The sequence below is a fragment of the Allobosea sp. 05T433 genome (assembly GCF_056396065.1).
Genome location: NZ_JBFTKS010000009.1, coordinates 1 through 110191 on the forward strand (window position 1 = coordinate 1; position 110191 = coordinate 110191).

Consider the following 110191-nt stretch of genomic DNA (forward strand, 5'->3'; position numbering starts at 1 on the left):
CCCTCATCACAATCGCAAAACGCAAAACGCGGCGCTCGATGCTAAAACATCGGCGCCGCGTTCCCATTACCGCGGGGTGGAGCAGCCCGGTAGCTCGTCAGGCTCATAACCTGAAGGTCGTCAGTTCAAATCTGGCCCCCGCAACCAAAAATCCCAAAAAACACTCAAGCCCGCCGCGATAAACGCTGCGGGCTTTCTGCGTTCTAACCGGCAAAACACGCCACGCGAGATCCGCCTCAGATGAGCGGTATCGTCCCTCGCTCCTCACCTCTTCGACCTGCCCGCAAGTACCCAGCAGACGATCGATGAAGCGATGATGCGAAGCCATTTCCTACCGCCGGAAATAGACGACCATCTTGAGGTGCCGGTACTCGTCTACAGTCAGCATCTCGTGCAGGAAGCCGAGCTCGGTGCCGTCTGAATCCAGGATGGCCCCGATGCCCCGAGCGTAGCTCTCCAAGCTCGGTTGCTCGAGCCATCGGCGGAAATCCGGGGACAGCGTCTTCAGTTCATCAACCAGCGCCAACATCGCCGGATCGTCTGGAACCGCGGCCAGATCACCGCGAAATTGCGCGAGAAGCTTCGGCGCTTCCTCGCGCCACTGGGGAAGGCGTTGGCGGAACGCCGGATCGGCAAAGACCAGGCGCATGACATTGCGGTCCCGTTGCTCGCGATCTGCGAAGCCGAATACATCGTTCGCGGTCGCATTCCAGGCAACGACATCCCAACGCAAGTTGGCGACATAGGCGGGTCGCGTCACGAGATCATCCAGCAAATTCTGGATGAGCGGGCTGACGGATGGCCATTGATAGGCTTCAGGTGGCGGAGGTCGTCTGTGCGCCAGCAGGAACAGATGGCTGCACTCGGCATCGTCCAGTTTCAGGGCTTTCGCCACCTTGAGCAGAAAGCCTTCCGAGACCTGGATGTCTCGACCCTGCTCAAACCATGTGTACCAGGTCAGGCCGACGCCCGCGAGTGCCGCCAGCTCCTCTCGCCGGAGCCCCGGCGTGCGACGCTGGCCGGTTGAGGGCAGGCCCGCATCGACTGGCGTGAGCTTCTTTCTGCGACGCATCAGGAAACCCGAGAGGTCGGTTCGCGTGCGCGCAAATGTACGACCGGACAAGACCATTACCTCCAGCAACAGGATAATTTCTTATATTGTAACAGGATGACCGTGCCTCGAAAGTCCCGCCGCGACAAGGAGGCAGCATGACTTCTCAGGACGAACCCGATCTTCCCCTTTCCAGAACGACGACAGAAGGCACCGCCTCACCGCCTGGAACAGCTGGGGCACGCGAATGGCTCGGGCTGGCGCTGTTGGCCTTGCCGACAATCCTGCTCGGTCTGGACCTGACGCTGCTTCACCTGGCGCTTCCGGCGCTTGCCGCCGATCTGCAACCGAGCAGCGTGCAAGCGCTCTGGATCATGGATGCCTACGGCTTCATGATAGCGGGTTTCCTGATCACCATGGGGACGCTCGGCGATCGTATCGGCCGCCGCAAGCTTCTGATGATGGGGGCGGCTGCCTTCGCCGTCGCCTCGGCGCTCGCCGCCTTCTCCACGAGTGCCGTGATGCTGATCGCGGCCCGGGCAGTGCTCGGAGTAGCCGCCGCAACGCTGATGCCGTCGACGCTGGCGCTCATCACGAACATGTTCGCCGATCCAAGGCAGCGCGCTCTTGGCTTTGGAATTTGGGCGACCATGTTCGCGCTCGGCATGGCGCTTGGACCGGTCGTGGGCGGCGTACTGCTGGAGCATTTCTGGTGGGGTGCAGCCTTTCTCATAGCCGTGCCCGTTGTCGGCCTGCTGCTTTTGCTGGCGCCTGTCCTTCTGCCCGAGTATCGCGCATCACATGTCGGCAGGCTGGACCTTGCGAGCGTCGGCCTTTCGCTCGCCGCCATGCTGCCTTCGGTCTATGGCATCAAGCAGGTCGCCAAGGATGGCTTCGGACTTCATCCGGTCGGCGCCATTGCGATGGGACTTGCCTTCGCCACGCTGTTCGTGCGCCGGCAGCAGCGCCTCGCCGACCCGCTGCTCGACATGTCGCTGTTTGCCAACAGAGCTTTCAGCGTGGCGTTGATCGTGCTCCTCTTTGGCCTCGTCGCGGTCGGCGGCTCGATGCTGCTGGTCACGCAATATCTGCAGCTCGTGGCCGGATTTTCTCCACTGGTCGCGGGTCTCTGGATGGGGCCGCCCGCGCTTGCCATGGTCGCGGCCGGCGTCACGGCACCGCTGATTGCCCGGCGCGTTCGCCCCGGCTTCGTGGTGGCCGGAGCGCTGGGGTTGTCGGTTGCGGGCTATCTGATGCTGACCCAACTGGATAACAGCGCGTCCGGCGTGGCCATTGTCGTCGCCGGCTTCTCGTTGGCCTATCTCGGGCTTGGCACGATCGCTGCGCTGGGTACGGACCTCGTGGTTGGATCGGCCCCCGCCGACAAGGCAGGCTCGGCATCGGCGATGTCCGAGACGGTGCAGGACCTCGGCGTATCGCTCGGCATTGCAGTGCTTGGCAGCCTCGCCACCGCCATCTATCGCCGAGCCATGCTCGACCGCATGCCTGATCATCTCGGTCATCAAGCGCAAGAGGCCGTTGGAGACAGCTTGTGGGCGGCATCCTCGGTTGCGTCGCAGCTGCCTGTCGGCCTGATGGAAGAGGCGCAGGCTGCGTTCACAGCAGGGTTCAGCACCGCGGCCATGTTCAGTGCCGTGAGCGTTTCACTCCTCGCCATCCTCGCTGCCGTCTCGCTGCGGCATATTGGCGTCATTCACGGTAGCGAGCCGCCCCGGTGAAGCGGGTGGAGCCCTTTCGGGACGGTCCGGCGCTGAAGGGCCACATCACCGGCCCCGAGGCGATCCGGGATCAGGCGAGAGCCGGCGCCGACCGCGTGCGGACCCCGCTGGAACGTTCAGGGCAGAAGGTCGTCATGCCTCGCTGGTTCGCATATTCGCGAAAAGCGGCCAGAGCGCGAATGCAGCCCGCAGCGACGATTATCCCGCGGTCACCTCGGGGCGCCGCCCCAACGCGTCGAGGTTACGGGAAGCCAGATGCGCATCATGGCATCGAAAGGGGATCTGCTCAGGCCCCTTGCCGCAGGACCCGGCGCAAAAATCGACCACGCTCGACGTGGCCGGTTCTGTTTTGAAATGGCGGACAGGGCGGGATTCGAACCCGCGATACGGTTTCCCGTATACACACTTTCCAGGCGTGCGCCTTCAACCACTCGGCCACCTGTCCGGCGGGCTGCTTATGACCGCCGAGCCGGCTTCTTTCAAGGCCTGAAACGCGCTTTTCGTATTCTTGCGTGGAGAGCGCCGGACAAGGTTGCAAAGCCGTGCCCGAATGGGCACATCGGATGCGAAGGGCGCGTGCGGGGAATGGGGCGGGATGCTGCGTTTTTTCATCCGTTTGCTGGGTTATCTTGCTGTCGCCAGCGGATTCGTGGCGCTGGTCATCGACGGCGCGCGTTCGATCGCCAATTCCTCGCTTCAGTTCACGCCGCTCGGCGAAATCCTCCTCATTCTGCTGCCGACGCGCTATCCGCTGCTGCAGCCAGCCATCGAGCGCAATCTCCATCCGCTGCTCTGGGACCCGATGCTGCTCTCGCTGATGCGGTCGCCCGTCGCGCTGGTCGCGCTGGTGCTCGGTTTCCTCCTGCTCTGGCTCGGCGCGAGGCCCGAGCCGCAGGTCGGTATCGTCACGCGACGGTGAAGGGCCATGCAGGGCGAGCGCCTGTCGGAACGGCGGCGCCATGCTTATCTCGGGAGCAACTGTTGGAGGATGGAGCCGATCATGTTCTCCCTGCGCAAGAAGACGACCCTGCCCAGCCCGGCCGAGGCCCTGCCCGGCCGGTCCGAGCCGATCCCGACAGCCGAGCGCCATTTCCTGAACGATCGCCCGTTGCAGGGCCCGTATCCCGCCGGGACGCAGAAGGCCCTGTTCGGCCTCAGTTGTTTCTGGGGGGCTGAACGCAAGTTCTGGCAGATCGAGCACGGCATCTGGGTCACCGCAGTCGGCTATGCCGGAGGCATCACACCCAACCCGAGCTATGAGGAGGTGTGCAGCGGGCTGACCGGGCATAACGAAGTCGTGCTCGTGGTCTTCGATCCGGCCAGGCTCTCCTACGAGGCCCTGCTCAAGACCTTCTGGGAGAATCACGACCCGACGCAGGGCATGCGGCAGGGCAATGATGTCGGCACCCAGTACCGCTCCGGCATCTATGTCTTCGACGAGGCACAGAAGCTGGCTGCCGAACGCAGCAAGGCAGATTACCAGAGCGCCCTCGCCTCGCGCGGCTACGGACCGATCAGCACGGAAATCCTCGACGCGCCCGCCTTCTATTTCGCCGAGGACTACCACCAGCAATATCTCGCCAAGAATCCGGCAGGCTATTGCGGCCTCGGCGGCACCGGCGTCGCCTGCCAGATCGGCGTCGGCGTCGACGCCTGATCACGCCCAGCCCCAAACCGATAAGGAGGCCCCGCAGGCTCGCTTGCGGGGCTTCTTCGCATCATGGCAAGAAGCGTCGAGACGATCACGCAGGGGCAGGACGATGGGCGAGCGCGAGATGGAAGCCGGGAACGGGCCCGTTCACCGGCCCTCCGCAGCGACCCGAATTCTGGAATCCATCCTCTTCGCCAGCCGCTGGCTGCTTGCCCCGTTCTACATCCTGCTCGTGCTGGCCCTCGCCGGGCTGCTGATCAAGGCGTTGCAGGAGGCGTTCCACGTCCTGAGCCATGTCTTCACCGCCAGCGAAGCGGACGTGATCCTCGGCGTGCTGGCGCTGGTCGACCTGACCTTCACCGGCTCCCTGATCGTGATCGTGATCTTTTCGGGTTACGAGAATTTCGTCTCGAAGATCGATACCAATGCGCATCGCGACTGGCCGGACTGGATGTCGAAGATCGATTTCTCCGGGCTGAAGCTGAAGCTGATCTCCTCGATCGTCGCCATCTCCGCCATCCAGGTGCTGAAGGCCTTCATGAACGTGAAGGGCACCAGCGACCGCGACCTGATGTGGTATGTCGCGATCCATCTCGTCTTCGTCAGCTCGGGCCTGTTGATGGCTCTCAGCGACCGGATTTCCGGCGATGCGCAGGGCAAGGCCGGCGGCGCAAACGGACACTAAGACGGGCCGCGCTGCACCGGGGGCCGCCCCCCTGTGCCCCGAATTAGCCACACTATTGCGCGCCCTGCGTGCAAAACGCGCCGGCATTGCCAGTCGCGCACTTGATCAGCCGGCAAAAGCTGCGAACACTCCCGGGTTCATAGGGAGCTTCCGTGACATGACCATGACTTTCAGATCGAAACTTGCGGCCGCAGGTCTCGTGCTCGGCGGCGTTGCGTTTGCAGCGGGCCTCGCCTTTGCCCAGGCGCCAGCCTTCTTCCGCATCGGAACGGGCGGCACGGCCGGCACCTACTACCCGATCGGTGGCCTGATCGCGAATGCGATCTCGGCGCCCCCGCAACTGGTCGCAACGGCCGTCGCCAGCAACGGCTCGGTCGCCAATGTCAACGCGATCGTCGGCGGCGCGGCCGAATCCGGCTTCGTCCAGGCTGATGTCGCCTATTGGGCTTATTCCGGCACCGGCGTCTACGAGGGCAAGCCGAAGGTCGCCGATCTGCGCTCGATCGCCAACCTCTATCCCGAGTCGGTCCATCTCGTCGTCCGCAAGGCCTCGAATGTGAAGAGCGTCGCCGATCTCAAGGGCAAGAAGGTCTCGCTCGACGAGCCGGGCTCCGGCACGCTGCTCAACGCCAAGGCGATCCTCAACGCCTATGGCATTACCGAGAAGGACATCTCGGCCGAATTCCTCAAGCCGAACCAGGCAGCCGAGAAGATGAAGGACGGCTCGGTCGACGCCTTCTTCTTCACCGGCGGCTTCCCCGCTGCCGCGATTTCGGAGCTGGCCTCGACCGGCTCGGGCATCGACATCCTGCCGATCTCCGGACCGCAGGCCGAGAAGCTCTCCAAGGAGTTCCCCTTCTTCGCCGCCGACGAAATCCCGGCCGGCACGTACAAGGATGTCGGCGCGATCAAGACCGTCGCCGTCGGCGCGCATTGGGTGACTTCCGCCAAGGTTTCTGCCGACACCGTCTATGCCGTGACCAAGGCCCTGTGGAGCGACAAGGCCCGCGCCGCGCTCGATGCCGGCCATGCCAAGGGCAAGGCGATCCGCAAGGAGACCGCGCTGTCGGGCCTGCAGGGCGTGCCGCTGCATCCCGGCGCCGAGAAGTTCTACAAGGAAGCCGGGCTACTGAAGTAAGCCGCCGCGACCTCCCCTTTCCCGCATGGGAAAGGGGCCAAGGGAGACGGCGCGAGGCCTCACGCGAGAGGCCTCCGGCAAATCCTCCCCGTTCAGACCTCGCTTTCCCTCACCCCTGCCCCTCTCCCCATCCGGGAGAGGGGTTTGCCGTTGAGTTTTGACATGACAACCCAGCCCTCCGCCGCCGAACTCGCCAAGCTCGAGGAAGAACTCGATCCGGAAATGCAGTTCCGCAAGGTGCCGCATGGCACCTCGCTGATCATCGGCGGATTGCTGCTCGCACTCTCGGCTTTCCACTACTACACGGCCGGCTTCGGACTACTGCGCGAGACGACGCATCGCGGCATCCATCTCGCCTTCGTGCTCAGCCTGATCTTCCTGGTGTTCTCGGCCCGCAAGAGCGATGCCCAGACGGTGCACGCCTCGACGCTGCTGCGGCCGGGGGGCGTGCCGCTCTACGATTGGATCTGCGCCGTCGCGGTGGCGATCTCGAGCCTTTACGTGCCCTGGATCTTCGAGGACATGGTCTTCCGCGTCGGCAATCCCTCTACGCTCGACGTCGTCATGGGCACGATCACCATCGTGCTGATGATCGAGGCGACGCGGCGCGCGATCGGCTGGGGGCTGCCGATGATCGCGCTCTTCGCCATTGTCTACGCGATCTTCGGCAACTGGTTTCCCGGCATCTTCCTGCACCCGGGCGCGACCTGGTCGACCCTCGTCAACCATCTCTATCTGACCAGCCAGGGCGTCTATGGCGTCGCGCTTGGCGTGGTCGCAACCTATGTCTTCCATTTCGTGCTGTTTGGCGTGCTCGCCACGCGGATCGGGCTCGGCCGGCTCTTCCTCGGCGTAGCGGCTGCGCTCGCCGGGCGCTTCGCCGGCGGACCGGCAAAGATCTCGATCTTCGGCTCCGCCCTGTTCGGCATGATCTCGGGCTCCTCCGTCGCCAATACCGTGACGGTCGGCTCACTGACGATCCCGATGATGATCCGGCTCGGCTACCAGCGCCATTTTGCGGCAGCCGTCGAATCGACGGCCGCGACCGGGGGGCAGATCACCCCGCCGATCATGGGCGCCGCCGCTTTCCTGATGGTCGAATTCCTGAACCTGCCCTACGCGACGATCGTCATCGCCGCGATCATCCCCGCCTTCATGCATTTCTTCGGCGTGCTGATGCAGGTGCATTTCGAGGCGAAGCGCTCCGGCATGCGCGGCCTGACCGATGCCGAGATTCCGAATCTCCGTGAAGTCTTTGCCCGCGACTGGCCGACGATCGCGCCCCTCTTTGCGCTGATCCTGGTGCTGTTCACCGGCTATACGCCCTATCTCGCTGCGTTCTGGGGCATCACCGGCTGCATGCTGGTTGGCCTCGCGCAGTATCGCGCCGCCTCGGCCCTCGCCTTCGCGCTCGCCATCGGCCTTGCCGCGCCAACCGAGTTCCTGCGCGTGCCCGGCGTCAACGCGACCTTCACGCTGGCCTGTTTCGCGGTGATGGCGCATGGCGTGCTGATGCGCTCGGACGAGGGGCGCCGGCGCATGAACGACATGGTCGATGCCTTCATCCTCGGCGCCAAATACGCCATTGGCGTCGGCGCGGCGGCGGCGACCGTCGGCATCATCGTCGGCGTGGTGACGCTGACCGGCGTCGGCTTCAAGATCTCCTGGATCGTGACCTCGCTCGCCGATCAATGGGCCAAGGGCGTGCTCGATCTCGTGCCGTTCCTGCCCTTCGACATCAAGTCGGCGACGCTGTTCTTCACGCTGCTGCTCACCGGCATCGTCTGCATCCTGCTCGGCTGCGGCGTGCCCACCACGGCGAACTACATCATCATGGTGACGGTGGCCGCGCCGGCGCTCGGCCTGCTCGGCGTCAACCCGCTGGTGGCGCATTTCTTCGTGTTCTATTACGGGGTCCTCGCCGATGTGACCCCACCAGTCGCGATCGCAGCCTATGCCGGAGCGAGCATGGCCGGCGCCGATCCGTTCAAGACCGGCAACACCGCCTTCCGGCTGGCGCTCGGCAAGGTGCTGGTACCCTTCGTCTTCGTGTTTTCTCCCTCGATGCTGATCATGGCGCCGGGCTTCACCTGGACCGAGCTGATCGGCTCGACCGCGGCCTGCATCGCCAGCATCACCTTCCTCTCTGCCGCTTTCGCCGGCTGGTTCCTGGCCCCGCTGGCAATGTGGGAACGCGTTGTCGTCGGCATCGCCGCCCTGCCGATGATCCTGGCGACCCCGGCCAGTGTCCTGGCGGGGCTCGTCATCGCAGCCCCCGTCCTGCTGCGTCAGGTGGGGGCGCGGCGGGCCAGCGTGGCGCCGGCCTGAGTTCCCGATATGTTCTTGCCAGTGAGCTGAGCATTCGCTAGCCTCCCCCAAGGGAACAGGGAGGCGCGGATGGTCACGCGGGTCGCGACGGTTGCGTTCGAGGGCATCGAGGCGCGCGCCGTCGACGTGCAGGTCCAGGTCACAGCGGGCGGCGTCGCCTTCCTTCTGGTCGGCTTGCCGGACAAGGCGGTGGCGGAAAGCCGCGAGCGAGTGCGTGCCGCGCTGATCGCATCGGGACTGGCGCTGCCGGCCAAGCGCATCACGGTCAATCTGGCGCCGGCCGATCTGCCAAAGGAGGGCAGCCATTACGATCTCCCGATCGCACTAGCGGTCATGGCCGCCATCGGCGCGATCCCTGCCGATGCGCTCGCCGGCTATACAGTCCTCGGCGAACTTGCGCTCGACGGCTCCATCACCTCCGTCGCAGGCGTCCTGCCAGCAGCGATGGCCGCCTATGCCCGCGGACAAGGGCTTATCTGCCCCGCCGCCTGCGGCCCGGAGGCCGCCTGGGCTGCCGCCGATGTCGATATCCTTAATCCGCGCTCGCTGATCCAGCTCGCGAACCATTTCAAGGGTACGCAGGTGATGGCCCGGCCAGTGCCGTCCGTGGCCCGGCAATCCGGGCCCCTGCCCGATCTCGCCGATATTCGCGGCCAGGAAAGCGCGCGCCGCGTGCTGGAGATCGCCGCCGCCGGCGGCCATAATCTCCTGATGAACGGGCCTCCCGGTGCCGGCAAGTCGATGCTGGCGAGCCGCCTGCCCTCGATCCTGCCGCCGCTTTCGCCGCGCGAACTGCTCGAGGTCTCGATGGTGCATTCCGTCGCCGGGCATCTCGCCGAGGGAGCGCTGACCGATCGCCGCCCCTTTCGCGCGCCGCATCACTCGGCCTCGATGGCGGCACTCGTCGGTGGCGGCCTGCAGGCCAAGCCCGGCGAGGTTTCGCTCGCCCATCACGGCGTGCTTTTCCTCGATGAATTGCCGGAGTTCCAGGCTCAGGCCCTCGACGCGCTGCGCCAGCCGATGGAGACCGGCGAGGTGCTGATCTCGCGCGCCAACCACCGCGCCATCTACCCCGCGCGATTCCAGCTTGTCGCCGCAATGAACCCGTGCCGATGCGGCAAGGCAACCGAACCGGGCTATGCCTGCCGGCGGCAGCCGAACGAGCGTTGCATGGCCCAGTATCAGACCCGGATCTCAGGTCCGATGCTCGACCGCATCGACATCGTCATCGATGTGCCGGCCGTAACCGCAACGGACCTGTTTCTGCCGGCCGACAGCGAAGGCTCGGCGGAGGTCGCGGCCCGGGTCGCCGTGGCGCGCCAGGTGCAGACGGCGCGCTTCGAGGCGCTCGGCCTCTCCGAGATCGCGACCAACGCCGCGTGCCCGGCGCCCGTGCTCGACCAGATCGCCCGGCCGGACAATGCCGGCATTTCGCTCCTGCGCGACGCCGCCGAGGCCCTGAGGCTGACAGCGCGCGGCTACCATCGTGTTCTGAAAGTCGCGCGCACACTTGCCGATCTCGACGGCGAGATGAAGATCGGCCGGGTCCATCTCGCGGAGGCGCTATCCTACCGTTCACGCATCGATCAGGTGGCGCAGGCCGCCTGATGTCGGAGCGTGCGGCATCCGTGCCGCCAGGTTAACAAATTCATTCAAACGATCGCGAAAGCAGCGTTCGCGCGCGAACGCTTTCTCAAGGGGACGAATACTAGGCTGGCATCATGGAGCTTCCATCTTTCCCAGTGGTCTGGGCTGTTCTCGCCAGCCTGCTGACCGTTCTGGCCGGCGTCGCCGCCGTGATGCAGCTACGCGCACGCAACCGCGTCGTGGAGCAAGCGCTGGACATGACCCAGGATCTGGAGAAGCTCACCGATCGTCTCTGGGCGTTAGCAGATAGCGAAGAGCGCTATCGCAGCCTGATCGAGGCCCAGGGCGATCTGATCGTCCGCCGGAACGAAAGCAGCATCGTCTACGCCAATGCCGCCTATGCGGCGCTTCTCGGAGCGACCGAGGCCGAGATCATCGGCAGCCGCACGGCACCGCGCGTCATCGAGAGCCGACCTGCGCAGGCACTGACCGACGGCACGCGGATCTTCGACGAATGCATCGCTTCGCCCGAGGGAGGCGAGCGCTGGATCTCCTGGGTCGAGACCATCGTGCCGGTCGCCCTCGGCAAGACCGTGCTGCAGCGTGTCGGCCGCGATATCTCCGCCCGGATCGCCGGCGAGCAGGCGCTGGAAGAGGCGCGCAGCCGCGCCGAGAGCGCCAACGAGGCAAAGTCGCGGTTCCTTGCAACCGTCAGCCACGAGTTCCGGACGCCGCTCAACGGGATTCTCGGCATGGCCGACCTCCTGAACGACACCAGGCTCGACCCTGAGCAGACCACCTATGTCCGGGCACTCAGGACGTCGGGCGAAGCCCTGCTCGGCCTCGTCGACGACATTCTCGACTTCGCCAAGGTCGAAGCGGGCAGACTCGAACTCGCCGAAGAGCGCTTCGATCTCGGCCAGTTGGTCGAGACGGTCAGCGAATTGATGGCGCCACGAGCCCAGGCCAAGGGGCTCGAGATTGCGACCTTCCTCGCACCGGATCTCGCCTCGCACTGGATCGGAGACCGCGACCGGCTGCGCCAGATCCTGCTCAACCTCGTCGGCAATGCGATCAAGTTCACCGAGAGCGGCGGTGTCGGCATTCGCGTCGCCCGCGCGGGCGACGCCATCGCCATCAGCGTTTCCGATACCGGTCCAGGCGTTCCGCCAGGGCGATTGCAGGCGATCTTCGAGGAATTCGAACAGGCCGACAGCTCTGCGGCCCGTCGTCATGACGGCACCGGTCTCGGGCTCGCGATCGTGCGCCGGCTCGTGACCTTGATGGGTGGCTCGGTCACGGCAGAAAATGCGCCGGGATCGGGCGCGATCTTCCGCGTTACATTGCCGCTTCCGGAGGGCGGCGCGGGGGTGCGGGTTACGGTACTGCCGGAGTGGCGCGGCAAGCTGATCTTGATCGCATCTGCCGCGCCGTTCGGACCGGACTATCTCGCTGAGACCATGGAGATCGCCGGCGCATCGATCATGCGCGCCCGGAATGTGACAGAAGCGCTCGCGCTGCTCGCGGGCGCGCGGCGCTTCGATGCCGCCCTGATCGACCAGGCCATCGGGGTCGATGAAGCGCGCGCCGTCGCTGCTGCCGCCCGGCAGGCCGGTGTCGGCGAGTGCCTGATCCTGATGTCTCCCTTTGAGCGCCGCCAATTCGGTTCACCGCTCGCTGGCGGGTTCACCGGCTTTCTCGTCAAGCCGGTCCGCGCCCGCTCGCTCTATGAGCGGCTTGCACCGCCTGCCCGGCCGCGGCAGGAGACTCTGCCGCCCCGGGGGGTGACCCCGATCCAGGCCAAGGACCCCGGTCCGCCTCAACTGACGGTGTTGATCGCGGAGGATAACGATATCAACGGTCTGCTCGTGACACGGACCCTTGAACGCCTCGGCTGCACGGCCGTCTGGGCTCGGGACGGGCGTGAAGCGGTCGCTCTCATCGAGGCCGGGCTCACGGGCAAGCGCGCGCCCTTCGATCTCATTCTGCTCGACATCCGGATGCCTGAGCTTGACGGATTGGAAGCCGCTCGTCGGATTCGCGCCCTGGAGGCCTCGCTCGGGCGGCCAAATTTGCTACCCATTGTCGCGGTCACCGCCAATGTCGCCGAGGAGGATCGGCAAGCCGCGCTGGCCGCCGGAATGAATGATTGCCTGGCTAAACCACTGGCCCGAGAGGCGCTTCGCGCCTGGATCGCGCGTGTCACCGGAACGCCGCGCGTCACACTCCGCGCTTGACGGACAGTCACAACTCTGACGCAGTTCTGTCGCGATCCCGTAGGAACATCGGTACTAGCCTGGCGAACTGCAGATTCGACGGCACAGGGACGAGACGGACAATGGCCTTCGACATGTTGCGCGGCCTACGACAGCCGGCAAATCAGCTGCCAGCGGGCCACCCTCTCTTGTCGCGCTTCTCCCCACTCATGCTGATCACCGGCGACACCATGCGCCGCCTCAGTCGGAAGCAGGATCACCTGGGCGAAACGCTCGGCCGCTCCGGCTCTCTGGAAGTGCGGCTGGCGCGCGGCCCGCGCGAGATCTGGCGCGCGCAGCGACTGCGCTATCGGGTGTTCTACCAGGAGATGTCCGCAAAGCCGGATGTCGTCGCCCGCATGTTCCGCCGCGATGCGGATCGCTATGACGCGGCGTGCGACCATCTCCTCGTCATCGACCATGCGGCGCGCGGCCGGTTCGGCGGTCTGAAACCGAAGGTCGTCGGCACCTATCGCTTGATGCGCGAAGGGTCGGCTCTGCGGCTTGGCGGCTTCTACTCCCAATCGGAATTCGATCTTTCTGGAATGATCGAACGCCACCGCGGCCTGCGCTTCCTCGAACTCGGCCGCTCCTGCGTGCTCAAGCCCTATCGCACCAAGAAGACGGTGGAACTGCTCTGGCACGGCATCTGGGCCTATGTCCGGCACCATCGCATCGATGCGATGTTCGGCTGCGCGAGTTTTGACGGCACCGACCCGGATGCGCTGGCGCTGCCATTGAGCTTCCTGCATCACCATGCCCGCGCCGAGGGCGAGTGGTCCGCCACGGCGCGCCCGGAGCGTCATATTGCGATGGACCGGCTGCCGATCGAAGAGGTCGATGCCAAGGCGGCGCTGAAGCTGCTGCCGCCGCTGATCAAGGGCTACCTCCGGCTCGGCGCCCGCTTCGGCTCCGGTGCGGTCGTCGACAAGCAGTTCGGCACCACCGATGTGCTGGTCATCGTGCCGGTCTCGGCGATCGACAGGCGCTATCTCGACTATCTCGGCGACGAAGGGCAGCGCTACGCGGCTTGAGCAACGCTCACTCGCCTGCTGACGCCAGCGCCCGCAGCGCCTCCCTGTAAGTGGGGTAGCGCAGCTCATAGCGCAGTTCGCGCGTCACCAGGGCGTTCGAGACCCGCTTGTTCTCCCCGTAGAAGCTCGCAGCCATGGGCGAGAGCTTTGCCGGATCGAACGGCACTTCGGGGGGCGGAGTCAGACCCGTCAGTTCGGCGGCAAGCGTGATCACGTCCTGTGGCGGGGCCGGCTCGTTGTCGGTGACGTTGTAGACCGCGCCCGCTCGCGGCCTGGCCAGCGAAGCCAGCAGGATGCCGGCGATATCGTCGACATGGATGCGATTGAAGACCTGGCCAGGCTTGATCAGGCGGTTGGCGGTGCCGGCGCGGAGCTTGGTGATGGCATTGCGCCCGGGACCGTAAATGCCGGAGAGCCGGAATATCTGCACCGGCTTGCCACTGCGCTCGCCCAGGGCAAGCCAGGCTTCGTCGATTTCGAGGCGCTGCTTCGAGCGTCGGCTCGTCGGCCGGCATTCGGCCCCTTCATCGATCCAGGCACCGCCGTGGTCGCCGTAAACTCCAATGGTCGAGAGATAGCCGATCCAGCGCAGGTTCGGCGCAGCAGCCAGCGCCTCGCCGAGTCCGTTCAGAACCGGATCGCCCTCGTCATCGGGCTGGACCGAGACGAGGACCGCGTCAGCCTCGGCAACGGCCTGGGCCAAGGGGCGCGATACCGCAAAACCGTCATAGACCAGCGTATGCAAGCCCTCGCGACTAAGACGCCCCGCCTTCTCGGCCGATCGGACCGTACCGGTGACCTCCCAGCCCTCCGCTTGCGCTGCACGCGCGAAAAACCCGGCGGAGTAGCCGAGACCAAGAATGACAAGCTTCATGCGACGGGTTCCGGGGCGGAGAGAAAGGCAAGCCATTCCTGGCGGACGTCAGGATCTGCTTCGCCAGACAGCGCGGCTTCGGCAAGGCCGCGCGCGCGCTCGGGCGCGAGCCTGATCAAGGCCCAGGCGGCCATGGCGCGCACCAGCGGCGAAGCGTCCGCAATCAGCCGCTCGGCGCTCGCGGCAAGATCCGGCCGGCCGCTATTGCCGATGGCGATCAGCACATTGCGGATGAAGCGATCGCGGCCGGTGCGCTTGACCGGCGTGCCGGCAAAGAGCTGGCGGAAGGATGGGTCGTCGAGCGCCGCGAGATCGGCCAGGGGCAATGCCTCAAGCTCGTCCTTCAGCGCAAGCCGGGTCTCGTGCGCCGCCTCGGCGAACTTGTTCCAGGGACATACGGCCAGGCAATCATCGCAACCGAAGACGCGGTTGCCGATGCCGGGCCGCAAGGCGGCGTCGATATGGCCCTGATGCTCGATGGTGAGATAGGCGATGCAGCGGCGCGCATCGAGCTGATAGGGCGCGGGGAAGGCGTCGGTCGGACAGATATCGAGACAACGCCGGCAGGAACCGCAATGGTCGCGCTCCGGCCCATCGACCGGCAGTTCGGCCGTTGTGTAGATCGCGCCGAGAAAGAGCCAGGAGCCGTGTTCGCGCGAGACCAGTACGGTATGCTTGCCCTGCCAACCAAGCCCCGCGGCCTGCGCCAGCGGCTTCTCCATCACCGGCGCGGTATCGACGAAGACCTTCACATCTGCGCCGCCGCGAGCCGCCAGCAACCCGGCGACGCTCTTCAGCCGGCCCTTGATGACATCGTGATAGTCGCGCCTGCGGGCATAGAGCGAAATCGCAGCCTTGTCGGGTTGACCGAGGATGGCGAGCGGATCGCCCTCGCCCGCATAGCTCACACCGAGCATCACGACGCTGCGCACCTCGCTCCAGAGCCGGCGCGGATCAGCGCGTTCGTCCCTGCGCTCGGTCAGCCAATCCATATCGCCATGGTGTCCGGCCGCCAGCCAGGCGCTCAGCCGTTCGGGCGCCTCGGGGATCGCACTGGCGGAGGCGATGCGAGCGACCACGAAGCCTTCGGCGCTCGCGCGCTCCAGCACCGCGCGCTTGAGCTTCTCGCCGTTCAGAAGTCCAGATTGTCGTAATGGGCGCTCGGCGCCATGCCCGGCACCCGGTCGCTCAACAGCGGCCGGAAGCTCGGCCGGGATTTGATCCTCGCGTACCATGCGCGCGCGGCCTCGTCCTCTTCCCAGGGCACATCGCCGAGATAGTCGACGCAAGAGAGATGCGCGGCCGCGGCGAGATCGGCATAGCTCAGCGCACTGCCTGCGAGCCAGTTCCGTTTGGCCGTCAGCCAGGCGATATAGCGCAAATGATAGCGCACATTGGCGCGGGCGGCGCGGATGGCGCTCATTTCCGGCGGGCCACCGCCCTCATCCCGGCTCATGAAGCGCTTCATGACCTTCTCGAGCACCAGCGGGTTGGTGATCTCGCTATCGAATTTGAGGTTGAACCAGTCGAGCAGGCGACGAACCTCGACGCGCTCTGCCATCCCCTCCGGCAACAGGCGCCGGGGGCCCAGCGCCAGCCCGCGGGTCTCGTCGAGATACTCCGAGATCGGTCCGGCGCCCGGGACGGCAAAGCCGTTCTCCTCGCGAAAAACCGGTGTCGTGCCAGCTGTGTTGAGTTCCAGAAACTCGCGCCGGCGCTCCCAGACACGCTCCTCGATCAGCTCCGCCTCCTGCCCGAACTCGCCAAGGACGAGCCGGATGAAGCGCGAATGCGGGCATAACGGATAATGATGAAGGGACGCCATTGCACTCTTGAAACAGATGGATGCGGCCGAAGCAGGGCTGTCGAAGGGGGGAGGCATCGGGCTAGGCGCCGCACATTTGCTATAGTCTCGGCTACGCCCCCTCACAACCCGCTGCCCATGGGAAGCCACGAATCCACGGCATTGGCTTGGCGAAGTGGTAACCAATTGGCAAAGAGCTTGGTTCCATAGAGGGGTACGGTTTACCTCTGCCGCGGCGGCGATCTGAGGCTTCCTGGGAAACAGCCATGCAAAACCTGTTCGAAGCGATCGTGCTCGGCATCGTCGAGGGTCTGACCGAGTTCCTGCCGGTCTCCTCCACTGGCCATCTCCTGCTGCTCGGTCACTTTCTCGGCTTTGAATCGAACGGCAAGACCTTCGAGGTCCTGATCCAGCTCGGCGCGATCCTTGCCATCCTGCTGGTCTATTTCCGGCGGCTACTCGACATCGCGCTGCGGCTGCGGACCGATCCGGCCGCACGGCGCTTCGTGATCGGCGTGCTCGTCGCCTTCCTGCCGGCAGCGGTGATCGGCGCCTTGCTGCATGGCTTCATCAAGGGCGTGCTGTTCAACCCGTTCCTGGTCTGCTGCGCCCTGATCGCGGGCGGGCTCGTGCTGCTCGTCGTCGACGAGCTCGAGCTCGAGGTGAAGCACACCGACGCCACCACCTTCCCGCTGCCGATGTATCTCAAGATCGGCTTCATCCAGTGCCTGGCGATGATTCCGGGCGTCTCCCGTTCGGGTTCGACGATTGTCGGCGCCATGCTGCTCGGCGCGAGCAAACGCGCGGCGGCGGAGTTCTCGTTCTTCCTCGCCATGCCGACCATGGCGGGCGCCTTCGCCTATGACCTCCTTAAGAATTACAAGACCCTGACCTTCGACGACACGATGCTGATCGTGGTCGGCTTCGTCGCGGCCTTCTTCGCGGCGCTCCTCGTGGTCAAGACCTTCCTCGACTACGTCTCGCGCCGTGGCTTCGCGCTCTTCGCCTGGTGGCGCATCATCGTCGGCGCAGCGGGTTTGGCGGGTCTGTGGGTGTTCGGCTGATCGGAAGGCCCGTCGAGAACTGGGATCCCAGCAGTTCCGACTGAAGGCGCTGTCCATCGCGGCCTGCCATGTGGCGCCGCGGCTTTTCCGGCGCTGCCGTGCTAGCCTGCAAGCGCCGCTATGGGGTGACCGGGTGTTTTCGACCGGCCCCGAGATGCCAGGAGCGTGCCTGCCGTGAGTGTCATTGCCGCCTGTCACTATGTCGATGGGAAGCGTGTCGGGACCGTTGCGCTCGACCAGCCTTCGACCTGTGCCCAGGACCAATCCGATTTCGTCTGGATCGGCCTGCTGGAACCCTCCGAAGAGGAGTTGCGCACGCTCCAGAGCAGCTACGGCCTGCATCCACTTGCGGTCGAGGATGCGCTCAAGGCGCATCAGATGCCCAAGGTCGACATCTATGGCGACCAACTCTTCATCGTGGCGCGCACGGCGCATCTCGAGGATGACCAGATCGCGTATGGCGAGACGGCGATCTTCGTCGGCAAGCACCACATCATCACGGTTCGCCACGGCTCCGCACGGGCCCATACGGAGCTGCGCAGCCAACTCGAGGCCGCGACCGCCCAGATGCGCTACGGCGTCGATTATGTCCTGCACGGCGTGCTGGACTTCATCGTCGACGGCTATTTCCCGATTGTGGAGACGATCGAGGAGGACGTCCTGGAGATGGAGCGGGAGATGCTCGCCAGCGAGTTCGGCCGCGTCGACGTGCCACGCATCTTCGGACTGCGCCGCCAGCTCATCCGCTTCCAGCGGGTGCTCGGACCGATGTCCGAGCTCTGCCGCAAGCTGGTGCATCTCGATCTGCCCTGCATCGATGCCGAGGCGAAGCCCTATTTCAATGACGTCTGGGACCATGCGCGGCGTGCCGAAGCCATGGTCGGGAGCCTCCGCGACATCCTGACCTCCGTCTTCGAGGCGAGTCATCTGCTGGAACAGCAGCGCCAGGGCGTCATCACCAGGCAGCTCGCGGCCTGGGCAGCCATCCTCGCGGTCCCGACCGCGGTTGCCGGGATCTATGGCATGAACTTCGAGCACATGCCGGAACTCAAGACCCAGTACGGCTATTTCGTCGTGCTCGGGCTCATCGCGGCGTTCTGCACCGCGCTCTACATGCGCTTCAAGCGTTTCGGCTGGCTGTAAGGACAGGCGAACCCCGTGCCCTAGCCGATCCTGGGATCGGTCGCAGGCGTCGCCGCATCCGGCACGGGCTGTGGCTGGGCGAAGGGCAGCGAGCCGGTCTGTCGTTCGATGACGCGGTGCACCACGGGCGGGTTGGGCCCCTGATGCAGGGCCCTTACCCTGTCACCGATCATGGCATCTGCCTGGGTGACGCGCTGGTTCTGGCGGATATATTCGACCCAGGTCGGGCTGTCATAGCGCTCGATCCAGAGCTGCGGATCGGTCAGGTCGCGCAGCAAGGCCCAGTGCCTGGCACCGTCGCGGCGGCGGATGCGGCGGCGCTCGGCCATCACATTCAGGAAGGGGACGATGTCCTCCTCGCGAATGATATACTCGATGGTGACGATGATCGGGCCGCTGCGTGGCTCGATGTCGACGGCCACTTTCGGAACCTGCCAGCGGCTGAGCGGGTCGAGATTGAGCTGCTCGAGTGGCGGCAGCGCATAGCGCAGGCCCAGTGCGGCTCCGACAAGCAGAACGGCGCCTGCACAGTACAGGGCACGGTCGGTGCCGAAATGCAGGGCGATATAGCCCCAGACCCAGCTGCCGAGCGCCATCCCACCGAAGGTCGCCATCTGATAGAGCGCCAGTGCCCGGCCGACGACCCAGCGCGGCGCCGAAAGCTGCACGGTCGCGTTGAAGGTCGAGAGTGCAAGGACCCAGCTCGCTCCGGCGATGAGCAGGGCCGCCATGGTCGTCACGGTATAGACACTCAGCCCCGCCAGGATGACCGCAGCCGAGAAGGCGGCAAATGAGGCGCGCACCAGCGTCTCTGTCGTGAGCGCGCGACGTACCCGCGCGCTCAGAAGGGCCCCCCCGACCGCTCCCGCACCGAAAGCACCGAGCAGCAAGCCGAAGGTCAAAGGCCCGCCCTTGACGAGATCGCGCGCCACCAGCGGCAGCAGCGCCTGAACCGCAATGGCGCCGAATCCGAAGGCCGCACCGCGCAGCAGCACCGAGCGGATGTTTGGCGACATCGCGACATAGCGGATGCCGGCGCTCATCGCGATGCCGAGCGTCTCGCGTGGCAGCACGCGCTCGATCTTTGGAGGGTTCCAGCGTGCCAGTACGGTGACGAGCCCGATATAGCTCAGTGCATTCACCGTGAAGGAGGCGACGACGCCCGCTGCCGCAACGATGAAGCCGCCCAGCGCCGGCCCGACGCTGCGGGCAATGTTGAAACCGACGCTGTTCAGTGTGATCGCGGCCGGCAGATCGCGACGCGGCACCATCTCGCCGACCGAGGATTGCCAGGCGGGCCCGTTCAAGGCCGTGCCGCAGCCGATCAGGAAAGTTAGGCCGAGCAGCAGCCACGGGGTGATCACGCCGAACCAGGCCGAGACGGCGAGAGCCACGGAGACCGTGAACATGAAGCCCTGCGCCGTCAGCATGATCTTGCGCCGGTCGAAATTGTCGGAGATCGCACCCGCCGCCAGCGAGAACATCATGATCGGCAAGGTCGTCGAGGCCTGCACCAGCGCAACCATGTCGGCAGAACTGGCGATCGAAGTCATCAGCCAGGCTGCGCCGACCGACTGGATCATCCCGCCGAAATTGGAGGCAAGGCTCGCGAACCACACAGCCCGGAAGATCGGCTGGCGCAGAGGCACGAATGGCGAAGACAGCCCCTCATCGACCGCCCMATCCCCCGTCGCGGCAACATCGGCTGCGGCTACGTCGGCGGTGGGTTGGGCGTTCGGATCGTCAGGCATGCCATAGGGTTAGAGCCTCGCCCGCGGGCTGCCAACCATCAGTTTGGAATGATTTGCTCTTAGGCCCCCGTTTGCGCGGAAAGCCCTTCCCTGCGACGCGCACGCCGCTCGACCTGCCGCGCCGCAGGCGCACGCCAGTAATGGGCGAAGGCGACGAGAAGCCCCGCCAGCGCGACCCAATGCCCGGGCCTGAGGGCCTCGAGATCACCATAGACGACGACATCGGCATTGGCCTGGAACACCAACCAGGCCGAGGCACCGGTCGCCAACGCATACCAGGCCGTCTCGCAGAGCGCAGTCAGAAGACCGGCCGCAAGCGCCGTCAGGACCAGCCGGGGCGTATCGAGCATCACGCCGAATCGCGGCAGCAGCCGGTAAAGCATCAGAAGGCCGAAGAGCCCGGTCATCAGCGCCGGCTGGGTGACGTCGATCTTCGACTGCAGGGCAAAGTGCAGCAGCCCCAGCGCAGCGATGGCATAGACGACGTTATGCAGCTGTTGCCAGCGGGCGGAACCCAGCCTGCGGATCATGCCGTCGGTCGAGGTTGCACCGAGTGCGACCAGCCCGGTCAGCCCCGTGATGCCGACGACGAGATAGAACCGTTTGACGATTTCGGAAACGATCAGCCCGGCGTCGAAACCGAGATCGATGCAGTAAAGCGCGAGATGGGCGAGCGCATAAGCCAGCACGGAGAGGCCCAGCATGCGGCGGATGCCGATGAGCTTGCTCCAGTCGAGAAACCGGCGCAGCGGCGAGACGGCAAGGGTAACCAGCAGCAGCCTGAGCGCCCAGGTGCCGGTATCATGCACCGCCCGCGTCCAGGGCTTCGAACCGAGCTGGCCGGTCCAGGCGTCGAAGGCGAGCCAGAGCGCCGGCACCAGTACGAGCGCGAATGTCGCAGCGCGCAGCCCCGAGAAACGCCCCTGCCGGTCCAGCCATGGCAACCATGCCTTCATGCCGATCTCCACCATCGCATGTCCCGAATACGCGAGAGGCCTTGCCTCTGTCTCGCACGTCTGCACACAAGGACGTGAGCCTTCTGCGACCTGCCCCGTATTCAGAATGGACCGGCCATGCCTTCGACTAGCCCCACCGTTGTTTTCGATGTCGGCAACGTCCTGATCCGTTGGGATCCGCGCCATCTCTACCGCCAGTTGATCCCCGACGAAGCGCGCATGGACTGGTTCATGCAGAACGTCTGCACCCCAGCCTGGAACATCGAGCAGGATCGCGGCCGATCCTGGGCGGAAGCCGTCGCCGAACTGGTCTCCGTTCATCCCGAATGGGAGCGCGAGATCAAGGCCTTCGACGAACGCTGGCACGAGACGGTATCCGGCGAGATCGCCGAAAGCGTCGCGGTCCTCTCGGACCTGAAGGCCAAGGGTGAGAAAGTCTATGCGATTACCAATTTCTCGCGCGAGAAATGGGACGAGAGCGTCGCCCGCTTTCCCTTCCTCGGGTCTTTCGACGGCGTCGTGGTCTCGGCACATGAACGGCTGATCAAGCCGGATCCTGCGATCTATCACGTGCTGCTGGAGCGCTACGGCCTCGCCGCAGGTTCCTGCGTCTTCATCGACGACAGCGCCAAGAATATCGAGAGCGCGCGTCATGTCGGCATGCAAGCCGTGCATTTCGTCGAGCCGATCGACCTGCGGGCGACACTGCGTGGTCTCGGCGTCCAGATCTAGCGCCGAGCCCGTCCCGCACGTACCACGCTACGAAGACCAGAACGGCCCGAAGGCGCCTCGAAGAAAGTTCGCCACGCCATGAGCATTCCTGTCGAGAGCGTTCTGTCCACCGCCGGCACCGGCCCGTTCCAACGTCGGCTGCTCGGAATCTTTGGCCTCGTCTGGGCGGCTGATGCCATGCAGGTGCTGGCGGTCGGTTTCACCGCCGCCTCCATCGCTGCGACCTTCGGGCTCAGCGTGCCACAGGCCCTGCAGACCGGAACGCTGTTCTTCCTCGGCATGTTGATCGGCGCCGCGTTGTTTGGGCGCCTCGCCGATCGCTACGGCCGCCGTCGCGTGCTCCTGATCACGGTTGCCTGCGATGCGGTATTCGGGCTGCTCTCGGTCTTCGCCCCGTCCTTCGCAGCCCTTCTCGCGCTACGCTTCCTGACCGGCATCGCAGTCGGCGGCACGTTGCCCGTCGATTACGCGATGATGGCGGAATTCCTGCCGCCGAAGAACCGCGGGCGTTGGCTGGTCATGCTGGAGGGTTTCTGGGCGGTCGGCACGATCGCAGTCGCCCTGGCCGCCTGGGCTGCAAGCATCGCCGGGATCGCTGACGCGTGGCGCTGGATTTTTGCTGCGACGGCGCTGCCCGCGCTGATCGGCATCTGGCTGCGCTTCTGGGTGCCGGAATCACCCCTGTACCTGCTGAAGGAAGGGCGAGCGGACGATGCCAAGCGCGTGCTCAACCAGATGCTGCGCACCAACGGGAAAGCGGAACTCTCGTCCGCTTCGGCGATCACCCTGCCGCCGGCCGCGACGTCTTCCGGATTGCTCGCGCCCGATCTGCGCCGGCGCACCCTGCTGATCCTCGGAATCTGGTTCCTTGTCTCGGTGTCCTATTACGGCGTCTTCACCTGGATGCCGGCCAAGCTCGCCGGCGAGGGGTTCGGCTTCGTCCGTGGCTATGGCTTCCTCGTCATCGTCGCGCTGGCCCAGCTGCCTGGCTATGCGCTGGCCGCCTATGGCGTCGAGACATGGGGCCGGCGACCGACCCTGATCGGCTTCCTGCTGCTCAGCGCGGCAGGCTGCGCCCTGTTTGTCGGCGCTGGCAGCGCAACAGTGATCGGCGCGTCGATCCTGCTGATGAGCTTTGCGCTGCTCGGCACCTGGGGTGCACTCTACGCCTTTACGCCCGAGCTCTATCCGACGGAACTCCGCGGCACGGGCATGGGGGTTGCCGGCGCCATGGCGCGGCTCGGCGGCCTGCTCGCGCCATCGGCGGTGGCGCTCGTGATTGCGCAGAGTTTTACCACTGCGATCGCCCTGTTCGCAGCCCTGCTGCTGGTTGCAGCGGTTGCAGCCTTCCTGATCGACGCCGAGACGCGTCAGGCCGTTCTGGCGTAGTCGGACCGGCTGGGCTCGCGTCATCCCGGGCGCACGAAGCCAGCCCCGGGATGACCTTAGCGAGGGAGAGCGGAACCTGAGCTCCGCTCAGGAATCCATCTTCAGCGCAGCGATGAAGGCTTCCTGCGGGATCTCGACCTTGCCGAACTGCCGCATCTTCTTCTTGCCTTCCTTCTGCTTCTCCAGAAGCTTGCGCTTGCGGGTGGCGTCGCCGCCATAGCACTTGGCGGTCACGTCCTTGCGCAGCGCCCGGATGGTCTCGCGAGCAATGATCTTGCCGCCGATCGCGGCCTGGACCGGAATCTGGAACATGTGCGGCGGGATCAGCTCCTTGAGCTTCTCGCACATGGCGCGACCGCGAGCCTCGGCGCGGGTCCGGTGGACCAGCATCGAGAGCGCGTCGACCGGCTCGGCATTGACCAGGATCGACATGCGCACGAGGTCGCCCTCGCGATAGTCGGTGATGGCGTAGTCGAAGGAGGCGTAGCCCTTCGAGATCGACTTCAAGCGGTCGTAGAAATCGAACACCACCTCGTTCAGCGGCAGGTCATAGACGACCTTGGCCCGCGAGCCGACATAGCTCAGGTCGATCTGCAGGCCGCGCCGATCCTGGCAGAGCTTCAGCACCGAGCCGAGATATTCGTCCGGCGTGAAGATGGTAGCGCGGATCCAGGGTTCCTCGATCGCCTCGATCTTCATCACATCCGGCATGTCCGCCGGATTGTGGAGCTCGAGCGTCGTCCCGTCCCGCAGCCTGAGATGATAGACCACGGACGGCGCGGTCGAGATCAGGTTGAGGTTGAACTCGCGCTCGAGCCGCTCCTGGATGATCTCGAGATGCAGCAGTCCGAGGAAGCCGCAGCGGAAGCCGAAGCCGAGCGCTGCCGAGGTCTCCATCTCGTAGGAGAACGAGGCGTCGTTCAGGCGCAGCTTCGACATCGCCGAGCGGAGCACCTCGAAATCGGCCGCATCGACCGGGAAAATGCCGCAGAACACCACCGGCTGCACCGGCTTGAAGCCCGGCAGCGGCTCGGCGACCGGCTTGCGGTCGTCGGTGATGGTGTCGCCGACGGCGGTATCGGCGACTTCCTTGATCGAGGCGGTGAAGAATCCGACCTCGCCGGGGCCGAGTTCCTTCACTTCCAGCATCTTCGGCTTGAACACGCCGACACGGTCGACGCCATAGGCGGCATTGGCCCGCATCATGCGGATGGTCATGCCCTTCTTGAGCACGCCGTCGATGATGCGCACGAGCACGACGACGCCGAGATAGGCATCGTACCAGGAATCGACCAGAAGTGCCTTCAGCGGCGCTTCGAGATCGCCCTTCGGCGCCGGCAGTTTCTGGACGATCGCTTCGAGCACGCCTTCGATGTTGAGACCGGTCTTGGCCGAGATCGGCACGGCTTCCGAGGCATCAAGGCCGATCACATCCTCGATCTGCTGCTTGATGCGCTCGGGCTCGGCTGCCGGCAGGTCGATCTTGTTGAGGACCGTGACGATCTCGTGGCCCGCATCAAGCGCCTGATAGACGTTGGCGAGTGTCTGCGCCTCGACGCCCTGAGAGGCGTCGACAACCAGCAGCGAGCCTTCGCAGGCGGCCAGCGAGCGCGAGACCTCATAGGCGAAGTCGACGTGGCCGGGCGTGTCCATCAGGTTGAGGATGTAATCCTTGCCGTCCTGGGCGCGATAATCGAGCCGGACGGTCTGCGCCTTGATGGTGATGCCGCGCTCCTTCTCGATATCCATCGAGTCGAGGATCTGCTCGCTCATGTCGCGGGCCGCGACCGTGCCGGTCTGCTGGATCAGCCGGTCGGCAAGGGTCGACTTGCCGTGGTCGATATGGGCCACAATCGAGAAATTGCGGATGTTGTCGAAACTGCGCGTGCTCATGGGCGCGCAATAGCAGTGAAGCTGCACGGGGCCAAGGGTTTGTGGCAGGCGCCTTGCTTCTCTGCAGCATGGCAGGCGCTTGACATTCCAGTATATTAGATTTTCTCTACTAAAATGGAGAATCCTCCCGAGAGAGACATCGACAGGCGCCTCGCGACGCGCCTGAAGTCAGCGCGCCAACGGCGCGATCTGACGCTCGACGTGCTTGCCGAGCGCACCGGCGTCAGCCGCGCGATGATCTCGCGAATCGAGCGGGGCGAATCGAGCCCGACCGCGGCGTTGCTCGATCGACTGACCGCTGGACTCGGCGTGACCTTGTCGTCGCTGTTCCACGAGGAGCGCCATGCCGGCCCGGTCGCGCGCCTGGCCGACCAGCCGGTCTGGCTCGACCCTGGCAGCGGCTATGTGCGGCGCAACGTCTCGCCGCCAGGCATCGGCTCACCGGTCGAGATCGTCGACGTGACGCTGCCCCCCGGAGCGCGCGTCCTGCTCGACGGACCGCGCATGCTGCACCGCCTCGACCAGCAGGTCTGGCTGCTCGCCGGAGAAATCGAGCTCAGCTTTGGCGGCGCCAGCCATCGACTGCGGAGCGGCGACTGCATCCACATGCTGCTCGATGGGCCGATCACCTATCACAATCCCGGCCCGGAGCCGGCCCGTTATGCCGTCGTGCTGATGACGGCAGACGGCCTATCCCAGGAAAGACCACGATGACGACGCAGCTCGTTGATACGGCCTCGATCACGCGTCTCGATGCCGCTGGTGCGCGCAACGCCATCCCTGCGCTTACCGGTATCCTTCGGGATTCCGTTGCGAACGGCGCCTCTGTCGGCTTCATGGCGGAGAATACCGAGGCCGATTTCAAGGCCTATTGGACAGGTGTCGTAGCCGGCGTCGAAGCAGGACAGATCCTGCTTCTGGTCGCGCGGCAGGGCGACGAGATCGTCGGCACCGCGCAGCTCCACCCCGCCGGCAAGCCGAACCAGCCGCACCGCGCCGATATTGCCAAGGTGCTGGTGCATTCCTCCGCGCGCCGGCAGGGTATCGGCGAAGCGCTGATGCTGGCAGCGGAGGCCGAGGCGTTGGCGGCCGGACGGACGCTGCTCTGCCTCGACACGGACGAGGCCGGCCCGGCGCGGCGGCTCTATAAGCGGCTGGGCTGGACCGAGATCGGCACCATCCCGCGCTATGCGCTGATGCCCGATGGCAGCGATTGCGGCTCGACCTTCTTCTTCAAGTCACTCGCCTAATCCAGCGGATTGGGGCTGACCGGCAGATCGGGCTTGGCCGGCTTGTCGGAGAGTGAGGAAATGATGCGGCGCATGCCGGCGAGCAGCTGCTCCGCCTCCTCCTCCGGGAAGCCGGCCAGCGCCCGCCGGTTGACCTGCCGCGCCTCCGCAAGCGCAGTATGCTCCAGTTCCCGGGCCCGCCCTGTCAGATGAATGATACGGGCGCGGGCATCGGCAGCGTCGGGCCTGCGCTCGATCAGACCGTCGCGCTCCATGCGCGCAAGCGTGCTGGCCATCGTCGCCTGTTCGACATCGAGCCGTTCGACCAGGTGTTTCTGCGTGACACCGTCTTCACGCCAGAGTTCGAGCAGGACCATGAACTGCGCTGGCGCAAGCCCCAGCGGTCGGATGGATTCAGCCAGGGCCTTGGCGAAAAGCCGCGCCATGTGGTTGGCGAGATAGCCGGCCGAATGAGTCTTGAAGGTCGTCACGATCGCATCCCCCCGCCGGGTCGGGATACCAGTTGAACAGCATGCTATGCAATGATATATAGCATACTATTCAAAATCGGGAGGTGACGATGCCCCAAGGGACCGACCTCATTCTGCAATCCACGCTCGCCCGGAGCATGGGACCGATCACATTGGCACTGGCGGCGCTGTTCAGTGGCGCAGCGATCTACATCCTCGCGGCCGAGCAGCCGGCGCGGCTGTCGCTCGACGACGGGGCGCTTCTGCGGCAATGGCAAGCCGCCATCGGCCCGGCGACGCGGATGCAGGCGACGCTGGTCGTCATCACGACGCTCTGCGCCGGTCTCTCCTGGCGCTCCACCCGTAACCCCGCCTGGCTGGTCGGCATGTTTGCGATCCTGGCCAATCTGCCGTTCACGCTACTGGTCATCGCACCGATCAACACGGAACTGCAGGCCATGGCCGCGGCGCAAGCCAGCGCCGCGAGCCGCCATCTGATTCAGCGCTGGGGTGAGCTTCACGCTGTCCGCGCCGGGCTCGGGCTATTCGCCGTCCTCAGCTTCAGCTGGGCGCTGTCGCGGCGTCCGTGACGCCCTGAACCTTACTCCGCCTTGCGATAGTAAGGCTCGACCGGCCCCTTGAGCGTGATCGTCATCGGCCGGCCAAAGCGGTCCTTGGCGGCGCCGGCCGCCACCTTGATCCATCCCTCGCTGACGCAATACTCCTCGACATTGGTCTTCTCGGTGCCCTTGAAGCGGATGCCGATATCCTTCGCCAGGACCTCGGCGTCGTAAAAGGGGCTGTCCGGGTTGACGGAGAGACGGTCGGGGAGCGTGTCGGTCATGTCTTTGGCCTTGTGGTCTGGAGCGCACCTGGGTCGCTTTGGCGGCAGAGGTAACGCCAGAATGCGTCGATGCCAAATCGGGATGCTTGAGCGGCCTCCCGGCCACTGCGAAATTCGGGGCCGGCGACGTCATGGAGCGCGGGCTGGCGGTCCACCTGATCGAGCGACAGAGCAGTCTCGGTCCGGGGCAACGCGAAGCGAGCGACTTTCACGCCAGCGAGCAGGTCATGACTCGCTGGCTGGAATCGGTCAGCGGCCGCCGGCCTTCTCGATCAACGCCGCGACGGCCCGCTGCCCGCGCTGGCGGGCATGGGCCAGCGGCGAGACACCATCCTTGTCGGCCAGACTCGGATCGGCGCCGGCCTCGAGCACAAGCTTTGCAACCTCCTGATGCCGTGGCCCGCCATCGCTCAGGATGACGATCTCGAGCAGGCAGGTCCAACCGAGATCATTGACGTGGTCCAGGTCGATGCCGCTACCCAGGAGCAGCTTGACCGTCTCGACATGGGCGCGCTCGCAGGCCGGGATCAGGGCATTGCCGCCATAGCGGTTGCGGATCGTCAGGTCGGGCTTCAGCGGGATCATCGCAGCGACGATCTCGGCACGCCCGGCGGCACCGGCGAGCAACCAGGGCGTGTCGCGATTGGCGGCCTGCGCATTGATGTTGGCGCCCGCCGCGAGCAGCGCCTTGGCGATCGCGACATGATTGCCGGCCACGGCGAGCAACAACGGCGAGCGCCCCTGCGCATCGCGAGCCTCGAGATCGGCTCCGGCCGCGATCAGCCGGGAGACCTCGGCAGTCCTGCCGGTGGCGGCCGCATCGAGGAGGCTCGCCTGTTCGTTCTGCCCCATCGCCGCCATCGCAAAAACTCCCAGCACCAGAATCAGTCCGGCTCGCAAGATGCGCTTCACCGCGCACCATCCAGGAGCCGCCCGACGACCTTGGCGGTATAGTCCACCATCGGCACGATGCGGGCATAGTTCAGCCGCGTCGGGCCGATGATGCCGACGACGCCGACGATACGCTGTTCGGCATCATGGAAGGGGGCCGCGATCATCGAGGAACCGGACATCGAGAACAGCTTGTTCTCGGAGCCGATGAAGATGCGCACGCCGTCGCCGGCCTCGGCACGGGACAGGAGGTCGATCACGTCGGTCTGCGTCTCCAGATCCCCGAAGAGCAGGCGGATACGCTCGAGATCCTCCTGTGCCTTGAGATCCTCCAGCAGATTGGCCTGGCCGCGCACGATCAGATGGCGATCGCTGCTTGGACCTGACGAGGTGGCGATGCCGCTTTCGACAAGCTTCGCCGTCAGCGCATCGAGTTCGCGCTCCATGGTGGCGCGATCGTCGGCGATCTCGCGCTGCAGTTCGCTCAGGGTCTTGCCGAGGACACGGGCATTGAGAAAATTCGCAGCCTCCGTCAGGGCCGAGGCGGGCAGACCCGGCGGAAGGGCGAGCAACCGATTCTCGACCGTACCGTCCTCCGCCACGAGCACCACAAGCGCGCGCACCGGCTCCAGCCGGACAAATTCGATATGCTTCAGCCGGGAATTGGCCTTGGTGGTGACCACAACGCCGGCACCACGCGACAGCCCAGACAGCAGTGCAGACGCCTCAKTCAGCGCGCCGTCCAGCGTCCGGGTCGAGGCCGCTGCCCGCATCTGCGCCTCGATGCGGGCGCGCTCGTCGGAGGTCAGGTTGCCGACTTCCATCATGGCGTCGACGAAGAAACGCAATCCGCGCTCCGTCGGCAACCGACCGGCCGAGGTATGCGGGGCGTAGATCAGCCCGGCCATTTCGAGGTCGGTCATGACATTGCGCACAGTTGCCGGCGACAGGGCCACCGGCAGCAGCCGCGCGATATTGCGCGAGCCGACGGGCTCGCCCGTCGTGAGATAGCCATCGACGATCTGCCGGAAAATCTCACGGGAGCGTTGGTCGGTCTCGACCAGCCCGCCAGGGCTGTCCTGCCGCGTGGGCGCGCTCATGGCGAGGCGAGTATCTGGTTGCACATAGGCTATTGTCCCTTCGGCGCGGCGGCGGATCAAGAGGCAAGCGCTGGCTGCTTGCCTTGCCGCGCCCGGCCCAAACGCCTACAAGCCGCCGAACTCACGAAATCGGGATGTGAACATGCGACCCTCCAAACGCGCGGCCGACGAGATGCGCAAGGTCACGCTGGAACGCGGCGTGGTGCGCTATGCGGAAGGTTCCTGCATGGTCAGCTTCGGCGAGACCAAGGTGCTCTGCGCCGCGACGGTCGAGGAAAAGGGTCCACCATGGCTGCGTGGCACCGGCAAGGGCTGGGTCACGGCCGAGTACTCGATGCTGCCGCGTGCCACGCATGAACGTACACGCCGCGAGGTCACCTCCGGCAAGCCATCCGGCCGCACGCAGGAAATCCAGCGCCTGGTCGGGCGCTCGCTTCGCGCGGTCGTCGACCTGACCGCCATTGGCGAGCGCCAGATCGTGGTCGATTGCGACGTCCTCCAGGCCGATGGCGGCACGCGCACGGCCTCGATCACCGGCGCCTGGGTCGCGCTGCACGACGCGCTGAAATGGATGGAGGGGCGCGGCATGCTCAAGGCATCGAACCCGCTCAAGGATCATGTCGCCGCGATTTCCTGCGGCATCGTCGCCGGCAACCCGGTCATCGATCTCGACTATGTCGAGGATTCCGGCGCGCAGACCGACGCGAACTTCGTCATCACCGGAACAGGCGGCCTGGTCGAAGTGCAAGGCACTGCCGAAGGCGCTCCCTTCTCGGAGGATGAGCTGATGGCCCTGCTCCGCCTCGCCAAGGGCGGTGTCAGCAAGCTGGTCGCGCTGCAAAAGGCGGCGGTGGCCTGACCATGAGCGGACATCGGCTTCTCCAAGGCAAAGTCGTGATTGCGACCCATAATCAGGGCAAGCTGCGCGAAATGCGCGAGCTGATGGCGCCCTATGGCGTCGATCTGGTCTCGGCCGGCGAGCTCGGCCTGCCCGAGCCGGAGGAGAATGGCCACATGTTCTCGGAGAATGCCGCGATCAAGGCGGTGGCCTCCGCGCAAGCGAGCGGCCTGCCGGCGATTGCCGATGATTCCGGCCTGTGCATCGATGCGCTCGACGGCGCCCCTGGCCTGTTCTCCGCCAACTGGGCCGGGCCGGGCAAGAACTTTGTCCCGGCGCTCGCCCGCGTGCAGGCCGAGCTCGCCAAGCGCGGCGCAACGACCTCCGACAAGCGTCGGGGCCATTTCGTCTCCGCGCTGGTCATCGCTTGGCCGGACGGACACCAGGAGCTCTTCGAAGGCCGCGTCTACGGCGAGATCATCCATGAGCCGCGCGGCCCTTCAGGCTTCGGCTATGATCCGATTTTCAAGCCGGACGGCCGCGCCAAGACCTTTGGCGAAATGTCTTCCGATGAAAAGCACGGCGTGCCGGATGATGGTTCGGAGGCGCTGTCGCATCGCGCCCGCGCCTTCCAGCTTCTCGCCGCAGCCTGCTTGAGGCTGCCCCAGTGAACGCGCCGGCCGCCATCGCCGAGCGCCAGGCGGTCCCGCCGCATCCGACCGCGGATGCCGGTTTCGCGGTCTATGTGCATTGGCCATTCTGCCTGGCCAAATGCCCCTATTGCGACTTCAACTCGCATGTGCGGCACACGCCGCCCGACCAGCAGCGCTTCATCGAAGCCTTCAGGCGCGAAATCGCGCACCGCGCCCAGCTGGCGCCCGGACGCACCGTCTCCTCGATCTTCTTCGGCGGTGGCACGCCCTCGCTGATGGAGGGCCGCACGGTCGGCGCAATCCTCGACGCGATCGGCGGCGCCTGGGCGGTCGACCCGAATTGCGAGGTCTCGCTGGAAGCAAACCCGACCAGCGTCGAGGCAGGACGCTTCCAGGATTTCCGCGCCGCCGGCGTCAACCGCGTCTCGCTCGGTGTGCAGGCGTTGAACGACGCCGACCTCAAGGCGCTGGGCCGGATGCACTCGACACAGGAAGCGCTCGATGCGGTGGCGATCGCGCGGCGCTATTTCGAGCGCTATTCCTTCGACCTGATCTACGCCCGCTCCGTCGAGCAGACCCCCGCGCTCTGGCGCGAGGAACTCGAACTCGCGATCGGCCATGCTGCCGAGCATCTCTCGCTCTACCAGCTCACCATCGAGCCCGACACCGCCTTCGCGGCCCTGTACAAGGCTGGCAAGTTGAAGGTGCCGGATTATGAGGTCGGCGCCGCACTCTACGAAACGACGCAGGAGATCACGGCAAAGCACGGCCTGCCGGTCTACGAGATCTCGAACCATGCCAGGCCGGGCGCCGAATGCCGGCACAATCTCGTTTACTGGTGCTATGGCGAATATGCCGGCATTGGCCCCGGTGCGCATGGAAGGCTGGTCACGGCGGACGGCCGGATGGCGCAATCGACCGAGAAGCGGCCGGAAGTCTGGCTTGAGCGCGTCGAGGCCGAAGGGCATGCGCTGGTCGAGAACGAGTGCCTGAACGCCGAGGCGCAAGGCGACGAATATCTGCTGATGGGCCTGCGACTGGTCGAGGGCATCGATCCGGTCACGTTCAGGGCGCTTTCAGGGCGCGAGCTGAAGTCTTCCCGCGTCGACAGCTTGATGAAGGAGGGGCTGTTGACGCGCAAACCCGGCGGCAAGCTCGCCGCGACACCGGACGGGGCCCTGGTCCTGGACGCGTTGGTGGCGGATCTGGCGGCCTAGACCTGCCGCCCCCATGCCCGGCCTCGCGCCGGGCATCATTCTGTTCTGGAACCGAGGATCTGCGCGTCGCAGCGCCCGGAAACCGCGCGCGGGGGCCCTGTTACGTCCTCGGCCCAAGGTCTCGCGGCGCGGCATTGACCGTCACGATCTGGCCGTTGCGCAGTTCGAGAACCGCAAGCCCGCGCTCAATCTGCCCATCCGGGCGGAAACGGAAGACGCCGTCCGCACCGGCAAAGCCCTGCGGGTTGGTCAGAACCGACTCGGAGAAACGCTGGCTTCCCTGCGTCCGCGCCAACGCCGCTGCCAGCGAGACCGCATCATAGGCCAGAGTCGCGGTGCGGGTCGGCGCGCCGTTGAAGCGCTGCTGATAACGGCCCGCAAAGGCATTGAAACCGGCTGTGTCGGGCGATGCGAACCAGCCTCCCTGGATCGCCGGAACGCGCGCGACGCTGGCATCGTTCCAGACACCGGTGCCGAGAGGCTTCACCTTGGCCGGATCGAACCCGGCTTGCTGAAGTGCCAGTCCCAGCGCCGGCATGGTGTCGGCTGCGGCCGGGACGAAGAGCGCGTCCGCCTGCTGCAAGGCCGGCACGAGGCGCTGGACAGCGGTGCGCATGCTGTTCTGGTCGGAGCCGAAACGCTCGATGATGACCGCCCGCGCCCCGCGATTGGCGACGGCCTGCTGGAACGCGGCCTCGACGACCCGGCCATAGGCGGTATCCGGAACCAGCGCGGCAAAGGACTTGCGCCCCTGCGAAGAGGCGTAGGCGATCACGCGATTGACGTCGTTCTCGGGCGGGAAGGAGAGCAGATAGACGCCGCGCGAAGCGACATTGCTATCGCTGGAGAAAGCCATGATCGGGCGGTTGGCGCCGCGCGCCACTTGAGCGGCAGCCTGCACCGAGGGTGCAAAGAGCGGCCCGATGATCAGTTCAGCACCTTCACGCAGCGCTTCCTGGGCCGCGGCCTGAGCGCCTTCCGGCGACCCGCGATCATCCTTGACCAGCAGCGTGAGGTCGGCGCCCGGGAATTCGGCGAGCGCCATCTCGGCAGCGTTCTTCAGGGAGTTGCCGACGACCGCGCCCTGCCCTTCCGCAGTCAGGGGAAGCACGAGGCCGACCTTGACCTTGCCGGTACCGATGGTCTGGCCGGTGGGCGCCTGAGCCTCGCCGCCCGGGGCCGCGGAACCGCCGTCAAAACCTGGCAGACCGGACGTGCCGCCGCTGCAGGCCGCGAGCCCAAGCGAAACACCGAGGGCCAGAGCCGCCAGACGCAACCTCGAGACCGGAAGGGGGAGCCGTTGGAGCAGCACGGGATCATCTCCAGTCGAGAACGGGGAACGCGGTCATTGCGACCGTATCCAGCTTGCAGTCCCCCGACCGTGGAGAACTCCTGCCAGTGCGACATGGTATTTTCAAGTTGTTAACTCTGTCTTGCCGCATTTGAAACGAGGCGCAGCTGCATGCGGCCGTGGCATAAGGACCGCGGCTGTGGCAGCTTGCGGACATGTCCGCTCCGTCCTCCGCCCCGCCTGCCTCTGCCCCGCGTGCATCGCAGCGCGCCCCCAGCTACACGGCCTTCGGGCTCCGCGCCGAAGCGGAGACGCTGGCGCCCGGCCTGCACATCGTCGCAACCCCGATCGGCAATCTGCGCGACATCTCGTTTCGCGCCCTGGCGACGCTTGCCGCCGCCGATGCCGTGCTCGCCGAGGACACGCGCACCAGCAAGACGCTGCTGGCACATTACGGAATCTCGACACCGCTCCTGCCCTATCACGAGCACAATGCCGCGCAGATGCGGCCGAAGATCCTGGCCAAGCTGCGGGAGGGCGGGCGGCTTGCCCTGATCTCCGACGCGGGCACGCCGCTGGTGTCGGACCCCGGCTACAAGCTGGTCGCCGATGTCGTCGCCGAAGGCCTGCCGGTCACCGGCATTCCGGGCCCCTCGGCCGTTCTGGCGGCGCTGGTGCTTGCCGGCCTGCCGACAGACCGGTTCTTCTTCGAAGGTTTCCTGCCGCCGAAATCGGCCGCGCGGCGCGGGCGGCTGACCGAGCTGGCGGTCATTCCAGGCACCCTCGTCTTCTTCGAATCACCGCGCCGCCTCGCCGAGATGCTCGCCGATGCCGGCGCAGTGCTGGGCGCAAGGCCGGCAGCGGTCGCCCGCGAACTGACCAAGTACCACGAAACCGTACAACGCGGGACGCTTGCTGAACTCGCCGCCCATTATGGCGAGGAGGAAGAAGCACGCGGCGAGATCGTCGTGATCATCGGTCCACCCGGAGCCGAGGCTCTGCTTCCAGCGGGAGATGTCATCGATGAGCGCCTGCGCGAGGCCATGGCGCGGCTCTCGCTCAAGGAGGCGGTCGCTCAGGTCGCCGCCGAGACGGGGCAGCCGCGCCGCAAGATTTATGCGCGCGCCCTCGAACTGACCCGCGAGCCTTGAGAGCCAGGGCTCGCAGCCAGAAGGCCAGACGAGCCGGAACGACCGGCCAGCGCGGCGAGTTGCTGGCGATCCTCTGGCTTGCCGCGAAGGGTTACCGGCCCCTCGCCCGGCGCTTCGGCGGCAAGGGCGGCGAGATCGACCTCATCGTGAAGCGCGGACGCACCATCGCCTTCGTCGAGGTCAAGGCCCGGGGCCTGCTCGACGATGCGCTGACCGCGATCACTCCGGAGAAACGCCGGCTGATCGAGGCCCGCATCCGGCAATGGCTCTCGCGCAATGCCTGGGCGATGGACCATCACTTGCGAGCCGATGCCGTCTTCGTCGCGCCCTGGCGTCGGCCGCGCCATGTGCCCGGCGCCTTCGAGCTGATCCTGTGACGCGCAGCCTGCCCCTTGCACAGGCATGGGGCCTGGGCCGATATGAGGCCGCGCAACAGGAACCTTGCCCATGACCCTTGCCGTCGCCATCCAGATGGACCCCATCGAACGCGTCAGGATCGCCGGCGATACCGGCTTCGCCCTGATGCTGGAGGCGCAGCGGCGCGGACACAGCCTCTACACCTACACGCCCGACAAGCTCTCTCTGCGGGACGGCAAGGTCACCGCGCCGATCCGGCCGGTCGAGGTCCGCGATATCGATGGCGATCATTTCACCCTCGGCGCCGAGGAGCGCACCGATCTCTCGACGCTCGATGTCGTGCTGCTCCGGCAGGATCCGCCCTTCGACATGGCCTATATCACCTCCACGCACATGCTGGAGCGCATCCATCCGAAGACACTGGTCGTCAACGATCCCGCGCAAGTGCGCAACGCGCCCGAGAAAATCCTGGTCACACATTTCCCCGAACTGATGCCGCCGACCCTGATCACCCGCGACAGGGCCGAGATCGAGGCCTTTCGCGAGGAGTTCGGCGAGATCGTGATGAAGCCGCTTTACGGCCATGGCGGCGCGACGGTGTTCAAGACCGGGAAGGGCGACCCCAATTTCGGCTCGCTGTTCGATCTCTTCTCCGGGATCTTCAAGGAGGCCTGGGTGGTCCAGCGCTTCATGAAGGAGGTCAGCGCCGGCGACAAACGCATCCTGCTGGTGGACGGCAAGGCGGCAGGCGCGGTCAACCGGGTGCCGGCCGACGGTGACCTGCGCGCCAACATGGTGCGCGGCGGCGCCGCCGCACCGACCGACCTCTCCAAGCGCGAGCTCGAGATCTGCGAGGCGATTGGCCCGACGCTGCGCGAGCGAGGCCTGATCCTGGTGGGCATCGACGTGATCGGCGGCAATCTCACCGAGATCAACGTCACGGCGCCGACGGGCGTGCGCGCCGTCAAGAAGCTGGGCGGGCCGGATATCGCCGCCCAGGTCTGGGACGCGATCGAGGCGAAGGTGAGCAGCCGAGGCTAGGGCCCCCACCGCACCGTCAGGCTCCGGCCTGTCGTGGCCGACAGCGCAGCATCGGGGCTGAAGGCTCAGGCGCTCCTGGCGACCGCCGTCCCGTTCAACGGATTGGCGGCATCCCAGTCGTAGCGCATCGTATCGAAGCGCATCGTCATCGCGTCGACGAGCAGGAGCTTGCCGACCAGCGGCTCCCCGAAGCCGGTGATTGCGCGAATCACCTCCAGCGCCATCAGCGAGCCCATCACGCCGGCGAGCGCGCCAAGCACACCGGCTTCGGCACAGGGTGCGACCGTGCCAGGCGGCGGCGGATTGGGAAAGAGGCAGCGATAGGTCGGGTTCGGCCGCCCGTCCGGCCGCTTCTCATGCGGGCGCAGCGTGGTCAGCGACCCATCGAAGCGGCCAAGGGCCGCGGTGACCAGCGGCTTCTTCTCGTAGAAGCAGGCATCGGCGACGGCGTAACGCGTCTCGAAATTGTCGGTGCCGTCGGCGATCACGTCGTAGAAGGCAACCATGGCGCGGGCGTTGTGCGGGTCGATGCGGGTGACATGCTCCTCGACCGCGACATGCGGGTTGAGCCGCTTGATGAAGCCGGCAGCCGCAACCGCCTTGTTCGCGCCGAGGTCGGCAGTGCTGAAGATGGTCTGGCGCTGCAGGTTGGAAAGCGAGACATGATCGGCGTCGACGATACCGATCATGCCGACACCCGCGGCGGCAAGATACTGGATCAGCGGCGCGCCAAGCCCGCCCGCGCCGATCACGAGTACGCTGGTGGATTTGAGTTTGGCCTGCCCCGGACCGCCGATCTCCGGCAGCACCAGATGGCGCGCATAGCGTTCGATCTCGTCACCGTGCAGGCTCATGCATCAGAGTTAAGCCGAACCGCTGGATTGGGCAATCGTGGCGTTGGCGGGGCCAAGGGAAATGGCCTGCAGCCCGGCTTGGCCGGGCGAGGAAGCCGTGCCATCGTGCGCACAGGCAGGGGCGGAGAAACCGCGCCGCGCGTTCACAGGGGAAGCACATATGCGGGTCAGATCTCTTGCGCTGGCGCTAGCGGGCGTCGCCTTTTCGGCTCTCGCCGCCATGGCGCAAACCGCAATCAAGCCGGCGGTCGTTTATGACAAGGGCGGCAAATTCGACAAATCCTTCAACGAAGCCGCCTTCATCGGCGCCGAGAAATTCAAGAAGGAAACCGGTGTCGAGTTCCGCGATTTCGAGCCGACCAACGAGGCGCAGATCGAGCAGGCCCTGCGGCGCTTCGCACGCGACGGCCATTCCCCGATCATCGCGGTCGGCTTCAGCCAGGCGACCGCCCTGCAAAAGGTGGCAGCCGAATTCCCCGACCTGAAATTCACGATCATCGACATGGTTGTCGACCTGCCGAACGTACAGTCGGTCGTGTTCAAGGAGCATGAGGGCTCCTATCTCGTCGGCCTGCTCGCCGGGATGGCATCCAAGAGCGGCAAGGTCGGGTTCGTCGGCGGCATGGATATCCCGCTGATCCGGAAATTCGCCTGCGGCTATGTCCAGGGCGTCAAGGCGGCGAAGAAGGATGGCGAGGTCTTCCAGAACATGACGGGCTCGACGCCCTCCGCCTGGAACGACCCGGTGAAGGGCGGCGAGCTTGCCAAGTCGCAGATCGACCGCGGCGCCGACGTGATCTACCACGCAGCCGGCGGCACCGGCATCGGCGTGCTGCGCGCGGCGGCGGATGCCGGCAAGCTCGGCATCGGCGTCGATTCCAACCAGAACGCCCTGCAGCCGGGCAAGGTGCTGACCTCGATGCTGAAGCGCGTCGATGTCGCGACCTACGCCTCCTTCAAGGCGGCCCGCGAAGGCAGCTGGAAGCCGGGCATCTCCGTGCTCGGGCTGAAGGAGGACGGCGTCGCCTGGGCGCTCGACGATGCCAACCGGGCCTTGATCACGCCCGAGATGAAAGCCGCCGCCGACAAGGCGCGCGATGACATCATCGCCGGCACGGTGAAGGTGCACGACTATATGTCGGACTCTAAGTGCACGATGTGAGGAACGGGCGCATGCCGCCCTCTCCTTCTCGGGGAGGGCGGCGCTTCGGGGCCGCATCCGGATGAAGATCACCATTCTTGGCTCCGGCGACGCCTTCGGATCGGGCGGGCGTTTCAACACCTGCCTGCTCGTCGAGGCCGTCGGCGAGCGCATGTTGCTCGACTGCGGCTCGTCGAGCATGGTCGCGCTGAACAAGGCGGACGTCGCCCGCAATCCGATCTCGAGCCTGCTGTTCACGCATTTCCACGGCGACCATTTCGGCGCGCTGCCGGCCTTTCTGCTCGATGCGCAATTCGTCTCGCGCCGGAACGAGCCCCTGACCATCGCAGGGCCGGCCGGAATCGAACACCGAGCGTGGCATGCGCTGGAGGCCGATTTCCCCGGCGCCTCGGCCAATCCCTGGCGCTTCCCGATCCGTTTCGTCGAGGTGACGCCGGAAGCACCGGCGATGTTGGCCGGGCTCGCGATCACCGCCTTCCCGATGGTGCATGACGAGCGCGCCGGCCCTTGCCAGGGCTATCGACTGGCACGCGACGGCAAGGTCTTTGCCTTTTCCGGCGATACGGCCTGGAGCGATGAGCTGATCTCCTTGGCCGCCGGAGCCGATGTGCTGCTTGTCGAGTGCTACAATTACGACCGGCCGCTGGCCAACCATCTCGACTACAAGACACTCGCGGCACGGCGCGGCGATCTCGCGACCCCGCGCATCGTGCTGACCCATATGGGGCCGGGCATGCTCGCCCATGACGGCCCGTTGCCGGAAGAGCGGGCCCATGACGGCATGGTGATCGTGCCATGAGCGTTCCCGCCATCGAACTGATCGCGATCAGCAAGCGCTTCGGCCCGGTCCTGGCCAACAAGGACGTCTCGCTTTCCATCGCCGCCGGCTCAATCCACGGCATCGTCGGCGAAAACGGAGCCGGCAAATCGACGCTGATGTCGATCCTCTACGGTTTCTATGAGGCCGATTCCGGCGAGATCAGGGTCGCAGGCCAGCCCTTGCGTATTCGCAGACCGGCGGACGCGATCACGGCCGGCATCGGCATGGTCCATCAGCATTTCATGCTGGTCGAACCACTCAGCGTCGTCGAGAACGTCGTGCTCGGCGCGGAGGGCGGCAAGCTGCTCAAGGGCGGCATCGCCAGGGCACGGGCCGAGCTTGCGCGCCTCTCCCGGGATTATGGCCTCGCCATCGACCCGGACGCCATCGTCGGCGATCTCTCCGTCGGCTTTCAGCAGCGCGTCGAAATCCTGAAGGCGCTCTATCGCGGCGCCGAGATCCTGATCCTCGACGAACCCACCGCCGTGCTGACCCCATCGGAAGCCGACCAGCTCTTTGCGCTGCTGCGATCACTGAAGGCGCAGGGCAAGACGGTGATCCTGATCACCCACAAACTGCGCGAGGTCATGGATGTGACCGACACCGTCTCGGTGATGCGTCGGGGTGAGATGATCGCGCATGTCGAAACCGCCCGGACCTCGCCTCCCGAGCTTGCCGAAGCGATGGTCGGACGGCGCGTGCTGCTGCGGGTGGAGAAGACGGAGCATCCGCGCGGGGCCCCCGTTCTGGAGGCTGCCGGCCTCGGTTTCTATGACGAGCGTGGTTGCGAGAAGCTCAGCGATGTCAGCCTGACGCTGCATGCCGGCGAGATCGTCGGCATCGCCGGCGTCGCCGGCAATGGCCAGAGCGAATTGCTCGAGGTGCTTGCCGGCCTGCTCCAGCCCTCGCGCGGCGTCATCCGGCTCGACGGCGAGATCCTCAACGCCGGCGACCGCACGCCCGCCAATCTGCGCGAACTCGGGGTGATGCATATTCCCGAGGACCGCCACAGGATGGGACTGGTCACCGCCTTTCCCGCGGCCGAGAACAGCATCCTCGGCTACCAGGACGACCCGGCCTTCGGACCAGGCCCCTTCCTCTCGCCGACCAGGATTGCAGCGCACGCGTTTGCCGGCATGACGGCCTATGATGTGCGCCCGGCAGACCCGTCCCTGAAGGCCGCGAAATTCTCGGGCGGCAATCAGCAGAAGATCGTGCTGGCCCGCGAGATCGAGCGCGCACCAAAGGTCCTGCTCGTCGGCCAGCCGACACGCGGCGTCGATATCGGTGCGATCGAGTTCATCCATCGCCGCCTGATTGCGCTGCGCGATGCCGGAGTGGCGATCCTGCTTGTTTCGGTCGAGCTCGAGGAGGTGATGGCGTTGTCCGACAGGATCCTGGCCATGTGCGGCGGCCGGGTCACCGGCGAGCGAGCGGCCGAGGCCACCAATGAGCGCGATCTCGGCCTGCTGATGGCCGGTGTGAACCAGGAAGCCGCATGAGCGCCACGCCGATCGACCTGCCCCGCTGGGCCGATGCCGGGCTGGTTCCGCTGGTCAGCGTCACTGCGGCGCTCCTTGTCGCCGGACTGGTGGTGCTCGGCATCGGCGAGAGCCCCTTGGAAGCCACGGCCCTGCTTCTCAAGGGTGCCCTCGGCAGCATCGAGGGCTTGGGTTTCACGCTCTACTACACCACGAATTTCATCTTCACGGGCCTCGCCGTCGCCGTCGCCTTCCATGCCGGGCTGTTCAACATCGGCGGCGAGGGCCAGGCGACCGTCGCCGGCATCTTCCTCGCGCTGGCTTGCCTCTGGCTCGCGCCGCTGCCCGGCATCCTGCTCGTGCCGCTCGCCATCCTGGCGGGAGCGGCAGGAGGCGCGCTCTATGGTTTCATCCCCGGCTGGCTGCAGGCGACGCGCGGCAGCCACGTCGTCATCACCACGATCATGTTCAATTTCCTGGCGGCGACGCTGAGCGTCTATCTGCTCGTCAACGTGATGGGGAAACCTGGTTCGATGCAGGCCGAAACCCCGGAATTCGCCGGGCACGCCGTGTTGACGCCGATGCACCAGTTGCTCGCGCCGCTCGGGATCAAGCTGCCGGCGACCCCGCTCAACACCGCTTTCCTGCTCGCGCTCGCCGCGCTCGTCGCAATCTGGGCACTGATCTATCGCTCGCGCCTCGGTTACGCGATCCGCACCGTGGGCGCCAATCCACGCGCTGCCGCCTATGCCGGCATTTCGCCCGCCCGGATGACCATGGTCGCGATGGCGCTCTCCGGCGCCCTGGCTGGCGGGCTCGCGGTCAACGAGGCGATGGGCGTGCAGCACCGCCTCCTGATCGATTTCACGGCCGGCTACGGTTTCGTCGGCATCGCCGTCGGGTTGATGGGGCGCGGCCACCCGATCGGCGTCGCGCTCTCAGCCTTCCTGTTCGGCGTGCTCTATCAGGGCGGAGCGGAACTCTCCTTCGACAAGCCGACCATTACGCGGGACATGGTCGTCGTGATCGGCGGCGTGGTCATTCTCTTTGCCGGGGCGCTCGACGGGCTCTTTCGCAAGCTCGTCGCCAACGCCCTCCGACTCGGCCGGGTGGCCTAGCCATGGACTGGCTCACGACCATCGCCGTCATCCTCGATTCCACGATCCGACTGTCGATTCCGCTGCTCTGCGCGGCACTCGCCGGGCTATGGTCCGAACGCTCCGGCGTCGTCGATATCGGGCTGGAAGGGAAGATGCTGGTCGCGGCCTTCGCTTCGGCCGTCGCAGCCTTCGTGACCGGCTCCGCCTGGGCGGGGCTCGGCGCCGGCATCCTGGCCTCGGTCCTGCTCTCGCTCGTCCACGGCTTCGCAGCGATCACCTGGCGCGGCAACCAGATCGTCTCCGGCGTCGCCATCAACATGCTGGCGGCGGGCGTCACCGTGGTGCTCGGCAATGCCTGGTATGGACAGGGAGGACGGACCCCGCCGCTCGAAGGGGCAGCGCGCTTCGGCGATCTCACCCTTCCCTTCGCCAGGGCCATGCGCGAACACGTCCCCGTCCTCGGCCTTCTCTACGACGAGGTTATTTCCGGCCATGGGGCACCGGTCTATCTCGCCATCCTCGCGGTTCCGATCACCGCCTTCGTGCTGAAGCGCACACGCTTCGGCCTGCGGCTGCGCGCCGTCGGCGAGAACCCGGCAGCCGTCGATACCGCCGGCATCTCGGTCGCCGGGCTGCGCTATGGCGCGGTGGTGATCTGCGGCGTGCTTTGTGGGCTGGGCGGCACCTATCTCGCCGTTTCGCAATCGGCCGGTTTCCTGCCGCAAATGACGGCGGGAAAGGGCTTCATCGCGCTCGCCGCCGTGATCTTTGCGAATTGGCGTCCCTGGCCGGCGCTGGGGGCCTGCCTGCTCTTCGGGCTGCTCGATGCCATCGCGATCCGGCTGCAGGGCGTGCTGCTTCCTGGTATCGGACAGGTTCCCGTCCAGGCGATCCAGGCCCTGCCCTATCTTCTCACCGTCATCCTGCTTGCTGGTTTCATCGGCAAGGCCGTGCCACCGAAGGCCTCCGGCCTGCCCTATGTGAAGGAGCGTTGATGAGCGAGTCTGCGCCCAATTTCGACGCCCTCTTCGCCACGGCCAGGCGCGCGCAGATCCGGGCCTATGCGCCCTATTCCGCATTCCGGGTCGGCGCCGCCATCCTCGATGACAACGGCGCGATCCATTCCGGCTGCAATGTCGAGAACGCCTCCTATCCCGTCGGGCTCTGCGCCGAGGCCGGCGCCATCTCCGCGATGATCGCGGCGGGCGGACGGGCGATCCATGCCGTTCTGGTCCTTGGCGACGGCGAGGAGCTGGTCACCCCGTGCGGTGCCTGCCGTCAGCGCATTCGCGAGTTCGCTGCCCCGGAAACACCCATCGCGATTGCGGGCCCCGATGGCGTGCGTGCCCGGTTTTCGCTCGCGGAGCTGTTGCCAGCCTCGTTCGGACCGGCCAATTTGCGCACCTGATTTGCGCAGGCCCGCGCGCATCCGTGCGCAGGCCGACCCCGATACCGAGGCATTGGAATGGCGGCTGACCCGAGTTTCGACAAGGCAGCGGGAACGCTGATCGACCGCGGCGTCGACGGTGGGATCGACTGCGCCTTCGTACTCGGCACCGGGCTCGGCCGCATCGTCGACGATGTGGTCGACCCGGTCGTCATTCCGTTCGCGGAGATCCCGGGATTCCCGCAGGGCCATGTCTCGGGCCATGCCCGCGCCGTCTGCTATGGCACGCTGCACGGCAAGCGCGTCCTGATCTTCCAGGGGCGGGCGCATTTCTACGAAACCGGAGATCCTGCGGTGATGCGCGTGCCGATCGGCATGCTGACAGCCTTCGGCTCGCCGCCACTGGTCCTGACCAATGCATCGGGCTCGCTGAAGCCGGACCTGCGGCCCGGCGGCCTCGCCCTGATTACCGACCACATCAATCTCAACGCGCCGAACCCGCTGATCGGCGATACCGGCGATGGGCGTTTCGTGCCGATGGTCGATGCCTATGATCCGCATCTGCGGGCACGCCTGAAGAAGGCGGCGGCCGCTTCAGGGGTCAATATGGGCGAAGGCGTCTATATGTGGTTCTCGGGGCCGAGCTTCGAGACGCCAGCCGAGATCAGGATGGCGAAGATGCTCGGCGCCGATCTCGTCGGCATGTCGACCGTGCCGGAGGTCATCATCGCGCGCCGGCATGGCGTTCGCGTCGCCGGTATCTCGGTGATCACCAATATGGGCGCGGGTATTCTTGGCGGCGCGCCGAGCCACGGGGAGACCCGTGACGTTGCGGCGGCCGCGTCGACGGGCCTGCGCCGCCTGTTCCGCTCTTTCCTGGCGGAGCTCTAGAGATGGCCGATCTTGAAGCCGCGGCCCGTGCACTGAGTCTCCTCGACCTGACCGATCTCTCGGACCAGGCGAGCGAGGCCGGCACCCTGCAACTTTGCGCGCGCGCCGTCGCTGCGCCTGGCCCCGTTGCCGCCGTCTGCATCTGGCCGCGCTTCGTCGAGATTGCGCGCAAGGCGCTGCGCCATTCGACCGTGAAGATCGCGACCGTGGTCAATTTCCCGGCCGGGGGCAGCAACTGCACGCTGGTTGCCGGAGATGTCGCGGAAGCACTGGGGGACGGCGCCGATGAGATCGACCTCGTCCTGCCCTGGCGCGCCTTCCTCGATGGCGACAGCGACATTGCCCGCGAGATGGTTGCGAGCGCCAAGGACCAGTGTGGCGACAGGCTGCTGAAGGTCATCCTTGAAACCGGCGAATACCCTGATCTCGACGCGGTGAAGCGAGCCTCAATGCTCGCGATTTCGGCCGGGGCCGACTTCATCAAGACCTCGACCGGCAAGACCGCCCATTCCGCCAGCCTGCCGGCGGTCGAGACCATGCTGGCCGTCATCAAGGCAGCCGGACGACCGGTCGGCATCAAGCCCTCAGGCGGCATCAAGACGCTTCCCGACGCAAACGCCTATCTTGCGCTGGCCGACAAGGCGATGGGACCAGATTGGGCGAAGCCCTCCACCTTCCGCATCGGCGCCAGCGGCCTGCACCAGGTCCTCGTCGACATCATCGAGGGCAAGACCGCCGGCGAACGGATCGACGGGGCCTATTGATGCGACTGCCTCAGGAGATCATTGCCGCCAAGCGCGATGGCGGCACGCTTCCCGGCGAGGATATCCGCCAGATCGTCGCCGGGCTGACCGACGGTTCCGTCAGCGAGGGCCAGGCCGCCGCATTTGCCATGGCCGTATTCTTCCGCGACATGAACGCCGAGGAACGCGTTGCCCTGACGCTCGCCATGCGCGATTCCGGCACGGTCCTGAACTGGGACGACCTGCCCGGCCCCGCACTCGACAAACACTCGACCGGCGGCGTCGGCGACACGGTCAGCCTGCCTCTGGCCGCGGTCGTCGCGGCCTGCGGTGGCTATGTGCCGATGATTTCGGGACGTGGCCTCGGCCATACCGGCGGCACGCTCGACAAGCTCGATGCCGTGCCGGGATATGTGACGCAACCGGATATCGCGCTGTTCCGCAAGGTGGTGCGCGAAACCGGCTGCGCCATCATCGGCCAGACCGCCGATCTCGCCCCCGCCGACAAGCGCCTCTATGCCATCCGCGACGTGACCGCGACGGTCGAGACGATCCCGCTGCTGGTGTCCTCGATCCTGTCGAAGAAGCTCGCCGCAGGCCTGCACGGCCTGGCCATGGACGTGAAATTCGGCTCCGGCGCCTTCCTGCCCGACTTCAACAAGGCGCATGACCTCGCAGAGGCGCTCGTCGGCGTCGCCAATGGCGCCGGCCTGCCGACAACCGCGCTGATGACCGACATGGCCGAGCCGCTCGCGTCGGCGGCCGGCAACACGCTCGAAGTCGCCTATGCTCTCGACCACCTGACGGGACGCCGGCGCGAACCGCGCTTCCACGAAGTGACCGTGGCACTGGCCGCCGAGATGCTGCTGCTCGGCAAGCTTGCGCATAACCTCGACGAAGCCCGGGCGAAGATCGAGGCAGCTTTCAGCAGCGGCGCCGCCGCGGAGCGTTTCGCCGAAATGGTGGTCGCGCTGGGCGGTCCGGCCGACCTGCTGGAGAAGCCGACAAAGCATCTCGCGCCCGCTCCGGTCGTCCGGGCGGCCTATCCGGCTTCGAGCGGAGCCGTGCGCACCGTCGACACGCGCGGCGTCGGGCTTGCCGTGGTGGCGCTCGGCGGTGGGAGGACGCGCCCGCAGGATGCGATCGACCATGCTGTCGGTCTCGTCGAACTGGCAGGGCTTGGCCAGGATGTCGGGCCGGAACGGCCACTCGCGATCATCCATGCCCGCGACGAGGCCGGCTTCACTGCGGCCGAGGCCCGGCTGCGCCGGGCCTACACACTCGGCGAGGACGCGGCCGGACACGGTCCGCTGATCGCACAACGCATCACGGAGACTTCAGGATCATGAGTCTGCTTCTGGCAATGACCGGCTGGCATATCGAGGATTGGCGGGGGCGTTTTGCCGCCCTGCTGCCGGAACTCCCGGTCGTCACGCTCGGCGAGCCCTTCGACCGCCGCGCCGTGCATTACGTCGCGAGCTGGAAGCATCCCGAGGGAAGCCTCGCAGGCCTGCCCAATCTCGCAGCGATCTTCTCGCTCGGCGCCGGCGTTGACCACATCTTCGCCGATAGCCGCCTGCCGCCGGTGCCGATCGCCCGCGTGGTCGATCCTGATCTGACGACGCGCATGAGCGAATACATCGTACTGCACTGCCTGATGCATCTGCGCCAGCAGCGCCGCTACGACCGTCAGCAACTCGCCAAATCCTGGGAAGACGATCGCAACCAGCCGGCGGCCCGCTCAGTGCGTGTCGGCGTCATGGGGCTCGGTGAGCTTGGGCTCGACGCGGTGCGAAAACTGCAGGTCCTCGGCTTCGACGTCGCCGGCTGGAGCCGCTCGCCGAAGAGTGTCGACGGGCTTGTCACCTTCGCCGGGGAAGACGGCATGGCAGGTTTCCTGGCCCGCACCGACATCCTGGTCAGTCTGCTGCCGCTGACACCGGATACGCGCGGGGTCATCAATGCAAAGCTGCTCGGCGGTCTCGCGCAGGGCGGGCGGCTCGGCGGGCCGTTCCTGATCAATGCCGGTCGCGGCGGCCTGCATGTCGAGACCGATATCCTGTCCGCGCTCGAAACCGGCACGCTGAGGGGGGCGACACTGGACGTGTTCCAGACCGAGCCATTGCCGGCCGATTCCCCGCTCTGGAGCCATCCGGCCGTGACCGTGACACCGCATAATGCCGCGATGTCAGACCCGGAGGCGATCGCGACCCTGATCGCGGCGCAGATCCGGCGGCTGCAGGCCGGCGAAGCGCTGGAGCACGTCGTCGATCCCGCCCGAGGTTACTGAGCGGCCTGCCGCTCCGTCACGCAAGCGTCACGGCACCGTCGTTGTGCTGAGATGCTGCACGGCCAAGCCGGCGCGGTCTTCTTCCCMGCGCCGGAGTGACCCATGCGCCTTGCCCTCGCCGCAGCCCTGCTGCTGTCCTCGACCATGCTCGCCGGTGCGGAGGACGCGCCGAAGGAATTCCCCGCCAAGCTCGTCGGCCATGCCCTCCTGCCGGCCAACACCATCATCCCGGCCCCGGCCGATGCGCCGGCTGACCTCAAGGTCTCCGGCAAGTTCGTCCAGCCCGGCAAACGCGTCGAGGCCGTCGGCACCGTGATGGGTACGTCGGGCGGCCGCCCGACCGGGCTGTCCACGCCATTTGCCGGTCAGCCGGTGCAGGGCTTCTCCGGCATCCGCTCGCTCGGCAATGGCGAGTTCCTGGTGCTGACCGATAACGGCTTCGGCTCCAAGGTGAACTCGCCCGACGCGATGTTGTTCTTCCATCGCCTCAAGGCCGATTTCAACGGCGGCAAGATCGAACGTCTCGCGACCACCTTCCTGCATGATCCCGGCAAGAAGGTGCCGTTCCGCATCGTCCACGAGGGCACCGAGAAGCGCTATCTGACCGGCGCCGATTTCGATCCCGAATCCATCCAGCCAATCGGCGGCAAGTTCTGGATCGGTGAGGAATTCGGACCCTACCTGATCCGCGTCGACGCCGACGGCAAGGTCGAGGCGGTGTTCGAGACCACGGTCGACGGCAAGCCGGCGCGCTCGCCCGACCATTACGCCGTGACGACGCCCGGCGCCCCGAACCTGCCCGTCGAGTTCAATGTGCGCCGCTCCAAGGGCTATGAGGGCATGGCGGCCTCGCCGGACGGGCGCTTTCTTTACCCGCTGCTCGAAGGCCCGCTCTGGAACGCCGAGACCAAGGGCAATGAGGAAGTCGACGGCAAGGAAGTGCTGCGCATCCTCGAATTCGACGTGCAGAACGAGAAGTGGACCGGCCGCTCCTGGTTCTTCCCGCTCGAGCAGAAGGGGCTCGCCATCGGCGATTTCAACATGATCGACGCCACCACCGCCTTGATCATCGAGCGTGACAATGGCGAGGGCACTGCCGACAAGGGCTGCGCGGCCGGCCAGAAGGGCCCGGACTGCTTCCATGACCTCGCCAAGTTCAAGCGGATCGTGAAGATCGAGATGACCGACGCCAATGTCGGCAAGTCGGTGCGCAAGATCGGCTTCATCGACCTGCTGAAGATCGCCGACCCGGACAAGAAGGCGAAGCAGGGTGCCATCGACGGCGTGCTGCCTTTCCCCTTCTTCACCATCGAGAACGTCGATGTCGTCGACCGCGCCAATGGCATCATCGTCGTCGGCAACGACAACAACCTGCCCTTCTCCTCGTCGCGCGACCCGAAAAAGGCCGATGACAACGAACTCGTGCTGCTCTCGGTCAAGGACCTGCTCGCCGCCAAGTGAGCGAGACGGCCCAGCTTGCAACGACTAAGTCGTAGCCAAGTAAGCCTGTCCCGGCGCGCAGCACTCGCAACATCATGGCCGGCCTCGCGCCGGCCATTCTCGTTTCGATCCGGCGAGCTTGAACAGCTGTTCTGGCAACACCACATTTTCCTTAGCAAGCGCCTTCGGGCGCTAGGCATGGTGGTTTGGATGATCGTCACTGTTGGAGGTGATCATGTTGACCGCGAATACGGAAGGCAAACGGCCGCAGGACTTGTGCAATCTTCTCCTCGCCGCGTGCCTGTTCATCTCTCCCTGGATCATGCGTTTTACGGGCGACATGATGGCCGCCCGCAACGCCTGGATCATCGGCATCGTGCTCGCCCTTGTGGCGGTCGCGGCGCTCTCGATGTTCAAGGAATGGGAGGAATGGGTGAACCTGGTGCTCGGCGTCTGGCTGATGGCAGCTCCCTGGGTGCTCGGCTTTACCGGCAACTTCAACGCGTTCTGGACCCACACGATCCTCGGCGTGCTGACGGCTGCCGTCTCGGCCTGGGCTGTCTGGGACTACCGGCACGAGCCGCACGCGACGGCCTGAACGGGTCGCGACACCGCGCGATCTCCTGACCCGCCGCTGCGAGGCGGCGGGTTCTCGTGGCCTTCGCTACGCCTGGCCGCGCAGCGCGCCCGGCCCCGGAGTGGCGCCCGCGGGACATTTCCCTGAGATGATCATCGCCAGCACCTCGTCCTGCGTCACATCGCTGGTGCGGGCAGTACCGACAACCCGGCCGTTCTTCATCACGCTGAGCCGGTCGGCGAGATCGAAGACGTCATGCAGGTCATGACTGATCAGGAAGATGCCGATTCCCTGACGCTTCAGTTCAAGGATGAGATCGGCAACCTGTTTCGTCTCCGCAGGCCCGAGCGCTGCCGTCGGCTCGTCCATGATCAGAACCCGGGCGTTGAAGTAAATCGCGCGCGCGATCGCAACCGACTGACGCTGGCCGCCCGAGAGCGCTTTGACCGGCTCCTTGAAGCGCCGGAAATGCGGATTGAGCCGTCCCATCACCTTGCGCGTTTCGGATTCCATCGCGGAATCATCCAGCGTGTGCCAGGGCGTCAGCAGCTCCCGTCCGAGGAAGATATTGGCTGCGGCGTCGACATTGTCGGCCAAAGCCAGGGTCTGGTAGATCGTCTCGATGCCGTAGCGCTTGGCGTCACGCGGATTGGCAATCGCAGCCGGCTCACCGCTGATGCGGATCTCGCCGGCATCGGCCTGGTAGGCTCCCGACAGGATCTTGATCAACGTCGATTTGCCGGCACCGTTGTGACCGAGCAGGCCGACAACCTCGCCGGCCTTGAGGTCGACACTGACAGTGTCGACCGCCTTGATGCCACCGAAGGCGATCGAGATGTCGCGCATCTCGACGAGCGGTGGGGTCTCGATGTCCCGGGCCGTGGCGAGGCTCATGACGTCCCTCCTCCCTCAGCTCAGCTTGCGACGGTAGAGCCCGTCGAGCCAGACGGCCACGACCAGCACCACGCCGACGACGATGTTCTGCAGCGGCGTATCGACGCCGATCAGCACCATGCCCGATTGCAACGACTGCATCACCAGCGCCCCCAGCATCGCACCCGCGATGGTGCCGACGCCACCGGCAAGCGATGTGCCGCCGATCACCGCCGCCGCAATGACATAGAGCTCGTCGAGGGCTCCGGCCGAATTCGTCGCGGCATTGAGGCGGGCCGTGGAGATGCAGGCGGATATGCCGACAAGCACCCCCATCAACCCGAAGACCAGGGTCAGCACCTTGCGGGTGTTGACGCCGGAAAGCTGCGCTGCCTCGGGATTACCGCCGATCGCGAAGACATAGCGGCCGAACCGCAGCCGCTTGGTCAAGAAGCTCATCACGATGCCGACCGCCAGCGCCAACAGCACGGGAACCGCAAGGCCATGGCCGATGGTCAGCCCGCCCTCCGGCCAGACGAGGCCTCTGGCCTCGACCAGGCGGCGCGCAACGCCGGCCGGCAGAGGATAGGCATTGGCGACCATCACGGTGCCGAGCACGGCGCCGCAGCCAAGCGCGGCAATGGCGCCTTCAGCCCAGATCGGCCGCAGGCCGAAACCGAAGCGCCGCCGCCGGCGGCGGGCAAGCACGATCCCGGCAAGGATCAAGGCGCAGATCACCAGACCGATCGCCCAGGATGCACCCGTGCCGATCGCGCCTTCGATGCCGCCACCAAGGGGGCGGAAACGCGTGTCCATCGGCGCGATGGTCTGGCCCTGCGTCACCCACCAGGCTGCGCCACGCCAGACAAGAAGGCCACCGAGCGTGACGATGAAGGAGGGGATGGCGAGATAGGCTATCAACGCACCCTGGAACAGGCCGAGGACGCCGCCGAGCGCAACGGAAACCAGGATGCTGATGAACCATGTGGCGGGATGCTCGAAGCCAAGCAGCTCCGGCAGCAGTCGCGCCTGGACCAGCCCGACCACCATGCCGACGAAGCCGAGCATCGAACCGACCGAGAGGTCGATATTGCGCGTCACGATGACAAGCACCATGCCGCAGGCCATGACGGCGATCGATGCCGTCTGGACCAGCAGATTCCAAAGATTTCGCGGAGTCAGGAAGGCTCCGTCGGAAAGCCAGTTGAAGCCGAGCCAGATCACCCCAAGCGCGGCGACCATGCCGATCATGCGCGGATCGAACTCGATCTCGCGCATGTGGTCGGCCACGCTCCTTGCGCCTGGCCCCGGCACCTTCTCAGAAACCGGGGCTGGAGCGACCTCAGTCACAAGCCTTGACCTTGCCGGCTGCGACGCCCTGGCAGACAGCGGCCTTTGGAGCCCAGCCCGCCTCGATCACCACACCGAGATTGTCCTTCGTCACCGGTACGGGCTTGAGGAAAAGCGCCGTCATCGCCTGCTTGCTCGGGCCCTGGTTCCAGCTTGCCGCACCCGCGATCTCGGTCAGCTTGGCGCCGCCGGCAAGCTTGATCGCGATCTCGGCCGCATTACGCCCGAGCTCGCGTGCATCCTTCCAGATCGTCACCGTCTGCGTCCCGAGCGCGACGCGGTTCAATGCCGCGCGATCGGCGTCCTGGCCGGAAACCGGTACCGAGCCGGCGAGCCCCTGCGCGGCCATTGCCGCAATGGCGCCGCCCGCCGTGCCGTCATTGGCCGCGATCACCGCGTCGACCTTGTTGGCATTGCGGGTCAGGAACTGCTCCATGTTGCGTTGGGCGTTCGCAGGGAGCCAGCCGTCGGTAAAAGCCTCGCCGACATTCTTGATCTTGCCGGAATCGATTGCCGGCTTCAGAATCTCGACGGAGCCCTGATAGAGGAAGCCCGCATTCGGATCGGAGCTCGATCCCTTGATGAAGACGAAGTTTCCTTCCGGCTTCGCCTTCTGGACCTCGCGCGCCATCATGCGACCGACCTCGACATTGTCGAAGGTCAGGTAGAAGGCCTGCGGAATCTCGATCAGCCGGTCATAGCCGACGACTGCAATGCCTTCATTGACCGCCTTCTCGACGGCGGGCCGGATGGCCTGCGCATCCTGGGCCAGGACGATCAGGGCCTTGGCACCACGGGCGATCAGGCTTTCGACATCGGTGAGTTGCTTGGCGGGAGAGGATTGCGCATCGGCCGAGAGATAGGTGCCGCCGACCTTCTCGATCGCCGCCTTGATCGCGGCCTCGTCGGTCTTCCAGCGTTCTTCCTGAAAATTCGACCAGCTGACCCCGACGACCGGGCCCTTCGTCTGGGCAAAGGCAGGCGAGAATCCGCCCGCTGCCGCCAGGGTAACACCGGCGGCAAGCATCATATTTCTGAGCATGGCAATCTCCCGCGATTCCTCTGGCCGTGCGCTCTCTTGGGGGATCGCCTGGTCAGCGTCCGGAGCGCCTCACATTCAGAGGACAGCCTATCGCGAGAAAGGCGTCAAGCCACCCGCTTGTCGGGGGAGTCGCAGAGATCGTTGAGCAGGCAGCGGCCGCATTCGGGGCGCAGTGCCTTGCAGATGTAGCGACCATGCAGGATCAGCCAATGATGGGCATGGCGGCCGAATTCCGGCGGCACCGCCTTCTCCAATCCCATCTCGACTGCAAGCACGGTCTTGCCCGGCGCGATGCGCAGGCGATTGGCGATGCGGAAGACATGGGTGTCGACGGCGTGGGTGATCTCGCCGAAGGCGATGTTGAGCACGACATTGGCGGTCTTGCGCCCGACGCCAGGCAGGCTTTCGAGCGCGGCACGGTCGGCAGGGACCTCGCCACCGAACTCCGCAATCAGCTTCTCGCTGAGCAGGATGACATTCTTCGCCTTGGTGCGGAAGAGGCCGATCGTCCTGACCAGCTCGCGCACCTTGTCCTCGCCGAGCGCCACCATCTTCTGCGGCGTGTCGGCAAGCTCGAAGAGCTTGCGCGTCGCCTTGTTGACGCCCACATCGGTCGCCTGCGCCGACAGCACGACGGCGACCAGCAAAGTGAAGGCGTTGGTCGCCTCGAGTTCGCCCTTGGGCTCGGGATTGGCGGCCTGGAAGCGCAGAAAGATCTCACGGATGCCCGCCGCGCTGCGCGGTCTCGGTGTCGTGATCTTTGCCAGGCCCTGGGCGCGGCCCGCGGGCCTGTTCCGTTCGCTCATGTGGGCGTTATAATTACGCGATGAGCATCGGCAAGCACGATCGCGATGGATATGCCGGAGAGCGGACGCAGGCCTCGGAGCGGCCGGTCTTCGACGCGACCATTACTCCGCATCGCTCGCTCGGCCGGAACGGCTTTCGCATCGTGATGACGCTCGTCTGCCTCGCCAGCATCGTCTCCTCGATTCCCTTCGTCGTGCTGGGCGCCTGGCCCGTCGCCGGCTTCTTCGGCCTCGACATCCTCGCACTCTTCATCGCCTTCAAGGTCAATTTCAACGCGGCGCGCGCCTTCGAGCGCATCGTGGTGACGCCGCTCGAGGTGCTGCTGCGCAAGGTTTCGCATCACGGCAAGGAGGCTGTCTGGCGCTCCAATCCAGCCTGGACCAAGCTCGAGAGGGAGCGAGACGAGGATTACGGGCTGATGGGGCTCTCGCTGGTCTCGCGTGGCCGCAGCGTATCGGTGGCTGCCGCGCTCTCTCCGCAGGAGCGGGAGGGGTTCGCGGATGCACTCGGCGCCGCGCTCGCCAGGGCAAGGCGGGGTACGGATTTCAGCGCGGCGTGAAGGCCGGCAACCTGCCGCACCCAGCAATCATGGCTCTGCGCCGGTCATCGACCCTTGAAGGAGGCGGCATGAGTGATGACGAGAGGGAGATTCGAGCGCTCATCGAGAAATGGCTCACCGCAAGCAAGGCTGGCGATGTGGCATCGGTGCTCGAGCTGATGACGGAGGATGCCATTTTCATGGTTCCGGGGCAGGCCCCGTTCGGCAAGGCGACGTTCGCCGCGATGTCCGACACCATGAGCGACCTCAAGATCGAAGGGAGCAGCACGATCGACGAGCTGAAGGTCCTCGGCGACTGGGCTTTCGTGCGCAGTCATCTCGACATGACCGCAACATCTCTCGCCACAGGCTCATCGCGGCACAGGACCGGCTACACGCTGACCMTGTTCAAGAAGGAGCCGGACGGGCGCTGGAAGCTCGCACGGGATGCCAATCTGCTGACCGAGATGGGCTGATCCGAATGTGGCGGAAGCGGCAGGCGATCCACTCCAGACTTGAAGGACTGTGGCCGGAATGCGAGCCGAACAGGCCGTCTGAGTCGCGACCTAGGGGCCGTCCGAGAACGTCCGGTGGATCGTCTCGAAGCTGGCGGCGATCTCCACGAAGACATCGGTCAGCGCAGGATCGAAATGGCGCCCTCGGTCGCCAACGATGATCTCGACCGCCTGGGCGTGCGGGAGCGCCGACTTGTAGGCCCGCTCGGTGACGAGGGCGTCATAGACATCGGCGATCGCCATCAACCGCCCCGAGAGAGGGATCTCCTCTCCCTTCAATCCTCGTGGATAGCCGCTGCCATCCCATTTCTCGTGATGGCTATGGGCGATCTCCATGGCCAGGCTAAGGAACGAGCTCACTCCGCCGAGATGCCGCTCGGCCTCGGCGATGGCCTGCCGGCCCAACTCGGCATGCGTCTTCATCACGGCGAACTCGTCCGCGTCGAGCTTACCTGGCTTGAGCAGGATGCTGTCGGGGATGCCGACCTTGCCGATATCGTGCAGTGGCGCGGATTTGTAGATAAGATCGACCATATCCGTGTCGAGCACCTGCATGTACAGGCCCCGGTCGCGCGAAGCCCTGGCGAGGGCACGAACATAATGCTGGGTGCGGCGGATGTGGTTTCCCGTCTCGCTGTCCCGGGTCTCCGCCAGCGATGCCATTGCCAGGATGACTGCCTCTTTCGCCCGCACAGCCTCTTCCTTGGCTGCCCGGAGCGAGTTGAGGAGGGCGACATTGGTCATCGCGACAGCAGCGCTGTTGGCGATGCGCTTGAGCACGATGACGCTGGCTTCGGACGGCGGCTGCTTGCTTGCCCAATAGGCTCCGATTGCAGCGACGGGGTCCTCCGGTCGAACCGGAACCATGACGAGGCTGCGTACGAATGTCGGACGATAGGCCGCGCGCGGGATACGGCTGTCGGCATAGATATCGTCGATGACGACGACTTCGCGATGCCCCATCGCCCAGCCGGAAATGCAGGATTCGAAGGGAAAGCGCTGGCCCTTCCAGAGCGGCGCGATCGCATCCTCGTCGGCATAGTAGCATTGGTCGCCTTCGCGCAGGACGAAGGTGATTCCGTCTGCCCCGACAAGCCTTCGCGCGCTGCCCCGCACGATCGCCATGATCTCGTCGAGGCCCCGCGCCATCGACAGGCTCAGGGATAGCTCCTCGAGGTCAGTCAGCGGGACGTCGTAAGGGACGTCCTTGGGCGGAGCCCGCATGTCGCTGCCGAGGTTAAGCAGATGAGGCGGCTCGCTCATGGAACAGCTCGATGATTCGCGACATGACGCTAGGGAACCAAGGCCTACCACAAGATGGAGTACACGCCTTCACGTCGTCTTCGACATATGCAGGAATGTCATTAACAAGCAGTACAATACTGCCCCGACAGGAGTGCAGGTTTCAATTGCGGACCGGTGGCTATCTCAATCTTGCGAGCCAGATCGTGTGCCCGCCGCAGTCCGGGTCCTCGGCGACATGGGACAGGACGTCGAAGCCGTTCTCGTCGAGCAGGGCCCCGTACTCCGCCGGGGCCAGGCTGCCGTGATAGAGCCGCTCACCCTCGAAGGAGCCGATTGCCTCGCCCTGCCGGGGCCCGCTGGTGAACATCAGCGCCGCGCCCGGCGCAGCATGCTCTCTGAAGATCGGGAACATCGGTCGCTGGTCTTCGGGGGTGAGATGAAAGAAACTGTCCCAGGCGATCAGCCCGTCGAAGCGGCGCTTCAGTGAAAGCTTGCGCATGTCGCCGATCTGCCAGTCATTGGCCGGGAAGCGTTGCCTGCAGAGATCGATCAGAGGGGCCGAGGCATCGATGCCGGTCACGCGATAGTCACTCTCGATGAAATAGCGCGCAATCGGCTCCGCGGCGCCGCAGCCGATATCGAGAATCGATGCCCCGGCCGGAAGGAGCTGCAGGAAGCGATCAAGCCAGGCCTTTTCGACAAGCGTCCTCGATCGTAGCTCGTCGAAGGCCCGGGCATGGCGCTGGTAGAGGCCGATGATGTCCTGGTCGGGACGGGACATGGTGGCAGACGGCTCGAATCGCGTGGCAAGGCCGCAGAGCTTGCCAGCTTTCGGGTGGAGGCGGCATCCTCCCGGCCCTAGATTCCCGGTCATGATCCATGACACGAGGCTCACGACCATGAACGCTCAGGTCCCGATGAAAACGGCAATGACACCCACCCGCTTCTCCAATGCCGTGCTCGCCCGCGCCGCGCAGGCCATGCCGGCGGAGGCGGATTTTCCCGCCGCTGCGCCCGGGTCCGACTACGATACCGTCCGGCGTATCCTGGCCTACATCACGGAGAACTGGCGCGAGCAGCCGACGATCGAGGCGATCGCGGACGCTGCCGGCGCGACACCGACCGACGTGCACCATCTCTTCCGGCGCTGGTGCGGGCTGACCCCCAAGGCCTTTCTGCAGGCGATCACGCTCGACCATGCCAAGGGCCTGCTCGGATCATCGGCCAGCGTGCTCGACACGGCGCTGGAGGTTGGGCTCTCCGGCCCCGGCCGACTGCATGACCTCTTCGTCACGCATGAGGCGATGTCGCCCGGCGAGTGGAAGAGCGGGGGCGAGGGCCTGCGCCTCTCCTACGGCTTCCATGAATCCCCCTTCGGCGAAGCACTGATCGTCGTGACGGAACGCGGGCTCGCGGGGCTCGGCTGGGTCTCGACCAGCGTCGATGGCGGCAAGGTCGTTGGCGGCCGGGCGGAGGCCCTGGCCGACATGATGCGGCGCTGGCCGCATGCCGATTATCGCTTCGACCCCGCCTCGACCCGGCCCTATGCCGGCCGGATCTTCGACCCGAAGGCCTGGGCCGCCGAGACGCCATTGCGGGTCGTGCTGATCGGCACCGATTTCGAGGTGCGCGTCTGGGAGACCCTGTTGAAGATCCCGGTCGGCAGGGCGACGACCTATGGCGATGTCGCCTGCCATCTCGGCCGGCCAACGGCGGCTCGGGCGGTCGGCATGGCAGTCGGCAAGAACCCGATCTCCTTCGTCGTGCCCTGCCATCGCGTCATCGGAAAGTCCGGGGCCCTGACCGGCTATCACTGGGGCCTGACGCGCAAGCGCGCCATCCTCGGTTGGGAGGCAGGGCAGACCGGCGGGGTGACGGCCTGAGAGGCAGTTCCCTTACGCCTTCAGATACATGTCCCAGCAGGGGGCCAGCGCGACCAGCCGGCGCCCTTTCAGGGCCTCCGAGAAATGCGCGGCGATGGTCTCGCGCGCCGTCGTCAGAGGGCATTTCGGAACCAGGACGGCATCGACCTGTTTCAGGCTTTCCAGCGTTGGCGGATCGATCTCCGGCGTGGTCCGGCCGGGATCGACACCGATCGGCACGCCTCGCGGCGGCCTGCGGTCGAGCAGCTGGTTGAACGGATCGGTGAAATCGAGCGTGAAGAGGCTGTCGAGCCGGCGCCCATTGGCCGCTTCCCAGGCGCGGATCGCCGTGATGCCCTGCTGCACTTCGAGCAGCCAGGTCGCCTGATAGTCGATCTCCGAATAGAGAATGTAGGAGGGCAGTTCGCCGCGCTCGGCAAGATCGCGATAGCCCGCCTGCTGCGCCGCGTAATGTGCGAGCATGATCACCGCACGTTCGGCGATGTCGGGCTTGACGCTGACCCGACCGAGGGGGCCGAGATCGGGCACGGCAAGCGCCTTGTAGTTCACCGCACCAAGGACCGCGCGCGTGCTGCGCTCGGCGAAGATCAAGGCCGACGGTAGGGCAACCACCAGGGCCAGCACCGTCACGATCCTGCCGAGCCGGTCGGTGCGACCGCTCCATTCCGCCAGGATCACCAGAAGGACGGGCCAGAGCCCGATGAATTCGAGCGAACCCGTGTTTTGGGTCTCGAACAGGGTCAGCGCCAGCAGAACCGCGGCGAACCATCCAAGCGGCGCGGCCAGGAGCCCGTGCAATCGGGCCCGGGAAAGCCTGCCGCCCTCCAGCCAGGCAGCGTAGGCCAGCGCGACAAGCAGCAGCAGGCTCGGCCCGACGACATTGAACTTCACCGAAGCGACGGTGAGAAAGCGCGGCAGCAAGGCGCCGGTGTTCAGGCCGAGCAGGGTCAGGATGTCATCGACATAGGCGCGCACGATGCCGGTCACGAAATCGAGCGGCGCGAGCACGGCAATGACCAGCGCTGCGGCGACGGACGCGTCGCGCAGGCGCATCCGTCCGGACAGAACCGCATAGCCGACGAGGAACGTCCCCGACACCGCTCCCGTGACCTTGACCAGGAAGAGGGTGAGCATCAGCAGGACGACAAGCCCCACTTGCAGGCGGCGCGCCTCGACGAAGAGGAGTGTCGACACGAGCAGGTAAAGCAGGAGGCTGATATGGCGGTTATAGTGCCCGAAGCCATCGAAGCCTGGCATCGGATACAGGCTGTGCAGGTTGATCGGCAGCGACGCGAACAACAGGAAAGGGAGCAGCAGGGCCAGAGCTTGGCCACGCGAGCGCTGCCCGACATGGGCAGCAATCAGCGCCATCATTGGCAAGGCGACCGGCAAGATGCCCCAGTTCGCCAGCAGCATCGGCTGCGCCTGCGGAAACAGGGCGTGGAGCCAGGTCACAAGATAGTAGCCGAGAGGGCCGACAGGAGCGAAAAAGTCGATATTGGGCAATTGCCCAACCTCGATGCGTTGCGCAGCATCGAGATAGATGTTCGTGTCCCAGTAGTTGGGCCCCAGCGGCAGGCGCAGGGGCAGCATCAGGCCAATGACAACCGCTGCTGCGAACGCGACCAGCCAGATCATCGGTGCTCCAGCGAGCCGACTTAACATCTGCACGACGCCAAGCGCGGAGCCGGGCCTTCTGCCCTCTCTCATGTCCCCAACCGTCATGCCTAGATCCTTGGCCTCACAGCCAACATGACAGAGAAACCTTACTCGTATCCTGCACAAGCCAAGGCCAATGCACTCTGCGGTCGAGTGAAGGGGCCCGCGCCCGGCGATCTCGCGGCGGCCATGTGCAGCGCCGAGCGGGGCTCAGCCAACGAAGACGGTCCGAAGCATGGCGCCGCCGACGACAGCGGCCGGCCGCAGATCGTTATCATCCGTCGCGGAGAGGACTGATCTCCGCGAAGCGGGCAGGCAAAGCGAAACCCAGTCCGAGCGGATCGTCGGCCTCGATAATGAAGGCGCCCTCGCCTGCGAGGTAGCTGAGGCCGCCGACCTCGACGGTGACCGCTCCCTCGGCGGGATAGGCAGCAGGCCCGAGGACACGCCCCGAGAAACGCCCGCCTGTGATACTGCGGAAACTCCGTGTCCGCCCCAACCCGACCAGCCCCTTGGCGTGGTCGAGCGCCATGCGGGCGGTCACGCCCGAGCCGGTCGGTGAGCGGTCGATCTGCTGCTCGGCGAAGATGCAGAGGTTGAAACTGGTCTCGCCCGGTCCGGCCTCGTCGGTCACGATCGTCCCGTAGAGAAAGCCGAGATCGGGCTCGGTGGGATGCGTGATCGGCGCGCCGGCCCGCACAATGTCGGTGAGGGCAGCAGCAGCCTCGGTCAACTGCTCGACCGGGGTTTCGAAGAGATCGAGCCCGAAGCGTGAAGCCGGAAGGATGCAGTAGAAGGCTCCGCCATAGGCGATGTCGGTCGTGACGCTTCCGAAGCCGGGCACCTCGACCACACGGTCGCGGGCATGGACGAAGGCCGGCACACTCTCGAAGCGCACCTCCCCGACCTTCCCGTCGGCGACGTCGCAGGCGAGCCGCAGCAGGCCGCAGGGCGCCTCGATGGCAAAGTGCGTGACGGGCTCGACCGCTGGCACCAGGCCGCGCTCGATCGCATAGCGGCCGAGCGCGATGGTGGCGTGGCCACACATCGTCGAGTAGCCCTCGTTATGAGTGAAGAGCACGCCGAAGGCAGCCTCGGGATGGCTCGCCTCGACCGGAATGACACCGTACATTCCGGCATGGCCGCGCGGTTCCAGCATCATCGCACGGCGCAGCTGATCGTGGCTGTCGCGCGCCTGTCGACGCTTGTCGAGAATCGTCGCGCCGGTCAGCTCGGGATAGCCGCCCGTAACGATGCGCACCGGCTCGCCGCAGGTGTGGTAGTCGAGATAGCTCAGGCGCATTGGCGCGTTCCCCTCACTCATAGGGTGGTTTGGGTGTGAGACGCGGCGGATCGCAGCCGCGCCGGCCGCAGGTCTCGGCTGCGACCTCTGCCGCGAAACCCATTGCGGATGCGGCAACGCTGTCTGACAATCCGCGCAGTCCTGCTCCGAGCTCGCCCGCCTGCGCGAGCGAAGCGAGAAATGCGCCGATGAAGCTGTCGCCGGCGCCGATCGTGTCGACCAGCTCTGTAACCGGAACGAAGCCGCGGACAGTCTTTTTCCCTGGCCGTTCGAGCGCCGCTCCGCGATCGCCCTCGGTCAGCAGGATCGCTGAAACGCCCCGGTCGAACCAACGGCGCAGCGGCGCAACGTAGCCGCCGGGATAGAGCCAGTCGGCATCGTCCGTACTGAGCCGGATGAGGTCTGACAGAGCCATGCGCTGCTCGATGGCGGCAAGCGCCGCCTCCCGATCCGGCAGCGCCGGCGGCCTGATATTGACGTCATAGCTGGTGCTCAGGCCGGCGGAGCGCGCCTGGCGCAGCAGCGTCAACGCCGCGTCCCCGGATGGGCCGATCGTCGCTCCGAACGAGGTGACATGCAGATGGCCAAAACCCGTGAGGTCGGGCAATGGCGGAGGCTCGGCCAGTGCCGTACCGGCGAGGTGGAAGTGATATCGCGCCCCGCCATCGACCCCAAGCGGGGCAACGACCGCCAACGGTGTGGGAGCATCGCTCTCAGCAACGAAGCGCCGATCGATCGCCTCTGCCACAAGCCGGGCCTGGAAGCGCCGCCCCGTGACGTCGCGCGAGAGCGTCGCGCAATAAGCCACGGAGGTGCCGCAGCGGGCGAGCGCCAGCGCCGTGTTGAAACCGGATCCGCCCAGCACGCACTGATAGCGCTCGCCGCACCCATCCTCCGKCACCAGATCGGCGAGCGCTTCGCCGAAGACGAGGACCGCCCCCTGGTTCACAGAAGCCCGCGCTTCGCCAGATTGCGCATCAGATGCGAGGCGCCGAAGGTCCAGGGTTCGCATTCATCGGTGCGGCGCATGCAATTGACGAGCGCTCCCAGTTCCGGCGCGGCAATCGTGACGATGTCCCCATATTTGTGGGTGAAGCCGCCGCCCGGCGTGTCGCGATCCTTGATCGGAGCAAACATGGTGCCGAGATAGAGCGCCGCGCCATCGGGATACTGATGGTTGCGATTGAGCATCTGCGCAGCAAGATCAGCCGGGTCGCGGCTGATCTTTGCGATCGAGGACGAGCCTTCGAGCCTGAAGCCGTCCTCGCCCTCGACCGTCAGCGTCACGGTTGTCCTGCGGACATGGTCGAGCGAGAAGCCGGCGTCGAAGAAGCGGATGAAGGGACCGACCGCTGCCGCTGCATTGTTGTCCTTGGCCTTGCCGAGCAGCAGCGCCGAACGGCCCTCGACGTCGCGCAGATTGACGTCATTGCCGAGCGTTGCTCCGACGATGGCGCCGGTCGAGGCGACGATCAGCACGATCTCCGGCTCGGGATTGTTCCAGGTCGAGGCCGGGTGCAGGCCGGCATCGACACCGGTGCCGACGGCCGACATCGGCGGCGCCTTGGTGAAGATCTCGGCATCCGGCCCGATACCGACCTCGAGATACTGGCTCCAGGCTCCCTGCTTGATCAGCACGTCCTTGAGATGCATCGCCTCGGGCGAGCCGGGCTTCAGCTTCGAGAGATCGTCACCGATGAGCTTGCCGATCTCCTCGCGGATCGTGGCGGCGGCGGCCGGGTTGCCCCGCGCCTTCTCCTCGATCACGCGCTCCAGCATCGAAACCGCGAAGGTCACTCCGGCGGCCTTGACCGCCTGCAGGTCGAGTGGTGCGAGCAGCCAGGGCTTCGTCGCATCGCGACGCGAAGGCGGCGTGTTTGCAAGGATGTCGGCGAGCGTCCCGAGGGGCTGCCCCTTGGCGGCGCGCAGGGCTGCGGCGGGATCGGCCGTCTCGCAGAGATCGCGCATCGTGGCGAAGGCAGCGGTGATATCCACAAGTTCATCACCGCGCAGAACAACGACCGCGGGACCGGCGACGTCCGGGCGCCAGACCCGGCCAGCGAGCGCGGCGGCTGCGGCGTCCGCCGGCAAAGTGTTCCGTGGCGTCAGGGCAAGCTCGGGCATGATCGATCGTCCGTTGGTGGAATTGTCACGTTGAAAGTCGCAGGCGAGAACAGCCGCTTCGCAGCCAATGTGCAAGAGTGCAGGGACGCGGATCAGACATGGCGCACATGTCGTGCGATTGTCATTGAAACGTCACCTGTTCTTCATGCTAGCTTGCGCACCAACGACAAGAGCCGCCCGCACGAGCGGGGCATAAGGGAGAGATAGATGACATCCAGATCGCGCTTGATGATTTCGGCCGCGGTGTTGACGCTGGCCGGTGCGGCTCCGGCCGTCGCGCAGACAGAGATCCAGTGGTGGCATGCGCTGACCGGCGCCAATAACGACGTTGTCGTAAAGCTGGCCGAGGAATTCAACGCCTCCCAGAAGGAATACAAGGTCGTTCCGGCCTATAAGGGCTCCTATCCCGACACGCTGAATGCCGGCGTCGCCGCCTTCCGCGCCGGAACCGCGCCGCACATCCTGCAGGTCTTCGAAGTCGGCACCGGCACGATGATGTCGGCCAAGGGCGCGGTGAAGCCCGTGCACGAACTGATGAAGGAAGCCGGCGAGCCTTTCGATCCCAAGGCTTATTTGCCGGCGATCACCGGCTACTACTCGACCGCCAAGGGCGACATGCTCTCCATGCCGTTCAACTCGTCGAGCATGGTGATGTGGTACAACAAGGACGCCTTCAAGAAGGCGGGCCTGAACCCCGACGCCCCGCCGAAGACCTGGCCAGAAGTCTTCGAGGCCGGGAAGAAGCTGAAGGCCGCCGGATATGACAAGTGCGGCTTCACCAATGCCTGGGCGACCTGGGCCAATATCGAGCAGTTCGGTGCCTGGCACAACATCCCGATCGCGACCAAGGCGAATGGTCTCGATGGTTTCGACACCGTCCTCAACTTCAACAGCCCGCTCTTCCTGAAGCACTGGACCAACCTGGTCGAGCTGCAGAAGGACAAGACCTACGATTACTCCGGCCGCACCAATAACGGTGAAGGCCGCTTCACCTCGGGCGAATGCCCGATCATGCTGACCTCGTCGGGCTTCTTCGGCAACGTCAAGGCCAATGCCAAGTTCGACTGGGCCAACGCCGCGATGCCGTACTATCCGGAAGCGGCCGGGGCACCGCAGAACTCGATCATCGGCGGCGCTTCGCTGTGGGTGATGGGCGGCAAGAAGGCTGACGAATACAAGGGCGTCGCCAAGTTCTTCACCTTCCTGTCCGATGTCGACCGCCAGGTGAAGCTGCACACCGAGTCCGGTTATCTGCCGATCACCAAGGCCGCCTATGCCAAGGTCAAGGACTCGGGCTTCTACAAGGACAAGCCCTATCTCGAGACGCCGCTGCTGGAACTCAACAACAAGGAGCCGACCGAGAATTCGCGCGGCCTGCGCTTCGGCGGCCTGGTCCAGATCCGCGACATCTGGTCGGAAGAGCTCGAAGCGGCGCTGAACGGCCAGAAGACACCGAAGGCTGCGCTTGACGCCGCCGTCGAGCGTGGCAATCAGGCACTGCGTCAGTTCGAACGGACCGCCTCGCGCTGAACCGGCTACGATCCAGAGCCGGGGCATTCCGCCCCGGCTTTTCTCTTGCTTCACGGGCTGCATGCAGAAGAACGCCTATTTCCGGAGCCTGACGATCCCGCTCCTGCTGCTCCTGCCGCAGCTCGCGATCACGGTCGTGTTCTTCTATTGGCCCGCAAGCCAGGCGGTCTGGCAGTCCTTCCTGCTGGAAGACGCCTTCGGGACGTCGACCCAGTTCGTCTGGTTCGAAAACTACCAGAGCCTCTTTTCCGATCCGGGTTACTTCAAGGCGCTGCGCAACACCGCGATCTTCTCGACCTTTGTCTGCGTGTTCTCGCTCTCGATCGCGCTGCTCTTTGCCGTCATGGCCGACCGCCAGATCCGCGGCGCGGAGATCTACAAGACCCTGCTGATCTGGCCCTATGCCGTGGCTCCCGCCATTGCCGGCGTGCTCTGGATCTTCATGTTCGATCCCTCGCTCGGCATGCTCGCGCGTGGACTGCAGAACCTCGGCATCGCCTGGAATCCCCGGCTCAACGGCAATGACGCCATGACGCTGGTCATCCTCGCCGCGACCTGGAAGCAGATCAGCTATAATTTCCTGTTCTTCCTCGCCGGGCTGCAATCGATCCCCAAGAGCGTGATCGAGGCGGCGGTGATCGACGGCGCGCGGCCGATGCGCCGCTTCTGGACCATCATCTTCCCGCTGCTCTCGCCGACGACGTTCTTCCTGCTCGTCGTCAACATCGTCTATGTCTTCTTCGACACCTTCGGCATCATCGACACGGTCACTGGCGGCGGGCCTGCGGGCGCGACCGAGACGCTGGTCTACAAGGTCTATTCCGACGGCAAGGGCGGCTCCAATCTTGGTGGCTCGGCGGCACAATCGGTCATCCTGCTCGTGATGGTCATCGCCATGACGGCGGTGCAGTTCCGCTTCATCGAGCGCAAGGTGAATTACTGATGGCCTCGGTGCTCTGGAAGGAACTGACGGCCGAGGATCTGCGTCACAAGGCGGCGAAGGATGCGATCGTCGTCCTGCCCGTGGCCTCGATGGAACAGCACGGGCCGCACCTGCCGGTCGGCGTCGACACCATCCTGTGCGAGGGCGTCTGCAAGGCCGCGGCCGAGCGCCTGGACGAGGCCGATGTCGTGGTCGCCCCGACGCTCTGGTGCGGCATGGCCGAGCATCACATGGCCTTCGGCGGCACCTTCACCTTCGACATCCCGACCTATCGGTCCGTGCTGCTTTCGCTGCTCAGGAGCATCGAGCGGCATGGCTTCCGCCGGGTCGTGATCGTCAATGGCCATGGCGGCAATATCGCCGCGCTCGGTGCATTCCTGCCGGATTTCGCCCGCGAGACCGGCCTGCGCATCATCGCGACCACCTATTTCGAGCTGGCGCAGACTGCGATGCTGCCCTTCATGCAGGATCAGACCAGCGTGATGCATGCCTGCGAGATCGAGACCTCGATGATGATGGTGCTGGCGCCGGAAACGGTGAAGCAGGAGCGGCTGGGGCAGGCCTTCGGCATGCTCGGCGCGGATCCGCGTGGCCTGATGCGCCCGACCGTCGCGCGCTACCGCCCCTTCCGTGAGATGACGGAGACCGGCGTGATCGGCGATGCGCGGCGCGCGACGCCGAAGAAGGGCGAGGAATTCCTCAACGCCTGCGCCGAGGCGCTCGCGGCCTTGCTGCGCGACGGGGAGGCCTGGCACTGATGGTCGAGAACCGCCGCTTCGGCGACATCGTCGCCTATATCATCCTGACGATCGGCGTGCTGATCGTCGCCTTTCCGGTTTGGCTGACCTTCGTCGCCTCGACCTGGGATGCTGCGACCATCATCAACGGCCAGCTCCCGCTCTATCCTGGCCCGCATTTCTTCGAGAACTACTACCGCATCCTCTTCGTCGGGACCTCGGGCTCGACCCGCGAGCCGGTGGCCGTGATGATGTTCAACTCCTTCGTGATGGCGCTGGCCATCGCGTTCGGCAAGATCTTCATCTCCGTGCTCTCTGCCTACGCAGTCGTCTATTATCGCTTCCCGTTTCGGATGGCGGCATTCTGGATCATCTTCGTCACCCTGATGCTGCCGGTCGAAGTCCGCATCTTCCCGACCTTCAAGGTCGTCTCCGATCTCGGCATGCTCGATACCTACCAGGGCCTCGCCGTGCCGCTGATCGCCTCGGCGACCGGCACATTGCTGTTCCGGCAGTTCTTCATGACGATCCCCGACGAACTGCTCGAGGCCTCGAAGATCGATGGCGCCGGTCCGTTCAAGTTCTTCAAGGATACGGTGGTCCCGCTCTCGCTCACCACGATCGCGGCGCTCTTCGTCATCCAGTTCATCTATGGCTGGAACCAGTATCTCTGGCCGCTGCTGGTCACCACCAAGGATTCGATGCAGACCATCGTCATCGGCATCCGCAAGATGATCACCACGGCCGATGCGCTCACCGAATGGCAGCTCGCCATGGCAACCGCGATGCTGGCGATGCTGCCGCCCGTCTTCGTCGTCATCGCCATGCAGCGGCTCTTCGTGAAGGGCCTGGTGGAAACCGAGAAGTGACATTGCGTACCGGCAGCCCGGCCCGCTGAGCCGATCGCCGATTATCCGTTACCGACCGACCAAGGAACCCAATGGCCCAGGTTACTCTTTCCAGCGTCAAGAAGGTCTATGCCGGCGGCGTCGAGGCCGTGAAGGGCGTCTCTTTCGACATTCCCGATGGCGGCTTCTGCGTGCTGGTCGGCCCCTCCGGCTGCGGCAAGTCCACTTTGCTGCGGATGGTGGCAGGCCTGGAGACGATCTCGTCCGGCGAAGTCTCGATCAGCGGCAGGGTTGTCAACCAGATCGAACCGGCGGACCGGGACATCGCCATGGTGTTCCAGAATTATGCGCTCTATCCGCATATGAGCGTCTACGACAACATGGCCTATGGCCTGCGCAACCGCGGGACGCCGAAGGACGAGATCGAGAAGCGGGTCAAGGAAGCAGCCCGCATCCTCGCGATCGAAGGCCTGCTGGAGCGCCGGCCGCGCCAGCTCTCGGGCGGCCAGCGCCAGCGCGTCGCCATGGGCCGCGCCATCGTGCGCAAGCCCCAGGTCTTCCTGTTCGACGAGCCGCTCTCCAATCTCGACGCGAAACTGCGCGTGCAAATGCGCGTCGAGATCAAGAAGCTGCAGCGGGCGCTCGGCGTCACCGCGATCTATGTCACGCACGATCAGGTCGAGGCGATGACGCTCTCCGACAAGCTCGTTGTGATGAATGGCGGCCAAGTCGAGCAGATCGGCGTCCCGGCCGAGGTCTATCGCAAACCGGCAAGCCGCTTCGTCGCGACCTTCATCGGCTCGCCGCCGATGAACCTGCTGCCGGCAGCCATCGACGGACCCGGCATCGTTGCGCTCGGCGACGCGCTCCTCGAAGCGCGTGACCTCAAGCAGAACCTTGCATCGGGAACGAAGGTCGAGGTGGGCCTGAGGCCGGAGGATATCGAGATCGCGTCCGAGGGCCAGGCCGGGGCCCTGCCCTTCGATGTCGAGTTCATCGAGGAGCTGGGCGCGACCCAGCTCTTCCACGGCAAGCTTGCCGGACAGCCCTTCGTGATGCAGGCCGCAACCGGCGATGTCGCCGCCGAGGCCAAGCGCCTGTGGATTTCGGTCGACCCCGACCGAGTCCACGTCTTCGATGCGCAATCGGGCGTCCGACTCGGGCGCGAATAAGAGGGATAGACCGCGGACGATCTCCAGCGGCCGGAAACAGCCGCTGGATGCGCTGCTCAGCCCGCCGACCGTTCTTTTGCATCGCGCTCGTAGACGGCGAGGAATGCCTTGCCCATCAACGAGCTTTCGCCATCGATGGCTTTCCGGAGCACCGCGCCCCGGATTGCCTGGATCCCTCGATCCTCGGGCGCTGCTGAACTCGCGAACTCGGCAAGATGAACGGCGAGGCGCGTCTGGCCGTCCTCGGCCAGCGCCGCGGCTCGCTCAGCCAGTTTCTCGGCACCACCCGCAAGCCGAGCCAGTTCGGACGCAAGATCAGCGTTCTTCGCCGGCTTCAGGTTTGCGGGGTTTCCGTCAGACCAACCCGCATAGAAATGGTAGATCCCCCGGACCAGAAATTCGGGGTCATCATATTTCGGCACGAGATAGGGCTTCGCCAGATAGGCGGCCGGTACCTTGACCGCGCGCAGCACCTCGTCGAGCGTCGCACTCTTGTTCATCAGCGCCAGGGTATCGCGAACCAGATGCTCAAGCGCTTCGGCCCCGTCGCGCAACACCTGCGCTGCCCGGCCCTCCCCAACAATGACCGGGCCATGTCCGGGGATCAGGATGTCCGGCTTCAGGCGCTCCATCCGGCGCAGGGCGACAGCCCACTCGGCTGCATAGCGCTGGACCTTGCGCGGATTGCCTGCATTCGGGAAAACCCAGATTACGAAGTCCCCGCTCGCCAGCACGCGCCGCCGCGGCAGCCAGACGAATGTGGCATCGTCGGTCTCGCCGCGCCCGTGGATGAGTTCGAGCTGTTCGCCACCGATCGCAAGCGATAGCGTGTCGTCATAGACGTCATCGGGACGCCGCTGGCCTATCGGATAGACATAGTCCGGCTTGTTGAACTGCTGCCCCTGCACGATGCTGTTGAAGCCATGGGAGGCTTCGTATCGCTCCATCCGGCGCGCGACGTTGCGATGAGCCACGATTCTCGGCCGCGGCCTCGCTCTCGCATCGGCCTCCTCGTCGATGACCTTGATGCCGCTGGTGTGGTCGATATGGCCGTGGGTATAGATCACGGTGTGGATGGGGCTGTCGTCCCAGCTGCGGATCGTCGCGAGCGTCTGGGCGGCGGTGTCTGGCTTGGCCGTATCGATCAGGACAAGGCCTTCACTCGTCCGAATGGCCGTGACGCTGCCGCAGAAATAGGTGGTGTGGACGGTGATGATGTTCTCTGCCACCGCAGTGATGGCGCCGGCAGAGACCGCCTCGGTCCATTCTTCCATCTGCGCTGCGCCACTCCAAAGGCGCTCGAACAATGCGTCCTGCCGCATCTGAATTCCTCCGTCGACCAGAGCATGTCGATAGCACCGCTGGGGAGGAATGACAGGCCACGCACGCGCAGTCCTGACGCGCGATGTCAGCTATGGGTGAGGCGCGCGGTTCGCTGTCGCGGCAACGCGCTCCGGGCACGTGCAACCTAAGCCTCGGGCCCGCCCTCGATCTCGCTGGCCCAGGCCAGCGCCGCCTCGTACTCGATCGGTTTGAAGCAGCGGATCTCGACGAAGGGGATGACCGGATTGGCGATCGCCACCAGCGTCTCGATCCAGCCCTTGTCGCTGATCAGGGCCTCACGCGGAAAGCGCCTGAGTTCCGACAGCTTGCTGAACCCATAGCGCAGATCCCTGGCACCCGCCCGGAGCGTGATATCGTGAAAGCCGGTCAGATCGACCAGAACGCCGATCTTCTCGTGCCGGGTCAGCCGTGCGTCGATATCGGCGATCACACTGTCATAATCCTCCACGGTCAGCGTGCCGGAGAGGCGGTAGGCCGCGACATGATCGGGCCCAGCGAGGATTTCGAACATAGACGTCATCCTTTCGCTTCAGACAACGCAGCAGGCCCGCCGCGGTTTCGATTGCTGCCATTGCGCGGTCATGCGTCGTGGTTAGTCTCGCCCTCCACAGGAGGAACGCAGCATGAGCGATGAACTCGTCTTCTACACCCACCCGATGTCACGCGGCCGGATCGTGCGCTGGATGCTGGAGGAAGTCGGCCAGCCCTATCGCACCGAGCTGGTCGGCTTCGGCCCGCCGATGAAGGCGGCCGCGTACAAGGCGCTCAATCCGATGGGCAAGGTGCCGGCCCTGAAGCATGGCGACATGATCGTCACCGAATGCGCCGCGATCTGCGCCTATCTCGCGGACGCCTTTCCCCAGGCCGGGCTGGCGCCGGCACCGGGCAGCAAGGAGCGCGGCCCCTATTATCGCTGGCTCTTCTTTGGCGCCGGCCCGACCGAAGCTGCGGTGACCAACAAGATGCTTGGCGTCGAGGTGCCACCGGAGAAGACCGGCTCGGTCGGCTATGGCTGCTTCGCCGATGTCATGGACACATTGGAAAAAGCGGTATCGCAGGGCGAGTATCTGGTCGGCGACAGGTTCAGCGCGGCCGATGTCTATCTCGGCGCGCAGATCGGCTGGGGCCTGCAATTCGGCACGATGGAGCGGCGGCCGGCCTTCGAGGCCTATGCCAAACGACTGCAGGCCCGCCCGGCAGCGATCCGCGCCAATGAGATCGACAATGCGCTGATGCCGCAGCAGCAGCCGGCGGCGGAATAGGCGTCGTTCCACGCTGAGTGCATGCCAAACCCGGCCTCTGGCCGGGTTGTTGCGCAGCGGCGCATCGCCTAATCCTGCGAGAATCGGCCGGCTATCTTGCTGGCCTCTCCCATCTGCGAGACGGGACGTTCCGGGCTGTGCCCGGCAGCAGGCAGAAATGACCGACACATTCGACATTGCCCGGCCGCGCCACGGCATGGGTTTCTATCCCTTCGTGGCGATGATGGCCGCACTGATGGCGACAAACGCGCTTGCGATCGACGCCATGCTGCCGGCCCTGCCCCAAATGGGCGAGACACTCGGCATTGCCGAGCCGAACGACCGGCAGTGGATCGTCACCAGCTATCTGCTCGGCTTTGGTGTGGCCCAGATCATCTACGGCACGCTTTCCGACCGCTTCGGCCGACGGCCCGTGCTGCTGACCGGGCTCAGCATCTATGTCGTCGCCAGTGTGTTCGCTGCCTTCTCCGGCTCCTTCGAGATCATGATGGCGGCGCGCGTGCTGCAGGGCGTCGGAGCAGCCGCGACGCGGGTGCTCGCGGTCTCGATCGTACGGGACTGCTATTCCGGCCGCGACATGGCCCGCGTCATGTCGCTGGCCCTGATCGTCTTCCTGGCCGTACCGATTCTGGCGCCCTCGATCGGCCAGGCGATCCTCTGGGTCGCACCCTGGCGCTGGATCTTCGGCGTTCTGACCGCCTTCGGCGCCATCGTGATGCTCTGGACCGCAATGCGCCTGCCCGAGACGCTGCATGAGGAGGACCGTACGCCGATCAAGTTCGCCAGCATCGTCTCCGCCTTCCGCACGGTGCTGACCTCGCGCATCGGCGTCGGCTACATGCTGGCGATGACCTTCGTTCTCGGCGGCTTGTTCGGCTTCATCAACTCGGCACAGCAGGTCTTTGTCGATGTCTTCCGGGCGCCGGAATGGTTCACCACCATCTTTGCCCTGATCGCCGCATGCATGGCGGTCGCGTCACTGCTGAATTCGCGCATCGTCGGCCGACTCGGCATGCGCCGGGTCTCGCATGGCGCATTGCTCGGCTATATCACGCTGACCAGCCTGCATGCGGTGCTGGCCCTTGCCGGCAAGGAAACGCTCTGGCTCTTCGCCATCATGCAGGGTGGGACGATGTTCTGCTTTGGCCTGCTGGCGCCGAATTTTGGGGCGATGGCGATGGATCCGCTTGGCCATGTCGCGGGTACGGCCTCGTCCGTCCAGGGTTTCATCACCACGGTCGGCGGAGCACTGCTCGGCTTCTATGTCGGCCAGCATTTCAACGGCACGGTCGTGCCGCTGACACTCGGCTTCTCACTCTGCGGGCTCATGGCGCTCGCGGTGGTTCTGGTGGTCGAGAAGGGGCGGCTCTTTCACCCGGCGCCGGGGCGCAGCTAGCGGCCTGCCCTCTGGGCGCGGAACGTCGTTCCAGGCCGGGCACGCGCGGGTCGCAAGCCGCCGGTCCGTCAGGCCCGCTTCGTGCGCTTGGACGCTACGGTCTTGGGCCGTGCAGCCTCGGCGATCGCGGCGGCCTCTGCGTCTGCGGCTTCCTTCGCCAGCCGCAGCGCGCGCAAGCGCGCGGTCTTCTCCGTGACGGCAACCTGGGCGGCGCGCTGCGCATCCAGCCCACGCTGGGCTTCCTGCCGCTTTTGCTCGGCCTTCTCCAAATTCGCCTGGGCCCGGCGCTTGGCTTCGTCGGCCGAGAGTCCTTTGGTCGACATGGCAGTCCACTCCTTCACGATTGCCGCCCGGTTGGCGGCACTCACAGCGACGCGCCCTATCGGTAGCGCGCATCCAGGCGCACTGGACTGCGTCGAGCAGACCCTTGCGCCGGCATCGTCAGGCTGGCCTGAGCTCAGGCTGCCGCCGGTGCAAGACGCGGCGGACGAACAGGCTTGGCCTTGGGCTTCGGCGCTGCGATCAGTCCTTCGCGCTGAGCCTGCTTGCGCGCCAGCTTGCGTGCACGCCGAATGGCGTCAGCCTTCTCGCGAACCCGCTTCTCGGACGGCTTCTCATACGCCGCACGCCGCTTCATCTCGCGGAAGACGCCTTCGCGCTGCATCTTCTTCTTCAGGACGCGCAGCGCCTGGTCGACATTGTTGTCGCGAACGAGAACCTGCATCTCGGGCTCCTTTCAGAAAAGAAAAAAGGGCCGGGTAATCCCGACCCTTCGTCCAACCGTGCTGCGTATCGTCCTGAAAGGGGGGCGCCAGTACATCCGTGGTCGCCACTCGATTCGGAATGCTACGTTTGCACGGTCATGCAGATCACTCGGCGCGAAGATTGTCCGCGGACATCTTGCCAGAGCGCTTGTCCTGGACGAGCTCGAAGGTGATCTTCTGACCTTCGCGGAGCTCGCGCAGACCAGCACGCTCGACAGCGCTGATGTGGACGAAAGCATCCTGACCGCCATCATCGGGCTGAATGAAGCCGAAACCCTTAGTCGAATTGAACCATTTAACAGTGCCGGTGGCCATGACGAATTCCTTCTCGCAAGGCATTAATTCGCGTGAGACGACGCCTCACACGGTGTTCGATTTTGAGCGGGAAGTTCGTCAGCTAGCGCGCCATTAGCGCGGGGGCCAATTCATTCGGCCTAAGATCGATGCCCCTATATGGGTGATTGTGACCAATTTGTCAATGCAACCCGCCGTCGAAGCAGGACCGCAGCCTTGCGTGCCCCTGTGCGGCCATCGACCCCACCCAGACACAGCGCGAGCTCACGACGCCTCTTCGAGCCCTTCGGGCTGCCGCTGAAGCAGCCGCAGCGGACGCCCTTCACCCGATCAGCCCGACCATGCCAACCACGACCGGCCCCATCAGCGGCAGCAGGACGTTCGAGATCGCATAGGTCACGGTGTAGCCGATCACCGGCGTCGAATTGCCAGCGAGGGAGACCAATGCGCTGATCGACGGGGTGCTGCAGTGCTGGCCAGCGATGGCTCCGAGCAGGATCGGAGCCTCGATCTTCAGCAGGTAATGCCCGATATAGAGAGAAGCCAGGGCCGGCAGTGCGGAGACGAGAATCGCCAGGACCGGCAGCACCAGCCCGTACTGCTTGAGCAGCGCGAAGGCATCGGGCCCGACCGACAGACCGATTGCGGCGATGAAGGTCGCCAGGCCGAAGTCCTTCATGAACTCCGCAGCATGCAGCGGTATCGCGCCATAATGCGGGCGATGCATGTGGAGCCAGCCGAAGACCAGGCCGGAGACGAGCGCACCACCGCCGGTCCCCAGCGTCAGGTTCAGGGCGCCGACCCTGAAGCTCAGTTCTCCCAGCAGGAGACCCGCGACCACTCCCAGCCCGAGCATCACGAAGTCGGTACTCGAAGTCGCCGGGAGCAAGTGGCCGAGCTCCGGGGCCGCCCGCGTGATCGCGTCCTCGGAGCCGTAGAGCGTCAGGACGTCGCCCTGCTCGATAACGGTGCCCGGCAAAGCCGGAACGATATGCCCGAGCCTCCTGATGCGCGAAATGAAGACACCGCGCCGCTGTTCCGCGCTCGCCAGCCGACGAAGATCCCGAATCCGGCGCCCCATCACCTCGCTACGGACGAGCACGACCTCGCGCTCGACGAGTGGCACGTTGTCGCCTGCCGGCATCGGCACCTCGGCGCCCAATCTCTCGCTGATCGCGATGACGGCGCGGCGGCGGCCGAGCACGAGGACAACATCGTCGGCCTCCAGCACCATGTCCGTGGTTGCCTTGGTAAAACCTTCGCCGCGGCCGACCTGTTCGATGGTCACAACGCCATTGACGCTGTTTTCGAAGGCGCCGACGCTGCTTCCCGCAATCGGCCCGGCATGGAAGCAGCGGGAGACGATCTCGGGCACGCCGTTCTCCTTGCCCGCGTCGTCCTCGGCTCCCAGTTGTTTTGCAAGCGCGGCGGATTCCTCGCGCACGTCGATCCGCAGCAGCAGGGGACCGATCTGCGTCGTGAAGACGACGATCGCCACGAGGCCGAAGAGGTAGGTGACGCTATAGGCCGTCGCCATGTTGGATTGCAGCCGCGCCACTTCGGCTGCCGGCAGGGCCAACCGGGCGATCGCATCCGAAGCCGTCCCGAGCACAGCCGATTCCGTGGCCGAGCCGGCGAAGAGCCCCGACGTGGTGCCGGGATCCAGGCGGAACAAGATGATGGCCGCTGTGAGCAGCAGCAGGACCGTCCCGACCTCGACGAAGGACAGGATTCCGTAGCGCCAGCCACCACGGATATTGTTGAAGAACTGCGGTCCGGCCGTAAACCCGAGAGCGAAGATGAACAGCGCAAACGCCGTGTTCTTCAGGTCCGCGCTGATGGTGACACCAAGCTGCCCAAGGGCCAATGCGACGAAGAGCGTGCCGCAGACACCGCCGATCTGAACGGGGCCAATTCTGATCTTTCCGATCAAATGGCCAAGAGCCAGCGAAATGAACAGTGCAACAACCGGCTGTTCAACAAATGCCACGATGGACCCCAGTTCCAGAGCAGTGGTCGACGGCGACTATTCGCTGCCCGCTCCTACTCTGCAAGAGCCGCGATCGCCGGTGCGGCACTCGTCTGCGGCACATCGAGGTCGTCCACTCATTGGCCAGTGCCAAGTGAAGTCGCGGCACGTCGACGATTTGGATTGACTCCAAAGCAAGTTCATCCCTAAATCGTGCACGATCCAAGATGCAGGATAATAGGCATTGAACGGGGCGCGAAAGATCGAACGGGTCGTCCTTGGCGACCAGGTCTATGAGGCGATCAAGGAACGCATCCTCGATCAGGCCTATGCGCCGGGCGAAAAGATCAATGTCGATGGGCTGGTGCGCGAACTGGCCGTCAGCTCGACGCCGATCCGCGAGGCGCTGACGCGGCTCGTCGCGGAAGGGCTCGTGTCGGCCGTCCCCTTCGTCGGCTTCGCGACCGCGGCGCTGCCCGATCGCAACTATTACGAGGACGTCTACAGCTTTCGCAGCGTGCTCGAGCCTTGGGCCGCGGCAGAGGCCGCCAGGCGGCGCCCGGGCGCCGATGTCATCACGGCGCTGCGCGACGCCGTCGCGGTCATGACGGCCGATCCGCCGTCCCGCGAGTATCGCAGCCACCGCGCGTTCACCGAAGCCGATGACCGCTTCCACCGCCTCATCCTGACAGCGGCGGGCAATCAGGTCGCGCTGAAGAGCTATGACGACCTGCGCTTCCATCTGCACATTTCACGGCTCTACCTCAGCCGCGAGCAGGATGTCGGGATCACCCATGCCGAGCATTTCCGCATCATCGATGCGCTCGAGACCGGCGATCCCGAAGCTGCCGCCGAGGCGATGCGACGGCATCTCGAGGGCTCCCATGAGAGGCTGATCAAATAGGCCGCCCGTCAGAGGCAGCTGTGCAAGAACCACCATAACCTCCGGGAGGATATGATGTTTCTACGACGCCTTGCCGCTGCGAGCCTGATCGCAGGCAGCTTCCTCGCGACAGCCGCCCAGGCACAGACCCTGCGCTTTGGCCATGCGAACACCACCACCGAGATCGCCGGCGAACTGTTCCAGGAATTCGCCGATCGCGTGAACAAATCGACCGGCGGCGCCGTCACCATCAAGGTCTTCCCGGCCGAGCAGCTCGGCAAGGAAATCGACCTGTTCAAGCAGGTCAAGGAAGGCGCCCTCGACATCTCAGCGCCCTCGATGGCGGCCGCCTCCGCGCTCGTACCCGCCCTCGAGATTCCGAGTGCGCCCTTCCTCTGGAAGGACTGGAGCGAGGCCGAGGCGATCATTCGCTCTGCTGCCTTCGACCCGATCTTCGACGAGCTCCGCGACAAGCATAGCATCGTCCCGGTCAGCCGCATCTGGTACTGGGGCTGGCGCAACATGACGACGCTCGACCGCGCGGTGAAGAAGCCGGAGGACCTGCAGGGCCTCAAGATCCGCGTGCCGGAAAGCCCGGTCTGGGTCGAGATGATCAAGGCCTATGGCGCCTCTCCGACGCCGGTCCCCTTTGGCGAGGTCTACACCGCGCTCCAGCAGAAGACGGTCGACGGCCAGGAAAACCCGATCCCGACGATCTTCTCGCGCAAGTTCTATGAGGTGCAGGGCTATGTCGCGATGACGAAGCACATGCTCCAGAACAACATGATCGTCATCAACAAGGACAGCCTCGCCCGGTTGAAGCCCGAGCATCGCGAGGTCCTGTTCGCCGAAGCCGCCCGCGCCTCGGCCCTGAACACCTATCTCCAGCAGAAGCGCGAGGCCTCGATGCTCGAGGACATCCGCAAGTCCGGCCGCTCCAAGATCGTCGAGGATGTCGATCGCGACGCCTTCGCCGCCAGGTCCAAGGTCGTGGCAACCGCGATGGAAGGCCGCTGGGGCAAGGCCCATCTCGACAGCGTGCTCGCCGCCATCGACGCTCAGCGCAAGCGCTGACCGGCATGACCGGGCTCGACCTGATCCGGCGGCTCGACGACTGGTCGAGCCGCCTGGAGAACGCCTTCCTTGCCGCGCTGCACGGCGCGATCGCGACGCAGGTCTGCGCCGCCGTCGTCTTCCGCTACGCGCTGAACGATCCGCTGACCTGGTCCGAGGAACTGATCCTGCTGCTGTTCGGCTGGATGATCTTCCTCGGCATCGCCAACGCCTTCCATGCCCGGACCCACATCATCATCGATGTCGTGGTGCTGTTCGCCCCGCGCTGGCTCTGCACCCTCTTCGGCGTCGTGGCGCTGCTCGCGACAGCGGCGGTTCTCGGCACGCTGACCTGGTTTTCCTGGCGCTATCTCCAGCGCGAACTGCCGAACCTGACGCCGATGCTCGGCATTTCGGCCGGCTGGACGGTGGCGCCGCTCTTCGTCGGGAGCCTGCTGTCGCTGCTGCATCTCCTGCGCAACCTGATCGACGAAGGCGTCACCGGCGCACTCTGGTCCGACATCACGACGCGGGACTAGCGGCATGGTCTCCATCCTTCTCCTGACCTTCGCGGTCCTGCTCGTAGTCGGCACGCCGATCTGGGTCGCGATGGCGGGCTCGGCCCTGCTGACGATCTTCATCGAAGGCGTGCCGCTCACCGTCGCCGCCCAGCGCATCGTGGCCGGCGTGCAGTCCTTCCCCCTGCTGGCGATCCCGCTCTTCACGCTCGCCGGCTCCCTGATGAACGCGTCGGGCATCTCCGAGCGGCTCTTCAGCTTCACCAAGGCACTGGTCGGCCATATCCGCGGCGGGCCGGCCCATACGCTGGTCGTCGGCGAGGTCTTTCTCTCCGGCATCTCCGGATCATCCGTCGCCGATACGGCCGCAGCCGCACGGGTCTTCGTGCCGCAGCTCGAACGCATGGGTTATCCACGTGCGTTTGGAGCGGCGCTGTCAGCGGTTGCCGGCACGCTTGGCCCGATCATCCCGCCGTCGATCCTGATGGTGGTCTATGCCTGGCAGGCCAATGTCTCGCTCGGCAGCCTCTTCGTCGCCGGCATCATTCCTGGCCTGGTCATGGCCGGCTGCATCATGGCGACCATCGCCATCCTGGCGCTGCGGCGCGACTTCAAGCCGGCCGGCTCCTTCTCGTTCCCGAATCTCTGGAAGGAGTTCAAATACGCTTCGCTGGCGCTGCTGATGCCGGTGCTGATCATCGTCGGCTTCCGGGCGGGGTTATTCACCGCAACCGAGATCGCCGGCGTCGCCGCCGCCTATTCCCTGGTTGTCGGCATGTTCATCTACCGTTCGATCAAGCTTGCCGACCTCCCGGCGATCCTGATCGGCACGGCGCGCGAGACGGCGGTGGTCATCGCCATCGTCGCCGCGGCCTCGCCCTTCAGCTGGATTCTGGCCATCGAGCAGGCGCCGCAGCTGGTCACCAGCTTCATGACCTCGATCTCGACGGATCCGCTGGTCGTTCTGCTGATCCTGAACATCGCCCTGCTGATTGCCGGCATGTTCATGGAGACGATCGCCATCATGATCATCCTGGTGCCGATCCTGCTGCCGCTGCTGGCCGCGTTGCAGATCGACCTCGTGCATTTCGGGATCGTGCTGCTGGTCAACCTCGTCATCGGCCAGGTGACACCGCCCGTGGGCGTGCTCTGTTTCGTCGCCATGGCGATCACGCGCGTCAAGCTCGGGGCCCTGCTGCGGGAGCTCTGGCCCTTCCTGATCGCGCTCGTCGTGGCGCTCGCCATCATCACCTATGTGCCGGCCCTAAGCCTCTGGCTCCCCCGGATCGCCGGTTTCTGAGAGGATCATCATGACCAGGATTGCAGAGGTTGAGGTCGTCGAATTCTCGTTCAAGAGCAGAAATCTCGGCCGCTCGGCCGAGAATGCCCGGGCGGTCTACAATGTCGGATACAAGCCGAATTCAGAGCTCGAGCTGACCAAGTTTGCGATCGTGATCCGCAGCGATGACGGCGCCGAGGGCGAATATGTCATGCACTGGGGCGGAACCCGGGCCACGATGGCGCAGACACTCTCGCTTGCGCCCAACCTGCTCGGCCGCAATCCGGACCACCGCGAGGAAATCTGGAACGACATGAAGCGGGAGCTCCGCCAGCATGACGGGATGGGGATCGGACCGATCGACATCGCGCTCTGGGACCTGGCGGGAAAGCGCTTCGGCGCCTCTGTGTCGCAATTGCTCGGCGGCTTCCGCACGCGGCTCAAGACCTATGCCTCGACCTATCACGGCGACCGCAATGGCGGGCTCGACAGCAAGGAGGGCCTTCTCCGACTTCGCCGAGGCCTGTTACGCACTGGGCTACCGCGCCTTCAAGCTCCATGGCTGGCATGAGGGCGACGCGCGCGAGGAGGCGGCAAACGTCCTGCATGTCGCCAGGACGGTCGGTGATCGCATGACTTTGATGCTCGACCCGGCCAATGAGCTCAGAACCTTCTCCGACGCACTCTATGTCGGGCGGGCCTGCGACGAGGGGGGCTATTTCTGGTACGAGGACCCGATGCGTGACTGTGGCGTCTCCGCGTTCGCCCACAAGAAGCTGCGCGAGATGCTGAAAACGCCGATCCTGCAGACCGAGTATCTGCGCGGCTTCGAGCCCAAGGCCGATTTCCTGATCAATGGCGGCACCGACATGCTGCGCTCCGATCCGGAATACGATCTCGGCATCACCGGCGAGATGAAGATCGCCCATCTCGCCGAGGCCTTTGGCGTCGATGTCGAGATCCATGCCTGCGGGCCTGCGCATCGCCACTGCATGGCCGCGACTCGTAACACCAATTTCTATGAGCTTGCGCTGGTCGGCCCGGATTGCCCCAACGCCGTGCCACCGGTCTACACCTGCGGGTACAGCGACCAGCTCGACGGTGTCGACAAGGATGGCTGTTTTCCCGTGCCCACGGGGCCAGGCCTCGGCGTGAGCTATGACTGGGATTACATCCGTGCCCATCAGACGGGGCGGGAGCTGTTCAAGCTCTAGATGCGTATTGGGAGGGCCGGCCTTTTTCGGGCTGGCCCTGGTCCTTTCTACCGCCGCCTTGGGGCGACGGGCATGCCGGGAATCGTCTTCAGTCCGGATAGAGAGATAGAGATTCGCATTGGCTCGGGAGGTGACGCCGCCGATCGCCCTCCCGCAGAAGGCGGAGATCAAGCCGTCTTGAGGTTCACCGCCGAGGACTTGCCGGTCTTGCGATCGGCCTCGAGATCGTAGCTGATCTTCTGGCCTTCGTTCAGGCCGCGCAGGCCCGAGCGCTCGACAGCGCTGATATGGACGAAAATATCGCTTCCGCCCGCGTCAGGGGTGATGAAACCATAGCCCTTGGTCTCGTTGAACCATTTCACGGTACCCGTGCTCACGTGCTATCCCTTCAGTCACTATTCAGGTTGGCTCATGCCAGCCCGGGGACCACTGTAGGGTCGAAAATACGCATGTGGCAATGATGCCGTTAAAAACCGCGTCGGCGCCCGCAAAACGCCCCAATGCTCAGGAGCGTCCGCCGTCGACGGAAAGCACCTGGCCGCTGATCCAGCCGGCCTGTTCGCTCAAGAAAAACAGCGTGGCATTGGCGATGTCCTCGGGCGTACCGAGGCGTCGGGTGTGGATGCTCTCGACCAGTTTCTTCTGGCCGGCCTCGCCATAGCTTTGCCATTGCCGTTCCGTTGCCGGATTGGAGCGCACGAAGCCGGGCGCGACGGAGTTCACCGTAATGCCATGCGGGCCGAGCTCCCAGGCGAGCTGCTTCGTCAGCCCGACCAGCGCGTGCTTGGCACTGGCATAGGCCTGGATGCCGGTGAGGCTCGGGCGCAATCCCGCACCGGACGAGATGGTGACGATGCGTCCATAGCCGGCCTGCTTCATCACCGGTGCTGCGGCTTGCGCCAGGAAGAAGGCGGCATCGACATTGGCGGCGAAAATGCTGCGCCAGTCCGCCTCGGGAATCTCCTCGATCGGCCGCCCGACCTGGCCGCGCACCCCGCCCGCCGCATGGACGAGCAGGTCGAGCGAGTCGTTTTCGGCCGAGATCGTGCCAAGCAGATCGCGCGCTGCGTCCGGCGTCGCGAGATCGACGGCATGAAACCTGGCCCCGATCTCCGCAGCGGTCTTCGCGACCCCCTCGGCATCGATATCGGCGAGATGCACCCTAGCCCCGGACCGAGCCAGGGCGGTTGCGATGGCTCGGCCGATGCCCTGGGCAGCGCCTGTGACGAGGGCTACGCGATTGTCGAAGCGGAGTTGCATTGGTCGATCAGCACCTTCAGCATATCGAACGAGAGTGGGCGCTCGCCGTCCTCGACCTCGTGGATCAGTCTCACCAGCGTCTCGATCGTCGGGGTCGGAATGCCGGCCTCGCGCCCGAGGCGCGCGATGATGCCGATCTGGGGATCGACCTCGGTCTTGCGCTTGCGCACGGCAAGGTCGCGCCAGATCCCGGAATGCGTCTTGGCCGTCTTCGAGGTGTAGTCGGCGAGCCAGGCGATCGCGGCGATCTGCGGATATTCCGGCCGGCCCGGCGCGAAGACCATCGGATCGAACTCGCCGAAGCCGAGCGAGGAGACGCCACGCGCCGCCGCGACCGCACCGACCTCCCGCCCGAGTTCGAGCCAGACGGCGAGCCGCTTCGGATCGGCGAAATTCGCCGACATCGAATCATCCGTCAGCGCCGTGGCAAACAGCATCGCCCCGTAGGCGAGCTTGCCCCACAGATAACCCCAGATATTGCTGGTCAAAATCGAGTCGGGCTCGAAGAGCAGCATCAGCTTGTGCATTTCGAGGGCGCGCGGCGTCATCGCGCCATCGATCTCGCCCACGACGACAGCACCGCGGTTGCCGTAGAGAATCTCGCCCGGCCCGTGCCAGTCCGCGCCGAAATTGACGAAGCAGCCCATGGTCCGGGCCTCGCCGACGTGCCTGGCAATGGCCAGTTCGTTGAGGCCGTTCTGGGCAGAGAGCACGAAACCGTCCTCGGCCAGATGCGGGGCGAGCGCGTCGAGTGCCGTTTGCGTGGCGCCCGCCTTCACCGCGAGCACGATGCGCTTGTAGGTTCCTGTCAGCTCCGCCGGCGTCACCGCGGGCACGACCTGGCGAAATTCCTCGATCGGCCCGCTGATCGCGAGGCCCGTCGTCCGGCAGGCTTCGACATGTTCGGGGACGACATCGACGAGCAGGACAGGAATGCCCGCGCGCGCCCAATAGGCTCCAAGCGTGCCGCCGATCGCGCCCGCGCCCCAGATGACGATCGGCTCAGGCGTGCTCACGCAGCTGCCTCGAGCTGACCGGCGACTTCGACATCGCCATGGGTCGCGACATGGATGAAGCCATCAGGCGTCACCCAGCCACGATACATGCCCGCGGAATTATAGGGCGCGACGATGCTGCCATCGGCACCAATCGCGACCAGGCCAGCCCCGATCCTGTGCTCGGTGAGCTCGGCTATCGCCCGGGCGGTCGCCTCCTCGAGGCTCAGGCCGGCATAGGCCATCAGCGAGGCGATCTCGTGCCCGACGCAGTAGCGGATGAAATATTCGCCCTTGCCCGTACCCGAGACCGCGCAACGCCCGTCGCGCGCATAGGTACCGGCACCGATGATCGGCGAGTCGCCGACACGGCCGGCCGGCTTGTTGGTGTAGCCGCCCGTGGAGGTCGCAGCAGCGAGATGGCCCTGGGCATCCAGCGCGACCGCACCGACCGTGCCGTGCTTCTCGGCCTCGCTTGCTTCGGACATGGTGCCGACAAGCTCGCGGATCTTCATCGAGGACAGATTCTTGCGGCGCCGCTCGGTCGAGAAATACTCGTTTTCGACCATGTCGAGCCCCTCCGACTCGGCGAAGCTGTCCGCGGCCGTGCCGGCCAGGAAAAGCGGATCGCCGCGGCGCATCAGCACCTTGGCGGCGCCGATCGGGTTCCGGATGCGCTTGACGCCGCAAAGGGCGCCGGCGGCCAGCGTCTCGCCATCCATGATGGAGGCGTCGAGCTCATGCTCGCCATCCGCGTTGAACGCGGCCCCGTGGCCGGCATTGAAATGCGGCGAATTCTCCATCACCAGCACCGCGGCCTCGACCGCATCGACGGCCGAGCCGCCCTTGCTGAGAACGGCCCAGCCGGCGCGGAGCGAGGCGGCGAGATCCGCCTTGGCCTCGGTCCACTCCGTTTCGGTCATCTCGGCCTTGGGCAAGGTGCCACAACCGCCATGAATGGCCAGGGCAATAGGTGAGGTTGTCATGGGTAATCCTGGTGCGTTTCCCTCTCTCCCGCAGTGGGAGAGGTCGAACCGTGTAGTCGGGAAAGGGGAGAGCAGGCGGCGGGGCACATACCCCACCTACTGGCCTTGCGGCTAGTCTCTCCACGCATGCCCGATACTCGTTCGGCGCGTTTTTAAACCGGTTCCTGCATATTTGCAGGAACCGGGCGACCGAGGCCGAAGCCTCATTTCTTGGCGGGCTTGATGTCCATGGCGAGCGTGTCTTCATCCACGCGCGGCTTGATCACGACCTTGTCCTTCTGCATGGCCCAGGCCGAGCCGACGGCGACGATCGGCAGACGTGGCCGGTCCTGTGCGACGACGGCGTTGGCATCGGAGAGGAACTTGTTGCGCTTGGCCTCATCCATCTCGACCGCCGCATCCTCGATCAGCTTGTCGAGCGCGGCGTTCTTGTAGCCCAGCACGTTGAAGGCGCCGAGCTTCTTGGCCGGATCGTTCGAGTGCACCACCGAGGAAAGCGTGTAGTTGGACTCACCGGTCAGCGTGCCCCAGCCGGACATCGACATCGAGAAATCACCGCGCAGGCGGGCCGGGAAGAAGACCGCGCCCGGCTGGGCATTGGCATTCACGTCGATGCCGATCCGCGCCAGCATCTGGGCGATGGACGTGCCGACCTGACGGTCGCCGGGAAGGCGGTCATTGGTGAACGAGAAGGCGACCTTGAAGCCGTTGGCGTAACCGGCCTCCTCCATCAGCTTCTTGGCCTTGGCGAGGTCAGGCTTCAGCGCCGGCAGCGACTTATTGTAGCCCGCGATATCCGGCGTCACGAGCTGGTTCACCGGCGAGCCGAGACCTTCCATCGCAATCTCCGCCAGGGCCGGGCGATCGATGGCGAGATCGATCGCCTCGCGCACCTTGACGTCCTGGAGCGGGTTCTTCGGCAGCGGTGAGCCATCCTTGGCGCTGACCTGCGGGGACTTGTCCCGCATGTCGAGCTCCATGTTGAAGACATAGACCGTGTCGACCGTCGTGACCGCGAGCTTGGAGTCGCGTTTCAGGGTCGGCACGTCGGACGCCGGCGCCCGCACGATGATATCGACCTGCCCGGCCTTGAGCTGGGCGACGCGGGCGGCGTCGTTCGGCAGCTCCTTGCGCAGCACGCGGGCCCAAGGCTCCTTCTCGCCCCAATAGCCGTCGAAGCGCTCCAGCACGAGCTGGTCCTTCGGCGTCCAGGACACGAACTTGTAGGGGCCGGTACCGACCGCTGCCTTGCCGGTATTGAAGGCCTCGTTGGCGTTGTCCTTGGTCAGTCCGGCCGCCGCCTTGTGGGAGACGATGAAGAGGCGGATGAAGTCGTTCGGCAGGTTCGGGGCCGGCCCGTCGGTGACGATATGGACCGTCAGCGGATCGATGATCTTCACCTCCTTGACGCGGCGCACATAGATCGTGGTCGGGTTCGGCCCGGCGACCACGGGGATGCGCTCGATCGAGAATTTCACATCCTCGGCGGTGAAGTCGGAACCGTCATGGAACTTGACGCCCGGGCGCAGCTTGAACTCCCAGACCGAAGGCTCGATCGCCTTCCAGCTCGTCGCAAGCCGCGGCTCGATCTGCAGCTTGTCGCCCGACCAGGTCAGCGTGTCGAAGACATGCTTCAGCGCTTCGGCATGGGTGCCGGTCGCGGTGAAGTGCGGATCGATCGATTCCGGGCCGGCGCGAACGCCGATTGTAAGCGTCTGCGCTAGGGCGACCCCGGAGACGGAGGCGCTGAGTGCGGCCGCGAGTCCGAAGATGCGGACGGTGGTGGCAAGCTTCATGACGAATTCCCCTGTTTTGTTTCGGTAAAGGCCGACATGTCGGCCCTCCCGCTGGTTTATTATGTGGCCTCGGCGGTGGCAGTCGGCCCACGCAACGAGGCGCCCTGGTGTCACTTGATTAGGCGATCCTGACTCGACTGTTGTTCTCAATTGGCGCGGTACGGCAGTGAAGACCCACCACCATCCCGCAATTCTTTGGAAGAACGCTTCGCCCGACCCGGTCTATGACTGGGGCTCGAGATCCGCCGGCCACACCGGAGAGGCAATGACGAGCTTGTCCATCAATTCGCAAAGCTGGCGCTGCTCGGCCTCGGTCAAGGCCGAGAGCATGGCGCTCTGCTGCTTCACCATCAGCGGCATGGTCTCCTCGAAAATGGCGCGTCCTGCAGGCGTCAGGCGCAGCACGAAGCTGCGCAGGTCGTCCCGGTCCGTCTCGCGCTTGAGCAGGCGCCGGGTCAGCAGCTTCTGGATGGCGCGGCTGAGCGTGTTCTTCGGCAAACCGGACGAGGCCACGATGTTCTTTGCAGCCACACCCTCCTTCAGGCCGACCGCGTAGAGGGCGACGAATTCCGGGCGGACCAGGCCGTAGCGGGTCTCTATCCAGCGATAGACCGGATCGTTGAAGCGGAAGGCGACGAAGTTCAACCGGAACGACAGCCAGCAGGGATTGTCCCAGAGCTTGGTGACGGTGAGCGGGTCGAGATCGCGCAACGCCGCTTCGCGCTCATGGTCGAGACGCGAGAGTGATGTGGGGGCGCGGCGCATGATGAGCTCCCGTTTAGTTCCAAATGGAACTTGACGACGTTCTGACTGGGAGTCAAGGATGGCGCACTGCCAGAGAAAAGCAAGGAACGGGCCGTGCGTGTCGCCGAGATGAATTGGATGCAGATCGAAGCGCAGGCCCAGCGGGATGACCGCTGTGTGCTGCCGCTCGGCTGTGTCGAGCAGCACGCCTATCTGAGCCTCGCCACCGACGCGATCCTGGCAGAGAAAGTGGCAGGCGATGCGGCCGAGCCGCTGAACGTACCCGTCTTCCCGGTGCTGGCCTATGGCATGACGCCAGGCTTCGTCGCCTTCCCCGGCACCGTCTCGCTGCGGATGAGCACCTATGTCGCGCTGATCGAGGATATGCTGGAGGGCTTCTACCGCTCCGGCTTCCGCCGCATCGTGCTGGTCAACGGCCATGGCGGCAATGCACCCGTGATGACCTTCTGCACGGAATGGATGGGCCGCCGCCCCGATGCCAGCGTCAAGCTGCATGATTGGTGGGCAGGGCCGCGCTTCCAGGCGGCGGTGAAGGCGGTCGATCCCGCTGCCTCGCATGCCTCCTGGATGGAGAACTTCCCCTGGACCCGGCTCGACGGCGTCGCCATGCCGGATGCAGTGAAGCCGCCCTTCGATCGCGCGCTCTACCAGGCCTCGAACCCGGCGAAGAAGCGCGAGATCCTGGGCGACGGAAATTTCCACGGGCGCTACCAGCGCTCCGACAACGAGATGCTCAGCCTCTGGCAGGTCGGCGTCGAGGAGACGCGGGCGGTGATCGCGGAGAACTGGCCGTGACCGCAGGCGCCAGGCGCTTCGTCAGATGCTAGGGCACATCCTCGGGCGCATCGTCCAGGCTCTGCTGGTGATGCTCGTCATGTCGGCGCTGGTTTTCGTCGGCGTCTACGCCATCGGCAACCCGATCGACGTGTTGATCGGGCCAGATGTCAGCCAGGAGATGAGACTCGAGACGATTGCCCGCTACGGGCTCGATCGACCGCTCTGGGAACAGTATTTCACCTTCCTTGGTCGTGTGCTCCACGGCGATTTCGGCCGTTCCTTCGTCTTCGGCATGCCGGTGCTGGAACTTATCCTGTCGCGCCTGCCCGCGACGCTGGAGCTGACGCTGGCTGCCGTATTCGGAGCGGCCCTGATCGGCGTGCCGGCCGGCATCTATGCCGGCTACAAGCCCGACAGCCTGCTCGCCAAGATCATCATGGCGATCTCGATCCTCGGCTTCTCCGTACCGACCTTCTGGATCGGCCTGGTTCTGATCATCACCTTCGCAGTCGAGCTGCAATGGCTGCCTGCCGGTGGCCGCGGCGAGACCGCTTCGCTTTTCGGCGTCGAGTGGAGTTTTCTGACGTTGAACGGGCTCAGCCATCTGCTGCTGCCGGCCCTTAACCTCGCCTTCTTCAAGCTCGCCCTGATGACGCGGCTGGCCCGGGCCGGGACGCGCGAGGTGATGCTGACCGATACGGTGAAATTTGCCCGAGCCGCCGGACTTTCGGAATGGACCGTCCTGCGCCGGCATGTGCTGCGCCTGATCGCGATCCCGATCGTCACCGTCTTCGGGCTCGAATTCGCCTCGACGCTGGCCTTCGCGGTCGTCACCGAGACGATCTTTTCCTGGCCCGGTATCGGCAAGCTGATCATCGACTCCATCACGTCGCTCGACCGGCCGGTCATGGTCGCCTATCTGATGCTCGTCGCCTTCGTCTTCATCACCATCAATTTCCTGGTCGATCTGACCTATGTCGCGCTCGATCCGCGCCTGAGAAAGGCGCGCGCGTAATGAAGCAGGCTTCGCCCCTCGCCCGATTCTGGAACGAGTTCCGCGAGAGCAAGGTGGCGCTCGCAGCCCTCGTCGTCGTCGTGCTGATGATCGGCGTGGCGCTCCTAGCGCCCTGGATCGCGCCGCAGGATCCCTATGATCTCGCCAATCTCACCCTGTCAGATGCGCGCCGGCCGCCGGGCTATGTCGGCTCCGGCGGCTTCACCCATCTGCTCGGCACCGACGCGCAGGGCCGCGACCTGTTCTCGGCCATCCTCTACGGCCTGCGCATCTCGCTGCAGATGGGGTTGATCGCCGGTTCGCTCGCCTTCACGGTCGGCGTCACGCTCGGCATCACCGCCGCCTATCTCGGCGGCCGCTGGGAAGCGTTCATCATGCGCATCATCGATCTCCAGCTCGCCTTCCCGGCGATCCTGCTCGCGCTGGTGATTTCGGCCGTGCTCGGCCAGGGCAAATTCCAGCTCATCGCGGCGCTGGCAGCCGCGCAATATGCCTATTTTGCCCGCACGGCCCATGGCGCAGCCGCGGCCGAGCGGGGCAAGGACTATGTCGAGGCCGCCTTCTCGACGCCGCTGCCGGCCCGCCGGGTGGTCTGGCGCCATATCCTGCCGAACTGCCTGCCGGCCCTGATCGTGGTCGCGACGGTGCAGGTGGCGAGCGCCATCGCGCTCGAAGCGACGCTTTCCTTTCTCGGTGTCGGCCTGCCGGTGACAGAGCCCTCGCTCGGTATGCTGATCTCCAACGGCTTCCAGTACATGATGTCGGGCCGCTACTGGATCTCGATCTATCCCGGCGTCGCGCTGATCATCCTGATCGTCGCAATCAACCTCGTCGGCGACCAGATCCGCGACCAGGTCAACCCGAGGCTCAGGCGATGAGTGGCTCGGCCGAGGCAGTGCCGCTGCTCGAGGTCCGTGACCTCGCGACGCATTTCCACACCCGTGCCGGCGTCGTGAAAGCCGTCGACGGCGTCTCCTTCTCACTGAAGCGCGGCGAGGTCATGGGCCTCGTCGGCGAATCCGGCTCCGGCAAGAGCATCACGGGCTTCTCGATCATCGGCCTGATCGACCCACCAGGAAAAATCGAGAGCGGCTCGATCCGGCTCGAAGGGCGCGAATTGATCGGATTGCCGTCCCGCGACCTGCGCGCAATTCGCGGCAAGATCATCTCGATGGTCTTCCAGGACCCGCTGATGACGCTGAACCCGGTCCTGACGATCGGCGCCCAGATCCTGCTGGCGCTGGAGGCGCATGAGAAGGTTTCGGCAGAAGAAGGGCGCAGGCGCGCCATCGCGGCGCTTGCCCAGGTCCGGATTCCAGAGCCCGAGGCGAAGGTCGATTTCTACCCGCATCAGTTCTCCGGCGGCATGCGCCAGCGCGTCGCCATCGCCATCGCTCTGCTGCACCGGCCAAAGCTGATCATCTGCGACGAACCGACCACGGCGCTCGATGTCTCGATCCAGGCCGAGATCCTGGCCGAAATGAAGGAGCTGGTGGCGGAGCTCGGCACGGCACTGATCTGGATCAGCCATGATCTGGCGACGGTCGCCTCGATCGCCAGCCGCGTCTGCGTGATGCGCTACGGCAGGATCGTCGAGACCGGGCCTGTGCTCGACGTGCTGACCAGGCCGCAGCATCCCTACACCCAGTCGCTGCTCGATTCGCTGCCGTCCCGCGCCAAGCCGGGCACTTTCCTCGCCCGGGGCGGCGGTGTCCCCGATGCATCGCCGCCGGCACGCACCTCCGGTGCCTCACCGTCGCGTGGATCGAAGGCGGACGCCTCCTATTTCGTCATTCAGGACGTCAGCAAGCTGTTCCAGACCCCGCCCGGCATCCTGCGCCTGCTCGGCCAGAAGCTTGGACTGTCGCAACCGGGCCGTGGGGTCCAGGCCGTCGCTTCCGTCAGCCTGACCGTCCCGCGGGGGGAGGCACTCGGCCTCGTCGGCGAATCGGGCTCGGGCAAATCGACGCTCGGGCGTATGGCGGCCGGCATCTATGCGCCGAACTCCGGCACGGTGCGGCTGGAGGGCGAGCCGGTGATGGGCGGCGGCGCGCGGCCGCACAAGAACACCACCCGGATCCAGACCATCTTCCAGGACCCCTTCGCCTCGCTGAATCCGCGTATGAGCATCGGCGACAGTATTGCCGAGGGGCCGATCATACATGGCATCGTCACCAGGGCGGGGGCGGCCGAATATGTCCGGCAATGGCTCGCCGCCGTCGGGCTCGATCCCGCCTTCGCCAGCCGCTATCCGCATCAATTCTCCGGCGGCCAGCGCCAGCGCGTCGCGATCGCGCGTGCGCTCGCCATGCAGCCTGATGTCGTGGTCTGCGACGAGCCGGTCGCCTCGCTCGACGTCTCGATCCAGGCACAGATCATCAACCTGCTGATGCGGTTGCGGACCGAGTTGAACCTGACCCTGATCTTCATCTCGCACGACCTCTCGGTGGTGCGCCATCTCTGCGACCGGGTCGCGATCATGTATCGCGGCAAGATCGTCGAGGAGGGGCCAGCGGGCCAGATCTACGACAATCCGCGCCACGACTACACACGCAGGCTCCTGGCCGCCGTGCCGGTCCTGCCGACCGCCCCGCCAGCCTGAAGGACACCCGCCATGACCGAACCTGCTCTCGAACCCTGGCAATGGCCCGAGGAGGTCTGGCGCGACAAGGTCGAGCGCGTGCGCGCAGGCCGCAACCTGAAGCCCACGAAATGGAAGAACGGCGCGCGCTGCGCCGTCGCCCTCTCCTTCGACGTCGATCATGAGACGAACGAATTGCGCGATGGCGGCAAATCGGTCGGCCGCCTCTCCTGGGGCCAGTATGGCAACCGCGTCGGCATGCCGCGCATCCTCAGCCTGATGGCGAAGGAACAGATCCAGGCGACCTTCTTCGTGCCGGCGGTGACCGCCCTGCTCTATCCCGACGAGCAACGCCGCGTCATAGCGGAAGGCCACGAGATCGGCCTGCATGGCTGGATCCATGAGGTCAACACCGCCGTGCCGCCCGCGGCCGAACGCGAACTGCATCTGCGCTCAGCCGATACGCTGGAGAAGATCACCGGCGTCAGGCCGGTCGGCATGCGCACGCCGTCCTGGGATTTTTCGGAAGTGACCCTGAGCATCGAGCGCGAACTCGGCCTGCTCTACGATTCCTCGCTCTTTGCCGATGACGACCCCTACGAGATCATCGAGAAGGGCGAGCCGACGGGCATGGTCGAGCTTCCGGTCGAATGGATCCGCGACGATGCGGTCTATTTCAACATGAACCGCTTCCAGGCGCTGCGGCCCTACACGGCGCCGGAAGCCGTATTCGACATCTTCCGCCGCGAATTCGACCGCGCCCATGAGGAAGGCGGGCTCTTCCTGCTGACCATGCATCCCCATGTCATCACCTACCGCTCGCGCATCTGGATCCTCGAGGAGCTGATCCGGCATGCCAAGGCGAAGGGCGATTGCTGGTTTGCCAGCCACGCCGAGATCGCGCGCTATGCAAAGGCCGAGGCCGGGCTTTAGCCCGCACAGCTCGGGTCGGGCGGGGAGGAACCCTGCCCGATTTCGGCCGTTTTCGGTTCATGGCGGGTTCAGTGCGCACGCGCGCTGATAGCCCGAGCCACTGAAACGGAAACGGAACTCATGACGCGCACGAAAAACTGGCTTCTGATCGGTACTGTCCTTCCCGGCCTGACCCTGTCGCATGGCGGCTTCGCGGTCGAACCGGCGCAGGCACCGATGAGATTAGCGCAGGCTCCTGCGCCGTCGGACGAAGAGCCCGGACAGCCGCGCCGGCCTCGCCCCCCGGGAGCCCCAGCCGCGCCCGGCGAGGCGCGCCCGCCTGGGGCCGAACGCCCGCGGCCCGCTCCCGGAGCACCCGGGGCGCCGCCTGCGATCCAGCGGCCGGTCGCGCCTCCGGCGCCAAGCGCAGCGCCACCCGCGCAGCCACGCCCACGCGCCGCGCCGCCGCCTGAACCGCGCCGCGAGCCGCAGATGCCGCGCCCCGTGCCGCCGGGCGCCGGCGAACCCGGACGCCCACCAGCCATACGGCCGCAACCCGCGCCCCCGCCCTCCTCCGCGCCTCAGCCAATCCCGGCGGTGCCGCGCCCGGCTCCTCCAGCCCAGCCCAGCCAGCCTCAGGCCGTGCCGCCGCGCGCCCAGCCGCCCGTCCCGGCCCCCGTGCAGCCGCCGGCAGCCCGTCCGATTCCCGCCCCACAGGCGCAGCCGCCGGCAACCGCACCGTTGACGCCCCCAGCAGGGGGACGCGCTCCCGGAGCGGCTCCGCAAACCCAGCCGCCCGCTACCGCCCCGCTGGCGCCACCTCCTGCCGGCCGTGCGCCCGGCACGCCCCCGGCCGGCCAGGCGCCAGCGGCAGCTCCGGGCCAGCCTCCGGCGGCTCGCCCGACGCCAGCACCGGTGCCAGGAACGGCTCCGCAAGCCCAGCCGCCCGCCACCCAGCCACTGGCGCCGCCTCCGGGTGGTCGTGCGCCCGGCGCGCCGCCAGCCGGCCAACCGGAGGCGGCGCCAGCGACGGCTCCTACCCAACCCCCGGCGGCTCGCCCGACACCAGCGCCGGTGCCAGGAACTGCCCCGCAAGCTCAGCCGCCCGTGACCCAGCCGCTGGTGCCGCCTCCGGGTGGTCGTGCGCCCGGCGCGCCGCCAGCCGGCCAACCGCCTTCTGCAACACCCGGTCAGGTTCCGGCGCCGCTACCCGCTCAGCCGCCGGCAGCAGCCCCGCTCGCCCCGCCCCCCGGCGGTCGCGCGCCCGGCGCAGTCCCGCCGCCCGTTGCACCGCCGCAGCCGGGCCAGACGCTCGCTCCGCCTCCGGCCGGCCAGCCTCCAGCCGCTGGACCCGGGCAACTGCCCCCGCCTGACCGGCAGGGCCGTCGCGGTGGCATCGGCCTCGGTGGCGCGGCTGCGATCGGCCTTGGCGTCGGCGTGCTCGGCGGCATCATGGCGACGCAGGGCGCGACCCGCCTCGACGATGTCCGCGGGCGCCGCGAGGAGCGCCGCGAGGGCGACGTCACGATCATTCGCGAGCCCGGTCGCACGATCATCCGCGACGACGACCGTGCCATCATCCGCCGCGACGAGACCGAGCGCTTCCGCGACCTCGGCTGGCAGGGACGGACCGAACGGCGCGGAGACGAGAACGTCACCGTGTTCGAACGGCCGGACGGCAGCCGCATCATCACCGTGACCGACGAGGATGGCCGCCTGATCCGCCGGACCCGGCGCATGCGCGATGGCGATGAGATCGTGATGATCGACAACACCCGCCGCGATCGGCCGGATATGCGCTTCTCGGACGAGGTCGTCGTGCTGCCGCCGCCGCCGCTGCCGATCCCGCGCGAGCGCTATATCGTCGACGCCGAGCAGGCCGACCAGCGCCTGATCTATGAGACGATCACCGCCCCGCCGATCGCCGCGATCCCGCGCCGCTACACGCTCGACGAGGTCCGCTACTCGCCGGACCTGCGCGCCCGCATGCGCAGCGTCGATATCGACACGGTAACCTTCGAGACCGGGTCCTGGGAGGTCACCCCCAACCAGGCGCAGCGGCTCTCGGTGATTGCCGCCTCGATCAGCCAGGCACTGCAGCGCGCGCCGAATGAGGTTTTCCTGGTCGAGGGCCATACCGACGCCGTCGGCTCGGATGTCGACAACCTCTCGCTCTCGGATCGCCGGGCCCAATCGGTCGCCGAGATCCTGACGCGCGATTTCCAGGTGCCGCCGGAGAACCTGACGACGCAGGGCTATGGCGAGCAGTATCTCAAGGTGCAGACGCAGGAGGCCGCCCGCGAGAACCGCCGCGTCACGCTCCGACGCATCACCCCGCTGCTGGCCGGGCAGAATCAGCCGCAGTGAACCAATAGAACCGGCGCGGCGGGCGACCGTCGCGCCGGTCTCCCCGGATCAGGGGATTCAGGAATCAGCAAGCTCTCCGGCTTAAGACCTGTCGTAAGGAGAGTTGAGATGAGTGAGACAACCGTCGCGATCGCGCAGGGCTTTGCCGCAAGCCAGGCAGCCTCGACCCGCCAGACCTTGCAGACAGCGATGGTGAAGCAGCAGGCGACGTCCGACCAAGCGCTCGTGGATATGCTGCAGCAGAGTGCCGAGTCCCAGAAGGCTACTCTTGCCGCTGGCCAGGGCCAGAAYGTCGACATTCTCGCCTGAGCCCGGCATTCCGGCGCCGCATGGCAGGGCCGCATCCCGCCCCTTGCCGGTTGCGTTCAAGAGCCGCCGGCCCTAACCTCCGCTTCGTTCCGAGGGGTGCTCGCAAGAGCTGAGATGGCGTCCAAAGCCGAACCCGTCGAACCTGATCCGGGTCATACCGGCGGAGGGACTGGAACGCGGCGTGCGCCACACGTGTACCCGCAGACAGCGACTGGACCGCTTCTAAACCCGGATCTCCTGAACCTTGGACCAAGGAGGAGATCCCATGAACGCCCACACCAAGCCCCAGAAGAATACCGTCAAGGCTGCCCCTCAAAGCGTGACGACCGGACCGATCATCGGCTCGCGCAAGATCTATGTCGCGCCGCCGGACCATCCCGAGATGCGGGTGCCCTTCCGCGAAGTTCAGCTCACCACCGATTCCGAGCCGCCGGTCCGGATCTACGACCCGTCCGGTCCGTTCACCGAGAGCGATGTCACGATCGACCTGAATGCCGGCCTGCCGCAGCCGCGCCGCGCCTGGCTCGATGCCTCCGGCTTCACGACCGTGCCCGGCCGCGCCGTCACTGCCGCCGATAACGGCCATATCTCGCCTGAACAGCTCGTTCCCGCCTGCCCGGCCCCACGCCCGATCCTCGAGGCGAAGCCCGGCCAGATGGCGACCCAGTACGAGTTCGCCAAGGCCGGCATCATCACGCCCGAGATGATCTATGTCGCGCATCGCGAGAATCTCGGCCGCGCCGCGATGCTCGAAGGCGCACGCGAGCGCCATGCCGATGGCGAGAGCTTTGGCGCCTCGGTTCCGGAATTCGTCACCCCTGAATTCGTGCGCGAGGAAATCGCCCGCGGCCGCGCCATCATCCCGGCCAATATCAACCACCCCGAACTGGAGCCGATGGCGATCGGCCGCAATTTCCTGGTCAAGATCAACGCCAATATCGGCAATTCGGCCGTGACGTCCGGCGCTGCCGAGGAGGTCGAGAAGCTGGTCTGGGCGATCCGCTGGGGCGCCGACACGGTGATGGACCTGTCGACCGGCCGCAACATCCACAACATCCGCTCCTGGATCCTGCGCAACTCGCCGGTTCCGATCGGCACGGTGCCGATCTACCAGGCGCTTGAGAAGGTCGGCGGCGACCCGATCAAGCTCGACTGGGAGGTCTTCAAGGACACGCTGATCGAGCAGGCCGAGCAGGGCGTCGACTATTTCACCATCCATGCCGGCGTGCGCCTGCCCTATGTCCCGCTCACTGCGAGCCGCGTCACGGGCATCGTCTCGCGCGGCGGCTCGATCATGGCGCGCTGGTGCCTCGCGCACCACAAGGAGAGCTTCCTCTACGAGCGCTTCGACGAGATTTGCGAGATCATGCGCAAATATGACGTCTCCTTCTCGCTCGGCGACGGCCTGCGTCCGGGCTCGATCGCCGACGCCAATGACCGCGCCCAGTTTGCCGAGCTGGAGACGCTGGGCGAGCTCACCAAGGTCGCCTGGGACAAGGGCTGCCAGGTGATGATCGAGGGCCCGGGCCACGTGCCGATGCACAAGATCAAGGAGAACATGGACAAGCAGCTGCGCGAATGCGGCGAGGCGCCGTTCTACACGCTGGGACCGCTGACCACCGACATCGCGCCGGGTTACGACCACATCACCTCGGGCATCGGCGCGGCGATGATCGGCTGGTTCGGCTGCGCCATGCTCTGCTATGTCACGCCCAAGGAGCATCTCGGCCTTCCCAACCGCGACGACGTCAAGACCGGCGTCATCACCTATCGGATCGCGGCCCATGCCGCCGATCTCGCCAAGGGCCATCCAGCGGCCAAGATCCGCGACGACGCGGTCTCGCGCGCCCGCTTCGACTTCCGCTGGGAGGACCAGTTCAACCTGGCGCTCGACCCCGATACGGCACGTTCCTTCCATGACGAGACCCTGCCGAAGGATGCCCACAAGGTCGCGCATTTCTGTTCGATGTGCGGGCCGAAATTCTGCTCGATGAAGATCACGCAGGATCTGCGCGCCGAAGTGCTGGCGATGGGCGAGAACGAACGCGCGGCGCTCGAGGGCATGGCGGAGAAATCGCAGGAATTCCTCGCCAAGGGCGGCAATCTCTACTTGCCGGCGGCGGAATGAGCGCGACGATGACCGCGGCCCGCCTCGACGCGACGGTCGTTGCAGGCGTGCTGGCGCGGGTGGCAGCGAGCCGCCCGCGGGTGCAATGCCTCACCAATACGGTGGCGCAGAACATTACGGCGAACATGCTGCTCGCCTTCGGCGCGATCCCGTCCATGGCGATCCATGTCGACGAGATCGCGGCAATGGCCGAGGGCGCCGGCGCGATCCTGATCAACATCGGCACGATCAATGCCGAGAGCGAACTCGCCATCCCGAAGCTGCTGGAGGTCGCGCGCGACCGACAGAAACCGCTGGTCTTCGATCCGGTCTTCGTCGAACTCTCGCCGCTGCGCCAGCGCGTGGCGCGCGAGGTCTTGCGCCTGCCGAACATCGTCGTGCGCGGCAACGCGACCGAGATGGCCGCGCTTGCTGCCGATCTCAAGACGGCGCGCGAGCGCAACCTCACGCTCGTCACCACCGGCAAGGTCGACCGGATCATGCGCGCAGGCGGCATGCTGTCCGTCTCCCATGGCCATCCGCTGATGACGAGGGTCACCGGGGTCGGCTGCGCAGCGGGCGCCCTGATCGCGGCATGCTGCGCGGTCGAGGGCGATCCGGCAGTCGCGGCCGCCGCCGCGCTGACCGCCTATGGCGTCGCCGGCGAGATTGCGGCAGAGACATCGCAAGGGCCCGGCAGCTTCGCCGTGCACCTGATCGACGCGCTGGCAGGGATGGACGAGGCCACGCTGCGCGAACGGATGGGAGAGCACGGGTGAGCGTTGATATCCGCCTTTACGGCATTGTCGATCCGCAGATCGCGGCCGGGCGCTCGCTGGCCGACCTGGCGCGTGCCGCGGTCGATGGCGGCGCCACCCTGATCCAGCTGCGCGCCAAGACCGAGACGACGCGCGAGATGGTGCGCGAGGCCCGGGCCATCCGCTCGGCCCTGCACGGCACAAGGGTGCCGCTGCTGATCAACGATCGCGTCGATGTCGCGCTCGCTTCCGGTGCCGACGGCGTCCATCTCGGCGCCGACGACATGAAGCCGAACGATGCCCGCCGCCTGCTCGGGCCCCGCGCCATCATCGGCGCGACGCTGAAGCATGAGGATGAACTCTCCGCATTGGCCTCGGCGAAGATCGACTATGCCTGCATCGGCGGTGTCTTCCAGACCTCGCACAAGGACAATGCCGGCTCCTCGCTCGGTCTCGACGGCTTCACGGCCCTGCGGCGCAAGGCTGCTGCCGCATTGGGGCCGCTCCCGGTCGGAGCCATCGCCGGCATCACGGCAATGAATGCGGCCTCGGTCATCGAGGCAGGGGCTGACGGCATTGCCGTGATCGGCGCGCTGTTCGTGCAGGACGATGTCGAGGCCGCCGCGCGCGCACTGCGCGCGGTGCTCGAGCGGCTGCTGCCGACGCCGCCAGAAGCTCCCGCATCCACCTGAACCGTCACGCGGCAATGCCGGGCGCGCAGCCCCGCCACGAGCGCCCGGCCCCTTGCTTCGCGCCCGTCGCTCGCCCATGAACGGCACGACATCGAGGGAGCGCTGCGTCATGACGAATTATGTGATCGAACCGCCCGCCATCAACGCGGTTCCGGTAGCGGGTGGCGGGCTCTTCCCCGTGCGCCGCATCTTCTGCGTCGGACGCAACTATGCCGAACATACCCGCGAAATGGGGGGCGATCCCGACCGCGAGGAGCCGTTCTTCTTCACCAAGCCCGCGGACGCAGTGGTGATCAACGGCACCGACATGCCCTATCCCAGCAAGACCAAGGACCTGCACCACGAGATGGAGCTGGTCGTCGCGATTGGCACCGGCGGGCGCGACATCCCGGTCTCCGAGGCGCTCTCGCATGTCTATGGCTATGCGGCCGGGCTCGATATGACCCGCCGCGACCTGCAGGGCGAAGCCAAGAAGACCGGCCGCCCCTGGGACATGGGCAAGGGCTTCGACCAGTCGGCCCCGATCGGGGAGATCGTGCCCGCGAGCCATAGCGGCCATCCCGCGGCCGGCAAGATCGAGCTCACGGTCAATGGCCGCGTGCGCCAGACCTCCGATCTCGCCAAGCTGATCTGGAGCGTGCCGGAGACGATCGCCTATCTTTCCGGCCTCGTCGCGCTGGCTCCCGGCGACCTGATCTTCACCGGCACGCCGGAAGGTGTCGCCGCCGTCGTCGAGGGCGACGTGCTGGAAGGCGCCATCGACGGCGTCGGCACCGTCCGCACCCGGATCGCCTGAAGAGACTTCGAGGAACCTGACCATGCAGCTGACCCCTGACGCCCGCGGCGTCTATCCCATTGCGCCGACCCCCTTCACGCCCGATGGCGCCATCGACTGGCCGAGCACCGACCGGCTCTTCGATTTCTACGCCGGCATCGGTTCTGACGGTATCACCGTGCTCGGCATCATGGGCGAGGCGCCGAAGCTCGAACCGGAAGAGTCCGTCGGGCTCGTCAAGCGCGCCGTCGCGAAGATGGGTGGCAAGCCGATCATCGTCGGCGTTTCGGCGCCGGGCTTTGCGGCTATGCGCTCGCTGGCGCGGCAGGTGATGGATCTCGGCGCCGGCGGCGTAATGATCGCCCCGCCGCCGAGCCTGCGCACCGACGACCAGATCGTCGGCTATTACGCCCAGGCCGTCGAGGCGATCGGCAGCGACATTCCCTTCGTCATCCAGGACTACCCGCTGACGCTCTCGGTGGTGATGACGCCGGCCGTGATCCGCCGCATCGTCCAGGACAACCCGTCCTGCGTAATGCTGAAGCACGAGGACTGGCCGGGACTCGAGAAGATCTCGACGCTGCGCAAGTTCCAGGCGGAAGGCAGCCTGCGCAAGATCGCGATCCTCACAGGCAATGGCGGGCTCTTCCTCGATTTCGAGATGGAGCGTGGGGCTGACGGCGCCAATACCGGCTATGCCTTCCCGGAATTGCTGATCGACGTCGTCCGCCTTTCCAGCGAAGGCAAGCGCGACGCGGCTCATGACATCTTCGACGCGCACCTCCCCCTGCTGCGCTACGAGCAGCAGCAGGGTGTCGGCCTTGCCGTCCGCAAATATACGATGATGAAGCGCGGCATCCTGGCCAGCGACGCCCAGCGCAAGCCGGGCGCCGGTCTGACGGCCGCGGCCAAGGCGGAAGTGGACTATCTGCTGACGCGGCTGGCAAAGCACGACCCGCGCGCCAGGTTCTGAAGGCCGGAATCGCGATGGCCCCCTCTCAACGAGAGGGGGCCATCGCCTTGTCTTCAAGCGCTCAGTGCGTGTGCTCGGCGGCTGCGCCCTTGGCGCCGATCCCCTCGACCTTGAACTCGACCTCCACCACACCAGCCTTCTCGAAGGTCAGCGTGCCCTTGACGCGCTCATCCTGCTTCAACGGCTGCTTCAGCTCCTGGAACATGATGTGGAAACCGCCGGGCTTCAGCTCGACCTTGGCGCCGGCCGGGATTTCGATACCTTTTTCAAGCTCGCGCATGGTCATCACGCCATTGGTGACCGCCATTTCATGGATCTCGCCGCGACCGGCGAAGGGCGCAGAGACCGCAATCAGCCGGTCGGGCGTCGAACCGGTATTCTCGATCGAAAGGTAGCCGCCGCCGACCTTGGCGCCGGCCGGCGTGGCGCGCGACCAGGGATGGCCGATCTTCAGCGGGCCAGCCTTGTAGTCATGGGCGAAGGCGGCGGCGCTCGCGAGTGTGAGCGCGATCGCGGCGAGGTAGTGAACGGGCTTGTTCATCAGCATGGTCCTGAAAGAGGTCGCGGCCATTCGCGAATGGCCGGAAATCCCGGCTTGCGGCGGCCTGTCCGGCTGGCCGCGAGACGAGAGGGAGAGACGAAACCGTGTTCAGGATGCGATCGGCGGCGCTCGCGATTGCGGCAGCCCGAGGACCGCGCCATGGATGGCATCCGTCCGAATGGGAACGGAGCGCTCCAGCGGGGCCGCAAGGCGCGCGCCCACCGGCTGAGGCGGTACAGGAGGGATCGCAAGGGCAGGATTGATCGGGCAGCCAATGCAATGCTGGACGCCATTCGCCGGCTCCGGAACCTCGGACGTGTCCGAGACGGACTGCCCGGAACACAGAACCGCACCTGCGAGCGCTGGATGAGCCGCAAAGGCTGACGCCGGCGCCAGGCCTGCCGCCAGAACGGCCAGCGCATAGACGGCCGCAAGCCAGGCTCCGAGGACGGAGCGGCGCAACGTCTCAAGCGGGGGACCAAGGGCCGACATGGCGCGACTTGGCCTCGTCACCTGCTCTCCGTCAAGCCGCGCTCTGTCGCAGGGGGAGGTCCGCGGGATGGTCGAGGAGAGATTTCTGCCCCCTCGGCAACGGCGCGCGAAAGATTCATTCCCTTTCATTCGTTTCTTTAAAAGAACGATCGGGTTGACAAAGAGGACACTTTCACCCAAATTGGCACTGTCGCTGGACATGGTTCGGCGGCCGCGGAGATTTGAGCGAGCAGCTTGCGCCGCGTCACCAAACGCTAAAGCGCCACGACCGGGTCGTGGGCTCCAGTGACGAGGAGATGAACATGACCGTTTCGACCTTGCGCCGGTCCGCTGCCACGATGCTGATGGCTGCCTGCTGTTGTCGATGCTGATCCTGCATTGAAAGACCGCCCGGGCTGACGCCGGGGCCTCTCCCAATCCGATCCGCCCAATCGAACGCCGCCCATGCGGCGGAGGTAAGCCATGACCCAGTCGCAGACCCAGCAAGCATTCATCATCGAAATCGGCGAGACCCAGGCCGGTCTCGTCAATCGCCGCAACGACGAACGCTTCTTCACCTTCATTTCCGCCTCGTCCGCCTTTCGCGCACTCGAGGGCCTCCGTTTCGCAACGCCAAGCGCTGCCGAGATCGCGGCCCGGCAACTCGCCGCCTCGCAGCGCCGTCCCGCGCTGCGGCTGGCGTCATAGCGGGGGCAGGCCGATGCCGCTGATCACGACCCTGAGCGCATTGCTGCGGGACTGGCTCGACCGGGCCCTTTCCACCGCGCTCGCACCATCTTCGACCCAGGAGCGAGTGGACGAAGACGAGAACACACGCCGCTCCATCCACGACGTGACGCTGGAACAGCTCGGCATCTCGCACTGGTCCTGCCACACGCTCCTCTGAGGTTATGATGAACGCTCTCGTGAAGCCCGACGCCTTCAGCGTCGGTGCCAACCCCGTTTTCAGTCCCGAGCCGGCGATCCGGTTCGAGAATGTCGGCAAAATCTTCTCCGGCCGCTCCGGGCAAGGCGCCGTGACTGCGCTCTCGGGTATCGATCTCACCGTGCCGCGCGGCGCAATTCTCGGGGTGATCGGCCGCTCCGGCGCCGGCAAGTCCACGCTGATCCGGCTGGTCAACGGTCTGGAGCGGGCGAGTTCCGGCCGCATCCTGATCGAGGACGAGGATGTCACAGGGCTGACCGAAGCCGGTTGGCGGGCGCGGCGCCGGACGATCGGCATGATCTTCCAGCACTTCAACCTGCTCTCGTCGCGCACCGTCTTCGACAATGTCGCGCTGCCGCTTGAAATTGCAGGCGCGCCCAGGGCCGAGATCGAACGCCAGGTCACGCGGCTGCTCGATCTCGTCGGCCTGTCCGACAAGCGCGAACGCTATCCGGCCGAACTCTCCGGCGGCCAGAAGCAGCGCGTCGGTATCGCCCGCGCGCTTTCGACCGAGCCGAAGGTGCTGCTCTGCGACGAGGCGACCTCGGCGCTGGACCCCGAGACCACACAGTCGATCCTCGGCCTGCTGAAGCGGGTCAACCGCGAGCTCGGCATCACCATCCTGCTGATCACCCACGAAATTCCGGTGATCAAGGAGATCTGCGACCGCGTTGCAGTGATCGAGGGCGGGCGGATCGTCGAGGAAGGCGAGACCTTTACCGTCTTCACCCAGCCCAAGCACCCGACCACCGCGCGCTTCGTCGAGACGGTGACCGGTGTCGAACTTCCCGCCCATCTCGCCGGCCGGGTCAGGCCGGAGGCACGTCCAGGCGACAGCGCCCTGCTGCGCATCACCTTCATCGGCGAGAATGCGACGGCCCCGGTGATCAGCCGGCTGAGCTCGATCGTCGGCGTCGATGTCAACATCCTCGCCGGACGGATCGATGCCATTGCGGGCCAGCCCTTTGGCAGCCTGCTCGTCTCGGTCACGGCCCATGAGCCGGAACTCGCTGCCGTGCTCGGCGCCCTGAAGAGCCTCGAACTCAAGGCGGAGGTTATCGGCCATGTCTCCTGAACTCATCCGCCTCATCGCCCAGGCGACCGCCGACACGCTGCTCATGGTTGCGGTCGCAGCCGGGATCGGTACGCTGATCGGCCTGCCCCTCGGCGTCTTCCTGGCGACCAGCAAACGTGGTGAGCTCTTCGCCGCGCCCGCCGTCAACGCCGTGCTCGGCGTGCTCGTCAACGCCACGCGCTCGACGCCCTTCATCATCCTCGTTGTCGCGATCATCCCTTTCACCCGGCTGCTCGCCGGCACCTCGATCGGCACCAATGCTGCCATGGTCCCGCTCACCGTCGCAGCCGCCCCCTTCATCGCGCGACTGATCGAAGGCGCCATCCGCGAAGTCGATCAGGGCCTGGTCGAGGCCGCGCGCGCCATGGGGGCGAGCCCGCTGCAGATCGTGCGCAAGGTCCTGGTGCCCGAAGCACTGCCGGCGATCACACTCGGACTGACGCTGGCCATCGTCAGCCTGATCGGCTTCTCGGCCATGGTCGGCGCCGTCGGTGGCGGCGGCCTCGGCGATCTCGGCATCCGCTACGGCTACCAGCGCTTCATGCCGGACGTGATGGCCGTCGTCGTCGCCGTGCTGATCGTCCTCGTCCAGACCGTGCAGAGCATCGGCGACCGGCTTGCCCGGCGCCTCAACAAGCGCCTGCGCCACGTCTGAGCCAATCCGTCCTCAACCGTTCAAACAGCCGCAAGGAAACATCATGTCGATCAATCTGACCCGCCGCGCCGCGCTTGCCGCCTCCGGCCTCGCCCTTCTCCTCTCGGTGCCAGCCCTGGCCCAGCAGAACCAGACGCTGCGCATCGGCGTCTCGCCCGGCCCGCATGCCGAGATCCTCGAGAAGGTGAAGCCGATCGCCGCCAAGAAGGGCCTCGACATCAAGATCGTCGAGTTCTCCGACTATGTCGTACCGAACCAGGCTCTGGATGCAGGCGAGCTGGAGGCCAACTCCTTCCAGCACCAGCCCTATCTCGACAACCAGGTGAAGGACCGCGGCTACAAGCTGGTCAGCGTCGGCCTGACCGTGAACTTCCCGCTCGGGATCTATTCGTCGAAGTACAAGAGCTGGGCCGAGATTCCCGATGGTGCGACCGTCGCCATCCAGAACGACCCGACCAATGGCGGCCGCTCGCTGCTGCTGCTGCAGGACAAGGGCGTGATCAAGCTGAAGGACGGCGTCGGCGTGAAGCCGAGCGTCGCCGACATCACCGCCAATCCGAAGAAGCTGAAGATCATCGAAATCGATGCGGCGCAGGCGCCGCGCTCGCTCGCCGATGTCGGGGCCGCCTCGATCAACACGAACTACGCCGTCGACGCCAAGATCGAGCCGACCTCGGCCATCCTGCGCGAAGACCCGAAGGGCCCCTATGTCAACGTCATCGCCGTGCGCGAGGCTGACAAGGACAAGCCCTGGGTCAAGACCCTGGTCGAAGCCTATCACTCACCCGAGATCAAGGCCTTCGTCACCGAGCGCTTCAAGGGCAACGTGCTCGCTGGCTGGTGATCTCAATCGTTCCTCCCACCTGGTCACGCGATACGGCCAGGCACCTGCCCCGGATGCGCAAGCATCCGGGGTTTTTCTTTGCAGGCAAGATGGGCCGGGCCTGCGGCGGCGCAGGCGGCTATGATGGCAGCAGGATTGTCGCGATCAGAGGAGGAGATCATGCGTTGCCTGCCGCTCGCCGCCTGCGCCCTCGCCTCACTGCCGGCCGCCGCCCAAACCGAACGGCTGGCGCGCCCTGAACTCGTGCTCAAGACAGTGGTTCCGGGAATGCCGACCGGTCCCCAGCAGGAAATCAGGGTGATGACCGCCATGATCAAGCCGGGAGACAGGACACCGTTCCATACGCACCGTTTCCCGGTGACGGTCCATGTCATCGAAGGCGCCTTCACCCTGGAAATGCAGGGGCGCACGGCCGTGACAGTGAAGGCCGGCGAATCGCTGGTCGAACCGCCGAACGTCAAGATGACCGGCTACAACCGCGGCAACGAGATGCTGAAAGTGGTGATCTTCTATGTCAGCGAGCCGGACACGCCGTTCCTGGATCCGGTTCGCTAGAAACCCGGCAACGTCAAATCGTCAGACCGGACCTTCCGGTCCGACGATCCAGCCATCTGTGTTTGCGTCGTCTTTCCCGAAAACCGCAATCCGCTTTTCGGGGCGGTGCCTGAGGCCCGCTGCCGGGCGATTGCGCGTGCCTTACCGCGAGATCTTGCCGAAGGCGAAGAACTGGGTCTCGCCGGAGGAATCGTCGACACCGTCATTGTCGGTGACAACGAAGAGATTGCCAGCCTTGTCGACAGCCATGCCCTCAACCTTGTCGAGCCCATAGCCGCCAGCCTTCATCAGATCCGGCGTGAGATCGCGCAGCGGCTTCTTCTCGACGGTCGGGATGGCGGCGGCGCCGATTGCGGCCGGCGTCAGACCCTTGACCGAGAAGGTGGCCAGCGTCTTCACCGCCTTGGCGCCGAAGAGATTGTCGCGCTCGATCACGGCAAAGGTCTCGTTGCCGAGATAGGTCAACTCGGAGAGGCCCATCCAGGCACCGGCGGCCGGAGCCGTCAGCGGGTAATGCAGCACGCCCCACTGCTTGCTGGCCGGCTTGTAGGACAGGATCTTGGTCTTGCCCTTGGGATCGTCCTTCCATTCGCGCTGCACGGCAAGCCAGACGGTCTCGTCCGCGCCCTCGCCGGTCACCGTCACGCCCTCGAAGCCGAAGCGCACGGCATGCTTGTCGAGCTCTTCGGGAAGGTGGATCTCCTCCTCGATCTCACCCTTTGCGGTCGCCCGCAGCAGGATATTGCGAGTCGGCTTGTCCTTGATCTCGGGATTGCCCTCCGAAGCCAGCCAGAAGCCGCCATTGGCGCGGGTCGCGATCCCTTCCAGGTCATAGGAGGCGGGCTTGCCACCCTTGGTCACCGTCAGGCCGGCGACGATCCTGGCCGGCTTCTGCGTGGCGTCGATCTCGAGGATGCGGGACGGCGTATAGGCGCTGTCGGTCACGGCAAAGAGGCGGCCAGCTGTGCTGCCATGGGCGGCAAGTCCGGACAGCGCGCCCCAGCCGATCGGCAGACCCTCATGATCCTGCGAGACGATCGTCGGATAGGCGGCGGGGCCTTCGTTGCGCTCATAGATGGTCACTGCGGAACGGGCGCCACCCTTCTCGCCGACATCGGTCTCGGAGGCCGACACAAGGAGATTGCGCTGCGGGATGGCAAGCAGGCCTTCCGGACCGATGCCACCCGGCAGGGCCTGGAGGTAACGCGGTGCTTTCCCGGCGCCCTCGTCCTTGAAGACCAATACGAGCGAGGCGCGCTCCAGGCCGACGAAGATCAGCTTGTCATTGCCGTAGGTGCCGACCTCGATCCCTTCCGGTTCGCTGCCCTTGGCGGCCGAGCGCTTTTCCGGATAATGGCCGTGACGCATGGCGATATGGTCGACCATCGCAGCCGAATCGAACTCGATCGTGCCGTCCTTGCGGAAGATGGTGAAGCCGCGCGAGCCACCCTTCCAATCGCCTTCATTGGCGGTGACGAAGCGCTCGGTGTCGATCCAGCGCACCGCGTCCGGCTCGCGGGCGACGCCCTTGAGTTCCTCGACCGGCTTGATTTCGCCGTCGCGGGTCTTGTCGATGTTCTTCAGATCGACGGTGCCGGCGGAGAAATGGGTGACGATCTTGCCGGTCTTGGTATCGATGATGGCGAGGTGGTTGTTCTCCTGCAACGTCACCACGGCGAGGCCGTCCTGGTTGACGTCAACGAATTCCGGTTCGGGGTCGGTCGGCTCGATGGCGGCGATGCCCGTCAGGTCGATCACCTGGCGCGAGGCGCAATCGGCGCCGCCATCCTTGATGCCGACCAGGGTCAGGTTGCCGGCGGGCAGCTGCGGCAGCGCACCTTTGTTCAGCTTCTCGTCGCGCTCGTTCTCGATGACGATGGCGATCTTGCCCTTGTCCTTGGTCAGCGTAATCGAATCCGGCTGGCCGCCGAGCTCGCATTTGGCAACGACCTGCCGCGCCTTGAGATCGACCGTGGCAAGGTGCCCGGCGGGCTCCTTGAAATTGTCGCCGGAGGTGACGACCACGACGAAGGCCTTGTCGCCAAGGATCACGACCGAGGTCGGTTCGCCCTCGAGCGGAATGAAACCTGCCGGCTTCGGAGCGGAGGCCGTCGTGATGTCGATCAGGCCGAGGGCCTTCTGCTCGGCATCGGTATAGGCCAGGAGCGTTCCCGCTTCGTTGGCCGCGATGATCTCCGACACCGTCTTTTTGGACGCGTCGCGATCGGGCGGCAGGTTGAGCGGCACGGAGAAGGTCGCGACACGGTTGAACATCGGCTCGGCCAGAGCCGTGCCGCCAAGCAGGACCGAGGCGAGAGCCGCGAGAACGAGTGAGGTGCGCATGGGGCGGTCCTGTTCCGTTGGGGCAAGAAACTGTGCAGGCCGCATCAGCTATTGAGTGCGGACGACAGTTTCGTGACGCTTTCCCCGATCGGAGCCCGCGCTCCCCCATTGGGCCGCGAACAAGACGCCCACGCCACAAGATGGCTTTGCGAAAACAGCTCGACGCCCTCCGGCGGCGGCCGGAAGGCGTCGAGTTGGAGATGCCTGCTGCTTACGTTCAGGCGGCGACGGCGGTCGAGCGCTTGAAGCCGATGATCTCGAGTTCTGTGACGATCGCGACCGCTGCAGCCTGTGCCAGCACGAAGGCGATGCCGAGCCCGGTCGGCACAAACCATCCGGCAACCAGGATCAGGATGCTGTCGGCGATCCAGAGGAGGTTGATGCCAATCACCGCGTAGACGGCGAGCCGCGGCAGGGTCTCGCGACTGGAGAGGAGGGCCAGCAGCGCGGCGCAGGGGAGCAGCACCAGGCCGGCGCCGCGGAGGAAAGCCTCGGGGAAGCCGAGCAATCCGGTGAGCGGCGCAGCAGCGAAGGCGAGCAGCAGACCGGTGGCGGCGCAGGCAGCGGCATCGAGAGCAAGGGCATTGCGGAGGAAGCGCGAGGACTGGATCGAGGACATGGCGTGGTCTCCTGGGTGTGAGTCCGTTCCGGCGGCCGGCCCGGGCTGTTGATGTTGGAGCCATGCTGACGCTGTCGTGTCGGCCCGTCGATTAAGCGAGAGGTAATTGGAACGAACCGACAGCCCGGATAGGTTTCTCGCCATGAACAAGCATCATCAACCCACCGTCGGTCACCTCATCCGCGACTGGCGCCAGCTGCGCCGGCTGAGCCAACTCGACCTCGCGCTGGAAGCGGAGATCTCCCAGAAGCATCTCAGCTTCATCGAGAGCGGCCGCTCGGCGCCGAGTCGCGACATGGTTCTGCACCTGGCGGAGTATCTCGCCGTGCCGCTGCGCGAGCGTAACGCCCTGCTGCTGGCCGCGGGCTATGCCCCGGTCTATCTCGAACGGTCGCTGGAGGATCCGAGCTTGCAGGCAGCCAAGTCGGCGATCGATCTCGTGCTGAAGGGGCACGAGCCCTATCCGGCCGTCGCGGTCGACCGGCATTGGACGTTGCTTGCCGCGAATGCCGCGGTGACGCCTCTCCTCGGCCTTGTCGCGGATGCCGAGCTGCTGCGCCCACCCGTCAACGTGCTGAGGCTCAGCCTGCATCCGAGCGGGCTCGCACCCTTCATCGTCAATCTCGCGGAATGGCGAAGCCATCTGATCGCAAGGCTGAGGCAGCAGATCAGGGCGACGGCCGATCCGATCCTGGCCGATCTCCTCGTCGAGCTGCTGACCTATCCGGCGCCACTTCAGCCCGCTCGCAAGGGCCACGCGCCGGAACCCGAGGCGGAAGCTGCGATCGTCGTGCCGATGCAGCTGAAGGTCGGCGAGCAGGTGCTCTCCCTGATTTCGACGACAACCGTCTTCGGCACGCCGGTCGACATCACGCTGTCGGAACTGGCGCTGGAAACCTTCTTTCCGGCCGATGCGGCGACCGCCGAGGCGCTGCGGGCGATGGCAATCGCATCCGCGGACCGGTCCGGAGCAGCTTGAACTTTTCCGGGAACCTTTGCCCGTTCCAGCCGTTTCCTCAGCACAAGTCGCTGATACGACATGCGTTTTTTAACAGAGGAACAGGACCCATGGGCAGCACCGCGGACAAGATCAAGGGCATGGCCAACGAGGCCGCCGGCAACGTCAAGCAGGGCGTCGGCAAGGCGATGAACAAGCCGGGGCTTCAGGCCGAAGGGATTGCGCAGGAGCGCAAGGGCGAGGCCCAGCAGGCCGTTGGCAAAGCTAAGGATGCGGTCAAGAAAGTGATCGACAAGGCCTGATCTGCATCAGGCCGGCGATCTGAAAGGCGGGTGCCCCGGACGGGTCGCCCGCCTTTTCAATTGCGGGGCCCGCGCTCAGGCCGCGCCGCCGCTCATGCCGCCCAGGAACTCCTTGACGCGACCGAAGAAGCCGGCGGTTTCCGGGTGGGTTGCGCCTGAGCATTCGCGCTCGAATTCGAGCAGCAATTCGCGCTGACGCGCCGTCAGCTTCTGCGGCGTCTCGACCACGACCTCGATATAGAGATCCCCGACCTCGCGCGAGCGCAGCACGCTCATGCCCTTGCCCTTGAGCCGGAACTGCTTGCCGTTCTGCGTGCCCTCGGGAATCTTGACGCGTGCCTTCTCGCCCGTCAGCGTCGGGACTTCGATCTCGCCGCCGAGAGCAGCCGAGGTGAGGCCAAGCGGCACCCGGCAGAACAGATCGGCCCCGTCGCGCTGGAAGATCGCGTGCGGCTTGATCGACAGGAAGATGTAGAGGTCGCCCGCCGGCCCGCCGCGCAGGCCAGCCTCGCCCTCACCGGCAAGCCGGATGCGTGTGCCATCCTCGACGCCGGCCGGAATGTTGACCGACAGCGTGCGCTCGCGAGTGACGCGCCCGGCGCCCGAGCAGTTCTTGCAGGGGTCGTCGATGACTTCGCCGCGCCCGTTGCAGGTCGGGCAGGTGCGCTCCACCGAGAAGAAGCCCTGATTGGCGCGCACGCGGCCATGGCCGCCGCAGGTCGGGCACTGGCGCGACGTCGAGCCCGGCTTGGCGCCGGTCCCGGAGCAGGATTCGCAGGCAATCGAGGTCGGCACGCGGATCGAGGCGCTTTTGCCGGCGAAGGCGTCCTCCAGCCCGATTTCGAGATTGTAGCGGAGATCGGCACCGCGCTCGCGGCCATTGGCACCGCGCGGTCCACCGCGGCCCCGCGCATCGCCGAAGAAGGAATCGAAGATGTCCGACATGAAGTCGGAGAAATCGGCCCCGCCGCCGGCACCACCGCCGCCATTCTCGAAGGCCTGGTGGCCGTAGCGGTCATAGGCGCCGCGCTTCTGGCCGTCGGCCAGGACCTGATAGGCCTCGTTCAGCTCCTTGAACTTGGCCTCGGCCCCCTTGTCGCCGGGATGGCGATCGGGATGGCATTGCATCGCGAGCTTGCGGAAAGCACTCTTGAGCTCCGCCTCGTTAGCCGTCTTCGAGACGCCGAGGATCTCGTAGTAGTCGCGTTTGGACATCAAACAGCCACCCCTTCGTTCTTCTCGGCATCATGGCCGGGGGAACCCGGCCATGTTCGTCAGAAGAACGACATTTCCCTTGCAAGAGGCCCTTCCCGAACGAGATGGCCGGGGCGAGCCCGGCCAGGTCGTCGTGGAGAGGTCAGAGCGCGATCAGGCGCTCTTCTTCTTGTCGTTCTTGTCGTCGCTGACATCCTTGAAGTCGGCGTCGATGACGTCGTCCTTCTTGGCGTCGGCATGCTCTTCGCCGCCTTCAGCCGTGGCACCCTCGGCCTGGCTCGCCGCATACATGGCTTCACCGAGCTTCATCGAGGCCTGCATCAGGTCGGTCGTGCGCGAGGTGATCGCCTCGACATTCTCTTCGGCCAGCGCGGCCTTGAGCGCGTCCAGTGCGGTCTCGATCGCTGACTTGTCGGCGGCAGAAACCTTGTCGCCATAGTCCTTCAGCGACTTCTCGGTGGAGTGCACCAGGCTCTCGCCCTGGTTCTTGGCTTCCACCAGCTCGCGACGCTTCTTGTCCTCGGCGGCATTCGCCTCGGCGTCCTTCACCATCTTCTGGATGTCGGCCTCGGAGAGACCACCGGAAGCCTGGATGCGGATCTGCTGCTCCTTGTTGGTGGCCTTGTCCTTCGCCGTCACCGAGACGATGCCGTTGGCGTCGATGTCGAAGGTCACCTCGATCTGCGGCATGCCGCGCGGCGCCGGCGGGATGCCCATCAGGTCGAACTGGCCGAGCATCTTGTTGTCGGCAGCCATCTCGCGCTCGCCCTGGAAGACCCGGATCGTCACCGCGCCCTGGTTGTCCTCGGCGGTCGAAAAGACCTGGCTCTTCTTGGTCGGGATCGTGGTGTTGCGGTCGATCAGGCGGGTGAACACGCCGCCGAGCGTCTCGATGCCGAGCGAGAGCGGGGTCACGTCGAGCAGCAGCACGTCCTTGACGTCGCCCTGCAGCACGCCGGCCTGGATCGCGGCGCCAATGGCGACGACCTCGTCCGGATTGACGCCCTTATGCGGCTCCTTGCCGAAGAACTGCTTCACCACCTCCTGGACCTTCGGCATGCGGGTCATGCCGCCGACGAGAACGACCTCGTCGATCTGGCCCGCCGAAAGACCGGCATCCTTGAGCGCCTTGCGGCAGGGCTCGATGGTGCGC

General features: G+C 65.7%; 111 protein-coding genes, 2 tRNA genes and 1 riboswitch (1 of these 114 cut by a window edge). Of the genes, 71 read left to right on the forward strand and 42 right to left on the reverse strand.

The features are described from left to right. Positions 1–70: 70 nt before the first annotated feature. A tRNA-Met gene (locus AC1DGP_RS14210) sits at positions 71–147 on the forward strand. A 184-nt stretch (positions 148–331) separates the two neighbouring features. On the opposite strand, the gene AC1DGP_RS14215 is transcribed toward AC1DGP_RS14210, so the two are convergent. Beyond that, on the reverse strand, positions 332–1141 hold the full coding sequence (locus AC1DGP_RS14215; protein ID WP_441506290.1) for a helix-turn-helix transcriptional regulator: 810 nt from the start codon (positions 1139–1141) through the stop codon (positions 332–334). A 68-nt stretch (positions 1142–1209) separates the two neighbouring features. Here AC1DGP_RS14215 and AC1DGP_RS14220 point away from each other — a divergent pair, with 68 nt between their 5' ends. Further along, a complete protein-coding gene (locus AC1DGP_RS14220; protein ID WP_441506291.1) occupies positions 1210–2790 on the forward strand; it encodes an MFS transporter in 1581 nt (526 codons plus the stop codon). A 355-nt stretch (positions 2791–3145) separates the two neighbouring features. Here the strand turns inward: AC1DGP_RS14220 and AC1DGP_RS14225 are convergent. Next, positions 3146–3235 (reverse strand) — tRNA-Ser (locus tag AC1DGP_RS14225). 150 nt (positions 3236–3385) lie between these two features. On the opposite strand from AC1DGP_RS14225, the gene AC1DGP_RS14230 reads away from it, so the two are divergent. From AC1DGP_RS14230 to olsB, 8 genes are all read left to right on the forward strand, one after another. Beyond that, on the forward strand, positions 3386–3709 hold the full coding sequence (locus AC1DGP_RS14230; RefSeq protein ID WP_441506292.1) for a hypothetical protein: 324 nt from the start codon (positions 3386–3388) through the stop codon (positions 3707–3709). Between the two features lie 81 nt (positions 3710–3790). Beyond that, positions 3791–4447 carry a peptide-methionine (S)-S-oxide reductase MsrA gene (gene msrA / locus AC1DGP_RS14235; protein WP_476832233.1) on the forward strand — a complete coding sequence of 219 codons (657 nt, stop codon included), beginning with the start codon at positions 3791–3793 and terminating at the stop codon, positions 4445–4447. 103 nt (positions 4448–4550) lie between these two features. After that, complete coding sequence (locus AC1DGP_RS14240) at positions 4551–5126, forward strand: TIGR00645 family protein (RefSeq protein WP_441490419.1); 576 nt, start codon at positions 4551–4553, stop codon at positions 5124–5126. Positions 5127–5289: 163 nt separating this feature from the next. Beyond that, a complete protein-coding gene (locus tag AC1DGP_RS14245) occupies positions 5290–6264 on the forward strand; it encodes a TAXI family TRAP transporter solute-binding subunit (protein WP_441506421.1) in 975 nt (324 codons plus the stop codon). 162 nt (positions 6265–6426) lie between these two features. Continuing rightward, entirely contained in the window at positions 6427–8592 is a 2166-nt protein-coding gene (locus AC1DGP_RS14250; RefSeq protein ID WP_441506294.1) for a TRAP transporter permease, read from the forward strand. Between the two features lie 69 nt (positions 8593–8661). After that, positions 8662–10200 (forward strand): YifB family Mg chelatase-like AAA ATPase, encoded by a 1539-nt coding sequence (locus tag AC1DGP_RS14255; protein ID WP_441506295.1) that lies wholly within the window; start codon positions 8662–8664, stop codon positions 10198–10200. A 113-nt stretch (positions 10201–10313) separates the two neighbouring features. Continuing rightward, positions 10314–12416: an ATP-binding protein gene (locus tag AC1DGP_RS14260; protein WP_441506296.1), complete on the forward strand. Its 2103-nt coding sequence runs from the start codon at positions 10314–10316 to the stop codon at positions 12414–12416. Positions 12417–12604: 188 nt separating this feature from the next. After that, positions 12605–13468: a l-ornithine N(alpha)-acyltransferase gene (gene olsB, locus AC1DGP_RS14265; RefSeq protein WP_441506422.1), complete on the forward strand. Its 864-nt coding sequence runs from the start codon at positions 12605–12607 to the stop codon at positions 13466–13468. A 7-nt stretch (positions 13469–13475) separates the two neighbouring features. On the opposite strand, the gene AC1DGP_RS14270 is transcribed toward olsB, so the two are convergent. From AC1DGP_RS14270 to AC1DGP_RS14280, 3 genes are read right to left on the reverse strand one after another with little or no spacing between them, the layout of a single operon-like run. Further along, positions 13476–14342, reverse strand: coding sequence for an SDR family oxidoreductase (locus AC1DGP_RS14270; protein WP_476767918.1), 867 nt, complete (start codon positions 14340–14342; stop codon positions 13476–13478). After that, a complete protein-coding gene (gene queG, locus AC1DGP_RS14275; RefSeq protein WP_441506298.1) occupies positions 14339–15577 on the reverse strand; it encodes a tRNA epoxyqueuosine(34) reductase QueG in 1239 nt (412 codons plus the stop codon). The genes AC1DGP_RS14270 and queG overlap by 4 nt, the downstream gene beginning before the upstream one ends. Then, positions 15475–16167, reverse strand: coding sequence for a glutathione S-transferase family protein (locus AC1DGP_RS14280; RefSeq protein ID WP_441506299.1), 693 nt, complete (start codon positions 16165–16167; stop codon positions 15475–15477). The genes queG and AC1DGP_RS14280 overlap by 103 nt, the downstream gene beginning before the upstream one ends. Positions 16168–16412: 245 nt before the next feature. Here AC1DGP_RS14280 and AC1DGP_RS14285 point away from each other — a divergent pair, with 245 nt between their 5' ends. Both AC1DGP_RS14285 and corA read left to right on the forward strand, forming a co-directional pair. Then, positions 16413–17210: an undecaprenyl-diphosphate phosphatase gene (locus AC1DGP_RS14285; RefSeq protein ID WP_113518344.1), complete on the forward strand. Its 798-nt coding sequence runs from the start codon at positions 16413–16415 to the stop codon at positions 17208–17210. A gap of 174 nt (positions 17211–17384) precedes the next feature. Next, positions 17385–18353: a magnesium/cobalt transporter CorA gene (gene corA / locus AC1DGP_RS14290; protein WP_441490426.1), complete on the forward strand. Its 969-nt coding sequence runs from the start codon at positions 17385–17387 to the stop codon at positions 18351–18353. 20 nt (positions 18354–18373) lie between these two features. Here the strand turns inward: corA and AC1DGP_RS14295 are convergent, their stop codons facing one another. Both AC1DGP_RS14295 and AC1DGP_RS14300 read right to left on the reverse strand, forming a co-directional pair. Beyond that, positions 18374–20104 carry an MFS transporter gene (locus AC1DGP_RS14295; RefSeq protein ID WP_476832234.1) on the reverse strand — a complete coding sequence of 577 codons (1731 nt, stop codon included), beginning with the start codon at positions 20102–20104 and terminating at the stop codon, positions 18374–18376. Positions 20105–20163: 59 nt separating this feature from the next. Beyond that, positions 20164–21060, reverse strand: coding sequence for a protein-methionine-sulfoxide reductase heme-binding subunit MsrQ (locus AC1DGP_RS14300; protein ID WP_476832235.1), 897 nt, complete (start codon positions 21058–21060; stop codon positions 20164–20166). Positions 21061–21177: 117 nt separating this feature from the next. Between AC1DGP_RS14300 and AC1DGP_RS14305 the strand changes: the two genes are divergently transcribed. Both AC1DGP_RS14305 and AC1DGP_RS14310 read left to right on the forward strand, forming a co-directional pair. Then, entirely contained in the window at positions 21178–21792 is a 615-nt protein-coding gene (locus tag AC1DGP_RS14305; RefSeq protein WP_441490429.1) for an HAD family hydrolase, read from the forward strand. A gap of 78 nt (positions 21793–21870) precedes the next feature. Continuing rightward, complete coding sequence (locus tag AC1DGP_RS14310; RefSeq protein ID WP_476832236.1) at positions 21871–23181, forward strand: MFS transporter; 1311 nt, start codon at positions 21871–21873, stop codon at positions 23179–23181. An 87-nt stretch (positions 23182–23268) separates the two neighbouring features. On the opposite strand, the gene lepA is transcribed toward AC1DGP_RS14310, so the two are convergent. Then, positions 23269–25074 (reverse strand): translation elongation factor 4, encoded by a 1806-nt coding sequence (gene lepA, locus AC1DGP_RS14315; protein ID WP_441490431.1) that lies wholly within the window; start codon positions 25072–25074, stop codon positions 23269–23271. Between the two features lie 114 nt (positions 25075–25188). On the opposite strand from lepA, the gene AC1DGP_RS14320 reads away from it, so the two are divergent. Then, positions 25189–25788: a helix-turn-helix domain-containing protein gene (locus AC1DGP_RS14320; protein WP_441490432.1), complete on the forward strand. Its 600-nt coding sequence runs from the start codon at positions 25189–25191 to the stop codon at positions 25786–25788. Next, positions 25785–26324: an N-acetyltransferase family protein gene (locus AC1DGP_RS14325; protein WP_476832237.1), complete on the forward strand. Its 540-nt coding sequence runs from the start codon at positions 25785–25787 to the stop codon at positions 26322–26324. The genes AC1DGP_RS14320 and AC1DGP_RS14325 overlap by 4 nt, the downstream gene beginning before the upstream one ends. On the opposite strand, the gene AC1DGP_RS14330 is transcribed toward AC1DGP_RS14325, so the two are convergent. Further along, positions 26321–26794: a MarR family winged helix-turn-helix transcriptional regulator gene (locus AC1DGP_RS14330; RefSeq protein ID WP_441490434.1), complete on the reverse strand. Its 474-nt coding sequence runs from the start codon at positions 26792–26794 to the stop codon at positions 26321–26323. The genes AC1DGP_RS14325 and AC1DGP_RS14330 overlap by 4 nt on opposite strands. Before the next feature lie 89 nt (positions 26795–26883). On the opposite strand from AC1DGP_RS14330, the gene AC1DGP_RS14335 reads away from it, so the two are divergent. Further along, positions 26884–27363, forward strand: a complete 480-nt coding sequence (locus AC1DGP_RS14335) for an anthrone oxygenase family protein (RefSeq protein WP_441490435.1) — start codon at positions 26884–26886, stop codon at positions 27361–27363. Between the two features lie 11 nt (positions 27364–27374). Here the strand turns inward: AC1DGP_RS14335 and AC1DGP_RS14340 are convergent, their stop codons facing one another. The 3 genes from AC1DGP_RS14340 to hrcA form a co-directional block, all read right to left on the reverse strand. Beyond that, positions 27375–27617 carry a DUF3297 family protein gene (locus tag AC1DGP_RS14340; RefSeq protein WP_069877953.1) on the reverse strand — a complete coding sequence of 81 codons (243 nt, stop codon included), beginning with the start codon at positions 27615–27617 and terminating at the stop codon, positions 27375–27377. Between the two features lie 249 nt (positions 27618–27866). Next, on the reverse strand, positions 27867–28529 hold the full coding sequence (locus tag AC1DGP_RS14345) for an ankyrin repeat domain-containing protein (RefSeq protein ID WP_476832238.1): 663 nt from the start codon (positions 28527–28529) through the stop codon (positions 27867–27869). Then, positions 28526–29608, reverse strand: a complete 1083-nt coding sequence (gene hrcA, locus AC1DGP_RS14350; protein WP_476832239.1) for a heat-inducible transcriptional repressor HrcA — start codon at positions 29606–29608, stop codon at positions 28526–28528. The genes AC1DGP_RS14345 and hrcA overlap by 4 nt, the downstream gene beginning before the upstream one ends. 142 nt (positions 29609–29750) lie before the next feature. Between hrcA and rph the strand changes: the two genes are divergently transcribed. From rph to hemW, 3 genes are read left to right on the forward strand one after another with little or no spacing between them, the layout of a single operon-like run. After that, positions 29751–30467, forward strand: a complete 717-nt coding sequence (gene rph, locus AC1DGP_RS14355) for a ribonuclease PH (protein WP_069877955.1) — start codon at positions 29751–29753, stop codon at positions 30465–30467. A gap of 2 nt (positions 30468–30469) precedes the next feature. Further along, complete coding sequence (gene rdgB, locus AC1DGP_RS14360; protein ID WP_441490438.1) at positions 30470–31117, forward strand: RdgB/HAM1 family non-canonical purine NTP pyrophosphatase; 648 nt, start codon at positions 30470–30472, stop codon at positions 31115–31117. Next, positions 31114–32316 carry a radical SAM family heme chaperone HemW gene (gene hemW, locus AC1DGP_RS14365; protein ID WP_476832240.1) on the forward strand — a complete coding sequence of 401 codons (1203 nt, stop codon included), beginning with the start codon at positions 31114–31116 and terminating at the stop codon, positions 32314–32316. The genes rdgB and hemW overlap by 4 nt, the downstream gene beginning before the upstream one ends. A gap of 100 nt (positions 32317–32416) precedes the next feature. On the opposite strand, the gene AC1DGP_RS14370 is transcribed toward hemW, so the two are convergent. Next, positions 32417–33628, reverse strand: coding sequence for a penicillin-binding protein activator (locus tag AC1DGP_RS14370; protein WP_441506312.1), 1212 nt, complete (start codon positions 33626–33628; stop codon positions 32417–32419). A 194-nt stretch (positions 33629–33822) separates the two neighbouring features. Between AC1DGP_RS14370 and rsmI the strand changes: the two genes are divergently transcribed. The 3 genes from rsmI to gshB all read left to right on the forward strand — a co-directional run bounded on the left by rsmI (position 33823) and on the right by gshB (position 36156). After that, positions 33823–34758 (forward strand): 16S rRNA (cytidine(1402)-2'-O)-methyltransferase, encoded by a 936-nt coding sequence (gene rsmI / locus AC1DGP_RS14375; protein ID WP_441490441.1) that lies wholly within the window; start codon positions 33823–33825, stop codon positions 34756–34758. Further along, entirely contained in the window at positions 34755–35135 is a 381-nt protein-coding gene (locus tag AC1DGP_RS14380) for a YraN family protein (protein ID WP_069877958.1), read from the forward strand. The genes rsmI and AC1DGP_RS14380 overlap by 4 nt, the downstream gene beginning before the upstream one ends. Positions 35136–35205: 70 nt before the next feature. Then, entirely contained in the window at positions 35206–36156 is a 951-nt protein-coding gene (gshB, locus tag AC1DGP_RS14385) for a glutathione synthase (RefSeq protein WP_441490442.1), read from the forward strand. A 65-nt stretch (positions 36157–36221) separates the two neighbouring features. Here gshB and AC1DGP_RS14390 read toward each other — a convergent pair whose 3' ends face one another. Further along, positions 36222–37010, reverse strand: coding sequence for a HesA/MoeB/ThiF family protein (locus AC1DGP_RS14390; RefSeq protein WP_113518359.1), 789 nt, complete (start codon positions 37008–37010; stop codon positions 36222–36224). 160 nt (positions 37011–37170) lie between these two features. Here AC1DGP_RS14390 and AC1DGP_RS14395 point away from each other — a divergent pair, with 160 nt between their 5' ends. The 12 genes from AC1DGP_RS14395 to AC1DGP_RS14450 all read left to right on the forward strand — a co-directional run bounded on the left by AC1DGP_RS14395 (position 37171) and on the right by AC1DGP_RS14450 (position 48922). Next, a complete protein-coding gene (locus AC1DGP_RS14395) occupies positions 37171–38172 on the forward strand; it encodes a BMP family lipoprotein (protein ID WP_113518360.1) in 1002 nt (333 codons plus the stop codon). Between the two features lie 61 nt (positions 38173–38233). Further along, complete coding sequence (locus AC1DGP_RS14400; RefSeq protein WP_441490444.1) at positions 38234–38971, forward strand: MBL fold metallo-hydrolase; 738 nt, start codon at positions 38234–38236, stop codon at positions 38969–38971. Continuing rightward, on the forward strand, positions 38968–40494 hold the full coding sequence (locus AC1DGP_RS14405; protein WP_441490445.1) for an ABC transporter ATP-binding protein: 1527 nt from the start codon (positions 38968–38970) through the stop codon (positions 40492–40494). Before AC1DGP_RS14400 ends, AC1DGP_RS14405 begins: the two co-directional genes overlap by 4 nt. Further along, a complete protein-coding gene (locus tag AC1DGP_RS14410; RefSeq protein WP_441490446.1) occupies positions 40491–41591 on the forward strand; it encodes an ABC transporter permease in 1101 nt (366 codons plus the stop codon). Before AC1DGP_RS14405 ends, AC1DGP_RS14410 begins: the two co-directional genes overlap by 4 nt. A gap of 2 nt (positions 41592–41593) precedes the next feature. Next, a complete protein-coding gene (locus tag AC1DGP_RS14415; protein WP_441480867.1) occupies positions 41594–42568 on the forward strand; it encodes an ABC transporter permease in 975 nt (324 codons plus the stop codon). Beyond that, positions 42568–42981 (forward strand): cytidine deaminase, encoded by a 414-nt coding sequence (locus tag AC1DGP_RS14420; RefSeq protein ID WP_441490447.1) that lies wholly within the window; start codon positions 42568–42570, stop codon positions 42979–42981. Before AC1DGP_RS14415 ends, AC1DGP_RS14420 begins: the two co-directional genes overlap by 1 nt. Positions 42982–43038: 57 nt before the next feature. Then, positions 43039–43851 (forward strand): purine-nucleoside phosphorylase, encoded by an 813-nt coding sequence (locus tag AC1DGP_RS14425; RefSeq protein ID WP_476767929.1) that lies wholly within the window; start codon positions 43039–43041, stop codon positions 43849–43851. A gap of 2 nt (positions 43852–43853) precedes the next feature. Next, entirely contained in the window at positions 43854–44615 is a 762-nt protein-coding gene (gene deoC / locus AC1DGP_RS14430) for a deoxyribose-phosphate aldolase (RefSeq protein WP_441490449.1), read from the forward strand. Beyond that, positions 44615–45943 (forward strand): thymidine phosphorylase, encoded by a 1329-nt coding sequence (gene deoA / locus AC1DGP_RS14435; RefSeq protein WP_441506320.1) that lies wholly within the window; start codon positions 44615–44617, stop codon positions 45941–45943. The genes deoC and deoA overlap by 1 nt, the downstream gene beginning before the upstream one ends. Continuing rightward, positions 45940–46884 (forward strand): 2-hydroxyacid dehydrogenase, encoded by a 945-nt coding sequence (locus AC1DGP_RS14440; RefSeq protein WP_441506321.1) that lies wholly within the window; start codon positions 45940–45942, stop codon positions 46882–46884. The genes deoA and AC1DGP_RS14440 overlap by 4 nt, the downstream gene beginning before the upstream one ends. Positions 46885–46986: 102 nt before the next feature. Next, a complete protein-coding gene (locus AC1DGP_RS14445; protein ID WP_476832241.1) occupies positions 46987–48345 on the forward strand; it encodes an esterase-like activity of phytase family protein in 1359 nt (452 codons plus the stop codon). 214 nt (positions 48346–48559) lie between these two features. Next, complete coding sequence (locus AC1DGP_RS14450; protein ID WP_441506323.1) at positions 48560–48922, forward strand: SPW repeat protein; 363 nt, start codon at positions 48560–48562, stop codon at positions 48920–48922. Positions 48923–48988: 66 nt separating this feature from the next. Here the strand turns inward: AC1DGP_RS14450 and AC1DGP_RS14455 are convergent, their stop codons facing one another. The 4 genes from AC1DGP_RS14455 to nth all read right to left on the reverse strand — a co-directional run bounded on the left by AC1DGP_RS14455 (position 48989) and on the right by nth (position 52972). Continuing rightward, positions 48989–49795, reverse strand: coding sequence for an ATP-binding cassette domain-containing protein (locus tag AC1DGP_RS14455; RefSeq protein WP_441506324.1), 807 nt, complete (start codon positions 49793–49795; stop codon positions 48989–48991). Positions 49796–49810: 15 nt separating this feature from the next. Further along, positions 49811–51052 carry a sugar ABC transporter permease gene (locus AC1DGP_RS14460; RefSeq protein WP_441506423.1) on the reverse strand — a complete coding sequence of 414 codons (1242 nt, stop codon included), beginning with the start codon at positions 51050–51052 and terminating at the stop codon, positions 49811–49813. A 64-nt stretch (positions 51053–51116) separates the two neighbouring features. Then, the gene (xylF, locus tag AC1DGP_RS14465) at positions 51117–52166 is read right to left on the reverse strand and encodes a D-xylose ABC transporter substrate-binding protein (protein WP_441506325.1); all 1050 of its coding nucleotides are present in this window, start codon (positions 52164–52166) and stop codon (positions 51117–51119) included. 104 nt (positions 52167–52270) lie between these two features. After that, positions 52271–52972, reverse strand: a complete 702-nt coding sequence (nth, locus tag AC1DGP_RS14470) for an endonuclease III (RefSeq protein ID WP_476832242.1) — start codon at positions 52970–52972, stop codon at positions 52271–52273. Positions 52973–52992: 20 nt separating this feature from the next. Between nth and AC1DGP_RS14475 the strand changes: the two genes are divergently transcribed. Together AC1DGP_RS14475 and AC1DGP_RS14480 are read left to right on the forward strand one after the other, a co-directional pair. Continuing rightward, positions 52993–53532 carry a DUF2244 domain-containing protein gene (locus AC1DGP_RS14475; protein WP_476767936.1) on the forward strand — a complete coding sequence of 180 codons (540 nt, stop codon included), beginning with the start codon at positions 52993–52995 and terminating at the stop codon, positions 53530–53532. Positions 53533–53600: 68 nt separating this feature from the next. Next, positions 53601–53987 (forward strand): YybH family protein, encoded by a 387-nt coding sequence (locus AC1DGP_RS14480; RefSeq protein WP_476832243.1) that lies wholly within the window; start codon positions 53601–53603, stop codon positions 53985–53987. 90 nt (positions 53988–54077) lie between these two features. Here the strand turns inward: AC1DGP_RS14480 and AC1DGP_RS14485 are convergent, their stop codons facing one another. Next, positions 54078–55289 (reverse strand): HD-GYP domain-containing protein, encoded by a 1212-nt coding sequence (locus AC1DGP_RS14485; RefSeq protein ID WP_441506329.1) that lies wholly within the window; start codon positions 55287–55289, stop codon positions 54078–54080. Positions 55290–55449: 160 nt separating this feature from the next. Beyond that, positions 55450–56052 carry a class I SAM-dependent DNA methyltransferase gene (locus tag AC1DGP_RS14490; RefSeq protein WP_476832244.1) on the reverse strand — a complete coding sequence of 201 codons (603 nt, stop codon included), beginning with the start codon at positions 56050–56052 and terminating at the stop codon, positions 55450–55452. 199 nt (positions 56053–56251) lie between these two features. Between AC1DGP_RS14490 and AC1DGP_RS14495 the strand changes: the two genes are divergently transcribed. Next, entirely contained in the window at positions 56252–57154 is a 903-nt protein-coding gene (locus tag AC1DGP_RS14495; RefSeq protein WP_441490505.1) for a methylated-DNA--[protein]-cysteine S-methyltransferase, read from the forward strand. Positions 57155–57166: 12 nt separating this feature from the next. Here AC1DGP_RS14495 and AC1DGP_RS14500 read toward each other — a convergent pair whose 3' ends face one another. From AC1DGP_RS14500 to AC1DGP_RS14515, 4 genes are all read right to left on the reverse strand, one after another. Continuing rightward, positions 57167–58792 carry a hypothetical protein gene (locus AC1DGP_RS14500; protein ID WP_441506331.1) on the reverse strand — a complete coding sequence of 542 codons (1626 nt, stop codon included), beginning with the start codon at positions 58790–58792 and terminating at the stop codon, positions 57167–57169. A gap of 295 nt (positions 58793–59087) precedes the next feature. Then, a complete protein-coding gene (locus tag AC1DGP_RS14505) occupies positions 59088–60116 on the reverse strand; it encodes a proline racemase family protein (protein ID WP_441490462.1) in 1029 nt (342 codons plus the stop codon). 13 nt (positions 60117–60129) lie between these two features. Beyond that, positions 60130–61065: a PfkB family carbohydrate kinase gene (locus tag AC1DGP_RS14510; protein ID WP_476832245.1), complete on the reverse strand. Its 936-nt coding sequence runs from the start codon at positions 61063–61065 to the stop codon at positions 60130–60132. Continuing rightward, positions 61062–62240, reverse strand: coding sequence for a fumarylacetoacetate hydrolase family protein (locus AC1DGP_RS14515; protein ID WP_441506332.1), 1179 nt, complete (start codon positions 62238–62240; stop codon positions 61062–61064). The genes AC1DGP_RS14510 and AC1DGP_RS14515 overlap by 4 nt, the downstream gene beginning before the upstream one ends. Before the next feature lie 228 nt (positions 62241–62468). Between AC1DGP_RS14515 and ugpB the strand changes: the two genes are divergently transcribed. The 5 genes from ugpB to AC1DGP_RS14540 all read left to right on the forward strand — a co-directional run bounded on the left by ugpB (position 62469) and on the right by AC1DGP_RS14540 (position 67470). Continuing rightward, complete coding sequence (ugpB, locus tag AC1DGP_RS14520) at positions 62469–63770, forward strand: sn-glycerol-3-phosphate ABC transporter substrate-binding protein UgpB (protein ID WP_441490506.1); 1302 nt, start codon at positions 62469–62471, stop codon at positions 63768–63770. 61 nt (positions 63771–63831) lie between these two features. Continuing rightward, positions 63832–64713 (forward strand): sn-glycerol-3-phosphate ABC transporter permease UgpA, encoded by an 882-nt coding sequence (gene ugpA, locus AC1DGP_RS14525; protein WP_441490465.1) that lies wholly within the window; start codon positions 63832–63834, stop codon positions 64711–64713. Beyond that, positions 64713–65471: a creatininase family protein gene (locus tag AC1DGP_RS14530; protein ID WP_069877983.1), complete on the forward strand. Its 759-nt coding sequence runs from the start codon at positions 64713–64715 to the stop codon at positions 65469–65471. The genes ugpA and AC1DGP_RS14530 overlap by 1 nt, the downstream gene beginning before the upstream one ends. Next, positions 65471–66319: a sn-glycerol-3-phosphate ABC transporter permease UgpE gene (gene ugpE / locus AC1DGP_RS14535; protein ID WP_441490466.1), complete on the forward strand. Its 849-nt coding sequence runs from the start codon at positions 65471–65473 to the stop codon at positions 66317–66319. The genes AC1DGP_RS14530 and ugpE overlap by 1 nt, the downstream gene beginning before the upstream one ends. Before the next feature lie 71 nt (positions 66320–66390). After that, positions 66391–67470 (forward strand): sn-glycerol-3-phosphate import ATP-binding protein UgpC, encoded by a 1080-nt coding sequence (locus AC1DGP_RS14540; protein ID WP_441490467.1) that lies wholly within the window; start codon positions 66391–66393, stop codon positions 67468–67470. Positions 67471–67526: 56 nt separating this feature from the next. On the opposite strand, the gene AC1DGP_RS14545 is transcribed toward AC1DGP_RS14540, so the two are convergent. Both AC1DGP_RS14545 and AC1DGP_RS14550 read right to left on the reverse strand, forming a co-directional pair. Further along, positions 67527–68792 carry an alkyl sulfatase dimerization domain-containing protein gene (locus AC1DGP_RS14545; RefSeq protein ID WP_476832246.1) on the reverse strand — a complete coding sequence of 422 codons (1266 nt, stop codon included), beginning with the start codon at positions 68790–68792 and terminating at the stop codon, positions 67527–67529. Positions 68793–68938: 146 nt separating this feature from the next. Next, complete coding sequence (locus AC1DGP_RS14550) at positions 68939–69325, reverse strand: SpoIIAA family protein (protein ID WP_441490469.1); 387 nt, start codon at positions 69323–69325, stop codon at positions 68939–68941. A gap of 112 nt (positions 69326–69437) precedes the next feature. On the opposite strand from AC1DGP_RS14550, the gene AC1DGP_RS14555 reads away from it, so the two are divergent. Further along, positions 69438–70076, forward strand: coding sequence for a glutathione S-transferase family protein (locus AC1DGP_RS14555; protein ID WP_441490470.1), 639 nt, complete (start codon positions 69438–69440; stop codon positions 70074–70076). A gap of 157 nt (positions 70077–70233) precedes the next feature. Beyond that, positions 70234–71472 (forward strand): multidrug effflux MFS transporter, encoded by a 1239-nt coding sequence (locus AC1DGP_RS14560; protein ID WP_441490471.1) that lies wholly within the window; start codon positions 70234–70236, stop codon positions 71470–71472. 68 nt (positions 71473–71540) lie between these two features. Here AC1DGP_RS14560 and AC1DGP_RS14565 read toward each other — a convergent pair whose 3' ends face one another. The 4 genes from AC1DGP_RS14565 to aspT form a co-directional block, all read right to left on the reverse strand. After that, positions 71541–71795 (reverse strand): hypothetical protein, encoded by a 255-nt coding sequence (locus AC1DGP_RS14565; RefSeq protein WP_052513594.1) that lies wholly within the window; start codon positions 71793–71795, stop codon positions 71541–71543. A gap of 134 nt (positions 71796–71929) precedes the next feature. Continuing rightward, entirely contained in the window at positions 71930–72196 is a 267-nt protein-coding gene (rpsU, locus tag AC1DGP_RS14570) for a 30S ribosomal protein S21 (RefSeq protein ID WP_441490472.1), read from the reverse strand. 145 nt (positions 72197–72341) lie between these two features. Then, a complete protein-coding gene (locus tag AC1DGP_RS14575; protein ID WP_043234255.1) occupies positions 72342–72551 on the reverse strand; it encodes a cold-shock protein in 210 nt (69 codons plus the stop codon). Between the two features lie 301 nt (positions 72552–72852). Then, a complete protein-coding gene (gene aspT, locus AC1DGP_RS14580) occupies positions 72853–74520 on the reverse strand; it encodes an aspartate-alanine antiporter (RefSeq protein ID WP_476832247.1) in 1668 nt (555 codons plus the stop codon). A gap of 223 nt (positions 74521–74743) precedes the next feature. Here aspT and AC1DGP_RS14585 point away from each other — a divergent pair, with 223 nt between their 5' ends. The 6 genes from AC1DGP_RS14585 to AC1DGP_RS14610 are packed head-to-tail and all read left to right on the forward strand — an operon-like array spanning position 74744 to position 79446. Next, a complete protein-coding gene (locus AC1DGP_RS14585) occupies positions 74744–75403 on the forward strand; it encodes a GntR family transcriptional regulator (protein ID WP_441506333.1) in 660 nt (219 codons plus the stop codon). 54 nt (positions 75404–75457) lie between these two features. After that, positions 75458–76456 carry a TRAP transporter substrate-binding protein gene (locus AC1DGP_RS14590; protein ID WP_476776757.1) on the forward strand — a complete coding sequence of 333 codons (999 nt, stop codon included), beginning with the start codon at positions 75458–75460 and terminating at the stop codon, positions 76454–76456. 5 nt (positions 76457–76461) lie between these two features. Continuing rightward, positions 76462–76974, forward strand: a complete 513-nt coding sequence (locus AC1DGP_RS14595; RefSeq protein WP_441506335.1) for a TRAP transporter small permease — start codon at positions 76462–76464, stop codon at positions 76972–76974. Positions 76975–76978: 4 nt separating this feature from the next. After that, a complete protein-coding gene (locus tag AC1DGP_RS14600) occupies positions 76979–78253 on the forward strand; it encodes a TRAP transporter large permease (RefSeq protein ID WP_441506336.1) in 1275 nt (424 codons plus the stop codon). Positions 78254–78263: 10 nt separating this feature from the next. Next, positions 78264–78803, forward strand: coding sequence for an enolase-like domain-containing protein (locus tag AC1DGP_RS14605; protein ID WP_441506337.1), 540 nt, complete (start codon positions 78264–78266; stop codon positions 78801–78803). Beyond that, positions 78709–79446 carry an enolase C-terminal domain-like protein gene (locus AC1DGP_RS14610; RefSeq protein WP_441506338.1) on the forward strand — a complete coding sequence of 246 codons (738 nt, stop codon included), beginning with the start codon at positions 78709–78711 and terminating at the stop codon, positions 79444–79446. Before AC1DGP_RS14605 ends, AC1DGP_RS14610 begins: the two co-directional genes overlap by 95 nt. Positions 79447–79613: 167 nt before the next feature. Here AC1DGP_RS14610 and AC1DGP_RS14615 read toward each other — a convergent pair whose 3' ends face one another. The 6 genes from AC1DGP_RS14615 to AC1DGP_RS14640 all read right to left on the reverse strand — a co-directional run bounded on the left by AC1DGP_RS14615 (position 79614) and on the right by AC1DGP_RS14640 (position 85248). Beyond that, positions 79614–79823, reverse strand: a complete 210-nt coding sequence (locus tag AC1DGP_RS14615) for a cold-shock protein (RefSeq protein WP_043234173.1) — start codon at positions 79821–79823, stop codon at positions 79614–79616. 127 nt (positions 79824–79950) lie between these two features. Continuing rightward, on the reverse strand, positions 79951–80706 hold the full coding sequence (locus AC1DGP_RS14620) for an SDR family NAD(P)-dependent oxidoreductase (RefSeq protein ID WP_441490479.1): 756 nt from the start codon (positions 80704–80706) through the stop codon (positions 79951–79953). Further along, positions 80679–81722 carry a ketopantoate reductase family protein gene (locus tag AC1DGP_RS14625; RefSeq protein ID WP_441490480.1) on the reverse strand — a complete coding sequence of 348 codons (1044 nt, stop codon included), beginning with the start codon at positions 81720–81722 and terminating at the stop codon, positions 80679–80681. Before AC1DGP_RS14625 ends, AC1DGP_RS14620 begins: the two co-directional genes overlap by 28 nt. Next, the gene (locus tag AC1DGP_RS14630) at positions 81719–82687 is read right to left on the reverse strand and encodes an isoaspartyl peptidase/L-asparaginase family protein (protein WP_441506339.1); all 969 of its coding nucleotides are present in this window, start codon (positions 82685–82687) and stop codon (positions 81719–81721) included. The genes AC1DGP_RS14625 and AC1DGP_RS14630 overlap by 4 nt, the downstream gene beginning before the upstream one ends. A 203-nt stretch (positions 82688–82890) precedes the next feature. Continuing rightward, the gene (locus AC1DGP_RS14635) at positions 82891–84483 is read right to left on the reverse strand and encodes an ABC transporter substrate-binding protein (RefSeq protein ID WP_441506340.1); all 1593 of its coding nucleotides are present in this window, start codon (positions 84481–84483) and stop codon (positions 82891–82893) included. Between the two features lie 222 nt (positions 84484–84705). Beyond that, complete coding sequence (locus AC1DGP_RS14640; protein ID WP_441490482.1) at positions 84706–85248, reverse strand: MarR family winged helix-turn-helix transcriptional regulator; 543 nt, start codon at positions 85246–85248, stop codon at positions 84706–84708. Positions 85249–85341: 93 nt separating this feature from the next. On the opposite strand from AC1DGP_RS14640, the gene AC1DGP_RS14645 reads away from it, so the two are divergent. From AC1DGP_RS14645 to AC1DGP_RS14700, 12 genes are all read left to right on the forward strand, one after another. Further along, positions 85342–86043, forward strand: a complete 702-nt coding sequence (locus AC1DGP_RS14645) for a creatininase family protein (protein ID WP_069878003.1) — start codon at positions 85342–85344, stop codon at positions 86041–86043. A gap of 25 nt (positions 86044–86068) precedes the next feature. Beyond that, entirely contained in the window at positions 86069–87040 is a 972-nt protein-coding gene (locus AC1DGP_RS14650; protein WP_069878004.1) for an ABC transporter permease, read from the forward strand. Then, positions 87040–87918, forward strand: coding sequence for an ABC transporter permease (locus AC1DGP_RS14655; protein WP_476832248.1), 879 nt, complete (start codon positions 87040–87042; stop codon positions 87916–87918). The genes AC1DGP_RS14650 and AC1DGP_RS14655 overlap by 1 nt, the downstream gene beginning before the upstream one ends. Beyond that, positions 87915–89642 carry a dipeptide ABC transporter ATP-binding protein gene (locus tag AC1DGP_RS14660; RefSeq protein WP_441506341.1) on the forward strand — a complete coding sequence of 576 codons (1728 nt, stop codon included), beginning with the start codon at positions 87915–87917 and terminating at the stop codon, positions 89640–89642. Before AC1DGP_RS14655 ends, AC1DGP_RS14660 begins: the two co-directional genes overlap by 4 nt. A 12-nt stretch (positions 89643–89654) precedes the next feature. Beyond that, positions 89655–90554: a polysaccharide deacetylase family protein gene (locus tag AC1DGP_RS14665; RefSeq protein ID WP_441506342.1), complete on the forward strand. Its 900-nt coding sequence runs from the start codon at positions 89655–89657 to the stop codon at positions 90552–90554. A gap of 1086 nt (positions 90555–91640) precedes the next feature. After that, positions 91641–92900 carry an OmpA family protein gene (locus AC1DGP_RS14670; protein ID WP_441506343.1) on the forward strand — a complete coding sequence of 420 codons (1260 nt, stop codon included), beginning with the start codon at positions 91641–91643 and terminating at the stop codon, positions 92898–92900. A 108-nt stretch (positions 92901–93008) separates the two neighbouring features. Beyond that, positions 93009–93209 carry a hypothetical protein gene (locus tag AC1DGP_RS14675; RefSeq protein ID WP_441506344.1) on the forward strand — a complete coding sequence of 67 codons (201 nt, stop codon included), beginning with the start codon at positions 93009–93011 and terminating at the stop codon, positions 93207–93209. 82 nt (positions 93210–93291) lie between these two features. Continuing rightward, positions 93292–93396: riboswitch (TPP riboswitch) on the forward strand. Positions 93397–93474: 78 nt separating this feature from the next. After that, positions 93475–95337: a phosphomethylpyrimidine synthase ThiC gene (gene thiC / locus AC1DGP_RS14680; RefSeq protein ID WP_441506345.1), complete on the forward strand. Its 1863-nt coding sequence runs from the start codon at positions 93475–93477 to the stop codon at positions 95335–95337. A gap of 8 nt (positions 95338–95345) precedes the next feature. Then, positions 95346–96095 carry a hydroxyethylthiazole kinase gene (locus AC1DGP_RS14685; protein ID WP_441506346.1) on the forward strand — a complete coding sequence of 250 codons (750 nt, stop codon included), beginning with the start codon at positions 95346–95348 and terminating at the stop codon, positions 96093–96095. Continuing rightward, positions 96092–96766: a thiamine phosphate synthase gene (gene thiE, locus AC1DGP_RS14690; protein ID WP_441490808.1), complete on the forward strand. Its 675-nt coding sequence runs from the start codon at positions 96092–96094 to the stop codon at positions 96764–96766. The genes AC1DGP_RS14685 and thiE overlap by 4 nt, the downstream gene beginning before the upstream one ends. Before the next feature lie 109 nt (positions 96767–96875). Next, entirely contained in the window at positions 96876–97562 is a 687-nt protein-coding gene (locus tag AC1DGP_RS14695; protein WP_441506347.1) for a fumarylacetoacetate hydrolase family protein, read from the forward strand. Positions 97563–97584: 22 nt separating this feature from the next. Further along, positions 97585–98514: a dihydrodipicolinate synthase family protein gene (locus tag AC1DGP_RS14700; RefSeq protein WP_441506348.1), complete on the forward strand. Its 930-nt coding sequence runs from the start codon at positions 97585–97587 to the stop codon at positions 98512–98514. A 61-nt stretch (positions 98515–98575) separates the two neighbouring features. Here the strand turns inward: AC1DGP_RS14700 and AC1DGP_RS14705 are convergent, their stop codons facing one another. Both AC1DGP_RS14705 and AC1DGP_RS14710 read right to left on the reverse strand, forming a co-directional pair. Continuing rightward, a complete protein-coding gene (locus tag AC1DGP_RS14705) occupies positions 98576–99055 on the reverse strand; it encodes a copper chaperone PCu(A)C (protein WP_441506349.1) in 480 nt (159 codons plus the stop codon). A gap of 108 nt (positions 99056–99163) precedes the next feature. Next, complete coding sequence (locus tag AC1DGP_RS14710) at positions 99164–99568, reverse strand: hypothetical protein (RefSeq protein ID WP_441490804.1); 405 nt, start codon at positions 99566–99568, stop codon at positions 99164–99166. 441 nt (positions 99569–100009) lie between these two features. On the opposite strand from AC1DGP_RS14710, the gene AC1DGP_RS14715 reads away from it, so the two are divergent. From AC1DGP_RS14715 to AC1DGP_RS14740, 6 genes are all read left to right on the forward strand, one after another. Next, a complete protein-coding gene (locus tag AC1DGP_RS14715) occupies positions 100010–100234 on the forward strand; it encodes a hypothetical protein (RefSeq protein WP_441506350.1) in 225 nt (74 codons plus the stop codon). A gap of 13 nt (positions 100235–100247) precedes the next feature. Continuing rightward, a complete protein-coding gene (locus tag AC1DGP_RS14720) occupies positions 100248–100433 on the forward strand; it encodes a hypothetical protein (protein WP_441506351.1) in 186 nt (61 codons plus the stop codon). Between the two features lie 7 nt (positions 100434–100440). Next, positions 100441–101547, forward strand: a complete 1107-nt coding sequence (locus tag AC1DGP_RS14725) for a methionine ABC transporter ATP-binding protein (protein ID WP_441506352.1) — start codon at positions 100441–100443, stop codon at positions 101545–101547. Next, a complete protein-coding gene (locus tag AC1DGP_RS14730) occupies positions 101537–102202 on the forward strand; it encodes a methionine ABC transporter permease (RefSeq protein ID WP_441506353.1) in 666 nt (221 codons plus the stop codon). The genes AC1DGP_RS14725 and AC1DGP_RS14730 overlap by 11 nt, the downstream gene beginning before the upstream one ends. 43 nt (positions 102203–102245) lie before the next feature. Continuing rightward, a complete protein-coding gene (locus tag AC1DGP_RS14735) occupies positions 102246–103046 on the forward strand; it encodes a MetQ/NlpA family ABC transporter substrate-binding protein (protein WP_441490800.1) in 801 nt (266 codons plus the stop codon). Positions 103047–103205: 159 nt separating this feature from the next. Further along, complete coding sequence (locus AC1DGP_RS14740) at positions 103206–103601, forward strand: cupin domain-containing protein (RefSeq protein WP_441490799.1); 396 nt, start codon at positions 103206–103208, stop codon at positions 103599–103601. Positions 103602–103742: 141 nt separating this feature from the next. Here the strand turns inward: AC1DGP_RS14740 and AC1DGP_RS14745 are convergent, their stop codons facing one another. Both AC1DGP_RS14745 and AC1DGP_RS14750 read right to left on the reverse strand, forming a co-directional pair. After that, on the reverse strand, positions 103743–105944 hold the full coding sequence (locus AC1DGP_RS14745) for an esterase-like activity of phytase family protein (protein WP_441506354.1): 2202 nt from the start codon (positions 105942–105944) through the stop codon (positions 103743–103745). A gap of 217 nt (positions 105945–106161) precedes the next feature. Continuing rightward, positions 106162–106563: a hypothetical protein gene (locus AC1DGP_RS14750; RefSeq protein WP_476832249.1), complete on the reverse strand. Its 402-nt coding sequence runs from the start codon at positions 106561–106563 to the stop codon at positions 106162–106164. A gap of 142 nt (positions 106564–106705) precedes the next feature. On the opposite strand from AC1DGP_RS14750, the gene AC1DGP_RS14755 reads away from it, so the two are divergent. Together AC1DGP_RS14755 and AC1DGP_RS14760 are read left to right on the forward strand one after the other, a co-directional pair. Continuing rightward, positions 106706–107542, forward strand: a complete 837-nt coding sequence (locus AC1DGP_RS14755; RefSeq protein WP_441506356.1) for a helix-turn-helix domain-containing protein — start codon at positions 106706–106708, stop codon at positions 107540–107542. Positions 107543–107631: 89 nt separating this feature from the next. Then, the gene (locus AC1DGP_RS14760) at positions 107632–107823 is read left to right on the forward strand and encodes a CsbD family protein (protein ID WP_043234134.1); all 192 of its coding nucleotides are present in this window, start codon (positions 107632–107634) and stop codon (positions 107821–107823) included. Positions 107824–107898: 75 nt separating this feature from the next. Here the strand turns inward: AC1DGP_RS14760 and dnaJ are convergent, their stop codons facing one another. Together dnaJ and dnaK are read right to left on the reverse strand one after the other, a co-directional pair. Continuing rightward, a complete protein-coding gene (gene dnaJ, locus AC1DGP_RS14765) occupies positions 107899–109038 on the reverse strand; it encodes a molecular chaperone DnaJ (protein ID WP_441506357.1) in 1140 nt (379 codons plus the stop codon). A 153-nt stretch (positions 109039–109191) separates the two neighbouring features. Continuing rightward, positions 109192–110191: the 3' portion of a molecular chaperone DnaK gene (dnaK, locus tag AC1DGP_RS14770; RefSeq protein ID WP_441490793.1), read on the reverse strand. The gene runs 926 nt beyond the window's last position; the window shows 1000 of its 1926 coding nt (coding positions 927–1926); its start codon lies beyond the right edge, outside the window; its stop codon occupies positions 109192–109194.

Excerpts from the sequence above, each read along its gene's own strand:
- AC1DGP_RS14630 (WP_441506339.1), bottom strand. The coding sequence starts at position 82,687 with ATGACAACCTCACCTATTGCCCTGGCCATTCATGGCGGTTGTGGCACC.
- AC1DGP_RS14640 (WP_441490482.1), bottom strand. The coding sequence starts at position 85,248 with ATGCGCCGCGCCCCCACATCACTCTCGCGTCTCGACCATGAGCGCGAA.
- olsB (WP_441506422.1), top strand. The coding sequence starts at position 12,605 with ATGCTGATCACCGGCGACACCATGCGCCGCCTCAGTCGGAAGCAGGAT.
- AC1DGP_RS14485 (WP_441506329.1), bottom strand. The coding sequence starts at position 55,289 with ATGAGCGAGCCGCCTCATCTGCTTAACCTCGGCAGCGACATGCGGGCT.
- AC1DGP_RS14540 (WP_441490467.1), top strand. The coding sequence starts at position 66,391 with ATGGCCCAGGTTACTCTTTCCAGCGTCAAGAAGGTCTATGCCGGCGGC.
- ugpE (WP_441490466.1), top strand. The coding sequence starts at position 65,471 with ATGGTCGAGAACCGCCGCTTCGGCGACATCGTCGCCTATATCATCCTG.
- AC1DGP_RS14405 (WP_441490445.1), top strand. The coding sequence starts at position 38,968 with ATGAGCGTTCCCGCCATCGAACTGATCGCGATCAGCAAGCGCTTCGGC.
- AC1DGP_RS14395 (WP_113518360.1), top strand. The coding sequence starts at position 37,171 with ATGCGGGTCAGATCTCTTGCGCTGGCGCTAGCGGGCGTCGCCTTTTCG.
- AC1DGP_RS14390 (WP_113518359.1), bottom strand. The coding sequence starts at position 37,010 with ATGAGCCTGCACGGTGACGAGATCGAACGCTATGCGCGCCATCTGGTG.
- AC1DGP_RS14420 (WP_441490447.1), top strand. The coding sequence starts at position 42,568 with ATGAGCGAGTCTGCGCCCAATTTCGACGCCCTCTTCGCCACGGCCAGG.
- AC1DGP_RS14270 (WP_476767918.1), bottom strand. The coding sequence starts at position 14,342 with ATGAAGCTTGTCATTCTTGGTCTCGGCTACTCCGCCGGGTTTTTCGCG.
- nth (WP_476832242.1), bottom strand. The coding sequence starts at position 52,972 with ATGAGCGAACGGAACAGGCCCGCGGGCCGCGCCCAGGGCCTGGCAAAG.
- AC1DGP_RS14735 (WP_441490800.1), top strand. The coding sequence starts at position 102,246 with ATGTCGATCAATCTGACCCGCCGCGCCGCGCTTGCCGCCTCCGGCCTC.
- AC1DGP_RS14605 (WP_441506337.1), top strand. The coding sequence starts at position 78,264 with ATGACCAGGATTGCAGAGGTTGAGGTCGTCGAATTCTCGTTCAAGAGC.
- AC1DGP_RS14410 (WP_441490446.1), top strand. The coding sequence starts at position 40,491 with ATGAGCGCCACGCCGATCGACCTGCCCCGCTGGGCCGATGCCGGGCTG.
- AC1DGP_RS14455 (WP_441506324.1), bottom strand. The coding sequence starts at position 49,795 with ATGAGCCTCGCCACGGCCCGGGACATCGAGACCCCACCGCTCGTCGAG.
- AC1DGP_RS14530 (WP_069877983.1), top strand. The coding sequence starts at position 64,713 with ATGGCCTCGGTGCTCTGGAAGGAACTGACGGCCGAGGATCTGCGTCAC.
- AC1DGP_RS14595 (WP_441506335.1), top strand. The coding sequence starts at position 76,462 with ATGACCGGGCTCGACCTGATCCGGCGGCTCGACGACTGGTCGAGCCGC.
- msrA (WP_476832233.1), top strand. The coding sequence starts at position 3,791 with ATGTTCTCCCTGCGCAAGAAGACGACCCTGCCCAGCCCGGCCGAGGCC.
- AC1DGP_RS14310 (WP_476832236.1), top strand. The coding sequence starts at position 21,871 with ATGAGCATTCCTGTCGAGAGCGTTCTGTCCACCGCCGGCACCGGCCCG.
- AC1DGP_RS14715 (WP_441506350.1), top strand. The coding sequence starts at position 100,010 with ATGACCCAGTCGCAGACCCAGCAAGCATTCATCATCGAAATCGGCGAG.
- lepA (WP_441490431.1), bottom strand. The coding sequence starts at position 25,074 with ATGAGCACGCGCAGTTTCGACAACATCCGCAATTTCTCGATTGTGGCC.
- AC1DGP_RS14440 (WP_441506321.1), top strand. The coding sequence starts at position 45,940 with ATGAGTCTGCTTCTGGCAATGACCGGCTGGCATATCGAGGATTGGCGG.
- rdgB (WP_441490438.1), top strand. The coding sequence starts at position 30,470 with ATGAGCGGACATCGGCTTCTCCAAGGCAAAGTCGTGATTGCGACCCAT.
- AC1DGP_RS14725 (WP_441506352.1), top strand. The coding sequence starts at position 100,441 with ATGAACGCTCTCGTGAAGCCCGACGCCTTCAGCGTCGGTGCCAACCCC.
- AC1DGP_RS14240 (WP_441490419.1), top strand. The coding sequence starts at position 4,551 with ATGGGCGAGCGCGAGATGGAAGCCGGGAACGGGCCCGTTCACCGGCCC.
- AC1DGP_RS14740 (WP_441490799.1), top strand. The coding sequence starts at position 103,206 with ATGCGTTGCCTGCCGCTCGCCGCCTGCGCCCTCGCCTCACTGCCGGCC.
- AC1DGP_RS14450 (WP_441506323.1), top strand. The coding sequence starts at position 48,560 with ATGTTGACCGCGAATACGGAAGGCAAACGGCCGCAGGACTTGTGCAAT.
- AC1DGP_RS14560 (WP_441490471.1), top strand. The coding sequence starts at position 70,234 with ATGACCGACACATTCGACATTGCCCGGCCGCGCCACGGCATGGGTTTC.
- AC1DGP_RS14490 (WP_476832244.1), bottom strand. The coding sequence starts at position 56,052 with ATGTCCCGTCCCGACCAGGACATCATCGGCCTCTACCAGCGCCATGCC.
- AC1DGP_RS14655 (WP_476832248.1), top strand. The coding sequence starts at position 87,040 with ATGAAGCAGGCTTCGCCCCTCGCCCGATTCTGGAACGAGTTCCGCGAG.
- AC1DGP_RS14555 (WP_441490470.1), top strand. The coding sequence starts at position 69,438 with ATGAGCGATGAACTCGTCTTCTACACCCACCCGATGTCACGCGGCCGG.
- AC1DGP_RS14415 (WP_441480867.1), top strand. The coding sequence starts at position 41,594 with ATGGACTGGCTCACGACCATCGCCGTCATCCTCGATTCCACGATCCGA.
- ugpA (WP_441490465.1), top strand. The coding sequence starts at position 63,832 with ATGCAGAAGAACGCCTATTTCCGGAGCCTGACGATCCCGCTCCTGCTG.
- ugpB (WP_441490506.1), top strand. The coding sequence starts at position 62,469 with ATGATTTCGGCCGCGGTGTTGACGCTGGCCGGTGCGGCTCCGGCCGTC.
- AC1DGP_RS14695 (WP_441506347.1), top strand. The coding sequence starts at position 96,876 with ATGACGAATTATGTGATCGAACCGCCCGCCATCAACGCGGTTCCGGTA.
- AC1DGP_RS14755 (WP_441506356.1), top strand. The coding sequence starts at position 106,706 with ATGAACAAGCATCATCAACCCACCGTCGGTCACCTCATCCGCGACTGG.
- AC1DGP_RS14325 (WP_476832237.1), top strand. The coding sequence starts at position 25,785 with ATGACGACGCAGCTCGTTGATACGGCCTCGATCACGCGTCTCGATGCC.
- AC1DGP_RS14320 (WP_441490432.1), top strand. The coding sequence starts at position 25,189 with ATGGAGAATCCTCCCGAGAGAGACATCGACAGGCGCCTCGCGACGCGC.
- AC1DGP_RS14745 (WP_441506354.1), bottom strand. The coding sequence starts at position 105,944 with ATGCGCACCTCACTCGTTCTCGCGGCTCTCGCCTCGGTCCTGCTTGGC.
- rsmI (WP_441490441.1), top strand. The coding sequence starts at position 33,823 with ATGTCCGCTCCGTCCTCCGCCCCGCCTGCCTCTGCCCCGCGTGCATCG.
- AC1DGP_RS14280 (WP_441506299.1), bottom strand. The coding sequence starts at position 16,167 with ATGGCGTCCCTTCATCATTATCCGTTATGCCCGCATTCGCGCTTCATC.
- AC1DGP_RS14665 (WP_441506342.1), top strand. The coding sequence starts at position 89,655 with ATGACCGAACCTGCTCTCGAACCCTGGCAATGGCCCGAGGAGGTCTGG.
- AC1DGP_RS14300 (WP_476832235.1), bottom strand. The coding sequence starts at position 21,060 with ATGAAGGCATGGTTGCCATGGCTGGACCGGCAGGGGCGTTTCTCGGGG.
- AC1DGP_RS14250 (WP_441506294.1), top strand. The coding sequence starts at position 6,427 with ATGACAACCCAGCCCTCCGCCGCCGAACTCGCCAAGCTCGAGGAAGAA.
- gshB (WP_441490442.1), top strand. The coding sequence starts at position 35,206 with ATGACCCTTGCCGTCGCCATCCAGATGGACCCCATCGAACGCGTCAGG.
- AC1DGP_RS14565 (WP_052513594.1), bottom strand. The coding sequence starts at position 71,795 with ATGTCGACCAAAGGACTCTCGGCCGACGAAGCCAAGCGCCGGGCCCAG.
- AC1DGP_RS14575 (WP_043234255.1), bottom strand. The coding sequence starts at position 72,551 with ATGGCCACCGGCACTGTTAAATGGTTCAATTCGACTAAGGGTTTCGGC.
- AC1DGP_RS14305 (WP_441490429.1), top strand. The coding sequence starts at position 21,178 with ATGCCTTCGACTAGCCCCACCGTTGTTTTCGATGTCGGCAACGTCCTG.
- AC1DGP_RS14610 (WP_441506338.1), top strand. The coding sequence starts at position 78,709 with ATGGCGGGCTCGACAGCAAGGAGGGCCTTCTCCGACTTCGCCGAGGCC.
- deoA (WP_441506320.1), top strand. The coding sequence starts at position 44,615 with ATGCGACTGCCTCAGGAGATCATTGCCGCCAAGCGCGATGGCGGCACG.
- AC1DGP_RS14475 (WP_476767936.1), top strand. The coding sequence starts at position 52,993 with ATGAGCATCGGCAAGCACGATCGCGATGGATATGCCGGAGAGCGGACG.
- dnaJ (WP_441506357.1), bottom strand. The coding sequence starts at position 109,038 with ATGTCCAAACGCGACTACTACGAGATCCTCGGCGTCTCGAAGACGGCT.
- AC1DGP_RS14760 (WP_043234134.1), top strand. The coding sequence starts at position 107,632 with ATGGGCAGCACCGCGGACAAGATCAAGGGCATGGCCAACGAGGCCGCC.
- rph (WP_069877955.1), top strand. The coding sequence starts at position 29,751 with ATGCGACCCTCCAAACGCGCGGCCGACGAGATGCGCAAGGTCACGCTG.
- AC1DGP_RS14620 (WP_441490479.1), bottom strand. The coding sequence starts at position 80,706 with ATGCAACTCCGCTTCGACAATCGCGTAGCCCTCGTCACAGGCGCTGCC.
- thiC (WP_441506345.1), top strand. The coding sequence starts at position 93,475 with ATGAACGCCCACACCAAGCCCCAGAAGAATACCGTCAAGGCTGCCCCT.
- AC1DGP_RS14700 (WP_441506348.1), top strand. The coding sequence starts at position 97,585 with ATGCAGCTGACCCCTGACGCCCGCGGCGTCTATCCCATTGCGCCGACC.
- xylF (WP_441506325.1), bottom strand. The coding sequence starts at position 52,166 with ATGCTCAGAAATATGATGCTTGCCGCCGGTGTTACCCTGGCGGCAGCG.
- AC1DGP_RS14660 (WP_441506341.1), top strand. The coding sequence starts at position 87,915 with ATGAGTGGCTCGGCCGAGGCAGTGCCGCTGCTCGAGGTCCGTGACCTC.
- AC1DGP_RS14220 (WP_441506291.1), top strand. The coding sequence starts at position 1,210 with ATGACTTCTCAGGACGAACCCGATCTTCCCCTTTCCAGAACGACGACA.
- queG (WP_441506298.1), bottom strand. The coding sequence starts at position 15,577 with ATGGTACGCGAGGATCAAATCCCGGCCGAGCTTCCGGCCGCTGTTGAG.
- AC1DGP_RS14425 (WP_476767929.1), top strand. The coding sequence starts at position 43,039 with ATGGCGGCTGACCCGAGTTTCGACAAGGCAGCGGGAACGCTGATCGAC.
- AC1DGP_RS14750 (WP_476832249.1), bottom strand. The coding sequence starts at position 106,563 with ATGTCCTCGATCCAGTCCTCGCGCTTCCTCCGCAATGCCCTTGCTCTC.
- AC1DGP_RS14285 (WP_113518344.1), top strand. The coding sequence starts at position 16,413 with ATGCAAAACCTGTTCGAAGCGATCGTGCTCGGCATCGTCGAGGGTCTG.
- deoC (WP_441490449.1), top strand. The coding sequence starts at position 43,854 with ATGGCCGATCTTGAAGCCGCGGCCCGTGCACTGAGTCTCCTCGACCTG.
- AC1DGP_RS14600 (WP_441506336.1), top strand. The coding sequence starts at position 76,979 with ATGGTCTCCATCCTTCTCCTGACCTTCGCGGTCCTGCTCGTAGTCGGC.
- AC1DGP_RS14340 (WP_069877953.1), bottom strand. The coding sequence starts at position 27,617 with ATGACCGACACGCTCCCCGACCGTCTCTCCGTCAACCCGGACAGCCCC.
- AC1DGP_RS14705 (WP_441506349.1), bottom strand. The coding sequence starts at position 99,055 with ATGAACAAGCCCGTTCACTACCTCGCCGCGATCGCGCTCACACTCGCG.
- AC1DGP_RS14545 (WP_476832246.1), bottom strand. The coding sequence starts at position 68,792 with ATGCGGCAGGACGCATTGTTCGAGCGCCTTTGGAGTGGCGCAGCGCAG.
- AC1DGP_RS14445 (WP_476832241.1), top strand. The coding sequence starts at position 46,987 with ATGCGCCTTGCCCTCGCCGCAGCCCTGCTGCTGTCCTCGACCATGCTC.
- AC1DGP_RS14550 (WP_441490469.1), bottom strand. The coding sequence starts at position 69,325 with ATGTTCGAAATCCTCGCTGGGCCCGATCATGTCGCGGCCTACCGCCTC.
- AC1DGP_RS14685 (WP_441506346.1), top strand. The coding sequence starts at position 95,346 with ATGACCGCGGCCCGCCTCGACGCGACGGTCGTTGCAGGCGTGCTGGCG.
- AC1DGP_RS14730 (WP_441506353.1), top strand. The coding sequence starts at position 101,537 with ATGTCTCCTGAACTCATCCGCCTCATCGCCCAGGCGACCGCCGACACG.
- AC1DGP_RS14260 (WP_441506296.1), top strand. The coding sequence starts at position 10,314 with ATGGAGCTTCCATCTTTCCCAGTGGTCTGGGCTGTTCTCGCCAGCCTG.
- rpsU (WP_441490472.1), bottom strand. The coding sequence starts at position 72,196 with ATGCAGGTTCTCGTTCGCGACAACAATGTCGACCAGGCGCTGCGCGTC.
- AC1DGP_RS14335 (WP_441490435.1), top strand. The coding sequence starts at position 26,884 with ATGCCCCAAGGGACCGACCTCATTCTGCAATCCACGCTCGCCCGGAGC.
- AC1DGP_RS14720 (WP_441506351.1), top strand. The coding sequence starts at position 100,248 with ATGCCGCTGATCACGACCCTGAGCGCATTGCTGCGGGACTGGCTCGAC.
- AC1DGP_RS14460 (WP_441506423.1), bottom strand. The coding sequence starts at position 51,052 with ATGCGCGAGATCGAGTTCGATCCGCGCATGATCGGCATGGTCGCCGCG.
- AC1DGP_RS14230 (WP_441506292.1), top strand. The coding sequence starts at position 3,386 with ATGCTGCGTTTTTTCATCCGTTTGCTGGGTTATCTTGCTGTCGCCAGC.
- AC1DGP_RS14400 (WP_441490444.1), top strand. The coding sequence starts at position 38,234 with ATGAAGATCACCATTCTTGGCTCCGGCGACGCCTTCGGATCGGGCGGG.
- AC1DGP_RS14500 (WP_441506331.1), bottom strand. The coding sequence starts at position 58,792 with ATGATCTGGCTGGTCGCGTTCGCAGCAGCGGTTGTCATTGGCCTGATG.
- AC1DGP_RS14590 (WP_476776757.1), top strand. The coding sequence starts at position 75,458 with ATGTTTCTACGACGCCTTGCCGCTGCGAGCCTGATCGCAGGCAGCTTC.
- AC1DGP_RS14255 (WP_441506295.1), top strand. The coding sequence starts at position 8,662 with ATGGTCACGCGGGTCGCGACGGTTGCGTTCGAGGGCATCGAGGCGCGC.
- AC1DGP_RS14650 (WP_069878004.1), top strand. The coding sequence starts at position 86,069 with ATGCTAGGGCACATCCTCGGGCGCATCGTCCAGGCTCTGCTGGTGATG.
- AC1DGP_RS14495 (WP_441490505.1), top strand. The coding sequence starts at position 56,252 with ATGCCGGCGGAGGCGGATTTTCCCGCCGCTGCGCCCGGGTCCGACTAC.
- AC1DGP_RS14245 (WP_441506421.1), top strand. The coding sequence starts at position 5,290 with ATGACTTTCAGATCGAAACTTGCGGCCGCAGGTCTCGTGCTCGGCGGC.
- AC1DGP_RS14635 (WP_441506340.1), bottom strand. The coding sequence starts at position 84,483 with ATGAAGCTTGCCACCACCGTCCGCATCTTCGGACTCGCGGCCGCACTC.
- AC1DGP_RS14505 (WP_441490462.1), bottom strand. The coding sequence starts at position 60,116 with ATGCGCCTGAGCTATCTCGACTACCACACCTGCGGCGAGCCGGTGCGC.
- AC1DGP_RS14515 (WP_441506332.1), bottom strand. The coding sequence starts at position 62,240 with ATGCCCGAGCTTGCCCTGACGCCACGGAACACTTTGCCGGCGGACGCC.